The organism is Geothrix paludis, from assembly GCF_022808815.1.
In the GTDB taxonomy this organism is placed as follows: Bacteria; Acidobacteriota; Holophagae; order Holophagales; family Holophagaceae; genus Geothrix; species Geothrix paludis.
Genome location: NZ_JAKZLC010000006.1, coordinates 1 through 113,619 on the forward strand (window position 1 = coordinate 1; position 113,619 = coordinate 113,619).

Below are 113,619 nucleotides of genomic sequence, written 5' to 3' on the forward strand. Positions count from 1 at the left end.
TGCCTTCAGTTCTTCTGCACTTGGGCTGATTGAATTGAATTTTGCTGTTTGAGAGAAGACAGGCATTCCAATTACAACAATGGACAATGCAACCCGGTGAGCGGAAAACATCGAGGGCTCCTAACGATTGAAGCTAACCGGCCCCGCCTGCACCGAGGCGCTGAGCGGAGCCGAGGAAGCGGGGAGCTGAGAGAGAGCGGATGGCAATGCAGGCGGGGTCCGAGTTGAGCGGATGGTTAGGCGACTCATTGATGGAACTCCAACCTCATGCTCTGGGCCTGAACAGATGAACCAGGCCGTAGAGGCCTCGGCATTTCGATCGGTTCGAAGCCTGCTGATGTATATAAATGAACCGCAGAGGTGTCCCCGCAGGTTACGCCCAAGGATATCGACTTGGCACCCCGGGTCTTTGCCCATTGGATGGACGTACTCAATAATAAACGCCCCAAACCTTGACCACGATGCTCTGGCACAACCCACATCTGGAATAGCTGGATGGCCGAGGAATCAGCGCTATCGACTTTGGCCCAGGCCAGACCTGCCGGTTCATTCCCCGCGAAGGCAATCAAAGGCAAATCAAAGCCAGATTGACTAGCTGCCATCAGGCTCTCGGCCCATTGGGCGTCAGGGCGCTCAATTTCGTTTGCAAGGGTGCTTCCGAAGGCATCGGGAGAATCGGCGAGGGCTCGGAGTCGAAGGCCTTTATAGGTCTTCCACTCGGATGGTTGGAATTGACGAACTGAAGAGGATTGAGGCATGGGTACGACGCTGGCGCCTAACGAATGAAGCTAAGCGGCCACGCCTGCACCGAGGCAATGAGCGGAGCCGGGATAGCGAAATGTTGAGAGAGAGCGTAAGGCAATGCAGGCGGGGTCCGACTTGAGCGGAAGGTTAGGCGTTCAGTTAGCCCTTTGGAGTAAGGTATTCTGCCCATAAGAGATGATAAAAAGCTCGCACTGGATCACCCGGATTCTTTAGAAGTTCTCGATGCTTTTCTTCCCCCAGCAATTCATCACTATCTTCTTGGGGTGGTCCGGCGCTGCCAGTCCATGCTCTACCAGTGGTTTTGGACTTTCCAGGAGCTGGATTGGGTGTGTTGGCGATTGTTTTCGCTCGCAGCGCTGCAGCCCTTTGAAGGCATTCTTCGGCCTTCTTGAGATCAGTTTCAGTGACCACCCAACCAAAACCTTTGTATGACCATGCAAGTTTGTCGTAAGCGAAAGGGTCACCCTCATCTGCTGCTCGTTGGAGGGCCTTAAGGGCCGCCGCTTTATCTCCATACAAATAGTACTGATCGGAGGCCATGAGCAGATTCCTAGGAAGGAAGTCACCTCGCTCCAACATGGTTGCCAGAAGAAGGTTGTCTTCCTTTGACCAGTGGGTGTTCCCTGCCTTGAATCGGAATTCTCCGAGAAGGTGATCTGCGAACGCTTGATCCTTCGGAACTCCATCACCATTGCGATACATATTGATTAGTTCAATCCAAGCCTGAGCGCACCATTGATTCCCCCCAATACCTAGCGCAGCTACATAGCAGCGACCGGCTCTAGTGGGATCAGGAGTGCCACACTTGGGATCTCTAAGCAATCTTGCGAGTTTGAGAAGAGCACTTGCATCGCCGAAGGGTTGGAGATTGTATTCACCCCAATCTGCATCTAGACGGCAAACCGCTTCATATTCCTTCCTCGCATCCTCGAAGCGCCCTTCCTTTTCTGCCTGTATGCCCAGGCGCTCACCTTCTGAGATCCTATGTGCCTGGGATTGGGTATTCCCAGATTTTTTTTCGATCCCATGAACTGCCAACTGACTAGTCAGTAACAAGCAGAAGCCGATGGTGCGAGCCATGTTCATGGTTGAACGCCTAACGAATGAAGCTAACCGGCCCCGCCTGCCCCGAGGCGACGAGCGGAGCCGAGTTAGCGAAATGCTGAGAGAGAGCGAAAGGCAATGCAGGCGGGGTCCGAGTTGAGCTGAGGGTTAGGGCGACAGGATGGGCTTTCATTGTTGCGCCGAGAGTTTGAAATATGGAGCGGCATTGGCCCACTGAGTTGTGAACTCCTTTTCAGCCCGTGATTGGAATTCTGCTCGAGTGATGGTTACCCAAGAGTGGTGGCATTGATCCGCACCGCTGGCCTTCAGGTAAAGAATTGGGCCCTTGCCGTAAATACCGCCATGGAGGCTACGGCATGTTGAGCAAGCGTGGTACTCCTGAACGATTGGCGGGAACATGCCATCGTGAGGCGTTCGGCCTGGACGAACGCAGCCGAACACTGAAAGCGCGAGGGAAGCCACAGTCAGAGTTCGACGGATCATGGGAGCCCTAACTAGACTTGGACGGCGAGGACGAAGTGGTTCGTAGTTCGCCTAATCCGGTTTGAGAAGGATGTAATTGCTGATTTTACCGTGGTGCTATTGAATGGGGCAATTTGGATGGGCAGACCAAAAAACCACGGATGAAGAGGGTTTTCCAGCAAGTGAAGCCTATTGATGCGATGCAGCATAAATTTTAGAGCGTACTCCGCTGGTTGGGCGGCCTAACGAATGAAGCTAACCGGCCACGCCCGCACCGAGGCGCTGAGCGGAGCCGAGGAAGCAGAATGTTGAGAGAGAGCGGAAGGCAATGCAGGCGGGGTCCGAGTTGAGCTAAGGGTTAGGCCATCGTCGGGAAAAGTGCCACAAATATTATTCATTATTTGGCTTTGGAAGTGACTTTGACCAGCACGCAAAATCCTTCTCTGTTGCTGAAATAAAATCGCTTAAAATAGATAAAAACTTATTGAGCTCATCCTCAGTCGTATCCCACTTAGACCCTTTGAAGGAATAGCTTTTGGGACCAAAACTAATACCCATTCTAGCTTTTTCATTACCAACATCTTTAGCTGTTGGAAGCCATTTGACGAAATGCGCAAATGTATGCCTCGCATCTTCTAAAGATTGAAGATATGATAAATTATGCTGGTAGATCGCCTTCGCGTTTGAAAGTGCCGTATAACCAGATATATAGTTCATAATATAAATTGATTTATAAACGCATTCCCAATAAGTCTCCCATTCCATAAGGGGCGACTGCATATAAAGAATCCATTCTTTTCCAACCAGGACAGGAATGTCTACTAATGGGCCAGTTCTTGGTTTAAATATAAATGGAGTGACTGGTTTATTATTACCAACCTTATCTTGGTAATCGATCGCCCTGCTGTGATGAACTGGTAGAAAACGGAAATATAATTCTAGTCGGTCCATTGCAAAGGACAGAGAAGTCCAGTTCTGTACGACTAATTCGCGATCGGTGATCTGTTTTTTCGCCACGGATGCTCCTCATGGCCTAACGAATGGAGCTAACCGGCCCCGCCTGCGCCGAGGCGCTGGGCGGAGCCGGGATAGCGAGATGTTGAGAGAGAACGGAAGGCAATGCAGGCGGGGTCCGAGTTGAGCTGAAGGTTAGGCCGAGACGCCAGTTCTGACGCGACATGAACCGAGGCGACGGGGAAACCGAGCGGAGATTGGAAAGACAAGGTGTGGCTTGTCACCATGAACGCACGCCAGCCACAAAACCCCAAGCAGAACGGCCGAACAGGCGAATTGACGAGCCGAACGGATAGCAGGCGAACCCGCTTTTCGAGGCCTAACTTTAAATTGGACGATAAGAGGGAAGGGGTTTGGGGTTCGTCTAGTCCGGGGGTGGGGGATGGTAAGTGTTGAAAATCCTGTGGAGCTAGGAAAGCGGGTGGCTGATTAGGCAGACTAAAAAAGGGCGGATGGGGGGGGCTAGCGGGCGGCTTTGAAGGTGGGTTTGGTGGGGGCGTTGGCGACGGCTTGGCCGAGGTCGAAGGTGAACTGGGCTTGCTGGAGCATGCCGCGCAGGTCCCAGGTGGGGTCGTATTCGTCGGTGACCTGGTGGTAGCGCTGACCATAGGCGGCGGCCTTGGCCTTCAGGGCGGCGGGGTCGGCGCCCAGGTAGTCCCGGCCGCCGCCCACGGAGAGGGCGGGCACGCCGGCCTGGACGAAGCTGAAGTGGTCCGAGCGGAAGTAGCCGCCCGCGGTATCGGGACGGGTGGAGGCGACGGCGAGTCCCGAGGCCTTGGCCACGGCGGCTCCCAGGTCGCCGAGGGTGCTGCGGTTGCCGAAGGGCAGGCCGATGTCCCGGGCGGGGGCCACGAAGTTGAGGCTGTCCAGGTTCAGGTCCGCCGCGGTCTTCGCCAGGGGCCAGAGGGGGCTGGCGGCGTAGGCTTTGGAACCCAGCAGTCCCTGCTCCTCCCCGCAGACGAAGAGGAACATCTGGCTGCGCCGGGCGGGGGTGTGGACGGCGGTCTGGGCCATGGCGAGCAGGGCCGCGCAGCCCGAGGCATTGTCCACGGCGCCGTTGTAGATGCCGTCCCCCTCGTGGCCCGGGTGGCTGTCCGGGGCCGGGGCGGCGCCCTTGCCCAGGTGGTCCCAGTGGGCGGAATAGATGACGACCTCTTCCTTCCGGGCCGGGTCGGCGCCGGGGATCACGCCGGCCACGTTGAACTGGTCCAGGGTGCGCACGGCGCTTTGCACGGTGCCTTTGAGGCGCAGGTCCAGGGGCACGGGGCGGAAGTCGCGGCGCTGGGCGGCGGCCCGGAGGGCGTCGAGGTCCCCGCCCCCCTGCTTCACCAGGGCCCGGGCCACCTCCTCGGTGACCCAGCCTTCGAGCGGCGCACCCTCGGGGCCCTTGGCCAGCCGGAAGCGCTCCGCGTCCCAGCCGTTGCGCACCACGGGCCAGCCATAGCTGGCGGAGGGGGTGGTGTGGATGAGCAGGATGCCGGCGGCGCCCTGGCGGGCAGCCTCCTCGAACTTGTAGGTCCAGCGGCCGAAATAGCTGAGGTCGGGGCCCTCGAACCGCCCTGGTTCCTCAGCGGTGGGGGCGGGCTCGTTCACGAGCACCAGCAGGACCTTGCCCTTCAGGTCCGCCCCCTTGAAGTCATCCCAGCGGTCCGCGGAGGAATGGATGCCGAAGCCCGCGAAGACCACGGGCGCATCGAAGGCCTGCTCGGGCCGGGCGACGCCGGAACCGTAGACGATGCCCGGGCCGAAGGCGGGCGTGGCGCAGGCCCCGCCGCCCATGAAGCTCAGGACACTGCGGTCGGTGAGGGTGCGGAGGCCCAGCAGGGAGACGGCCTGCCGGTACGACGTTCCCTGGGCGGGCTTCAGGCCCAGGGCCTGCAGCTGGGTCTCCAGGTAGCGCACGGTCAGCTCGGCCCCCCGCTGCCCGGTGCCGCGGCCCTCTAGCAGGTCGTCCGCCAGGAAGGCCAGGTGGGCGCGAAGGGGCCCCTCCGGCACGGGGGGCGCCGCCTGGGCGAAAAAAGAGACCGTGGCCAGGAGGAACGGCAGCACGCGCATGGGGACTCCGGAGGGAGCCTCCAGCTTACCTCGCAAGACGGGGTTTGTCGGGGGGCCTTCCCAGCTCGAATTGCACGGCCCCCAGCAGGGCCACGGGGGCGGTGACGGCCCGGAGGATGCTGCGGCCCAGGCTCACGGGGCACCAGCCGGCGGCGGACAGGGCCGCATACTCGGCGTCCGTGATGCCCCCTTCGGGCCCGCAGGTGAAGGCCAGGGCCTCCCGGCGCAGGTCCGGGTTGGCCTGCCCCGTGGCCAGCTCGTAGGCCACCCACTTCTGGGGCGCGTCCCAGGCCGGCAGGGCGGGAAAGGGGATGGGCGGGCGGAGCTCGGGCAGGCGGCTGCGGTGGCTCTGCTCGCAGGCGGACTGGAGGATCCGCGCCCAGCGCTCGGCGCGGGCGGCGGCCTTGGCGGCATCGAACTCGCTGCGGGCGTAGGCCACGGGCTGGATGAGCGTGGCGCCCAGCTCCACCAGGGGCGCCAGCCAGTCGTCGAAGAGGCTGAGCTGCGCGGGGATCGGCAGGCAGGCCTGGAGGGGGATGGGCGGCTCACGGTCCTCGTGCAGGGGGGCCACCAGGCGGGCCACCGCTCGGCCCCGGTCCAGCTCGGCCAGGTCCGCCTTCCAGGGCTGATCCCCCAGGACCAGCTCCAGGGCGTCGCCGGGCTGGAGGCGCAGGGCCCGCAGGTGGCGCGCGGCCTCGGCGCCCAGGGGCAGGATGACGTTCTCGGCGGCGTCAGCCGGGGGGGCGAGGAAGAGTCGGGGGAGGCTCACGGGCATCATCATCCCATGGGCATCCCATGGGAGAACCCTCCCCCTGGCCAGGGGGCTTCCGGCGTTCGATAAGCTGGATGTCCTGGAGGACTCCTTGGTCGACGCCCTGTTGCAAGCCGCTCCCTGGTGGGCCTGGGGGGGCTTCCACGCCTTCGTGTTCCTGATGCTCACGTTGGATCTGGGCGTGTTCAACCGGAAGATCCACGCGCCCAGCATGCGGGAGGCCGGAATCTGGAGCGCGGTGTGGATCACGCTGGCCCTCATCTTCAACGCGGTGATCTTCCAGGCGGAGGGCACCCAGAAGGGGCTGGAGTGGTTCACGGGTTACGTGCTGGAGAAGTCCCTCAGCGTCGACAACCTCTTCGTGTTCGTCCTGGTGTTCCAGAGCTTCCAGGTGGACCTGCGGCACCAGCACCGGGTGCTGTTCTGGGGCGTGCTGGGGGCCCTCGTCATGCGGGCCGCGATGATCCTCGCGGGCACGGCCCTGCTGAATCGCTTCGAATGGATGATGTATGTGTTCGGCGGCTTCCTCCTCTACACCGGCGTGAAGATGCTGCTGGTGAAGGGCGAGGATCCCGACCCCACCCAGAACCCGCTGGTGCGGGCCTTCCGCCGCTTCGTGCCCTACGACGAGCGGGGCGGTCACGAGCACTTCTGGTCATACCGGAACGGCCGCCGCTTCGCCACGCCCATGCTGCTGGTGCTCATCACCATCGAGGTGACAGACCTGGTCTTCGCCGTGGATTCCATCCCGGCGGTGCTGGCCGTGAGCCGCGACCCCTTCGTGGTCTACACCTCGAACATCTTCGCCATCCTGGGCCTGCGGAGCCTCTACTTCCTCCTGGCCAAGATGATGGACCGGTTCCACCGCCTGAAGACGGGCCTGGCCATGGTGCTGGCCTTCGTGGGCGTGAAGATGTGCGTCGCGGAGTGGGTGCACATCCCCGTGCAGTACAGCCTGGTGATCATCGCCGCGATCCTGGCCGGCAGCGTGGTGGCCAGCCTGGCCTGGCCCGCGGAGCAGGACGGCGCCGAATGATGCAGGTCTGGCGCCACACCCTGGAGGCGGCCCCCGCCGCGGGGCCCTCCATCGTCACCCTGGGGACCTTCGATGGCGTCCACGCGGGCCACCGGGAGCTGCTGCGCATCGCCGCCAGCCGGGCCCGGTCCGCGGGCCTGCGGGCGGCCGTGGTCACCTTCGACCCGCACCCCACGGTGGTGGTGGCGCCCCAGCGCAAGCCGAAGCTGCTCATGACCCTGGAGCAGCGCCTGGAGGCCTTCGAATCCGAGGGCATGGACCTGGCCTGGGTGATCCCCTTCAGCCGCGCCTTCTCGGAGCTGAGTCCCGCGGCCTTCCTGGGCGGCGTGCGCCGGGCCCTCTCGCCGGTGGAGCTGCACGTGGGGCGGGCCTTCTGCTTCGGGCGGGACCGCAGCGGCAACGTCGACACCCTGGAGGCCTGGGGCGCCGAGCATGGCTGCGCCGTGCACACCCTGGCCCTGCGGGCCCCGGATGGCGGACGCCTCTCCAGCACCCGCATCCGGGAGGCCCTGGACCGGGGCGAAGTGGAGGCCGCCGCGGAGCTGCTGGGCCATCCCTACACCCTCACGGGCGTGGTGGTGGAGGGCGACCGGCGGGGCCGGCACCTGGGCTTCCCCACGGCGAACCTGGCCTGGGACCAGGAGCAGTTGCCGGCCTACGGCGTCTACGTGACCGAAGCCTTCCTGCCGCACCACCACCCTTCGCTGGGAGGCCCCCGCCTGGGGCTCACCAACGTGGGCGAAAAACCCACCTTTGAAGGCCGCCGTCTCACCGTGGAAACCCACCTGCCGGGCTTCGAGGGTGACCTCTACGGCGCCCGCCTGCACCTGCGCTTCCTCCATCGTCTCCGGGGCGAGGCCCGGTTCGCCTCCGTGGACGAGCTCCGGGCCCAGATCACGCAGGACGTGGCCGAAGGCACCGCCTGGTGGAAGGCCCGCCGGGCCTGAATCAGCTAGCGGCGGCCACCCGCCAGCGGGTGAGGGGGCGCTCCGAGAGGTCCCAGACCTGGAAGCCCAGGGGGAGGCGGCTCACGCCCAGGCGCTGGCGGATCTGGGCCTTGGCCGACTCGAGGCTCTCGGCCTCGATGGGGCCGTACTCCATGAAGTAGCCGCTGAACTTGTAGCCGAAACTGCGAAAAGAGGTCCGCATGGGGGCTCCGTCAATCCCGTTTCCAAAATATTCGTCTTTTATTCGTGTTCGTCAAGGCGGAATCACGAAAAAAGTTTGGAAGAGGGGGGAGGAACCCTTCCAGCTTGGGCCCACCCATGGGACAGGGGCTGTCGAATCCATGGCCGCCCGATCCTCTGGTTCAGCGGAACCAGAGCTCCACGCGGGCCTGGAAGGGCGGGGCCAGGGGCCGAGGCAGCGGCCTGGGCAGGGGCCGGAGAACGACGCGGCCCTCATCGCAGTCCTCGTCGCGGTAGGGCCGGACGTAGGCTTCGGGATAGTCGCCCCGGCGCTCCCAGCGGTCGTCCTCCCAGCGGCGGTAGGAATCCCGGCAGGCATCCCGTTCCACGATCACCACGCGGCGGGGGTGGCGCCAGGGGTTGTGGGCGGAGAGGGGGAAGGCGGCGAGGGTGGCGAGGGCGAGCAGGGCCAGACGGCGCATGGGACCTCCTGCGGGAGCGGGGTGGGTCACCCCGTGCGGAAGACATCTCACGAGTCGTGCCAGATCTGGAAGTGAAGCCATCAAGACGGTTGGCTTCGTGAAGGCGCCGGGGCGCCGCGCGAAATGCAACATCGGAACCCATGGGCGTGGCAGGGGGCGACGCGATCAGCGCTGCCGGCGATCCCCCACCACCACGGCGGGAACGCCCGCGACGATGGCCCATTCGGGCACGTCCTTCGTGACCACGGCCCCCATGGCCACCACGGCGTGGTCGCCGACGGTGACGCCATCCGTGACGCCCGCGTTGGCGCCGATCCACACGTCCCGCCCGATGCGGATGCCGCGGGAGCGCACGGGCTGGTCCTTGAGGTCGCGGTCCGGTTTCATCCCGTGATCGAAGGCGTAGATCGCCGCCCCGCTGGCGATGCGCGTGCCGTCGCCGATGGTGATGCCCCTGCGGCCGCCGTCGAGGCGGGCGCCGGCGTTCACGCTGACATCGCTTCCCAGAGTGAGGGGCCCGTGCAGGAAGGCCTGGGCGGCGATGGCGCAGCGGTCGCCCATCACCACGCCCCGCCCGGGCTCGCCGAAGATGGCGGCGTCCGGCGCGATGAAGCAGCCCGCGCCGAGGGTCACGGTCTCCTGGGCCACGAGGCGCGCCTGCACTTCGGCCTGCCAGGCCTCGGCCCAGGCCAGGTGCCGGGGCTTCAGGGCGAAGTACAGCCAGGGCATCCAGGCCAGGCGGCGCTGGTGGTGCTCCCGCAAGGCCTCGAGGTCGCGCATGGGGTCATGGTAGCGGGTACAGTGGGCCATGCCCCACCTCGGCCCCCTGCCCACCCTGTCCTTCGCCCTCGGCGTGGCGACGTCGCTGTTCTCGGTGCTGAACCCCATCAGCGCCGCGGCCATCTTCGCCAGCGCCACCACGGGCATGGAGCAGCCGGCCCTGCGCCGCAGCGCGAAGAAGGCCGCGCTCACGGCGGGCGCGGCCATGCTGGCCTTCGCCCTGGTCGGCCAGTTCATCTTCAGCCTCTTCGGCTTCACGGCCCTGGCCATGCGCTTCGTGGGCGGGGTGCTGGTGCTCTACCGCGCCATCGCCATGCTCTACGGCGAGGATCCCCGCGAGCGCACCACCGAGGACGAGAAGGCCGAGGCCAGCCGCAAGCTGCCGGAGGACTTCGCCATCATCCCCTTCGGCATCCCGCTGGTGGCGGGCCCGGGCACCCTGTCGACGGTGATGGGCATGATCGCGGGCATCAGCTGGCTGGAGTACGGCGTGGTGCTGCTGGCCATCTTCCTGAACACCTGGATCGTCTACCTGTTCCTGCGCAAGGCGCCGGCCGTCTTCGCCCGCCTGGGCGCAATCGGCACCAAGGTGGTGAACAAGCTCATGGGCCTCATCCTGGCCGCCGTGGCCATGCAGTTCCTCATCAACGGCGTGAAGGCCCTCTACGTCGAGATGCGTGAGACGCCGCCGGCAGCGATCATCGCGACGAAGTAATCCCGGCGTCAAAGAGCGGGAACACAGAGGCCGCGGACGTTCACAGAGGACACAGAGAAAACGCTTTCTTCTGTGTCCTCTGTGCGTTTCTGTGTCTTCTGTGTTCCGCTTTTAGCTTTTCCTACTTCAGCGCGGCCTCAATGGCGGCGCGAAGGTCGGCGCTCTCCGGGGCGACCTTGCTGGGGAAGGCCTGGAGCACCTGGCCGTCCTTGCCCACAAGGTACTTGTGGAAGTTCCAGGCGGGCTCGCCGTGCTTGGCGGTGAGAAACTGGTACACGGGGGCCTGGTGCGCGCCCTTCACGTCCAGCTTCTCGAAGAGGGGGAAGGTCACACCGTAGTTCTTCTGGCAGAAGCTTTCGATCTGGGCCGCGGTGCCGGGCTCCTGGGCGCCGAACTGGTTGCAGGGGAAGCCGAGCACCACCAGGCCGCGGTCCTTGTAGTCCGCGTAGAGCTTCTGCAGCCCCGCGTACTGGGGCGTGAACCCGCACTCGCTGGCCACGTTGACGGCCAGGACGACCTTGCCCTTGTAGGCGGCCAGGGACTGGGACTTCCCGTCCAGGGTGCGGAGGGTGATCTCGTGCAGGGACATGGGGACCTTCCTTTCGGCGGCGGGCAGGGACAGGGCGAGGCAAAGGGCGAGGGCAGCGCGCAAGGAACCTCCGGGGACACCGGTTGGATGCCTCCCCCCGGGGAGCCATGCCCGGCGGATGGAAAAACACTTGGGACCAGCGATCTCCGGGCGCATCTGCGTTAGCCTTTGAATCGACTGGACCTTCCCATGCCCGAATCCAGCCCGTTCCGCCCGACGCCCCCGGAGGCCGCCGTCACCGGCGCAGCCCGGATCGCGCTGACCTACGCGATCCTCTCGGCCGCCTGGATCCTGTTCTCGGACCGCCTGGTGCAGGCCCTCACGACGGACCCGGCCTGGATGACGGCCCTGAGCATCCTCAAGGGCTGGGCCTTCGTGGCCGTCACCGCCACGATGCTGTTCCTGATGGTGCGGCGCCTCGTGGCCCGCGTGGCCCACCGGGAGGCCCAGTTCCGCACGCTGATCCACGCCATCCCCGACATGGTGTGGCTGAAGGATCCCGAGGGCGTCTACCTCGCCTGCAACCCCGCCTTCGAGCGGTTCTTCGGGGCCCCGGAGGCCGCCATCCAGGGGAGGACCGACCATGACTTCCTCCCGAAGGAGGAGGCGGACTTCTTCCGCCAGAAGGACCGGGAGGCCATGGCCGCCGGGGGTCCCCGGGCCAACGAGGAGTGGGTCACCCTGGCGGACGGCGGCGGCCGCGTCCTGCTGGAGACCTTGAAGACGCCCATGCGGGACCGCTCCGGCGCCCTCATCGGCGTGCTCGGCATCGCCCGGGACATCACGGAGCAGGACAGCCACACCCGGGAGCGGGCGAAGCTCCAGGCCCAGCTCTTCGAGGCGCAGAAGCTGGAATCCATCGGACGCTTCGCGGGGGGCGTGGCCCACGACTACAACAACATGCTGGGGGTGATCCTCGCGAACGCGGACCTGGCCCTGGACCGGATGGGGGAAGGCCGCCCCGAGCGGAGGTACCTCGAGGAGATCATCAAGGCGGCGCGCCACTCGGCGGACCTCACCTCCCGGATGCTGGGCTTCGCCCGGCGGCGGGCGCTGGAGGCGAAGGAGGTGGATCTCAACCGGGCCGTGGCGGAGCTCCTGCCCGTCCTGGGCCGGCTGGCGGGCGAGCGCATCCGGATCGACTGGGAGCCAGCCGCGAACCTGTGGCCCGCGCTGGCCGACCCGACCCAGCTCGAGCAGGTGCTGACGAACCTGGTGGCCAACGCCCGAGATGCCATCGAGGGGCCGGGCCGGATCCGGCTCGAGACCGCCAACTGGACCCTGGTGGACGGGGATTGCGCGGCCTGGATCGAGGCGGAGCCGGGCCAGTACGTGGGCATCCACGTGGCCGACACCGGCGCCGGCATGGCGCCCGGGCTGGTACCCGACATCTTCGAGCCCTTCTTCACCACCAAGGCTTCGGGCCACGGCACCGGCCTGGGGCTGGCCATGGTCCACAACATCGTCCGGCAGCACCGGGGGACCCTGCAGGTGGACACGGCCCCCGGGCGGGGCACCACCTTCCGCGTGCTGCTGCCGCGGGCCGGGGGCGGCGCGCGGGGCGAGGCTTCCGCTACTTCCGCAGCTTCATCAGGTCCAGGAAGATCACCAGCGCCATGAGGGAGGCCAGGAGGATGAAGCCGCCCGTGAGGATCTTCTCCTTCAGCTCGATGGTGAGATCCTTGCGCCGCGCCCGCTCGAAGGCCAGCAGGGCCATGTGGCCGCCGTCCAGGGCCGGAATGGGCAGGGCGTTGAGGATGGCGAGCTGGAGGCTGATGGCCCCGCACATGAAGAGGAAGGTCTCCCAGCCGTGCTGGGCCGCCTTGCTGCCTTGCTTGATGATGCCGATGGGACCGGCCACCTCGGCGCTGCGGGCCTGGAAGGTCACCAAGCGCTTGAGGAAGCCGAAGACCTGGCCCGTGAGACGCCAGGAGGTCTCCACCGCGTAGCGGCCGCCGGTCAGGAGGTCGCCCGCCTGGAAGGGGCGGAACTCCAGGGGCGTGGCCACGGGCAGGGGCATGAAGCCCAGGCGTCCCTTGCCGCCCTCGGCCCGGGGTGTGAGCGGGAGCTCCAGGGGCTTGCCGTCCCGGGTGAGGCGGAAGGGCACGGGCTGGTCCGGGTGGGCCTGGATGTAGGCCACGGCCGCCTCCCACTGGGCGCCAGGGAAGCTCAGGTCGCCGATGCCGCGCAGCTCGTCGCCCACCTTGAGGCCGCCCTGCTCCGCGGCGCTGCCGGACACAACCTCCACCACGGTCCAGGTCTCCTGCACCTTGGTGACGCGGGCCTGGTGGACGCCCACGAGGCCGAAGAGCACCAGCGTGGTGGCCAGGTTGGCCAGGATGCCGCCGCTGTAGAAGAGCATGCGCTTGCCGAAGGGCTGCTGGAGGAAGCCGTAGGGATCCTCGGCGCCGGGCTCCTCGGGGTTGAAGCCCGCCAGCTTCACGTAGCCGCCCAGGGGCAGCAGGGAGAGGCGCACGTCCGTCTCGCGCCACTTGAAGCCCAGCAGGCGCGGACCGAAACCGAGAGAGAAGACCTCGACCGGCATGCCCATCCACTTGGCCGCCAGGAAGTGGCCGCCCTCGTGAAGGAAGATGAGGCCGCCCAGCATGAGCACGGGGCCCCAGAACCCGGCTCCGGGAAGCTTGAAGGCGAAGAGGAGGGCGGCGAAGGCGAAGCTGAAGGACAGGGACAGGCGGAAGCGGTTCATGGATACCCGAAAGATCAGGCCCGGGCTTGGACCCATCCTTCAGCATGACGCCTCGCGGCCCGATCCGCATCCAGCACCTGGCCCAGGGAGGCCAGGGGCTGGGCGGGAATCCGGGCCAAGGTGTCCCGGTTGCAGGCCTGGATGTCCCAGAACCCCAGCTGGCCTTGGAGGAAAGCGGCCACGGCCACCTCGTTGGCGGCGTTCAGCAGGGCTGGGGCGGTGCCGCCCTCCCGCAGGGCCTCGAAGGCCAGGCCCAGGCAGGGGAAGCGCTCCAGGTCCGGGGCCTCGAAGGTCCAGGTGCGAGCTTCTTCCCAGGGGTACGGGGCCACGGGGCCGGGCTGCTTGTCCGGATAGAGCAGGCAGTACTGGATGGGCAGCTTCATGTCGTTGGCGCAGACCTGGAGCTGGTAGCTGCCGTCGTAGAAGCCCACCATGGCGTGGACCTGGCTCTGGGGATGCACGGTGACCGCGACCTGGTCCGCCGTGAGCCCGAAGAGCACCGAGGCCTCGATGACCTCCAGCCCCTTGTTCATGAGCGTGGCGCTGTCGATGGTGATCTTGGGGCCCATCTTCCAGGTGGGATGGTTGAGGGCCTCCTGGATGGTGGCGGCCTGGATCCGCGCCAGGGGCCAATCACGAAAGGGCCCGCCGCTGGCGGTGATGCGAACCTCGCGGATGGAGGCCCGGTCCCGGCCGTCCAGCAGCTGATGCAGGGCCGCGTGCTCGCTGTCCACCGGCAGCAGCTCGCCGCCGCCGGCGCGGGCCGCCTCGTGCATGAGGGCGCCACCCACCACCAGGGATTCCTTGTTGGCCACGCAGACCCGGCGGCCGGCGCGCAGGGCGGCCTCGGTGCTCGCCAGCCCGGCGCTGCCCACGATGGCGGCCACCACCGTGTCGGCGTCCGCATGGAGGGCGCAGGCCAGGAGGCCGTCATCCCCCCAGTGGACCTCGGGCCGGTAGGCCAGGTTCGCCCGCAGCCACTCCGCATCCTCCCGCGAGCCCACGGACACGCAGCGGGGCCGGAAGGCGTCGCACTGATCCCGCAGCAGCTCCCGGTTCCGCCCGCCCGCCAGGGCCACCACGGATAGCCGCTCCGGATGGGCCCGCACCACGTCCAGGGTGGAGGTGCCGATGCTCCCCGTGGAGCCGAGGAGGGCGAGGTGTCTCACGTCAATTGAACCCGTGGACGAAGTGCACATAGGCGAACAGCACCGGCGCCGCGAACACCAGGCTGTCCACGCGGTCCAGCACGCCGCCGTGGCCGGGGATGCTCACGCCCACGCAGGAATCCTTCACGCCGGCACTGCGCTTCCAGGTGCTCTCCACCAGGTCCCCCAGCTGGCCCACGATGCCCAGCAGGAGGCCCAGGGCCACGGCGTCCACCACGGACCACTCGGAGCAGACCGTGGCCTTCATGAGGAAGGCGCCGAGCAGATTGCCGCCCAGGTTGCCGAGGGCGCCCTCCCAGCTCTTCTTGGGGCTCACCCGGGGCGCGAGCTTGTGCTTGCCGAGGAAGGTGCCCACGAAGTAGGCGGCGCTGTCGCCGAACCAGGTGATGATGAAGAGAGCCAGGATGAGGCGGCTGCCGGTCCTGGGCAGGGTTCCCTGGAGCATGAAGAGCTTCTGCTGGAAGCCCAGGCCGAAGCCCATGTAGAGCGCCCCAAGCCAGGTGATGGCCTGGCTGGGCAGGGCCTCCTCCAGCTTCCGGTCGAAGAAGAGAGCGCCGAAGTGGATCACCAGGCCCCCGGCCGTGAGGACCAGCCAGAGCGGCAGGGGATCCTGGCCGCCCGTGGCCAGGAAGAAATGGGCGAGGACGCCCCAGCCCAGCAGGGTTCCCGCGGCCAGGGAGGGGTTGAAGCCCCGCACCCGGGCCATGAGGGTCATCTCGCGGACGCCCCCGAGGATGGCGAGGGCCATGACGGCCAGGTAGGTCCAGGGGGCCCAGGGCTGGTCGCCGAACCAGAGGAGGCTGAAGAAGAAGAGCCCGAAGACCAGGGCCGTGGTGATGCGCACGGTCATGTTCTTCGTGTCGACCTTGGGCGTGGTCCGTTCCATCAGATCCCCCCGAAGCGCCGTTCGCGCTGGGCGTAGTCCTCGAGCGCTTCCTTCAGCTCCGCGGGGCCGAAGTCCGGCCACAGGAGGTCGGTCATGTAGAGTTCGGCGTAGGCGGACTGCCAGAGCAGGAAATTCGAGATGCGGTGCTCGCCGCTGGTGCGGATGAGCAGGTCCACGTCCGGCACGCCGGCGGTCCAGAGGCGGGCGCCCAGGGCGGCCTCGTCCACCTGCTCGGGCCGGAGGCCATCCTCCACGCAACGCCGGGCGGCTTGGGCCAATTCCAGGCGGGACCCGTAGTTCACGGCCAGGTGGAAGGTCATGCCCGGATTCCCCGCCGTGGCCTTCTCCAGGGCCCGCATGTCCGCCTGGATGCCGCCGGGCATCCCCTCGAGGGCGCCCAGGTGGTGGAAGCGGATGCCCTTGCGGGCCAGCTGGTGGACGAACATGCGCAGGTACATGCGCAGGAGGGCCATGAGGGCGGCCACCTCCTGGGGAGGGCGCTTCCAGTTCTCCGTGGAGAAGGCGTAGAGGCTCAGGTGCCGGATGCCCGCGTCCGAGGCGGCCTCCAGGATGCGCTCCACCGCCTGCACCCCGGCCTTGTGCCCCTTGATGCGGGGCCACCCCCGTTGCGCCGCCCAACGGCCGTTGCCGTCCATGATGATCGCGACGTGGGTCGGGATGCTCATCGCGTGCCTAGAGGCCAGTCCGGCCGGCTGGTGCCGCGTGGGTGGCCTCGCGCATCCCCAGCGGGGATGCCGAGATGATCACGGCGACATGGGTCGGGACGGTCATCGCGCCGGAAACCTCGGAAAGGTGAAAAAGGTCATGCTATCACGGGGCCTGCCGTAAAGCTGGGGAGCGGCTTGTCTTCCGAAGGCCCGTGTTAGGCTTGACTCCACTTTTTCCCTGGCGAACCCATGGTTCAGTTCAATACCCGTGCCAATGAGATCCTGCTCAAGCTGGTCTACTACGGGCCGGGCCTCTCGGGCAAGACGACCAACCTGCAGTCCCTGCACGCCATGTGTTCGGACCGGCAGCGCGGCGAGCTCTTTTCCGTCAACACCCAGGAAGACCGGACCCTCTTCTTCGACCTGCTGCCCATCAACCTGGGCTATGTCTACGGCAACTCCATCCACCTGCAGATCTACACCGTGCCGGGCCAGGTGCAGTACGACGCCAGCCGGCGGGTGGTGCTGGGCGGGGCGGACGGCGTGGTCTTCGTGGCCGATTCCAGCGAAGCCAAGATGCAGGACAACGTGGACTCGCTGTCGAACCTGTACCACAACCTCAATGCCAACCGCTTGAACATCAAGCAGATCCCCTTCGTCCTTCAGTACAACAAGCGGGATCTGCCGGACGCCCTGGCCGTGGGCGTCATGAACCGCCGCCTGAACTTCCGGAACGTCCCCTACTTCGAATCCGTGGCCAACCGGGGCCCCGGGGTGCTGGACACCTTCCTGGCCATCACCCGGGAGACGGTGGACTACACCTTCCGCAAGTACCACCTGGACAAGAAGATCAAGGATTTCGACGGGATGCTCGCCCTCATCGAGTCCAACGTGCGCTCGACCCTGCGGGAGCTCCCGCCCCCACCGGAACCGACCGGGGCGGAAGCCGGAACGGAACCCGCGCCGGTGGCGGATGTGACGGTCCTGAAGCATGGCAACGTGACCGTGGCCGACCTCCAGCCCGGCCGGGCGGCGGATCCCCAGGAGCTGCTGGAGAGCGCCCTCCAGTCGAACATGGAGACGGCCCGGCTCTATTCCGAGCTGAAGCAGGCCAAGGAATCCCTGGAAAAGAAGAACGAGGAGATGGCCCAGCTCAACGCCCAGCTGGAGCGCGTGAACCAGGACAACCAGAAGACCCGGAAGTACCTGGAAGGCCTCATCCAAAACATGGGCGAGGCCCTGGTGTCCTTCTCCGCCGACGGGAAGATCCTCACCTGGAACGCCGCCGCCGAGCGCATCTTCGGCTATTCCCGGCCGGAGATCGTGGGCCACAGCATCTGCAAGCTGGCCCCCGGAGGGGAGCGGGGCGACCTGGACCAGGTCATCCAGCAGGTGAGCCGGGGCCAGGTGGTCCGCGACGTCGACACGGTCCGGGTCCGGAAGGCGGGGCAGACCTTCCCCGCCAGCATCACCTACGCTCCGGTGCGGGGCGCCGATGACCGCGTCCTTGCGGTATCGGCCCTGGTGCGGGACACGAGCGAGACCCAGGCCCTGGAGACGCAGCTGGTCCGTTCCCAGAAGCACGAGGCCCTGGGGCGGCTGGTCCCGGCCCTCTTCCACGAGGCCTCGAACCGCCTCACCCCCGTGCTGCTGGAGGCCCGCCTCATCTCCGAGTCCGCCCTGGATCCCCACCAGGCGGATCAGGCCGCGCGGCTGGTGAAAGCCGTGGACTCGGTGCAGAGCCTGCTGGATCCCCTCCAGACGGTGCTGAACCCGCCCTCCCCCGCCCGGGTCCGGACCCAGCTCAACCAGGTCATCCAGGAGGCGGTGGACCTCGTGGAATTGAAGGCCCGGCGCATGGAGGTCGACCTGGACCTGAGCCTGGATCCCGCCCTTCCCGAAGCGCCCCTGGATCCGGTCCTCATGCGCCAGGCCCTGACGAACCTGATGCTGAACGGCCTCCAGGCCCTGGCCGCCAGTCCGGTCAAGCGCCTGCGCGTGGCCACCCGCGCGGTGGACGGCCACATCCAGGTGGTGGTCCAGGATTCGGGCACGCCGCTGCCCGAGGCCGAGCTTCCGGACCTGTTCGATCCCGCCTCGGCCTCGACCCCGGAGGCCCTGGGCCTGCCGGTGGCCCACCTCATCGCCCGCCAGCACGGCGGGCAGCTCACGGTGCGGAGCCAAGCCGGCCTAGGGAACGCCTTCCTGATGGAGCTGCCCCTCGCGGGGCCCGCGGACCCGGCGACGACGCCCGCGGCCGGAGCCACGGGACTCCAGGGACGCCGCGCCCTGGTGGTGGACGACGAGGCCTTCCTGCTGGAGTGCCTGGTGGACGCCCTCCAGGTCTGGGGCTTGGAGGTCACTCCGGCCGGGCGGGGCGATGAGGCGGTCGAGCGCCTCAAGGCCGCGACCTTCGATCTGATCGTCTCCGACATCCGCATGCCGGGCCTGTCGGGCGTGGACCTCTTCGAGTGGCTGCGGACCCAGCAGCCGGCCCTGACCCGCCGCATCCTCTACACCACCGGCGATTCCTTCGACGCGAGGACCCGAGACTTCCTGGAGACGAACCAGGTGCCCCACCTGGGTAAGCCTTTCGATCTAAAACAATTGAAACGAAGCCTGGAGCAATTGCTAGAGACTCCGATCGAGGCGTGAGCCCCCCCGCTGCGGCATAATGGGGACTCTCATCGCACCCTCAACGAGGAGCCTCCTATGCAGCGCCGCTGGGTCTTGGCAGTCATCGTGGGTTCGGGCCTCCTGGCCCAGACGCCCCAACCCGTCCCCCCTCCTGCGCCCGCCCCTGCCCCGGCCCCCGCGCCGGCTCCGGCGCCAGCCCCTGCGCCAGCTCCCGCGCCGACCCAGGTACTCGAGCCCAAGCCCGAGCCCAAGCCTGCTGAGGTGAAGGCCGAGGCCCCGGCCGCACCCCAAGCCGAAGCGAAGGCCGAAGCAAAACCCGAAGCGAAGCCCTTCGACCAGCTCCGCCCCAGCCAGCGGAAGCTGGCCTACACCCTGCAGCGCGCCGCCCTCTCCGCCCACGAGCTGGGCTACTACCGGAGCCACCCCAAGGCCGTCGAGGTCCGCGACGCCCTCGGCGCCCTCGTGGCCGTGAAGTCCATCCTCCCGGAGAAGGCCTCGGCCGCCATTCCGGCCGTCGAGACGTACCTGGCCAAGGTGCGCGCCCAGCACGGGCTCTATGACGCCGACGGGAAGAAGCTCCTCCTCGAGACCACCTGGAAAGACCTGCAGGTCGCCGCCCGGGCCGCCGCGAAGGCCGACGCCAAGGGGCTGGAGCCGCGCCTCGCCAAGCTGCGGGGCCTCATGCTCGATCCGAAGGTGGACGCCGCCGCCCCGGCCTGGACGGCGCCCGAGCCGCCGGCCAAGGGCAAGAAGGCCAAGGCCGCCAAGGGGCCCAAGGCGCCCGAGGGCTTCGCCAACCAGAAGGCCATCACGGCCCTGTGGGTGAAGCGGGCCCAGGCCTGGATCGACAACACCCGCCAGGAGGTGGACGTCAAGGGCGAGAAGAAGATGCGCAGCGTGCCCGATCCCGCGCAGACCAAGGCCCTGAACGCCCTGCTGATTTGGCTGGAGAACGAGGATCTCGACCTGCTGCGCGATCCCGGCTTCGGCTGGCTGGACCTGCGCCGCCTCGGCGCCACGCCCGGCGCCGCCCTGCTGGCCCACGCCGATGCGATCTCCACCTCCAAGGCCCCCGAGGGCCCGGCGGGCGAGCTGACCCTGCTGCCGACCCTCGAGCCCGTGATGGCCGAGAGCAAGTTCAGCAAGGGCGACGAGAAGCGCCAGGTGCTCTCCGACGTGAAGCAGGGCGCTCCCGCCGCGGACCTTGCGGCGCAGATGGCCGCCTTCGAAAAGTTGGGTCGCAGCCGGGAAATCGAGGTCAAGTAGGCCGGAAGCCGGCCGCAGAAAAAGGGGGGGGCGCCGAGGCGCCCCCTCCTTTCTGCATGAACCAGGATCGCGAAAGCCGAACCGCTCAGAATCGGAATGTCATCCCGATCTGGATGGCGTTGGCCTTCGGGTCCCAGGCCGTCTGGTTCGCGTAGCTGCTCCCGACGTACCGCAGTTCGGCTCCCAGGGTGGCATTGAAGGTGTACCCAAGCCCGGCCGAGTACCCGAAGCGGGTCGAGGTCTGGGACGCCGACGTTGCAGGGAAGGAGCCGATGGCGGGGATCGTGGTGTCCACGCGCCAGCGGTGGAGGCCGAGCCCGGCGGTCAGGTAAAGGCCATCCGGCTTCCCGGCCGGGAAGTACAGGTAGTCCGCGCCCAGGCTGAGATCGTTCGCCTTGGTCTTGAATCCGTTGACCGTGCCTTCGGGGTAGAACACGGCATCGAGCCTCGGCCTGATCACGTGGCCCGCGCCCAGGTCGAAGGTGACGTGCGCGCCGAGGCCGGCACCGGGCTTGTTGTCGACCGCCGTCTTCAGGTCGCCGGTCGGAACGTTCGCGTGGAGCTGAAGGCCGAAGCGCGGCTCCTCGGCCCGGGCCTGGACCGCCCCGAAGGCGAGGGCCACGGCCAGCGCGATGGACAAACGAGGACAAACGGGCATGAAGCCTCCGGATGGCATCCATTGAGGATGTGTGGGTAAAAGACACCCATTGAATGAAGCCATCGCGCTCGAAGTTTCAAGCGATCGAATCAGCCGGGCCGATTCACTCCTCGCCCTTCCGTTGCTTCCCTTCCGGATCGAACTGGTAGCCCACGCTGCGGATGGTGTGCACCCACCGGGGATGGTGAGGATCCAGCTCCATCACGCGCCGGATGCGGACGATGAAGTTGTCCACGGTGCGGCTGGTGGGGTAGGCGTCCTCCCCCCAGACCTTGTCCAGGATGTCCGTGCGGCTCACCACCTGGCCGGGCCGCTCCATGAGCAGGCGGAGGATCATGCACTCCTTCATGCCGAGCTGGAAGGGGCCGTTGGGCCCCTCGCCGCAGTAGTTGTCGAAGTCCACCCAGTGGGTGCCGAAGGCCTGGCGGCTGCTCATCTCGCGGTTCCGGTACCAGGCCTCCCGGCGGAGGATGGCCCGGACCCGCAGCAGCAGCTCCTTCACCTGGAAAGGCTTGCCCAGGTAGTCGTCGGCGCCGGTCTCGAAGCCGTGCACGCGATCGTCGTCGGTATTCTTGGCCGTGAGGAAGAGGATGGGCGTGAAGTTCTTCGCCTCGCGCACCTTCTGGCAGATGGTGAAGCCGTCCATGCCCGGCAGCATCACGTCCAGGATCACGAGGTCGTAGGCCTCGGCCAGGATCTGCTTCAGGGCCTGGTCGCCGCGGGGGATCCAGGTGCAGGCGAGGCCCTCCAACTCGAGGTTCAGCTTGATGCCCTCGGCGAGGCTGAGCTCATCTTCCACCAGCAGGATCTTGGGCTCGGGCATGGCAAACTCCAGCAACTCGTTGATCCTACTAGAATAGGGGCCTGGAGCGCCCATGGACCCGTATCTCAGCATCGTCATCCCCATCTACAACGAGGAGGAGAACATCCCCACGCTGTGGGCGCGCCTGTCCAAGGTGATGGCGGAGTCCTTCACGGACTCCTCGAAACCCTGGGAGGTCATCTTCACGGATGACGGCAGCCGGGACCGCAGCCTGGTCCTGCTGGTGGCCATCGCCAAGGAGGAACCCCGCGTGAAGGTCGTGGAGTTCAACCGGAACTACGGCCAGCACAGCGCCATCTTCGGCGCCTTCGCCGAGGTCATGGGCCGCATCGTCGTCACCCTGGACGCGGATCTCCAGAACCCGCCCGAGGAGATCCCCAAGCTGGTGGCCAAGGTGGAGGAGGGCTACGACGTGGTGGGTGGCTGGCGCCAGGGCCGTCAGGAGAACGACAGCTTCTTCCGCACCATGCCCAGCAAGATCGTCAACGCCGTCACCCGCAAGACCACGGGCGTGAAGCTCCACGACTACGGCTGCATGCTGCGGGCCTACAGCCGCGAAGTGGTGGACGCCATGCTGCTCTGCAAGGAGCGCTCGAGCTTCATCCCCGCGCTGGCCAACAGCTTCGCCAAGCGCATCACCGAGGTGCCCGTGGCCCACGCCGAGCGCGCCGCCGGCGAGAGCAAGTACGGCCTCTGGAAGCTCATCAACCTCCAGTTCGACCTGCTCACCAGCTTCAGCCTGATCCCCCTCCAGGCCCTCAGCGTGTTCGGCGTCGTCACGGCGGGCTTCGGCTTCATCCTCTTCCTGGGCCTGGTGGTCTACCGCTTCCTGCACCCCGAAGGCACGGCCCAGGGCGTGTTCACGCTGTTCGCCATCCTCTTCTTCTTCGTGGGCTGCCAGTTCATCGCCTTCGGCCTGCTGGGCGAGTACATCGGCCGCATCTACCAGGAAGTGCGCGACCGGCCCCGCTACATGGTGAAGAAGGTCCACCAGGCGCAGTAGGCCGCGGGCCCGATCTATCCCGGAGGCCTACCCGGCCGGGAACACCACCGTGACGACCAGGCCGGAACCCGTGGCGGGATCCGACAGCCGCACCTCGGCGCCCAGGGCGCGGGCCACTTCCTGGACGATGGACAGGCCCAAGCCGCACCCGGGCGTGTCGTCGCTGCCGATCCGGCAGAACCGCTCGAACACCCGGGTGCGGTCGGCGGAGGGGATGCCGGGCCCGTTGTCCTCGATGGCCAGGACCGGACGCCCCTCGACCCGCCGGAGCGAAAGCGTGACCCGCCCGCCCGGGGGCGTGTAGCGGAGGGCGTTGTCCACGAGGTTGGCCACGAGCTCGTGGAGCATGGTGGACGAGGCGGGTAGGTCCACGCGTCCCTCGGGGCGGTCGAAGCCCAGATCGATGCGGCGGGACTGGGCCAGGGTCGCCTGCTCCTCGAGCACCCGCTGGGCCAGCTCCGCCAGGTCCACCACCTCGCCGGGCCGGCGGGCCAGGGCCCCGGCCTCGGCCCGGGACAGGGCGAGCAGCTGGTTCACGAGGCGCGTCCCCTGGCGGACGCCTTCGGACATGGCCCCGAGGGTTTCGTCCTTGACGGCCGGATCCGGGCTGCGGAGGCCGTAGTTGGCCTGGGTCTGGAGCACGGCGAAGGGGGTGCGGAGCTGGTGCGAGGCGTTGGCGATGAAGCGGCTGCGGACCGCCATCTGGGCGTCCAGGCGCTGGATGTAGCCGTTGAGGGATTCCACCAGGGGCCGGAGCTCATGGGGCATGGGTCCGGCCTGGATGGGTTCCAGCGAGCCCGGCGTGCGCCGTCCCACCTCGTCCCGGAGGCGGAGGATGTCCTTCAGGCCCCAGCGCAGGGCGAACCAGACCAGGAGGCCGGCGAGGGCCAGCGTCCACAGGTCCTGCCGCAGGGTGGTGGTCCAGAGCTTCCGCGCCAGCTGGTCGTGGTCCTGGAGGGTCTGGGCCACTTCGATGATCACCGGGCCCTCGGCGGGAGCCGCGAAGACGGGCTGGGCGTATGCCACTACGCGCACCGGCTCGCCCCGGACTTCCGTCTGGAAGTACACCGACTCCTCGGGGCGGGGTGCCTCCACCGGGGGCGGCAGCTCCGCGTAACCCGAGAGGAGCACGCCCTTGGGCGAGGCGATGCGGTAGTACACCCGGTCCTGGGCCCTGGACTGGAACAGCTCCAGGGCCGCCGGGGGGATGGCCACGTCCAGGAGGCCATCCTCGAACTGGATCTGCTGTGCGATGATGCGGGCCGATCCGAGCAGCAGGCGGTCCTGCACCATGTCGGCCGTATGCCGAGCCTCCCGCCGGGCCAGGGCGAGGTTCGTGAGCGCGAGGGCGCCCAGGGGCACCAGCAGCCACAGCAGCAGGCGGGCCCGGAGGCTGAGGGTGGACTCAGAGGTCATATCAACACCCCACGAGGCCGCGCGATGCCCGCCGGCCCTCGCCCGGAGGGATGAAGCCAGGCTGGCGCCCCGCGGTGTCAGGGCCCTTGAACGATGTCCCGCATCGCCCTGCGGGCCCTTCCTTGCGGTGCATCCAGCCTGGCTTCATCTCGGCCTCGTCGGGTGTTGATATGACCTCTTAGGCTTCATGGCGGGGCTTCAGGAGGTAGCCGAGGCCCCGGAGCGTCACGATCACCGCATCGCCCGGCTCGAGCTTCCGGCGGAGCCGGTGGACGTAGATCTCGATGGCGTCCGGGTTCACGTCCTGGTCCAGGGAGTACAGGCTCTCGGCGAGGGCCTTCTTGCTCACGGTCCGGCCGGCCTTCATCATCAGCCCCTCCAGCACGGCGTGCTCCCGGGGCGTCAGGGCCAGGGGCGCGCCCGACAGGGTGAACTCGCGGCGGTTGCTGTCGTAGACCAGGGAGCCGCAGGCGAACACTGGGTTCTTCTGCTGGTGGACGCGCCGGAGCAGGGCCCGGATGCGAGCTTCCAGCTCATGCACCTCGAAGGGCTTGACCATGTAGTCGTCGGCGCCGAAATCGAGGCCCTCCACCCGGTCCCGGGTGGCGTCGAAGGCCGTGAGGATCAGCACCGGCACGGCATTGCGCCGGCTCCGCAGGCGCTTGAGGATCTCCCGGCCGTCCAATCCCGGAAGGGCCAGGTCCAGGATCACCAGGTCGTAGGCCTCCGTGCGGAGGAGGCCGTCCGCCTCCAGGCCATCGTGGGCGCACTCCACCGTGTACTTGTCCGCCCTCAGGGTCCGGGCCAGCCACTCGGAGAGGGCGCGGTTGTCCTCGACCAGCAGGAGTTTCATGGGCGGCGGATTCCGGGAGGGGTCACTTGACGGCGTTCACGAATTCCAGCGTATAGGTGCTGGCGAGGTCCACGGCCTTCCCCTGGAGGGAGCGCTCCGTGTGGGTCAGGATGCGCAGGACGTTGGCGGGGCCGTTGGCGGGCATCCGTCCGTCCGGGATGAAGATGGGCTTGGTGCGCGCCAGGGCCCGGATGTAGATGGCCTTGTCCTGTCCGTAGTAGTCCGCGGGGACATGGGCGGCGATCTCGGCCGCCGTGTGGCCCTGGATGTAGCGGAGGGCCTTCACCAGCGCGTTGACGAGCTTCTGCACCTCGGCCTTGTGGCGGTTCACCCAGGCCGTCTGCATGTAGAGGCAGGAGGCCGGGTAGGGGCCGCCCAGGGCCCGGGCCGTATCCTCCGGGGTGCGGAGGTCCACCAGCACCCGCGCCTTGCCGGTGGCGAGCAGCCGCGAGGCCGTGGGCTCCGTAGTCATTCCGGCCCCGATGGTTCCGCTGCTCATGGCTTCGATGAAGGAATCGCCGGTGCCCACGGGCTTGAAGGTCACCTGGTTCAGCCGCAGCCCCGCCGACAGGGCGAGGTAGCGGGAGAGGAACTGGGTGGACGATCCGAGTCCGGTGACGCCGAGGGTCTGCCCGCCGAGGTCGGCCATGGTGCGCACCTTGGGCAACCGGGAGGACACCAGCTCCACTTCACCGGGGGCCTGCGAGAACTGGACCACCGAGACCACGGCCTTGCCCTGGGTCTGCATGTAGACGGTGTGATCGTAGAAGCCGACCACGCCCTGAGCCCCGCCCACAAGGAGCATGTCCACCCCGCGGACGCCCGCCCATTCGCTGCGGACCTCCACCTCCAGCCCCTCCTGCTCGAAGTAGCCCAGCTGCTGGGCCAGCTTCACGGGAAGGTAGATGATCTTCTCGATGCCGCCCACCATCAGGACGATGCGCTCGGCGGCGCGGCCGGGCCAGGCGGCTCCCGCCAGCAGGACAGCGGCAAGCGCGAGGGACCTGGGCGTGCACGTCATGGCGGCTCCGGATCGGATTCGGGGGTCTTCCAGGATGATCGCACCGGCGCGCGCCGAACGCGCCGCGTGACCGTACGCACATCCGGGGGCACTGAAAGCTGGCTGAAAGGTTGGCCTCCTAGATTCCCAGTGATCCACCCCGTTTCGCCCCGATCCCTCTCCCGGGAGGCGGCCTCCGGCTGTCCATCCCTTCTGATCCCGCGGTACCCATCCCCCACACCAAGGAGTTCCCATGCATCTCCGCACCCTGGCCTGCCTCGCCGCGGCCGCCCTCCTCCCGGCCCAGGAGGTCGACGTCAAGGCCGAGCTGGCCAAGCAGAACGCGCGCATCGCCGAGCTGGAGCAGAAGCTGGCGTCCAAGCCGGAAGCCAAACCAGAAGCCAAGGCCGAGGCCTTCAAGTTCCCCGCGGAACTGACGCCCTACATCCTCATCGACGCCACCCTGGGTTCCAAGACCAACGCCACCGCCGACGGGCGAACCAAGGTGGACTTCATGGAGTCCTGGTTCAGCGGCAGCCGCTGGGGCCTGAAGGGCGCCATCAAGACCAACGTCGACGGCCTCAGCGTGATCTACAAGCTGGAGAGCGAGTACTTTCTCTATGACGGCGAGCAGGGCAAGGCCAACACCCTGTTCAACCGCGACGCCTGGCTGGGCCTCAAGAGCAAGGAGCTGGGCCAGATCACCTTCGGCCGCCAGAACACCCTGGCCCGGGACTTCGCCGTGATCTACGGCGACCCCTTCGCCCATGCCGAGGTGAACTACGACGAGGGCGGCTGGACCAACAACAACAACTTCAAGTCCCTGGTCTACTACGCCGGGGCCGTGAGCGTGGGCTCCCCCACGGGCGGGCCGGCCCAGACCCGCATCGACAAGGGCGTGGTGTGGAAGAAGGTCACCGACGGCGGGTTCGCCATGGGCGCGGCCTACAACCTGAACTACGAGCCGAACACCACCACCAAGAATTCCACCGCCTCCATGGCCCTGGGCTACAACGCCAAGGCCTTCCACCTGGCCGGCTTCTACACCCAGGCCAACAACAACGGCTTCACGCAGAAGTCCGCCTCCCTGGGCGGGAACGTGAAGCCCCTCCCGTGGCTGCGCCTGAACGCCGGCTACTTCCATTACACCGCCGAGCAGGGCCTGAACCACCCGGACCGCAAGGACGCCGCCTTCACCGTGTCCGCCTCCATCCAGACCGATCCAAAGTGGAGCTACTACCTGGGCTTCCAGTCCATGAAGGCCGACGACGCCGGCTTGGGCGCGGCCACGGGCGCCTGGCAGAACCCCTTCGCCGACACGGCCAACAAGGCCTTCTTCGTGTCGGGCCGACGGGACACCACCTACGGCGCCGTGCGGCGCCACCTCAGCAAGAAGATGGAAGCCTACGTGGTCTTCGACTACCTGAAGCTGCACGACGCATTCCGGCTCTCGGCCACCAATCCCCACGACTCCCAGACCGAGTTCGCCATCGGCATGCGCATCCGCGCCCTGTAAGCCGAATTCCCGCCGGGTCCGGAATTCCCGGACCCGGCGGCCTTTCCGCGAATCCCCACGCGCCGGGTCTCCCGGCCCCTCCCCGCAGGTGCTGACATGTCCAATCCGGAATCCCAAGGCGGAGGATGGCAGGGGGCCAAGCCCCTCCGCCTCCTGGCCACTCTCGCGGTGGGCTGCCTCCTCTACGTCATCCTTCCACGCGTCGCGCCGGTGCCCGACGCCAAGTTCTTCGCCGGCAGCGCCGCCGCCAAGGCCAAGAACGGCGAGAAGGGCGCGAAGCCCGGCGAGAAGGCGGCCAAGCCCGCCGACAAGCCCAAACCCGTGGAGGCCAAGGCGGCCGAGCCCAAAGTCGAGGCGAAGGCTGAGCCCAAGCCGGCGGCTGCAGCCAAGAAGCTGAGCGCCAAGGAGTTCGAAGTCCAGCGCATCGAGGCCGAAGCCAAGGCCAGGTTCGAGGCCGCCGCCAAGGCCAAGGCGGACGCCGAGGCCAAGGTGAAGGCGGAGGCGGACGCCAAGGCCAAGGCCGAGGCCGAGAAGGTCCGCCAGGCGGACTGGGTCCGCGGCCTCCACCTCTTCGCCATCTTCGTGGCCACCATCCTCGGCATCATCCTCCGGCCCCTGCCCATGGGCGCCGTGGCCATGATCGGCGTGGGCCTCACGGCCATCACGGGGACGCTCCCCATCGCCGACAGTCTCAGCGGCTTCGCGGAGAAGACCCTCTGGCTCATCATCGTGGCCTTCATGTTCGCCCGGGGCTTCATCAAGACGGGCCTGGGCACGCGCATCGCCTACTTCTTCATGCGCCTGCTGGGTAAGCGCACCCTGGGCCTGGCCTACGGCTTCGCCGCCACCGAATTCGTGCTGGCGCCCGTGGTCCCCAGCAACACGGCCCGCACGGCCGGCATCATCATGCCGATCATGCGCTCCCTGGCCCGGGCCTACGGCAGCAACCCCGAGGACGGCACCGCCCGCAAGATCGGCGCCTACCTCACCATGACCTGCTTCAACCTGGACCTCATCGTCAGCGCCATGTTCCTCACGGCCATGGCGGCCAACCCCATGACCCAGAAGTTCGCCGCGGACTTCGGCATCAACATCACCTGGAACAGCTGGTTCGTGGCCGCCATCGTGCCCGGCCTCGTGGGACTGCTGGTGATCCCCTTCTTCTTCTACAAGCTCTACAAGCCCGAGATCACCCAGACGCCCGAGGCGGTGGAGATGGCCACAGCCAAGCTGAGGGAGATGGGCCGTCCCTCCATGTCTGAATGGCTGATGGTCGCCGTGTTCAGCGTCGTGCTGGTGCTCTGGGTCATCGGCGAGAAGACCTTCGGCATCGACGGCACCACCGCCGCGCTCCTGGGCCTGGCTCTGCTGCTGCTGACGGGCGTGCTGACCTGGAAGGACGTCCTGGAGGAGCACAACGCCTGGGACGTGCTCATCTGGACCGGGGGCCTGATCATGATGGCGGGCTTCCTGAACAAGCTGGGCATGATCCCCTGGTTCAGCAAAGTGGTGGGCGCCTCCATGGCGGGTCACAGCTGGCAGTTCGGCTTCCTGGTCCTAGCCGTGACCTACTTCTACGCCCACTACTTCTTCGCCAGCATGACGGCCCACGCCGGCGCCATGTATGCGGCCTTCCTGGGCGTGGCCATCACGCTCGGCGCGCCGCCCATGCTCGCCGCGCTGGTGCTGTGCTTCTTCTCCAACCTGCACGCCAGCATGACCCACTACGGGACGGGCCCCGCCCCGGCCATGTTCGGCCTGGGCTATGTGCCCATCGGTACTTGGTGGCGCCTGGGCTTCATGGTCAGCGTCGTGAACATCCTCATCTGGGTGGTCGTGGGTGGCGCCTGGTGGAAGGTGCTGCACCTCTGGTAGGTTCGCAGTCACCGAAGGGGGCCCGTCTGGTGCGGGTCCCCCTCGCCCTTCCTGTTTCCCCCGGATGACCATGACCGACCACGAGACCCTTCCCGAGGATCAACCGGGGCCCCGCTCCCTGACGGACCTCTTCCTCACCTTCACCTGGCTGGCCGTGCAGGGCTTCGGTGGCGTGATGGCCGTGGCGCACCGGGAGCTGGTGGAGCGGAAGCGGTGGCTCACCCAGGCCGCCTTCGTCGAGGAATGGGCCGTGGCCCAGATCATGCCCGGCCCCAACGTCATGAACCTCTCGCTGGTCATCGGCGGCCGGCGCTTCGGCTGGCGGGGCGCCCTGGCCGCCATGGCCGGCATGCTCGCGCTGCCGCTGCTGCTGGTCCTCCTGCTGGCCGTGGCTTACGGCCAAGTGGGCCAGCATCCGGCCGTGGCCCGGGCCCTGCGCGGCATGGGCGCCGTGGCGGCGGGCCTGATCATGGCCGCGGGCCTCCGCCTCTCCGGGGGGCTGAAGGGCCATCCCCTGGGCGGACCCGCCTGCGGGGCCCTCGCCGTGGCCGCCTTCGGAGGCGTGGCCCTACTGCACTGGCCCATGCCCTTCGTGCTGTTGGGGCTCGGCGGCGTGGCCTGCCTGGCCACCTACGCGAGGCTGAACCCGTGACGGCCGGCCCGGGAGTTGTCGCCTTGCACGGCTGGGACTGGCTGCAGCTCCTCGGCCACTTCCTCCTGCTGTCGCTGCTGTCCGTGGGCGGCGCCCTCACCACGGCCCCGGAGATGCACCGCTACCTGGTGCTCCAGCAGCGCTGGCTCGGCGAGGCCCAGTTCAGCAGCTCCATCACGCTCGCGCAGGCAGCGCCGGGGCCGAACATCCTCTTCGTGGCCCTGCTGGGCTGGAACCTGGGCATGAACTCCGGCGGGCCACTGCTGGCGCTGGCCGGGGTGGTCCTCTCCCTGACCGGCATCCTGCTTCCCAGTACCATCGTCACGCATCTGGCCTCGCAGTGGGGGCACCGGAACCGGCACCTGCGCGGGGTGCGGGCCTTCAAGCAGGGCATGGCCCCCGTGGTCATCGGCCTCATGCTGGCCACCGGCTGGATCCTGGCCCGCGCGTCCCACGACACCGGATCGGGCGCCGCCCTCTGGCTGCTGACCGCCACCACGGCCCTGCTGGTGTGGCGCACGCGGCTCCACGTGCTCTGGCTCCTGGCTGCCGGGGCGCTCCTCGGCATCCTCGGCGTGGTCTAGGCCCCGCCCCTCTCGCGAGTCCCCCATGCAGGCCTCCGTCCTCAGCGGCATCCGCGTCCTCGAGCTGGGCCAGCTCATCGCCGGTCCCTTCGCGGCCAAGATCCTCGGCGAGTTCGGGGCCGAGGTCATCAAGGTCGAGCCGCCGGGCGCGGGCGATCCCCTGCGCAAGTGGCGCCTGCTGAAGGACGGCACCTCCGTCTGGTGGCAGGTGCAGTCGCGCAACAAGCAGTCCGTGGCCCTGGACCTGCGGAAACCCGAGGCCCAGGCCATCGTCCGCGATCTCGTGAAGGAGGCGGACGTCCTCATCGAGAACTTCCGGCCGGGCACCCTCGAAGGCTGGGGCCTGGGCTGGGAGGAGCTGCACGCCCTCAACCCCGGTCTTGTGATGCTGCGGATCTCCGGCTACGGCCAGACGGGGCCCTACCGCGACCGGCCCGGCTTCGGCGTCATCGGCGAGGCCATGGGCGGCCTCCGGCACCTCACGGCCGAGCCAGGCCGCACGCCCGTGCGGGTGGGCGTCTCCATCGGCGATTCCCTGGCGGGCCTGCACGGCGCCCTCGGCGTGCTGCTAGCCCTCTACCACCGGAAGGTGAACGGCGGCGAGGGGCAGGTCATCGACGTGGCCCTCTACGAGGCCGTCTTCCACATGATGGAGAGCCTGTTGCCCGAATACAGCGCCTTCGGCGTGGTGCGGGAGCCCTCGGGCAGCGCCCTGCCGGGCATCGCGCCCACCAACGCCTACCGCTGCGCGGACGGCGGCTACGCCCTCATCGCGGGCAACGGCGACCGCATCTTCCAGCGCCTCATGGCGAAGATCGGCCGCACGGATCTGGCGGAGGATCCCGGCCTGGCTTGCAACGATGGACGGGCCGGACGGGTCGCGGAGCTGGATGCCGCCATCGGCGCCTGGTCGGCGGAGCGGTCCCTCGAGGACGTGCTGGCGGCCCTGGACGAGGCGCAGGTGCCCGCGGGCCGCATCTACAACGCGCGGGACATCACGGAGGATCCGCACTTCCGGGCCCGGGACATGATCCTCCGGGCCCAGCTGCCGGACGGCCAGGCCATCGAGGTGCCCGGCATCGTGCCCAAGCTGAGCCTCACGCCGGGCCGGGTGGAGCGCCCCGCGCCGGCCCTGGGGGCGGACACGGAGGCCGTGCTGCGCCGGGCGGGCGTCTCGGAGGCGGCCATGACGGAACTGCGCGCCAAGGGCGTGATCTGAGGAATCCCATGTTCGAGCACCGCGTGTCCCATCCCATCCTCATCCAGGAGGTCGGCCCCCGCGACGGCCTCCAGATCGAAGACCGCTTCGTCCCCACCGCCGACAAGATCGAGCTGATCGACGCCCTGGGCCTCTGCGGCCTGGCGAAGATCGAGGTCACGTCGTTCATGTCGCCCAAGGCCATCCCCGCCCTGGCGGACGCGGACGAAGTGATGCGGGGGATCCGCCGCGTCCCCGGCGTGGTCTACACGGCCCTGGTGCCCAACCTCCGGGGCGCCGAGCGGGCCCTCGCCGCGGGGACGGATGAGCTGAACCTGGTGATGTCCGCCAGCGAGACCCACAACCTGCTCAACCTCCGTATGACCCGCGAGCAGTCCGTGGCGCGGCTCTTGGAGGTGGTGGACCTGGCCGCGGAAACCGGCGCGGCCCTGAACGTGTCGATCTCCACCAGCTTCGGATGCCCCATGGAAGGCGCGGTCCCCGAGGCCACGGTGCTGGGTCTGGCCGAGCGCTTCCTGGACCGGGGCGTGGGGGGCATCACCCTCTGCGACACCACGGGCATGGCCCATCCGGGCCAGGTGGCCTCCCTCTGCGGGGCCTTCCGGGTGCGGTTCCCGGAGGCCGAACTCACGGCCCACCTCCACAACACCCGGGGCATGGGCCTGGCGAACGCCTTGGCGGCTCTGGAGGCCGGGTTGGTCCGCTTCGATGCCTCCCTGGGCGGCTTGGGCGGCTGCCCCTACGCGCCGGGCGCCACGGGGAACGTCTGCACCGAGGACCTGGTCCACATGTTCCAGGCCATGGGCTTCCCCGTGGCCGTGGACCTGCCGCGCCTCCTGGCGGCGGCCCGCAGCCTGCCCGAGCTGGTGGGCCACGACGTGCCCAGCCAGGTCATGCACGCGGGGCGCAGCCAGGATCTGCATCCGGCGCCCGCCAGCCTGGAGGCCATCCGGGCCCGTGCCTTGGCCTAGGTTCAGGCCTGGTCAGCCCTCTTCGCCCTCGCCGCTCCAGCCTTCGCCGTCCTCCTCCTGGGGCTTCTCCGGGACGCGGTAGCTTTCGCTGGCCCAGGCGCCCAGGTCGCGGAGCCGGCAGCGCTCGGAGCAGAAGGGCTTGAAGGGGTTGCCCTCCCAGGTGGTGGGGGTGCGGCAGATGGGGCAGGGACGAAGCGTCATGATGTCAGCATATCCCTCGATGGATTTTGTTCAATTACGAAGAAAATATGAGTTAAAAATAGAAGATCATGTTGACGGGGGGTCCCTTTCCTCTATCCTATAGGGACAGGGTGGGCGCAGCCCGGCCTGTCCCCCCTCAGCAACCCTCAGAAGGAGCGACACCATGGGCAAGATCATCGGCATTGACCTCGGCACCACCAACAGCTGCGTGGCCGTCATGGAAGGCGGGCAGCCCAAGGTGATCCCGAACCCCGAGGGCGCGGACACCACGCCGTCCGTGGTGGGCTTCAACCCCAAGACCAGCGAGCGGCTGGTGGGCGCGCCGGCCAAGCGCCAAGCCGTGGCCCAGCCCAAGAGCACCATCTATTCCATCAAGCGCTTCATGGGCCTGCCCTACGCCGACTCCGACAAGGAGCAGAAGCTCGTCCCCTACACGGTGGAGCGGGCCGACAAGGGCGGCTGCGCCGTAGTGGTGAACGACAAGCACCTCAGCCCCGAGGAGATCAGCGCCGCGGTGCTGACCAAGATGAAGGAGGCCGCCGAGGCCTACCTGGGCGAGAAGATCACGGAGGCCGTCATCACCGTGCCCGCCTACTTCAACGACGCCCAGCGCCAGGCCACCAAGGATGCCGGCGCCATCGCGGGCCTGGACGTGAAGCGCATCGTCAACGAGCCCACGGCCGCGGCCCTCGCCTACGGCCTCGATAAGAAGAAGGACGGCACCATCGCCGTCTTCGACTTCGGCGGTGGCACCTTCGACATCAGCATCCTCGAGGTCTCCGAAGGCGTGGTGGAGGTGAAGTCCACCAACGGCGACACCCACCTGGGCGGCGACAACATCGACCAGGCCATCATCGACTGGCTGGCCGACGAGTTCCAGAAGGCCGAGGGCATCGACCTCCGCAAGCAGGCCGACGCCATGCAGCGCCTCAAGGAGGCCGCCGAGAAGGCCAAGATCGAGCTGTCCAGCACGACCCAGACCGACATCAGCCTGCCCTACATCACGGCCGACGCCAGCGGTCCCAAGCACGTGAACCAGACGCTCTCCCGCGCCAAGTTCGAGCTGATGATCGAGCCCATCCTCCAGAAGCTGAAGGGACCCTGCGAGAACGCGGTGCGGGACGCCAAGCTGGCCCACCACGAGATCGATGAGGTGGTGATGGTGGGCGGCTCCACCCGCATCCCCAAGGTGCTGGAGATGGTGAAGTCCATCTTCGGCAAGGAGCCCAACCACAGCGTGAACCCCGACGAGGTCGTGGCCCTGGGCGCGGCGGTGCAGGCGGGCGTGCTGGCGGGCGACGTGAAGGGCGTGCTGCTCCTCGACGTGACGCCGCTCAGCCTCGGCATCAACGCCAACGGCGGCCAGATGAGCGTCATCATCCCGCGCAACACCACCATCCCCACCAAGCGCTCGGAGATCTACACCACCGCCGTGGACAACCAGCCCGGCGTGGACATCGAGGTCTTCCAGGGTGAGCGACCCGTGGTCGACGGCAACAAGCTCCTGGGCCAGTTCCACCTGGGCAACATCGCGCCCGCCCCGCGCGGGATGCCGCAGATCGAGGTCACCTTCGACATCGACGCCAACGGCATCGTGCATGTGACCGCCAAGGACAAGGGCACGGGCAAGGACGCCAGCATCACGCTGACGGGCAGCACCGGCCTCTCCAAGGAGGAGATCGACGCCAAGGTGAAGGATGCCGAGGCCCACAAGGCCGATGACGAGGCCCGCAAGGCCCTGCTGGAGGAGAAGAACCACCTCGACCAGATGGTCTACCAGGTGGAGAAGCTCCTGAAGGACAGCGGTGACAAGCTGCCCGAGGCCGACAAGAAGGAGGCCGAGGAGGCCATCGTCGAGGCCAAGGCCGCCCTGGCCAGCCTGGACAAGGACCGCATCAAGAAAGCCCTGGAGACCCTCACGGCCAAGAGCCACAAGCTGGCCGAGACGCTCTACAAGAGCGAGCCCCCTGCCGGTGACGGCCCGGCTCCGGGTGCGCCTGGCGCACCCGGAGGTGAAAAGAAGGGTGGGGATGACAACGTCATCGATGCCGAAGTCGTCAGTTAGGTCGTACGCAAAAAAGGGGAGCCCGCGGGCTCCCCTTTTTTGCGCCTAGAACAAATCTGAGTGCTTTAGACTAAACCCATGCCCCACCCCGACTACTACAAGATCCTGGGCGTGCCCCGGACCGCCTCGGAAGAGGACATCAAGAAGGCGTACCGCAAGCTGGCGCGGAAGCACCACCCGGACCTGAACCCGGGCGATGCCCAGGCCGAGGCCGAGTTCAAGAAGCTCTCGGAAGCCAACGAGGTGCTGTCGGACCCGGAGAAGCGGAAGAACTACGACACCTACGGCGATCCCAACGGCCCCGGGGCCCAGGTCCCGCCGGGCTTCGAGCAGGGCGGGGGCTTCTCCTTCGAGGACATCTTCGGAGGCTTCGCGGGGGGCGGCTTCGGCGGGCGCCCCATGCGCCACGGGCCCGAGCGGGGCGAGGACCTGGTCCACACCGTGCGCCTGGGTTTTCGCGAGGCCTTCGAGGGCACGCGCCTGAGCCTGCGCGTGAACCGCTCCGAACCCTGCCTGGCCTGCCGCGGCACTGGCGAGAGCTCCCGGAAGCAGGAGGTCTGCCGCACGTGCAACGGCAAGGGCAAGCTGGGCGGCGGCGGCGGGTTCCTCTCCTTCGGCCGCACCTGCCCCGACTGCCAGGGCCGCGGCATGCGGGCCCCGGCCTGTCCCGAGTGCGGGGGCGCGGGCCGGCACCCCCGCCAGGAGACCGTCACCATCGCCATCCCGGCCGGCGTGGAGGACGGCGCGAAGCTGCGCGTGGCCGGCAAGGGCGAGGCGGGCCGCCGCGGCGGCGGACCCGGCGACCTCTACCTGCAGATCAGCATGGAGGCGGACGCCCGCTTCGAGCGCAAGGGCCCCAACCTCTACGTGAAGCTGCCCGTCAGCTTCTCCGAGGCGGCCCTGGGGGCCAAGGTGGAGGTCCCCACGCCGGAGGGCCACCAGACCATCAAGGTGCCCCCGGGCACCCAGACCGGCGCCAAGCTGCGCCTCAAGGGCCAGGGCATGCCCATCCCGAGGGGCAGCCAGCGGGGCGACCTGATCGCGGAAGTCGCCGTGGTGACGCCCCAGATCCAGGATGAGCGCAGCAAGGAGCTCCTCCGCGAGCTGGCGGAGCTGAACGACGCGGACGTGCGCAAGCAGCGGAGTGCGAGCCATGGCTAAAGATCCCCGCCTCGGCGCCTACATGATCGGCGTGGTGTCCATGCGCTACGGCGTGCATCCCCAGACCCTGCGCCTCTACGAGCGGGAGGGCCTGCTCACGCCCAGCCGCACCGAAGGCAAGACCCGCCTCTACAGCGACGAGGACCTGGAGCGCCTGGAGTTCATCCTCAACCTCACCCGGGACCTGGGCGTCAACCTGGCCGGCGTGGAGGTGGTGCTCACCCTGCGGGACCGCCTCAATCGCATGCAGGAGGACCTGGAGCGCCTGGCCCAGGCCCTGGAAGCGGCCGGCGTGAAGGATGTGCCCCGACCCGCCAGCGGCACGGGCCTGGTGAAGCTCACGCCCCACGGATTGCGCAAGCGCTGAGGCCGATCGCAGTTGCCCTGGTAGCGCGGATCGCTTGCTATGCTGGTTCCTCCCCCAAGGTGTTCCGTGCCCCTCCGGCATCTCGAAGAGCGTTCGCTCGACAAGTACTTCGACTCCATCCGCCACCTGCCCCTGCTGACGGCGGAGGAGGAGCGCATCAACGGGCGCCTGTGGCAGAACGACCGCAATCCGGAAGGTCTCCGCAAGCTCGTGGAGGGCAACCTCCGCTTCGTGGTGAAGGAGGCGCGGAAGTTCGAGGGCATGGGCCTGGACCTGCTGGACCTCATCAGCGAGGGCAACCTGGGCCTCATCGAGGCCGCCAAGCGCTTCGATCCCGAGCGGCAGAACAAGTTCCTCACCTACGCCTCCTGGTGGGTGCGGCAGGCCATCTTCCACGCGCTCGCCGAGCACGGGAACAAGATCCGCCTGCCCCAGAAGGTGGCGGGCCACCTGGTGCACCTGAACCGGGTCACCCAGCGGCTGAGCCAGTCCCTGGGCCGGGTGCCCATGCTCCAGGAGATCGCGGACGCGGCCAACCTCACGGTGGAGGAGGTGGAGCGTCTCCAGCTCCTCCAACAGACCACCTCCACGGTCTCCACCGAGCAGGGCCTGGGCGATTCGGACCTCACCGTGGGCGACAGCCTGGAGCAGGAGGTGGAGCCCTCCGCCATGCACACGCTGGACCAGGAGGCGTTCCTGGAGCAGATCGAGGCCAGCCTCCAGACCCTCAGCGAGAAGGAGCGCAAGATCATCTCTCTGCACTTCGGGCTGGGCGGCCAGGAGCCCCTGACCCTCGAGCAGATCGGCAAGCAGTTCAACCCGCCCATCTCCCGGGAGCGGGTGCGGCAGCTGGAGGAGCGCGCCTTCTCCCGCATCCGCGAGCGGCGCCGCGAGGTGCTGGGAGGCTTCCTGCGCGGCGGGGACGGGCCATGAGCGCAGCGGCGGATTCTTGCCCGGCCGGAGCGGCCTCATGGTGAAGGGCCGCCCCGACTGCCCCCACTGCCAGGGACAGGGCCTCATCTTCGATCCGGATCCCCAGAAGCCGGTGCGGGTCTGCGGCTGCACGGCCGACGTGGCGCCGGACGCGGAGACCCTGGGCCTGCCCGCCCGCTACCGCGAGGCGGATTTCACCCGCTTCTGGAAGTGGTGGAACAACGCCCAGGCCAGCGGAGCCCGGTCCATGCTGGAGCGCGTGCCGGACCTGGAGGAGTGGCTGGCCCGGCCCGAGGAAGAGGTGGGGCCCATCCCCTTCCGGGACGACCTGGCCCGGCTCCTCACGGCCCTCCGCAAGCGGCCCGAGCACGGCATCCGTCCGGCGGGCGCCGAGGCCCTGTCCCAGTGGGCCACCACCGGCAAGCACAAGTTCCGCCACGGCTGGGAGCTGTGGTGGATCCACGGGCCCGCCCAGAGCGGCCGCAGCACCCTGGCCGCCGCCGCCCTGCGGGCTTGGACGGAGCGCACGGGCCGCGGCGGGCGCTTCGTCTCCGTGCGGACCCTCAGCCAGAGCATCAAGGACGCCTACTACGACATCCGCAGCTTCCAGAACCAGGCCTTCCAGAGCGTGCGCGATCTCATCGAGCCCCTCCAGGATCCGCCCCTCCTGGTGCTGGACGACTGGGACCGCATGGACTCGGACCTCCGCGTGGCCGCGGCCCTGGCGCAGCTGCTCGACCACCGCTACAGCGAGGAGCTGCCCACCATCCTCACGGCGGCCGGCCCGCCCGAGACGCTGGACCGCCGGGAGAACCACCCCCTGGCCCGGCTGGAGGACGGCAGCCTCATGGAGCGGCTGCGGGGGGCGGAGCGCGTGGAGATGGTGCCGGCCCTGAAGCCCTGGATCGATCGCGCCGGCGCGGACCGGTGATGAAAGCCCTGCTGCGCGGCCTGCTCCGCCTGCACCTGTCCCGGTCCCGGGGACTCTGGATCCTCACGGCGGGCCTGACGCTGGCCCTGGGCTGGGGCACCCTGCGCGTGGAGCGGGCCCTCGACCTGATGAGCCTGCTGCCCTCGGAGCATCCCGCCGTGCGAGCCAACCTGGAGGCCGGCGTCGGCCAGCAGGAGCTGATCTGGCTGGTGGCCGAGGGAAACGCGGCCGACCTGGAGGCCCGCCGCGCCTGGGCCGAGGGCCTGGTGGACCGCCTGCTCACCAAGGGCGACCTGCCCCTCAATGGGCTGGCCGCCGAGGGCCGCCTGTCCGATCCCATCCCCGTGCCCGGGCCGGGCGGCGTGAGTCCCTGGCCCGCGCTCCTGGCCGTGGGGGCCATCACCGAAGGCGATGCGGCGGTGAGCCGGCTCACCACGGAAACCCTCTACTCCCTGGCTCCGGCCTGGCTGGGCGACCGCCTGGAGCCCCTCAGGGACCCGGCGGAAGTGAAGCGCCGCCTGGAGGCCACCGCCCGGGCCCTGGGCTCGCCGGAGCCGCTCGCGGCGGCCCTGGCACGGCTGGATCCGCTGGGCCTGCGGACCCTCGCCCCCCAGAACGGCGAGGGCATGGCCAAGGCCGTGCAGCTGGGTCGCGCTTTCACCCTGCGCATGCGGACCGGCTACCTGGAGACCAAGGATGGCCGCTTCGTCCTGGTGCCCCTGGTGGCGGGCTTTCCCGCCTCGGACGTGAAGGCCACCACCCGCGTCCTGGCCTGGCTGGGGCGGGGCGCCGAGGGGCCCCTGCCTCCGGCCGCGGCCCTGAAGGCCGTGGAGGCGGCCCTGACCCCCCGGGCCGACCGGCCCTTCTTCCTCCAGGTGACTGGCGCCCATGCCATCACCGCCTGGGAGTCCCACCGGCTCACGGGCGAGGTGCTCCTCAGCCTGGCCCTCAGCTTCGTCCTCATCGGCCTCGTGTACTGGCTGGGCTTCCGCACCCTCGCCGGCTATGGCTTCGTCATGGGGCCCCTGCTCGTGGGCATGGTGTGGGCCCTGGGTCTCACGGGCTGGATCCTGGGGCGCGTCAACCTCATGGCCGCGGGCTTCGGCGCCGTGCTGCTGGGCGTGGGCGACGACGTGGGCATCATGCTCTTCAGCCGCTACCGCGAGGAGCGCCGGGCGGGCCGGGCCAAGGCGCGGGCCCTCCGGGCCGCGATGCTGAGCACGGGTCCCGGCGTGGTGGCCGGCGCCCTGGCCACGGCCCTGGCCTTCCTGGCCCTCGCCTTCGCACCTTTCCCTGGCATCCGGGACCTGGGGCTCACCACGGGCCTGGGCCTGCTGGCCTGCCTGGCCGCCACCTTCCTGGTGATGCCGCCCATGCTGATGGCATTGGACCGGGGCCGGGGCACCTTCGCCCCGGGGCCGCCCCCGCCCCGACCCCGCCGCCGCGTCTGGGCCCCCTGGGCCGCCCTGGCCCTGCTGGTCCTGGCGCTGGCGGGCGCCCCCCGCACCCGCTGGGAGGAGGACCTCCGGCGCTTCCGGGCCCAGGGCAACCCGGCCCTCACCCTGCAGGCGCGGCTGACGAAGACCCTGGGCGCCAGCCTCCAGCCCCTGGCCCTCCAGATTCCGCTGGAGGACCCGGACCGTCTTCCGGCCCGGTGGAACCGGCTGAGCCCCATCCTCCGCGAGGCGGGCCTGCCGGTGCCCGACTGGCAGAGCCTCGACCCGGACCTGCAGCACGCCCTGGGTTCGGAGACCTGGCGGCACCAGGTGCTGGAGGCCGCCGCCAAGGCGGGGCTGGACCCGGCGGGGCTGGAGGGGCCCCTGTCGGCCCTGGCCGCCGCCGCGGTGGATCCCTCCCAGCCCGTGCGCGCGCTGCAGGTCCTGCTGCCCCGGTCGGCGCCCGCCCCGGAGGGCCACCATCCCTGGACCCTCTGGGGCCACCTGCGCCACGGATCGGCGCCCACCCCCCTGGCCCCGGCCCTGACGGTCCCCATCCGGCTGGACGAGGCCTCCCTGCTCCGGCTCACGCCGGAGGTCGAGGCGGCCGGCGGACGCTTCGTGGGCACCCAGCCCCTCTTCCGCGTGGTGAAGGGCATCGCCCGCGATACCGTGCGGGAGGCCGTGTTCCTGGCCCTGGCGGGCATCTTCGCCGTCATTGCCCTCTTCGGCCGCAGCCTGCGCTTCGCCCTGCTGGCCATGGTGCCCCTGGCGGCCAGCCAGGCCGGGGCCCTGGGCGCCCTGGGCTGGAGCGGGGAGCCCCTGACCTTCCTGTCCCTCATGGCCATTCCCATCGCCCTGGGCGTGAGCGTGGACACGGCCTTCAACCTGCTGCACCGAGCCCGGGGCGAGGCCAACGCCCCGGAACGCGTGGCCCGCGTGAACGCCGTCTGCGCCGGCACCACCCTCGCCGGCTTCGGCGGCATGGTCTTCAGCGGCTACCGCGGCCTGCGGGGCCTGGGCCTGGCCTGCCTGGGCGGCGTGGCCCTGGCCCTGGTCCTCACCCAGTGGCTGCTGCCCGTGCTGCTGGAGAAGTGGCCGTTGGAGCGCAAATGACCCCAAGGACCACCTCACCGCAGAGAACGCAGAGGAACACCGGGTTCTTCTCCGCGTTCTCATGCGTTCTCTGTGGTTGGCGGTTATTCCACGGTTTTGCCTCAATTACCGGAACAGAGCGCACATGAATCCCCTGCAGGATCTCCTCCAAAGCCGCCTGGCCCAGGGCCCCGTGCCCGCCTCGGAGGTCATGGCCCTGGGCCTCTACCATCCGGAGCACGGCTACTACCGCCGCCCGACGGGCCCCTGGGGCTTCGAGGGCAAGGACTACTACACGGCCCTGGACCTGGGCCCCCTGCTGGGCCAGACCCTGGCCCTGCGCCTGGAGGCGGCCTGGGAGCGCCTGGGCCGCCCGGCGCGCTTCACGGCCCTGGAGCCCGGCGCCGGCCGCGGCTGGCTGGGCCGCGACGTGCTGAACGCCGTCACCGGCCCCTTCGCCGAAGCCCTGGTCTACGTCCACCGCGACGACAACCCCGCCGCCCGAAGGGCCGCGGAGGAAGCCCTCGCGCCTTTCCTATCGGCGAATCGCGCGCGATTCGCCGCCGAGAACGAACTCCTGGAGCCGTTCACCGGAGCGGTGTTCAGCAACGAGCTCTTCGACGCCCTGCCCGCCCAGCCCTGGCGCTGGGACGGCGAGCGCTGGACGCGCGAAGTGCTGACGCCCGCGGGTCCCCAGTGGCAGGCGGCGGATCCCGGCGAGGCCGGCGCCTGGTTCGCCGAGCAGACCGACGGTCTGGAGCCCCGCGACGGCAGCATCTGGTGCGAGGCCCTGCCGGGCCTGGTGCGCGAGCTGGCGGCGCCCCTGGAGGCGGGCCTCTTCCTGGCCGTGGACTACGGCGAATCCGCGGACCGGCTGCTGGCCAAGGGCGCGGACCTGCGCCGCTTCAAGGCCCACACCGTGGACGGCAACTGGCACGAGGACCTGGGCGAGGCGGATCTGACAGCGGATGTCGACTTCACGCGCCTGGCGCGCCTGCTGGAGGGCGAGGGCTTCACGGGCCTCGGGCACATGGAGCTCAGCAAGTGGATCCGCACCCACGCCCCCCTGGAGCAGTGGGCCCCCGGCTGGATGGCCCTGCCCCCCGCCGAGCGCGTCAAGCGCACCGAGAACCTCCTCCAGCTCACCCTGCCGGACCGGATGGGCAGCCGGTTCCGGGTGCTGGAGGGGTGGAAGGGACGAGGGTTTGATGACCGATGAATACCGGGAGAGGTGAGGGCCTGAGCCACGGCCTTCGAAGTCCCAGGCCGATCCAATCAGAAGTGGGATTGATACTTCAAGGGGCCAGACGAGCTAGTCGACGATGGTCATGATGGAAAGCTTGGCTTCGTAACTATGGAGCGACAGGACACACTTCCGCTTTGAGGCTCCCAGGCGAACGCTCAGGATGTTCTGACTGGAAGGCGAGTGGAAACCGTCCACTCCGCCTCCCGAAGCGATGTCCTTCTGGAGGTTGTCGCTCCCGTTCTGCCCCTTCATGCCGGTCCAGAAATTCCGATAGAACTGAGCATAACCATCATCGTCGAGCACCAGGGCAGAGGGTGTTCCTGTCCCCAACAGGTCATCCACCAGAATTGACTGGGTGTTTCGAGAGCTCAGCCAAGGTGTCCATGTGAGCCACTGACACTGCGGTTGAGTCAGGTCTTGGTTGAGGATGAGCACCCCTCCCAAAGCCCCCCCCCAGGACATCAGAAGATCCGGGAAACCATCTCCATTGAGGTCCATGGGCGTTCGGACGCCCGAGCTGGATGACCCGTAAAATTGAGAAGAAAGGACGAAGGAGGGCTCTCCGGCCCCAGCCGGAGTCTGGTTGACAAAGAATTGGCCGGTCAGCATCAGTGCGCCGGCAGGATGCCCGGCCCATGTCACTGGGTCTGCATTCCAGAGGGTGGTACCGGCGGGCATCTCGAATCGCTTGGCCACAAATCCGGTGGGAAGATTGAGGAACACAGTCACCGAGGCGTCTGCCTCGCAGGCCGCCACGAGGTCCATCCGGCCGTCTCCATTGACGTCCATCGCGCGAAGAATGGGGCTGTGGTAGGGGCTGATGTCCGTCCAGCCATTGCCAAACGGCCAGGCGATTGGCCAGGAGACCTTGATCGGGGCCCCGAACTGGGGACTGGTGGCGCCGGAAGGCGTGATGTTTCTGCAAATAACCAGGCTCTGGTCGAGCACGCTCAATGTGGCGAGATCTGGCGCGCCATCTCCATCCAAGTCGACTAGGGCCAGCCCCTGTGGTTGTTGGACGCCCAAGGGTAAGGTCGTAGATTCAACCAGCGGTAATCCTGCCGCATCCGAGCCCACAAAGTGGATCAGATTGATCGAGTCCCCTCCCTGATCTGTAACAAAGACCATTGGATGCCCATCTTGCTTCATGTCGAAGGACTGCATGGCGACCGGGAATGCGCCTGCTGGAATTCCGAGGGTTGCATCCCATAGAATCCGGCCACCCTTCGTACCAAGGTTTTTTATGATCGCGACGGTTGATTGTTCATGGACCGCGACCATCACATCAGGCCAGCCATCTCCGTCGATATCGGCAACCCTGAATCCCGCAGGGGCGCGAAGGGTATTCCAGTGGATGGGATTGTCGAAGTGTAATCCACCCGGCACCGACCGATTCTCTAGGACGGTAATGGAATCGCTCCCCTGATCGGAGGTGAGGACATCCAGAACGCCATCTCGATTGATGTCGGCCAGTGCTAGGTAAGTGGGGAGGAATCCCATGTTGATCGCGTAAGGAACATCGAATGTCGGCGTTCCCACTGACGAGGTCAGATTCCTGAGGATCACCAACTGGGAAGTGGCTCGAGAACACAGCACCAGATCAGACCGCCCGTCCCCATCCAAATCCCCGGCCTTCAGGTCCGTCCCGAAGGCGGGGACTACGATACCGACCGGTTCATTGAAGGTGGGGAGGCTATCGCCAGCCTTGGTTTGGTTGATCAGCACTGCTATCAAAGTGGGGAGCTTGGGATCGTTGCTTCCGAGGGGTAGGGCGAGATCGAGCCGCCCGTCCCCATCGAGATCCGCGAGCACCGGAACACCACCCCACAAGGTGCTGGATACCGGGACTTCCACCACCTTGAACTGGGCCAAGGTCTGGCCTGAGACCGTCTGATTCATGAGCACCCAGGTCGTCAGTCCATACAAATGGCCTACGACCAGGTCTGGGAGTCCGTCCTTGTTCAAATCACCCACAGCCAACCCATTGGCTGGGAAAGCGGGCAACTGGATATCCACGCGGGGGGCGAGCTTCAGGGCGCTGGATCCCTTGGGCGTGAGATTCAACCATATCGAAACGGAGCCGCTCTCATTCACGGTGATGATGTCGGGGATCCCATCCCCATTGATATCGGCTGTCCCGACGGTGGAGGGCGTTTGTGGGGTGTCCTGCCATTGTGTGGAGAGGCTCTGGAGGGTCCCGCTTGACTGCCTTAGCAGGCGGCAGGTGATTCCCTTCCCTTCACCCAGGTTGACTTCGCCGGTTACCAGATCCGGGGTGCCGTCCTGGTTCAGGTCTGCGACGGCTACGTCCGCGGGGCCCGAGCCTGTGGGAAAAATCTGGGGGGTCCGGAAATGAGGGTAAGCGGGCGAGGAAGGTGGAACCGTCACGGAACCTCCTCCAGCCCCTGGGGTGGACCCACCTCCTCCGCATGTCAGGTTCAGAGCCAACAACATGCATAGAAGACTCCAGGACCTGGACCGGATGGGCATGGGGATCTCCTAAGAAACATAGAGTGCGCACGGGTTCAAAGCGATATTGGGCATGCATTCGCCAGCGCTTAAATCATCTAATTCAGCCCATGATAATTCATCGGGTGTAGCACAAGCGGTACAGTCGGTGCTTGGGCGGTTTGGACACTATCTAGAGCGATTCGTCAGGGCAGGCAGGAATCCGCCACAGCAAGCGAGGCGGCTCACAGACGTTTCAGTTGGATTGTTCCATCCACACACCCACCCCGATCCCACTCGGCCGCGCAGCGTCGTGGAAGACCGTGTGGGTGGCCTTGCGGTAGTCCTCCGGCTTCGCCTCGTTGATGTTCATGAACACCTGGGGATTGCGGTCCATGAGGGGGAACCAGGTGCTCTGGATCTGGATCATCACCCGGTGGCCCTGCCTGAACGTGTGGAAGACATCGTTCATGGACCAGGCCACGCGGGTGGGCTGGCCGGGGACGAAGGGCGCCGGCGTGGAGAGGCTGTCCCGGTACTTGCCGCGCATGACCTCGCCCCGCACCAGCTGCTGGTAGCCGCCCATGGGATTGGGCGTGCGGTCCCAGGGGGAGCCGCCCTCCTTGAAATCCGGGTTCCTGAAGTCGTCGGGGTAGACGTCGATGAGCTTCACCACCCAGTCAGCGTCCGTGCCCGTGGTGGCCACGAAGAGCTCGGGACGCAGGGGGCCCGCCAGGGTCAGGTCCTCGGCGAGGGGCCCGGTCTGGAACACCAGCACGTCCGGGCGCCGGCCGGCGAAGCGCTGGTCCGCGGTCATGTAGTCCTTGGGCATGCCGATGGCGACCTTCTCGATGAAGGGAACAGGCTTCGACGGGTCGGAGAGGAAGGTGTCGGAGCCGCCGTCTGGCGAGGGCGGCGTCAAGGAGAGATTGCCGTTGGGCTGAAGGTAGAGCTTCGCGTCTCGGGCCTGCGCCGGCGGCCAGGCGTCCAGCCGGTGCCAGCGGTTGGCGCCGGTCTCGAAGACCGTGGCCTTGGGCAGGGCGGGCTCCTTCGCGCCCTTCAGGTGCTGCATGAAGAAGGGGAAGAGGACTTCCGTCTGGAACCAGGACGCGGTGTCGGCCCCGAACTGCACGGGTCCCAGGTGGTCGCCCTTGCTGCGCTCCCAGCCGCCGTGGAACCAGGGGCCCATGACTAGGCGGCTGTCCGTGGCGGGGCTCTGGCGGCCCAGGGTCTTGAACACCTGCAGGGTGCCGAAGAGGTTCTCCGCGTCGAACCACCCGCCCACGGTGAGCACTGCGGGCTTCACGTCCTTGATCTGGGGCCGCAGGTTGCGGGCCTGCCAGAAGGTGTCGTAGTCGGGGTGGTCCAGCATCTCGTTCCAGAAGGCCACGTCCTTCGTGTACTGCCGGGTGGCGCCCGTGGATCCTAGCCGCAGGAACCACTCGTACCCGTCCGAGGTGGTGCGACGGAACGGCGTGCCCCACTCCGAGGTCGGCTTGGGCCGGGGCTTGCCGAAGTTCACCATGAAGTTGAAGGCATGCGGCAGCCACAGGGCGCCGTTGCGATGGAAATCGTCGCCCTGGAACCAGTCCACGATGGGCGCCTGGGGGGAGACGGCCTTGAGGGCCGGGTGGCCCGACAGCATGCCCACCGCCGTGTAGAAGGCGGGATAGCTGATGCCCCACTGGCCCACCTTGCCGTTGTTGGACTCGACGTGCTTCACCAGCCAGTCGATGGTGTCGTAGGTGTCCGTGCTCTCGTCCACGGCCGCGCCGCTGGCCGCGCGCTGGGGCCGCATGTTCACGAAGTCGCCCTCGGACATCTTCTGCCCGCGTACGTCCTGGTAGACGAAGATGAAGCCCTCCTTCTGGAAGGGGGCCGAGGGTCCCAGGTGGGACGGATAGGCGTCGGGGCCGTAGGGATAGACGCTGTAGGGGGTGCGCTGCAGGAGGATGGGATAGGTCCGGCCGGTGGCCCTGGGCGTGTAGATGGCCGTGAACAGCTTCACCCCGTCGCGCATGGGGATGAGCACCTCGCGCTTGGCGTACTGGTCGCGGACCGAGGCGACGGCCGCCGCCGATTCCACCGCCGGCCCCTCCGCCCACGCGGCTGGCGCGCCCAGGGCGCCGAGAAGAAGGATCGGGAGGAGCGCGGCGCGAAGGGCGCGGGTCAGGGACATGGAGGCTCCGGGGGCGAGGCATCATGATATGCGGCATGACGCACACCCGGGGGGATCCCTGTCATTGCATCAATTAGGACCTGCCCTCCCGCAATAAGCCTCGACGGGAGAAGGCCCTTTTGATGAACTGGAGGGTGCTCCCATCCGGGGCCGCATCCAATCCAGGGGTTCCGCACCATGTCCCATCCGACCTGCCGACAACCCGCCGAGTGGGATTCCCACAGCGCCTGCTGGCTGGCCTGGCCTGGCCACGGCCACCTCTGGCGGGAGAACCTAGCCCCGGCCCAGGCGGAGTGGACGGCCCTCTGCCTCGCCATCGCCGGGGAGGGCGGCGAGGCCCTGGACATCCTGGTGGGGGACGAGGCCGCCGAGGCGGCGGCCCGGCGAGCCCTGACGCCGGTGGCGGACCGGGCGCGCTTCCACCGGGTGCCCGTGGGCGACATCTGGCTGCGGGATACGGCGCCCATCTTCGTGAAGGACGGCGCGGGCGCCCTGCAGGCCGCCTGCTTCGGGTTCAACGGCTGGGGCGGGAAGTACCTCCTGCCGGGCGATGACCGTGTGGCGGGCCGCGTGGCGGCCCTCAGCGGCGCGCCCCGGCGCGACCACGCCTTCATCCTCGAGGGGGGCTCCGTGGAGGTGGACGGCGAGGGCACGGTGCTCACCACCCGCCAGTGCCTGCTGAACCCCAACCGCAACCCGGGCCTGGACCAGGGGGAGCTGGAAGCCGCCCTGGCCGACGGCCTCGGCGCCGAGAAGGTGCTGTGGCTGGACGAAGGCCTCCTGAACGACCACACGGACGGCCACATCGACACCCTCGCCCGCTTCGTGGCGCCGGGCGTGGTGGTCTGCATGGAGGCCCGGGAACCCGGCGATCCCAACGCCGCCACCCTGGACCGCCTCGCCGCCGACCTCGCCGCCATGACCGACGCCCGGGGGCGGAAGCTCCGGGTCGAGCGCATCCCCTCGCCCGGCGTGGTGCGGGACGAGGAGGGCGAGCTCATGCCCGCCAGCTTCGTGAACTTCTACATCGGGAACCGCAGCGTGGTGGTGCCCACCTACGGCACGCCCTACGATGAAGAGGCCGTGGCCGCCCTGGCGCGGCTCTTCCCGAACCATCGCGTGGTGGGCCGCTCCGCCCGCGCCATCCTCAGCGGCGGCGGCGCCTTCCACTGCATCACCCAGCAGCAGCCGGAGGTCCGATGAGCGCCGAGTCCCGCCCCGAGTCTCGCCCCGAGTCTCGCATCATCCGCGTCGCCGCCACCCAGTGCGCCTTCACGGGAAGCCTCGACGAGAACGTGGCCCGGGTGGAAGGTCTCGTCCGCGAGGCCGCCGCCACGGGCGCCCAGGTGATCCTGCCCTCCGAGCTCTTCGAGGGCCCCTACTTCTGCCGCGAGGAGAAGGACGCCTTCTTCGACTGGGCCCGGCCCGCGGAGGGGCATCCCACCATCGCGCGGTTCCAGGCCCTGGCGAAGGAACTGGGCGTGGTGATTCCGGTCTCCTTCTTCGAGAAGGACGGGCCCCACCACTACAACAGCCTGGCCATGGTGGACGCGGATGGTTCCGTGCTCGGCGTCTACCGAAAGAGCCACATCCCCGACGGCCCCGGTTATGAGGAGAAGTTCTATTTCCGCCCGGGCAACACCGGCTTCAAGGTGTGGGAGACCCGCTTCGGGAAGCTGGGCGTGGGCATCTGCTGGGACCAGTGGTACCCCGAGTGCGCCCGGGCCATGATGCTCATGGGCGCCGAGGTCCTGCTCTATCCCACGGCCATCGGCACCGAGCCGGAGAGCCCCGAGCTGGACACCAAGGACCTGTGGCAGCGGGCCATGATCGGCCACGCCGTGTCCAATGTCGTGCCCGTGGTGGCCGCGAACCGCGTGGGAACCGAGGGCGGCCAGACCTTCTACGGCCACTCCTTCATCGCGAACCACCGGGGCGACAAGGTGGCCGAGCTGGGCCGCACGGGGGCCGGCGTGATCACCGCCGACTTCGACCTCGAGGAGATCCGCCGGAACCGCGCCTCCTTCGGCTTCTTCCGGGACCGCCGGCCGGAGCTCTACGGGATCCTCTCCAGGGCCTAGGAATCTCCTAGCCTTCGCCCAGGATGTCCGCCACGGCGGTGTAGGGATCCTGGGCGTGGTCGGCGATGGCCTGGATGGCGGCCTCCAGGCGCTGGGCGCCGGCCTGGGCCCGGGCCCGGCGCAAGGCGGCCTCGGCCAGGAGCGACTCGAAGCGCAGGCGGGCCCGCTCCCGGGCCTTGCGGGCCAGCCCGCCGTGGGCCCGCAGCCAGGCGCCATGCTGCCGGACCTGCGCCAGCAGCTCCGGCACGCCTTCGCCCCGCTGGGCCACGGTGCGCAGCACCGGCGGGTCCCAGGGCCGCGTGGCCGCCATGGACTTCATGGCCGTCAGCTCCTGCTCCACCTGATCGGCGCCGTCGCGGTCGGCCTTGTTGATCACGAAGAGGTCCGCCACCTCCATGATGCCGGCCTTGATGGCCTGGATCTCGTCGCCCATGCCTGGCACCAGCACCACGCAGCAGGTCTGGACGCAGCTCACGACGTCCACCTCGTCCTGCCCCACGCCGACCGTCTCCACGATCACCGTGTCGAAGCCCGCGGCGTCCAGCAGGTCGATGGCGTCCTGGGTGGCCCGGGCCAGCCCGCCCAGCGCTCCCCGCGTGGCCATGCTCCGGATGAAGATGCCGGGATCGGCGGCGATGCGCTGCATGCGGATGCGGTCGCCCAGGATGGCCCCGCCGCTAAAGGGCGAGGTGGGGTCCACGGCCAGGATGCCGACCCGCTGGCCTTCGGCGCGCAGGGCCCGGGCGAGCTGGTCCGTGAGGGTGCTCTTGCCGGCGCCGGGGGATCCCGTGATGCCGATCACGACTGCCCCGCCCAGGTGGGGCCAGAGGCGGGCCATGAGGGCCCGGGCCTCGGGGTGGCCATTTTCCATCCAGGAGATGGCCCGGCCCAGCGCCCGCGCCTCCCCGCGGCGCAGGGGCTCCAGGAGATCGGCGGCAGAAGGCATGGGCCCAGGATGCCATCACCCCGCCGGGACCGGAACTCGCCGGGGGGGATCCGATGAGGTACCCTAAACCTTCCGGCCCGCGCCGCAGTAGGACCATACAACGATGATTAAAGGGCTGAAACCCTCGAAAGACCCCGCTTCCGGGGACGCGGCGCCGGAGGCGACGCGCGGGCCGGGCCAGGCCCCGGTCCGGCTGACCAAGCGGGCGCCCGTGGCTCCTCCGGACCCCAAGTCGCCTCGGGAGAAGATCTGCGCCGAGTGTGGCATGCGCTTCAAGGTGGAGACCGGCCAGAAGTTCTACCTCTGCCCCGACTGCTACCGCCGCTCCTTCACCTACAAGCGGAAGGGGGGGAAGGAGGCCACCCGGGTGCTCACGCACATCACCTGCGCCAGCTGCGGGGCCCAGGAGTACCTGCCCTTCGTGCCCGAGGATCCCGCCAAGGCCCTGTGCCGGGCCTGCTACGCCAAGGATCGGCCGGAACCCAAGGCCGCTCCCCGGCACTCCCGTTCATGAGTCAGGAGATCTGATGCGCCACACCGTTCTGCCTCTGCTGTTCACCGCGTCGCTACTGCCCGCCCAGGGCCCGGCCCCGGCCAAGCCCGCTCCCAAGCCCACCCCGAAGACCGCCGCGAAGGCGGAACCCACCTCCGAGGCCGCCCGCCGGACCTTCCTCCAGGTGCTCGACGCCGTGGATGCCGGGTGGTTCGGCCAGCCCTACCAGGGCATCACCTCCGTGGAGATGCAGGGCACCCTCGGCGTGGCCCTCAGCGGCGCCGCCGTGAACCAGAAGGTGGACAGCCTCAGCCAGGGCCAGGTGAAGGGCAACAGCCAGGGCGGCCAGGCCAACCTCCGCCTCCGGGGCACCTACTTCGCCAACGGCGACTTCCGCACGGACCTGGCCGGGGACTTCGGCAACCTGCTCTACACCCGCCGCGGCACCCGGGGCTTCCTGTATAGCAAGGAGCAGAACGCCTACACCACCCGGGTGGAGCCGCCCCCGTCCGACGCGCCCCGGACCTACATGTCCTGGTTCCGGCAGACCCTGAACGACATCAAGGCCGTCTACATCGACGCCCCCACCTTCAAGGCCAGCTTGGCCGGCGAGGAGACCAGCGGCGGCCGGACCCTGCAGCACCTCGTCTTCAACGCCCCCACCAAGCCCTGGGACGCCAAGCGCCGCGAGCAGAGCATGGCCCAGAGCCTGGGCTTCTGGAAGCGGGGCCGTCTGGAGGTGACCGTGGACAAGGCCACCCAGATGCCCCAGCGGCTGGAGTTCCGGAATGATGAGCAGGGCGTCCACACCCGCATAGACTTCGCCTACGGCGCCGGGAACAAGCTCCAGGCCGTGAACCTCACCAACAGCAGCCGCGGCTTCGAGGGCCCGGGCTGGCTCCGCCTCGGCTACGGCGGGGACGGCCTCATGTCCCACATCGCCGGCGAGCTGGCCAGCCAGGACAAGAAGATCTCCTTCGCCATGGACCTGGCCTGGTCCAAGACCCGCACCCCCAACGACCTCATCGCCATCCCCCCCGCCGGCGCCACCAAGCGCGGCCGCGAGGACATGGAGATCCAGCTCATGGTGGGCCTCGCCTCCAAGATCTTCGACCTCCAGCGCGCCGGTCTCAACCTCCGCAGCGTCGCCATCGGCGGAAAGTAAGTAGACTGGATCCATCGGAGCGTGGCGCAGCCTGGTAGCGCATCTGCTTTGGGAGCAGAGGGTCGCGAGTTCGAATCTCGCCGCTCCGACCAATGGGTTCCAACAATCGCCTGTCGGCGAGATTCGAACTCGCCCTGGCCACGTGGGCGTGGTCAGGATCCAGCGTCGAGTGGACTTTCGGAGGCAGGACTAGATGTCCTGCCGGAGAAAGGCCGGCGACTGGCGAAGCCAGACGCAGTTCGAATCAGTCCGGGTGGGTCGCCGAGACCGTCGGAGCCTGTCGGCGAGATTCGAACTCGCGCTGGCCACGCGGGCGTGGCCAGGATCCAGCGTCGAGTGGGATCGTGGAGACACGACTCTCCGCCTGACCCAGCCCTTCAGCCCGGATCGGATTCCCCGGAAGGTGGCTCCGATCCGGCCATGGGCACCCGGGACGACCCCCGCATGTGGAACTTCAGCAGGAAGGCCTTCTTGTCCCGCTGGTACTCCGCGGGGTCGTAGTCCGGCATCGCGGCCAGGCACCACTCCGCGTATTGATGGATGGGCATGACGGGCTTGGCGGGGTTGCCGCTGGCCAGGACATCCGGGGGGATGTTCCGCGTCACGACGGATCCCGCGGCGATCACGGAGTTGGGGCCGATGGTCACGCCGGGGAGGATGATGGCCCGCTGGCCGATCACGCAGTTGTCCAGCACGTTGATCCGGCCGTACTTGATGACCTTCTTGTAGCGCTCCTGGTCGCGGAAGACGTGGGTGCCACCGTCATGCGTGAGAAAGCAGACTTCCGCGGCCATGGCCACATGGTGCCCGATGGTGATCAGGTAGGGCTCTGATCCGAAGTCCGGAAGCCCTCCCAGCTTGCAATCGTCCGGGAGGGTCAGACCGGCCCTCCGGAGCTGCCAGAGCCGGAGGCGATTGTAGATTTTCCGCGCGGAACTGACGATGAACATTGACCCCCCTGCGGGCGCCCCGGATCGCGGAGAAGGCACGATCGGCGCGAGGCTTGCGGTTTGACGCCCCCTCCAAGATTTGGAGGGGGAAGGGACTGGCACATTCACGGGTACGATATATACAGGAACCGTTTTTTCAATAGTCATATCCATTGAATGGCTGTAAAACAAGCATACATTCTGTGGATGCTGGTGCCAGGAATGAATTGCCTCAAGCATCCCAATCCATGACACCGAAGGAAGGAGAAAGACCATGGTTGCGGACTCCAATACCGTTGCCCCCGAGCTCCGCGAGTTCATCTCGCGGAACTTCCTGTTCAGCGACCAGGGCTTCAAGTACGGGGATGACGCCTCCTTCCTCCGGGAGGGCATCATCGATTCGCTGGGGGTCATGGAGCTGGTGACCTTCGTGGAGAAGCAGTACGGCATCGCGGTGGCCGACCACGAGCTCCTGCCCAGCAACTTCGATTCCGTGAGTCGGCTGAGCTCGTTCATCACCAGCAAGCTGGCGGGCCATTCATGAGGGGTTCCGGGTGCTTGTCCATGAATTCCTGACCCGCTCGGCCGCCCGCTTCCCGCAGAAGGTCGCCCTGGTGTGCGATGGCCGGCGGCTGACCTACGCGGAGCTGGACGACATGACGGACCGGCTCGGGAATGCCCTTGTCCAGGGGGGCGTGGGTCGTGGCGACCGGGTCGCCCTCCACCTGCCCAACTCCGTGGAGGCCGTGGTCGGGATCTTCGCCGCGCTGAAGGCGGGCGGGACCTTCGTGTGCATCAACGCCTCCACCAAGGCGGAGAAGCTGGCCTACATCCTGAACGATTGCCGTGCCAAGGCGCTGCTGATGCAGGAGCGGACCGGAGGCTGGGACGTCCCCTCCCTCTCCCTCGGCATTCTCTGCGGCGCGCAGGAGACGCCTGCGGATCCGCGCCTGCGGCGCTTCGAGGAGATCCTGGCGGAAGCCCCGGCGACCCCTCTGCCGCTCCGCAACATCGACCTGGACCTGGCCTGCCTGGTCTACACCTCGGGCAGCACGGGCGAGCCCAAGGGCGTGATGTGCGATCACAGCAACGTGGATTTCGCCAGCACCGCCATCATGACCTACCTTGAGAACCGGGCGGAGGACGTCATCCTCAGCGCCCTGCCCCTGTCCTTCGACTACGGCCTGTACCAGCTCCTGATGGCGTTCAAGATGGGCGGGACGCTGGTGCTGGAGCGGTCCTTCATGTACCCGACCGTGATCCTCCAGCAGATCCAGGAGGAGCGCCCCACGGGATTCCCCGGGGTTCCCACCATCTTCGCGATGCTGGTCCAGAAGGACCTCCGCGCCTACGACACCTCCAGCCTCCGCTACCTCACCAACACGGCGGCCTCGCTGCCGCCCAGCCGGATCCTCGAGCTGCAGGCCGCCTTTCCGGGCGTGGCGCTCTATTCGATGTACGGCCTCACCGAGACCAAGCGCACCCTCTACCTGCCCCCCGACCAGCTCGCCATCCGGCCCGGCTCCGTCGGCATCCCCATTCCCGGCACCGAGGCCTGGATCGAGGACGAATCCGGGCGGCGCCTGGGACCGGGCAAGACGGGCGAGCTGGTGGTGCGCGGCCGGCACGTGATGCGCGGCTACTGGGAGGCCCCGGAGGCGACGGCCCACCGGTTCCGCCCGGGCCCCATCCCGGGCGAGCGGCTCTGCTACTCCGGGGACCTGTTCCGCCAGGATGCCGAAGGGTACTTCTACTTCCTCAGCCGGAAGGACGACATCATCAAGAGCCGCGGGGAGAAGGTCGCGCCCAAGGAAGTGGAGAACGTCCTCCACATGCTCCCCGGCGTCACGGCCGTGGTGGTGGGCGTTCCCGACCCCACGGCCGGAGAGGTCGTGAAGGCCTTCGTCGTGGCCAACGGGACGCCGCTGACGGAAGCCCAGGTGATCGCCCATTGCCGGGCGCACCTGGAAGATTTCATGGTTCCGAAATACGTCGAATTCAGGACCGATCTGCCCATGACCTCCTCCGGGAAGATCAGCCGGCTCGGACTGCGATAGGGGCGCCAATGTGCGGCATCGTGGGCATCTGCGCGCTCAACGGGGGACCCCCGGCCGAGACTTCGACCCTGCGCCGCATGCTGGGCATGATCCGCCACCGGGGCCCGGATCAGTTCGGGATCTACGTGGATGACCACGCGGCCATGGGCAACGCGCGGCTCAGCATCATCGACCTGAGCACCGGCCAGCAGCCCATCTCCAACGAGGACGGCACCCTCTGGATCGTATTCAACGGGGAGATCTTCAACCACCCGGAGCTACGCCAGGAGCTGGAGCGGCGGGGACACCGGTTCGCCACGGCCTGCGACACGGAAACGGTCCTTCACGCCTACGAGGAGTACGGCCCGGGCTGCCTGGCGAAGTTCAACGGCCAGTTCGCCATCGCCATCTGGGACACGCGGAACCGCGCCCTGTTCCTGGCCCGGGACCGGCTGGGCGTGCGTCCCCTGTTCTACACCTTCGCCGACGGCCGCCTGGTGTTCGGCTCCGAGATCAAGGCGATCCTGGCCGCCCCCGGCGTGGCGGCCGCCGTGGATCCCCTGGCGCTGGACCAGATCTTCACGTTCTGGAGCCCTCTCTCGCCGCGCTCCTTCTTCCAGGGGATCGAGGAGGTCCCGCCGGGCCACTTCCTGCGGCTGCGGGAAGGCCGCGTCGCCCTGGAGCCCTACTGGCAGCTGACCTTCCCGGAAGGACGCCCGGAACCCATGCATTCCCGGGACGAGTACGCCGCCGAACTGCGGGAGCTCCTCATCGATGCCACGCGCATCCGGCTGCGGGCGGACGTGCCCGTGGGCGCCTACCTGAGCGGAGGACTGGATTCCTCCACCATCACCGCGATCATCCGCCACCACACGGCGAGTCCGCTGGAGACCTTCTCGATCTCGTTCTCGGACGCGGGCTATGACGAAAGCGGGTTCCAGACCCGGATGGCCCGGCACCTGGGCACCGATCACCACGTGGTCCACGCCTCCGACGCCGACATCGGGAAGGTGTTCCCGGAGGTGGTCTGGCACGCCGAGACCCCGCTTCTCAGGACCTCTCCAGCGCCGATGTTCCTCCTGTCCGGGCTGGTCCGGGAGAAGGGGTTCAAGGTGGTCCTCACGGGCGAGGGGGCCGATGAATTCCTGGCGGGCTACGACCTGTTCAAGGAAGCCAAGATCCGCCGGTTCTGGGCAGCCCAGCCCGACTCCAAGCTCCGTCCGGCCCTGTTCAGCCGGATCTACCCCTGGATCTCGGGGCTGACCCAGGGCGGGTCGGCCTATGCCACGGCCTTCTTCGGGTTGGGCTTGGAGGAGACCGCCTCCTCCAGCTATTCCCACAGCCTCCGCTGGCGCACCACCAGCCGGGTCAAGCGCTTCTTCAGCGACGACATGGCGGATCGGATCCGCGCCGCCGGCTCCGGAAATCACCTCGATCCCGCCTTCCCCGAGGGCTTCGACGGCTGGGACCCCCTGCACCGGGCCCAGTACCTGGAGATCTCGATCTTCCTGTCCCAGTACCTGCTGTCGTCCCAGAGCGACCGGGTGGCCATGGGCCACTCGGTGGAGGGGCGGTTCCCCTTCCTGGACCATCGCGTGGTCGATTTCTGCAGCCGGCTTCCCCCGGATCTGAAGCTCCATGGCCTCAAGGAGAAGTACCTGCTGAAGGAGATCAGCCGCGAGTGGCTTCCCGCGGAGATCACCGATCGGCCCAAGCAGCCCTACCGTGCGCCGATCCATCGCGCCTTCTTCAACGACTCGCCTCCGGACTACCTCGAGGAGCTGCTCTCGCCCTCCGCCATCCGCGCCTCGGGCTTCTTCAATCCCGTGGCCGTGGACCATCTGATCGCCAAGGCCCGGCGGGGCCAGGGCCTGGGCGAGACCGACGACATGGCCCTGGCCGGCATCATCTCCACCCAGCTTGTGGACGCGCAGTTCCTGTCCGGATTCGTACCTTCCCCTCCCCTGGACGATGGCGACGACGTGAAGGTCGTGATCGGCCGAGGCGTCTGCCCCTGAGGAATGCCCATGCCCATGAACCCGCGAGTCCTGGATATCGATGCCGCTGCCGAGACGGATCGGATCGTGCAATGGCTGAGGGAGAACATGCGGGGCCTCCACCGCATGGGCGCCGTGCTCGGCATCAGCGGGGGGATCGATTCCTCCGTCTGCCTGGCGCTCTGCGTCAAGGCGTTCGGGCCCGAGCGGGTGGTGCCTCTCCTGCTGCCCGAGAAGGACTCAGATCCCGCCTCCGAGGATCTGGCGCGGATGCTGGCGGCGCACTATGGCGTCACGCCCGTGCTGGAGGTCATTACGCCGGCCCTGGACGGCTATGCCTGCTACCAGCGGCGGGATGAGGCCATCGCGCGGGTCTTCCCCGAGTACGACGCCAGCGCCGGCTACAAGGCGAAGATCGTCCTGCCCCCCGGGCTTCTGGACCAGGGCACGCTGAACGTCTTCTCCCTGACGATCATCACCCCCGGGGGCGAGGAGAAGAGCGCACGGCTGCGCCCCGCGGAGCTGGCCCAGATCGTGGCCGCGTCCAATTTCAAGCAGCGCACCCGCACCGCGATGCTCTACTACCATGCCGAGCTCAGGAACTACGCGGTCATCGGGACGCCCAACAAGAACGAGCACGATCAGGGATTCTTCGTGAAATACGGCGATGGCGGCGTGGACCTGATGCCCATCGTCCACCTCTACAAGACGCAGGTGTACCAGCTCGCCCGCCACCTGGATGTCCCCGAGGTCATCCAAAAACGCACGCCGACCTCGGATACATACAGCGCCCCCTCGACCCAGGAGGAGTTCTTCTTCCGCATCCCGTTCAGGATCATGGACCTGCTCTGGTACGCCCTGGAGAACCAGGTCTCCGTGGAGGAGACGGCCGCGGCCCTGGACATGACGTCCGACCAGGTGCGGCGCGCCTTCGACGACTTCACCCAGAAGAAGCGGTCGACGTACTACCTGCGGACCCCTCCCCTGGACATGACCTCCCTCGGGACGCCGGCCTTCGCGGGTGGCTGATTCCGCTCCCGCCTCCTTGGAGGGCTCCCATGACCTCGATGCCCGGACTCCCGCCCCCGAAGCCTGCCCTGGCGTGGACCAGGAGGGGCTTCCTTACCGTCGCGGCGCTCCTCCTCCTGGCCTGTTCTCCCGGGGCGGGAACCTCCGGAGCCGCCCAATCCAAGGAGCGCGCCGTGCCGCACGAACCCGCCTCAAGAATCCTCTTCCTGCACCACAGCACCGGCGAGGCCATCTGGGAGGCTGGCCTGCCCCAGTTCTTCCAGACCTGGAACGCGAACCACGGCACCCGCTACGCCATCACCGAGATGACGTATCCGATGGCCAACGGCGGGCATACCTGGCTGGACCGGATGCTCCCCACGCGGGTGTTCCGGCGCCTGGTGCACGACCGCTACCCCTGGGAGAACAACCCCTATGACTACTGGAACCTGTGGGTGGCCCATGCCGGGACCGCGAGAGACCGGCAGGAGCCCAACCTGGATGACCTCGCCGCCTCCCACGACGTCATCGTCTTCAAGCACTGCTTCCCCATCAGCCGGGTCCTGCCCGAGGACGGGGTTCCCAGCGTGGCCTCCCCGAAGAAGACTCTCGCCAATTACCGCCTGCAGTACGAGGCTCTCAAGACCCGCATGCACCAGTTCCCTCGCACCACCTTCATCGTGTGGACCGGTCCGGCGCTGACGGAGGCCTCCACCACCCCCGAAGAAGCGGAGCGGGCCCGACAGTTCGCCACCTGGGTGAAGGAGACCTGGGACGAGAAGGGCGACAACATCTTCGTGTGGGACTTCCGCGAGCTGGAGACGGGGGGAGGGCTGTACCTGAAGCCGGCCCACGCCGACGGGCCCACCAATGCCCATCCCTCCCGGGCCTTCGCGACGAAGGCCGCTCCGCTCCTGGGGCGGCGCATCGTGGATGTCCTCGAGGGGCGGGGAGACCAGTCCAGCCTGACCGGAGGCTGAGGTCCGCCACCCGCGACGACAGAAAGCATCTGGCATGGCCAGGGAGGAACCGATGAAAGACGACAAGACAAGCGAAAGCGCCAGCTCCGCGAACCCCGCAGGGGACCAGACCCCCGCCGCCCTGCTTGCGGCCGGCCATCACCGCTTTCTGGGGGTCGACCTGCTGGTGGGGGAGGATGTCCTGGTCCCCCGGGAGGAGACGGAGATCCTGGGACGGGAAGTCCTGGCCCTCCTCCGCGCTCAGTCGGTCGAGGCACCGGAGCGGGAGCTGCGGATGATCGACATGGGCTGCGGGGCGGGGAATCTGGCGTGCGTTGCGGCGCTGGGGGTGCCCTCCGTGAGGGCGTGGGCCGCGGACATCTCGGATGCCTGTGTCCGCCTGACTCGGGCGAACGTGGCCCGCCTTGGCCTGGAAGACCGGGTCGTGGTCACCCAGGGGGATCTCTTCGCGGCCCTCGCGGGCGAAGGCCTGGAAGGCACCATGGACCTGGTGGTGATGAACCCGCCCTACATTCCTTCCCATGTGCTGGAGGCCACCCTGGCCGGCCTGCTTGAGCATGAACCGAGGGCGGCCTTCGACGGCGGCCCGTACGGGATCACGATCTTCACGCGGCTCCTGCAGGAGGCGCCGGCCTTCCTGAAACCAGGGGGGCACCTCCTGTTCGAGTTCGGGTTGGGACAGGCCAAGATGGTGCAGGCGCTGGCGGAGCGGAACCGGCGCCACTCCACCATCCGGTTCGTCTCGGATGCCCAGGGCCATCCGCGGGTGGCCGTCCTCGGGCTGTAGCCCTCACCAGATGGGCGCCGCCTCCAAGGTTCGCACCACCAGCTGCCGGGCCGCCGCGGCGATGGCGTCGGCTTGGGGCGCGAAGGCCTGCTCCAGGGGGTAGCTGGAGGGGGCCGGGGCGTCGGGGCCCGTGAGGCGGACAATGGGAGCCTTGAGGGCCTCGAAGGCCTGCTCGGCGATCAGGGCCGCCACCTCGGCGCCCACGCCGCAGAGGCGGCTGGCCTCGTGGACGAGGACGGCACGGCCCGTCTTCCGCACCGAGGCGAGGATGGTGGCCTCGTCCAGGGGCTTGAGGGTGCGCAGGTCCACCACCTCGGCGGAGACACCCTCGGCCGCCAGTGCCTCGGCGGCGGCCAGGCAGGTGTGGACGGTCTTGGCGTAGGAGATGAGGGTGACGTCCGAGCCTTCGCGGCGGATGGCGGCCTTCCCGAGGGGGACGACCTCGTCGGCCTCCGGCACCTCGCCGGGCGCGAAGGCCAGGCCGATGTCCATGAAGAAGAGCACGGGGTTCTCGTCGCGGATGGCGGCCTTTATCAGGCCCTTGGCGTCCGCAGGCGTGGCGGGCATCACCACCTTGAGGCCCGGGGCGTGGACGAACCAGGCCTCCAGGTTGTGGTTGTGCTGAGCGCCCACGCCCCAGCCGCCGCCGGTCATGGCCAGCGCGACCATGGGGAAGGAGAACTGGCCGCCGGACATGTAGCGCAGCTTACCGGCGCTGTTCACCAGCTCGTCCATGGCGAAGCAGAGGAAGGGCGCGAAGAGCAGGTCCACCACCGGGCGCAGGCCCGTGGCGGCGGCCCCGGCGGCGGTGCCGGCGATGATGCCCTCGGCCAGGGGTGTGTTGCGCACACGCTGGGGCCCGAAAGCCTTGAGCAGGCCCTTGCGCTTGGTGGCGGTGCCCTCGCCGAACATGAGCACGCGGGAGTCGCGGGCCATCTCCTCATGGAGGGCGGCTTCGACGGCATCGTGGAAGGTCATTTGATTCATCTGGGTCATGGTTCGGCTCCTCAGGCGTAGACGCCGGTGGCGAGGTCGGCGGGATCGGGATAGGGCGAGGCGGCGGCGAAGGCGGCGGCGTCCTCGATGGCGAGGCGGGCCTGGGCGTGGAGGGTCTCGAGGCCGTCCGTCGTGAGCTCGCCGGTCTCCAGGAGGCGGGCCTCCAGGCGGGCGATAGGATCCTTGGCCATCCAGGCCTCGATCTCCCCAGGATCCACATAGGACTGGTCGTGGGGCTCCATGTGGCCGCGCTGGCGGTAGGTCCAGGCCTCCAGCAGGAAGGGCCGGCGCGTCTCGCGCACCTGGGCGGCGGCGTGCAGGGCGGCCTTGCGCACGGCCTCCACGTCGTTGCCGTCCACGGTGAGGCTGTCGATGCCGTAGGGGGCGGCCCAGGGGGCCACGTGGTCGCCCACCATGGTCTCCTTGCGATGCACGAAGGCCTGCCACTGGTTGTTCTCGCAGACATAGAGCACGGGCAGATTCCACACGGAGGCCAGGTTCAGGGACTCGTGGAAGATGCCTTCGCAGGCCGCGCCGTCACCGAAGAAGCAGACGACGATGCCCTCGCCGCCCAGCATGGCCCGCGACAGGGCCACGCCCGGGGTCAGGGACAGCTCGCCGCCCACGATGGTGGAGGTGAGCACCACGCCCAGTTCCTTCACGGAGATGTGCAGGGTGCCGCTGCGGCCCTGGCAGTAGCCCGTGCTGCGGCCCATGACCTCGGCCAGCATGCGGCCGGGATCGGCGCCCCGGGCCAGCAGGTGGCCGGCGCTGCGGTGGTTGGTGAGGATCTGGTCCTCGGGGCGCAGGGCCGAGACCACGCCCACGGCGGCGGCCTCCTGGCCCACGGAGGTGCAGACATTGGGGAAGGGGCCCGCGGCGTGGAAGGCCACGATCTTCTCCTCGTAGGCCCGGATGCGCAGCATGGCCGCGAGCAGGTCCAGGTGGGTGGGCGCAGGAACAGGTACAGGTGTGGAAGGGGTCATGGGACCTCGCGTCGGAAAGGGGTTCTGGGGGTCAGTGGGACGGGGCGAAGGGGACGTCGGCGATCCAGCGGCGAAGGTGGTCCACCGCGGCCTGGTCCACGCGCACGGTGCCCAGGGGGGGCATCTGGGCGATGGGATCTCGGCTGCCCATGCGGTGCAGCAGGACGCTGCGCTCCGGGTGGCCGGGGCTGAGGATGCGGCTCTCCGGCTGGCCCGGCACGGGGAAGCTGCCGGGGGCCAGGGCCGTGCGGAGGGCGTGGGCGGGGCGCAGGTCCAGGTCCAGGCCCGGGATGGGCCGGTCCGCCCGGTGGCAGCTGGCGCAGTTGGCCTGGAGGTAACCCAGGGCCGCGCGGGTGGCGGGATCGCCCGCGATGCGGGGCGGCCGCGTGAGGAGGTCCGGCCGGGCGCCCCGGAGGAGGCCCCGGGCCACCAGGTCCTTCAGGGTGATCAGGCCGGGCCGGAGGGGCTCGCCGTGGAGGGCGCCGGGATCGCGGTCCGGCGAGAGCTGGAGGGCCGTGAAGCCCAGGACCTCCACCTGCTCCTGGCCGTGGCAGTCGCGGCAGTCCGTCCTCGAGGGGATGGCGTGGCGCAGGCCCGGGGCCACCTCGGCGGCGTCCGGCAGACCGCCCTCGGGCACCAGGACCGCGTCGGTCTGGGCCTCGTTCCAGGCGTAGCTGGCGAAGACCCAGGTGGCGGACCCGGTCTTCCAGAGCAGGCGCGTCTCCACCTTGCGGCCCCCGAAGGCGAACTCCTTCCAGGCCTTGGTGCCCACGGGAAACACCCAGCCGCCTTCGTCGCGGCCGTCGATGGCCGCGGGCAAATGGATCCACCGGGCCTTGGCCGCGCCGTCGGTCCACAGCGGGTACTGGGGGGCGTAGGCCAGGTTCCGGGCTGCCACCACGCCCGGAGCGGCGTAGAGGCCGGTCTGGGAGAGCAGGCGGGGCGGGGCTGGGGCCTTCGCGGCCCCCGACAGGGCGCCGAGGGCCAGGAGGGCCGGAAGGAGGGGGCGCACGGCAGGGCTCAGGTTCAGTGCATGGGGATGGGCGTGGGCGCGGGCGCCTCGGGGGCGGGCACCTTGTTCTTCACGGCCGGGATGGACTGCAGGTAGGCGAAGATGGCCTTCAGGTCGGCCTCGTTGACTTTCTGGAGGTTCTGGATGGGCATGGGCGGCAGGATGGCGCGGCCCTGGCCCAGGTGGCGGGCGGAGCGGACCATCCGGAGGAACTGGGCCTCGGTCCAGCTGCCCAGGCCCGTCTCCTTGTCCGGCGTCAGGTTGGCGGCATAGCTCACGCCCCAGGGACCGCTGAAGGCCGTCATGGTCAGGGAGCCTGCCCAGCCCCAGGGGGCCTCGGTCAGCTTCGGGGCCGGGGGCATCTTCAGGCCTTCGGGGTGGCCGGAGAGCATGCGCGTCATGTCCGGCTCGGGGCCCTTGGGGCCCATCTTCAGGGGCGTGTGGCAGTCGTGGCAACCCGCGATGGTGACCAGGTAGCCCCCATGCTGGATCTGCTTGGTCTGGGCGGGAGTGGCAGCCTGGGCCAAGGTAAGGCCCAGGAGGGCGTAGGGGAGGGCGCGAAGCAGGGTCATGGATCACCTCATCAGGGAAGGGGTCGGGTCGAATCCCGATGAGGTGTTTATCGCACTCTCGAGCGATTGTTTATAGGTTTTTTCCACCCTTAAGAAAGAATTAGCAAGGCTTTAAGAAGGTTTTAAGAAAAGCAGGTCCGGGTCAGGCGCCGGCGTCCATGTCCTCCAGCTCCAGGGGCCGGTCCACCCGCAGCCGGAAGCGGCCGCGGCCCGTCTTCTCCATCTGGACGCAGGCCCCGCGCTCCGCCAGACGGCGGTGCAGGAGAACCAGGCGGGCCTCCAGGTTGTCGCTCTGGTCCGGCAGGCGCACCCGCGGGTCCGCCCGCAGCTCGCGGTTGCTGAACTGGGTGCGGCCCAGGGCCAGGTGGTCCTGGAGGAGCGTCCACAGGATGTTCCCCGCCACGCCCTTGATGAGGTAGTCATCCCCCATGAAGACGCTGTCGTTGGCGGCGTAGTGGCGCACCCGCAGGGGAGGCCCCTCGGGCCGGGTTTCCCGGGCGGCGCCGGGCTGGGCCTCGTCGCCCAGTTCGAGCTCGGCCAGGAAGAGACGGAAGAGGCCGCCCACCTGGGTGGCCAGGGCCACCAGGGCATCCTCATCCGCGTGGGTGAAGCGCATCTCCGTGGGGCTCTCCACAAAGAGCACGCCCAGAGGCTCGTGGGCTCCGGGGATGGGCACGGCCAGCTGGCTGCCAGGGGCCGCCAGGCCGGGGAAGGGGATCTCGGTCTCCAGCCGGTCGCCCATGCCCTGCCGCTCGGCCCCCTCCCGCATGGCGAGGCCGTAGGCGTACTCGGAGGTGACGTGGGAGATGCGGATGGGCGTCCGCTCCCGGGCGGCCACGCCGATGACGCCGTCGCCCACCGGGATCTCCGAGCCCACGCCCGAGGTCGCGTACCCCCGGCTGGCCACGGTGTAGAGCCGGTCGCGCCGGGGATCCAGCATCATCACCAGGGCCTGCTCGATGGCGAAGTGGGCCTGGAGGCCGTCCAGCAGCGCATCCAGGAGGGACTCGGCATCGGGGCTGGTGGGCAGCCGCTCCATGCAGGTGCGCAGGGCCAGGAGGGGATCCACGGCGGGGGACGGGGCGGGCAGCGTGCTCCCCGGCACCACCTCCGCCCCTTCGATGCGGTAGATGTCGGAGCCCAGCAGGCGGAATACGCCGCTCATGCCGGTGTGGGACGCGATGCCCGCCAGCTTGGCCTTCATGGACTCGAAGACGGGGCCCCGGGTCTCCGTGCGTTCATAGACGAGGTGGAGCCGGTACTGCTGGGCGGTCTGCGGGTGGATGAGGCCCAGGGTGACCCGAGGGTTCGCGAGGAGGTTCTGATGGGTGCGGTTGAAGAACTGGTAGGAGAGGGCCACGTGTCCCTCGTCGAGGTACTGGCCCTGGGACATGTAGGCCACATTGGGGGTGCCGTCCGCGGCGCAGGTGGAGACCACGCCGGGGATGACCCCATCCAGACAGTCGCGGAGGGCACGGACGGGGATCATACGGCCCCCGGCGTCAGGGGTGGGGTCGGGATCAAGGACGGGATCAGGGCCGGGGCCAGCGGTGTGCCGGCCTGGGCCCCCGGCGTCGCGTTGAAGAGGACCGAGGGCGTGAAGGCCACGGCCACCAGGGCCTCGTCAGGACAATCGAGCAGGGTCCGGACCATGGCTTCCGTGAAGCCCAGGAAGACCAGCGACTGGGCGAAGGCCGCGCGGTAGGCCGTGACGCAGGCGAGATCGCCGTCGGCCAGGGGCTCGATTCGCGCGTCCTGCCCCTTGACCTGGATGGTGCGGTGCGTGGAGGGTTCGCTGAAAACCACGGCCAGGGCCCCGCTCCGCCCGGCGTCCCGGACGAGATCCACGGCCTGGGGCCCGGCGAAGAACAGCCGGAGGCGGCCCGCGGCCGAATCCACGCGGCAGCCGAAGGCGCGGCAGAGGCTGGGGACGCCCGCCGCGCTCGCCGAACCCGCGTTGATGGAGACGCCCCCCGTGACGAAGCGGGTCAGTTCGGGACCGAGGATGAGGGAGGGATGGGTCGGCATGGGTGGATGATTTTATCCAATCTCCATCGGGCGGTGGTGGGGATGAACAGGATCCTGGTCTCCGCTCTGGCCTGGGGCTTCCCGATGCTCTGGTATTCTTTGCGCGTGAACCCCGCCCCTGCCCCACGAAGCGCGAAATCCCCTGCGTGCTGGCGCCCCCAGCTCGAAACCGGGCTGGGAACCATCGACCAGCAGCACCGGGAGCTCTTCGAGGCGCTGGCCCGGCTGGCCGGCGACCTCGAGGCCGGAGCGTCGGGAGCCCTCCTGGACGAGCCGCTGGCCGCCCTGGCTCGGCACCTCATCAAGCACTGCCAGACCGAAGAGAGCCTCATGAAGGAGGCGGGATTCCCCGGCCGCGTCGCCCACGCGAACCAGCACCAGGAGGTGGTCCTCCAGGTGCGCGACCTCCAGTACCGGCGGATGAAGGGCCAGGCCGTCGGCCGGGAGGCCTTGGCGGACCTGGGGGCCTGGCTCGAGCAGCACATCGGTGAGGCGGACCAGGCCATGGCGGGGTACCTGAAGGCGCTACATCCGGTCTAAGCCGTTGTAGGCTACCGGGCCGCCGATGTTTTCCGCTGGCCCGAGTCCAGCTAGGCGCACTTGGTGGGCGCCGACCCACTTCTCGCCGGCCTCGAACCGCCATCGGCTGGCCCCGGCCATGACGGCGCCGGGCCGACATCAAGTCGGCCCTTCGCCGATGGCCTACCGGGCCGCCGATGTTTCTCGCTGGTCCAAGTCCAGCTGGGCGCACTTGGTGCGCCTAGCTGGACTCGAACCAGCGACCTGCGGCTTAGAAGGCCGCTGCTCTATCCACCTGAGCTATAGGCGCGCGAGGGATAGTCTAGCGGGACTCTGACGGGGATCCGCGGCTGTGCCATGGGGCGGATCCCGCGCGGTGGGCTCAAGCGGCCGACGGGCTAGTGCGCTTGGCGGATCGTCGGTGCGCCACTGGGGGCCAGGAGGGCCAGCTGTTGGGAGAACTGGGGACCTTTGTAGCCGAGGGCCTGGGCTTTCAGGAAACAATCCCGCCCCTTGGCCTGGTTTCTGGGGACACCCGGGAAGTCCCCGTTGAGGTAGCGATCGCCCATCATGGCCCAGGCTTCGGGGATCTCGTATTTCAAGCAGAGATCCAGGAAGGCCTGTTCCTTTGGATCGGGAACCTTGCCGGGTTGGAGGCGCTGGAGGCTCTGCATGCCTACAGCGCTCCCCCGGCCCTGCCAGCTCGAGATCAGCAGGGCGGCAAGGTAGTACTTCGTCGCCTCGTGAGGGTCCGGAGCCTTTGTGGACCCTTCTGGATCGAAGCTCCCCGCGAGCTTCAGGTAGTAGGGCACATTGGCGGAGCGATGGTCGCTGTTCAGCACGCGGGTGGCTGAAAGCCAGAGCTGGCGGGCCTTGGCAAGGTCACCGCGGCTCGCGCACCGGTCCGCGGCGATGTCCATGGCCACGGGATCCTCTTCCAGGATTTTCTGATCGAGCTCTGCCTGCCCGTAGACGGAGGAGGCTTCGCCATAGACTGCGGAGCCTGCGGGGGTGCTGCTGGAGTACTCGGAGACTAGGGCCCGGTAGAACCAGAGGGTCTGGTCATGCTCATTCACATAGAGACGCTTCAGCAGGTCCTCCTGCTTGGTCTGGGTCTCGTATCCATAGCGGGAGAAGCTGGAATTGGAGTTGTAGACGGCCACCTGGGTCGTGGTGTTCCCGAACTGGTACAGGCTCAAGACCTCGGTGTTGAGCGCGGAATCGACACTGCCCAGCCCCTCTTTCTGGATGAAGGCGGTCACCTTGCCGAGGGTGGTGATCTGCCGCTTGGCGATTCCCACGAGGTAGCGCTTCCCCTCCAGCTGGCGGTTGTTGCTGAGAAGCAAACGAGCGCGATCCAGACCGCCTTCCAGATGGTCTGGACGGGCATCCGTGAACCGCTGGATCCAGTCCAGGGCGGCCGAGGGATCGGCCTGGATCCCCTGGCCCGTCGCGTAGTACCTGGACAGGAACAGAAAGGCGTCGACCTGCCCGCATTCGGCCAGGCGGCTTGCCAGGCGGAACCGGAAGGAGGGAGTGTCACCGCCGGCTTTCAGCATGGCCAGGGCCTTCTGGGTGGCCGGTTCCCGGACCTGCGGGCTGAAATCCGACAGATCGGCGTAGAGCCGCTCGTTGGGGTTGATGTAGACCTTGGCCTGGAAGGAGGGCCACTCGAGCATCTTCTTCTGCTTGATGAAGGCTTGCAGGTTGGTCCTCAGCTCCTCTCCCGCGGGGAAGTAGGATTCGACCTTCCGTTCGAAGGCGCCATAGAGGAAGACCGAGGCCAGGAGGATCAACCCTCCCCGGCCCACCATCGGCCAGAAGCCGATGTCGAAGGTGTCCTCCAGGCGCCGGACGATGAACCAGAGGATCACAGCCAGGGCGAGCAGGCGCAGGAAGGGGAAGAGCGTGAAGGGGGCCAGCATGGCGCCGAGCATGGCGAGGATGCTCAGGGCCTTCTTGAAGTCGATGAGGGTCCCCTCCTCGAGGCGGGAGATGGACCAGGCCGTGGCGGCGGCCCAGAGCCATCCGATCGCGAAGAGGCCGAAAGGCAGGGCCAGGTAGGCGAGCCAGTACCCGCGAGCCACCACGAAGACGAGGGGGTAGAGCATGAGCTGGTAGATAGGATTCGGGCTGGTGGCGGAGTACAGCGAAGCCCCGGTGAGGTAGACCACGCCCAGGAGGAAGCCGAGCAGCAGCAGAGTGAGGAAAGGCGCCAGCAGTGAAAGCAGGAAGAGGGAGATCTGCGCCTTGCGGAACCGTTTCCAATCGACCGTGGATTCAAAGGCCCTGGTGGGATCGAAGTAGCCCTGCTTCACCAGGTTCTTGACGGGTTCGAGGCGGGCGGGCCGCCGAGGAGGCGCGTTCGGCTCCGGGTGGGGTAGCTCCGACACCTCCTCTGCCGGGGGAATCTCCGCGACCGCGGAACCGGGTTTGGGAGGGGCGGTGTCCTCCGCGAGCAGGATCTTCACCGATGCTTCAAGGGGCGGATGGCCACTGCCTGGACCTTCAGGTGGGCCGGGCGGATCAAGCTTCAGAGGATTCAAGGTCCACGTCCGTAAGGGGAATAAATAGGGATTTGGGATGAGGAGATGATCATTATATAAGACAACTCGATCGGGTCACCACCTGCATGGAATCAGAAACCTCTCCATCCACCTCTCCTCCGGGGGATGTTCCGCAGCCCTTTGCCGGGGCGATCTGGACGCTGATGGCGGCCATGACCAAGTGGGAAGCCCTCGACACCGCGGCGGCCGACAAGCGGGTGCGTGACTCGGCGCGGGCGCTGAACCTGGCCGTCCGGATGGGGGATCCGCCCGCATTCCAGGCGATGTACCCGGGGACCGGGGCCTTCGTGCAGGCCCTGGCGACCCTTCGTTCCGGCCCCCGGCCGATCAGGATGCTGGCCTTGAGGTGCGCCCTGGAGCTGGCGCTCGGCAGCTGCAGCCTCCCGTTGTCGCAGAACCTGGTACTCCGGACGGTGGCGGAGGCCCTGGGCCTGGAGATCACCGAGCTCGAAGCGGCATGCCGGGAGCGGACGGGCGCCGGGCTCCCCCCGCTCTGGGATCCCAGCCGCCCGGAGGCGTGGCCGGCAGCGGGCGCGGGCAGGCCCGGACCCAAGGCGGGGACCGGTGCGCCCGGAGAGGGGGGACGCATCGCTTGGATCAAGGCCCTGGCCCTCCTCGGCCTGGAGGAAGGCGCGACGAAGGAGGAGATCCGGCGCGCCTTCCACCGCATCAGCAAGGTCCACCATCCCGACCACTACGCAGCCCATGGCATCGAGGCGACCCACGAGGCGGAGTTGGCCTTCCGGCGGATCAGGGAAGCCTATGACTTCCTGATGCAGGCGAAGCCATGAGGGACTTGTATCGGGCCCTGGGATTCCAGGGCATCGTGACCGACCTCGCGGCGCTGGAACGGGCCCTCGATCAAGGCCTCCCCTCGGCGACGCGCGAGGCCCAGGCCCGGTTCGTGCTGCTCGATCCGGTTCGGAAAGCCCAGTACGATCAGGTGCTGACGTGCGTCCAGGACTTGTCGGAGGCCCGCTCGCGCCTGGGCCTGCCCCGGGACCCCTTCCTGTCCGGGCAGGTGCGGCCTCCTTCTGCGCGCAAACCCTCCGCGCCCGGGTGGGCGCATGGGGCGCGCTGGGCTGGATGGGTTGCCGCCATTGGCCTCATGCTAGTGGGCGTGCGAGTCTGGCCGCTCCCCCGTCCAGGTGGCAGACTCCCCGTCCCTCCTCCGGAGACGACCGCAGGGCAGCCTTCCGGCCCGAAGGACCCCGCTTCTCCCCCGGCATCACCCGGTGAGTCTCCCGCCCTTCCTCCGCCGGAGCACGGATGGCTTCAGATGGGGCCCGAGGTCCGTCCCGCGGTGCCATGGCAGATCGAGACGGACCCAGGCCAGGATTACGTCCTGAGCCTCCTTGACGCGGGCACCCAGGCTGCGGTGCTCACGGTCTACCTTCACGGCGGGGAGCCCTATCGAGGCCTCGCGCCGGAAGGTGCGTTCGACCTGACCTACACCGTGGGTCCCCACTGGCTCGGGCCTGGACGGGGGTTCAAGGGGGGTAGCTCAGTGGTCCGGGCCTCGCAGACCTACCTGGTCCAGATAGGGCCGGATGACGCCTGGGTCTGGAGGCTCCGGCTCCATCCCAACGGCTGTGACGGATCCGCGGTCGCTCCCGTGGCGCCGCTGACCACCCTTCCCCTGCTCCCGAGCTCCAGGGAGGTCCCTGCGGCCCCCCTCGATCCGCTATGATCTGGAAAGGTCCCCCCTCTATGCTCCTCGAGTATCTTGCAACGCAGCGAATGATCCGCGCTGGGATCCTGGTCTCCTGCCTCCTCGGAGGCCTCGGGGTCCGAGCCCAGGGGGCGGGGAGTGCGGCCTCGACGCCGGCACACCAGCCGACCCTGCAGGAATGGACCCGGCTCAGAGCCCTGGTCGCAGCGCTGACCACAGAGGAGGGCACCCGCAAAGTGTTCGGCAGTCAACGGAACTTGGCGGACGCCTTCAGCTCCGAGGAGCACTTCGCGACCTTCGTGGCGCCCTGGCGGGCCCGTCTGGCTCCCCTGCCCGCGACGCGACAGGAGGCGCCGGAGGTGGACGTGGACATCCGTTCGACGGCCGAGGGGACCACGGCCTGCCTGGTGACCTTCCACCACCAGGAGCCTGCCAATGCCATCACCATCCTGAGGACTCTCTGGCAGGACGACCATCTCCTCCGGGTGGTCTTCATGAAGGGGTTCACGAACGTCCGGCTCAGCAGCCCCTACCGCAACCGCATGGACGATGAGGATTACCAGGGCTCCCGCGGCGGTGGATATCGCCTTCCGGGTCGCTCCGGTATCCGCAGGTAAGCCGGGCGGGAAGGCACGGAAGCGAGAGGCGCCGCGCCTTCCCGGATCAGCTCAGAAGTGGATCTGCAGCTGGGCCATGGGCGCGGTGACGCGCTTGTTGGTGGCGGGGGCGGGGCCGTCGTTGTTCGGGCCGCCGAACTTGTTGTTCCAGTACTCGAAGCCGGGGCCGACGTAGACCTTCTTCTTGGTGCCGAAGAGGGGGCTGATGTCGAAGAGCAGGGAGAGGTTGGCCAGAGTCTCGGGCTTGGTCTCCACGCCGAAGCCGTCCTTGCCCTTGGCGCCCTCGTAGTTGGCGTAGCCCTTGAACTCGGCGCCCACCTGGCCCATCTGGAAGGGGATGCCCCAGGCGGCGGTGAGGTAGTACGTGGTCTTGAAGTCCACGGACCGGCCCACGATGCCGTTGTAGTTCTGCTCGTGGCAGGCCAGGAGGCCCAGGTCGAAGAAGCCGTCCGTCACCTTGAAGTTGAAGGTGGGGCCGGCGACCAGGAAGCGCTTCTTGGAAGCGAAGGCATTGTCCTTGGAATTGAAATCGAAGCCGGCAGTGAGGGAGATGTCGCGCACGGGGCCGAAGCCGAGGTCGGTCTTCGTGAGCTTGCCGAGGCTCAAGGAGCCGCGGTAGAGCGCGTAGACCTCGTTGGCGCCGCTGTTTCCGCTGGCGGTGGGGTCGTTCCGGTCGGACATGAGCATGTCCACGTTGAAGAAGTTCGTGCCGTAGGCCCAGCCGCTGACGTGGCCGAGCTGGAGGATGTTCTTCTTCACGGTGCCGTCGATGCCGGGCTCGCGGAACTGGGTGCCGGTGCGGTAGCCGATGAAGGTGTCGCTCCAGTCGGCGGCGGCCAGGGGCAGGGCGGCCGCTACGAGGAGGGCGAGGGCGAGCTTGGTCATGGGTTCTCCAGGTTGGGGCGAGGTCCTAGGCGGACAGGAAGAGCAGCTTGAGGAGGAAGATGACCGAGAGCACGAGGATGATCGGGTTGATCTCCTTGAAGCGCCCGGTGGCGGCCTTCAGCACGGTGTAGGCGATCATGCCGAGGGCGATGCCGTTGACGATGGAGAAGGTGAAGGGCATGACCACCACCGCCAGGTAGGCGGGGATGGCGTCGGTAACGTCGTCGAAGCGGATCTCCTTGATCTCCGACAGCATGAAGAAGCCGATCATCATGAGGGCCGGGGCCGTGGCCTGGAGCGGCACCATGAGGAAGAGGGGCGAGAGGAAGAGGGCGAGCGCCAGCCAGCCCGCCACCACCAGGGCCGTGAGGCCCGTCTTGCCGCCCTCGGCCACGCCCGAGGCGCTCTCGATGTAGGCGGTGATGGCCGTGGTGCCGAACATGGAGGCGAAGGTGGTGCCCACGGCGTCGGCCATGAAGGCCTTCGACGCGCCGGGGAACTTGCCCTCCTTGTCCAGCAGCTTGCCCTGGGCGCCGATGCCCATGAGCGTGCCGATGGTGTCGAACATGTCCACGAAGAGCAGGGTGAACAGGATGATGAAGATGTTGATCATGCCGCCCAGGGACCTGGTCCAGCTCCAGTCGTACTGGAACATCTTCGGCCAGCTGGGGATCTGGAAGAGCGTGCCCTTGGGCAGGTGGGTGAAGCCGCCGCCGAAGCTCACGGGCAGCAGGCCCACCAGGGTGATGGCCAGGATGCCCAGGAGGATGGCGCCCTTCACGCGCTTGGCCACCAGCACGGCGATGAGGAAGAGGCCCACCACGGACCAGAAGGCCGGGGTGAGGTGGCCGTGGTCCCAGAACTTCGCGATGAAGAGGTTGTTCACGTCATGCAGGCCGAAGAGGGCCGAGGGGTCGTTCTTCAGCACCGGGAAGATCGCGTCGGGCTCGAACTTCAGGCCCACCTGGGTGACGCCGGAATCCACGAAGCCGATGATGGCGATGAAGAGGCCGATGCCCACGGAGATGCCCTTCTTCAGCGAGAAGGGGATGGCGTCCATGAACGCCTCGCGCACCTTCATGGCGCTGAGGGCGATGAAGACGAGGCCCTCCAGCAGCAGGGCCGTGAGGGCCACCTGGATGGTGTAGCCCATGCCGCCCTGGTTGGCCGGCGCGCAGACCGTGAACGCGAAGAAGGCCGAGAGGCCGATGCCCGAGGCGAAGGCGATGGGCAGGTTCGCGTAGAAGGCGCCGATGAGGGTGGCGAGGATGGCGCAGATCACGAAGGCGGTGAAGCCCTGCGCCGGGGCGATGCCCGCCACCTTGAGGAAGGCGTTGGGGATCAGCGAGATCACATAGGCCATCGAGATGAAGGTGGTGGTGCCCGCGAGCACCTCCGTGGCCACCGTGGTGCCCTTGGCCTTCAGACCAAAAAACCGTTCCATGCGGTACTCCTCGAAAGGGGTGAAGGGATCAGGATTGTGTTTCGGTGTCGTTGCTAAGGCCTAGGTGGTCGAGGCCCCAGAAGAGCAGGCTGAGGACGATGGCCACCACCGTGCCCAGGGCCATGCCCTTGAGCTCCACGGTGCCCAGCTTCACGGCCGCGCCGCTGATGCCGCTGATGAGCACCACTGAGGTGAGGATCAGGTTGCGGGACTGGGTGTAGTCCACCTGCTTCTCGATGAGCATGCGGATGCCCGCGGCGGCGATGACGCCGAAGAGCAGGATGCAGACGCCGCCCATGACGGGCACCGGGATGCTCCGGATGAGGGCCGCCAGCTTCCCGGAGAAGGAGACCAGGATGGCGATGACGGCCGTGCCGCCGATGACCCACACGCTGTAGACCTTGGTGATGGCCATGACGCCGATGTTCTCGCCATAGGTGGTGTTGGGCGTGGCCCCGACCAGGCCCGAGAGCACGTTGGAGAGGCCGTCGCCCAGCAGGGAGCGGTGCAGGCCGGGGTTCTTCATCAGATCCTTGCCCACGATGTTCCCCGTCACCACCAGGTGCCCCACGTGCTCCGCCAGGACCACCAGTGCGGCGGGCAGGATGATGAGGATGGCCTGCAGGTTGTAGGTGGGCGCGTAGAGCGTGGGCACCTGGAACCAGGGCGCCAGGCGCACGGACTGGAGGTCCACCACGCCGAGCCCCAGCGAGATCAGGTAGCCCGCGATGACGCCCAGCAGCACGGGGATCACCGCCAGGAACCCGCGCAGCAGGATGGAGGCCAGGATGGTCACGGCCAGGGTGGACAGCGAGACCACCAGGGCCAGCCGCAGCGGCATGCCCAGCACGGCGGGACCGGCCGTGAGCCCGGCCATGTTGGTGGCCACGGGGGCCAGCTCCAGGCCGATGATGGCCACGATGGCGCCCATGGCGGCCGGGGGAAAGATGATGTCGATCCACCGGGTGCCCGCCACGCGCACCACCTGGGAGAGCAGGATGAAGATGAGGCCGAAGACGATGAAGCCGCCCTGGGCGGCAGAGTAGCTCAGTCCTGCCGCCAGCACTGCGAAGACCGGCGAGAGGAAGGCGAAGCTCGAGCCCAGGTAGGCGGGAATGCGGCCCTTGGCCACCACCAGGTAGATCAGCGTGCCCACGCCGTTCATCAGCAGGCAGGTGGCCGGGTTCACCTTGAAGAGGAAGGGCACCAGCACCGTGGCGCCGAACATGGCGAACAGGTGCTGGAGGCTCAGGGGCGCGGTCTGCAGCAGAGGCAGGCGTTCGTCGACGTCGATGGTGCGGCGCTGCATGGGGGCCTCGGCGGGTGAGGACCTTGTGAAGGCACCGCGGGGTGGCGCCTGGCTCCGGGGCCCGGGGAGGGTCCCTTCGGTCCGGAGGCACAAGGACATTTCAATTGTCCTCTGCTTGGACGTTTGCAGTCGTCACATTATGTTTTTTCCAGGCACCATGCGCGATGCGCCCCATGCGATGGCCTGCGGGGCGGGAACAAGGGCTCTAGCGGGATCCCCGTCCGCGGCCCGTCGCGACGCCCTGGGGGACCTTCGCCTCCTCCCGGGGCCGCCCGGCGGCCTTCCTCAGGAACTGCTTCGTGGACATGAACTCCAGCATGGCCTCGAAGGCGTCCGCTGGCTGGGGTCGCCCCAGCAGGAAACCCTGGAGGCAGTCGCAGCCGAGCAGCTCCAGGGCGTCGCGCTGGACCTCGGTCTCCACGCCCTCGGCCACCACCGTGAGGTTGAGGCTGTGGGCGAGCTGGATCACCGCGCGCACGATGGCGTCGGAGGAGAGGGCCGGATCCTCGGACTGCAGCGCGGCGATGAAGGACTGGTCCAGCTTCAGGGTGGTGATGGGCAGGCGCTGGAGGTAGCCCAGAGAGCTGTAGCCCGTGCCGAAATCGTCGATGGCGATCCGCGTGCCGATCTCCCGCAGCCGGTGGAGCGGCGCCAGGTCCTCGTGGCCCTGCCGCATGACCAGGCTCTCCGTGAGCTCCAGCTCCAGGCACCCCGGCTCCAGGCCCGTGTCCGCCAGGGCCCGGGCCACACAGGCATCCCAGTCCCCGTTGGCGAACTGGAGGACGGAGACGTTCACGGCGAGGATCAGCGGGGAGGGGCTGATGGTCTGCCACTTGGCCATCTGGCCGCAGGCCTCGCGGAGCGCCCACTCGCCGATGGGCAGGATGAGGCGGCTCTCCTCGGCCAGGGGGATGAACTTCACGGGGGGCACGGCGCCCAGCAGCGGGTGGTTCCAGCGCATCAGCGCCTCGGCTCCTGCGAGGCGGCCGTCCATGAAGAACTGGGGCTGGTAGTACATCTGCAGCTCGCCGTTCTGCAGGGCGCTCCGCAGGCAGCTCTCCAGCTCCTGCCGCTCCAGGGAGACTTCGTTGAGGGTGCTGGTGAAGCACTCGATGCGGTTGCCGCCGCGCTCCTTGGCGCGGACCAGGGCGGATTCCGCATGGGCCTCCAGGATGTGGGCGTCCATGCCGTCGTTGGGGAAGACGCAGACGCCGATGCTGGCGGTGAGGTCGATCTCCCGGGACCCGGCGCGGAAGGGCACCTGGAGGGCCTCCAGGAGCTTCTGGCCCACCCGGGCGGCGGCCACCACATCCTTGATCTCCTGGAGCAGGACCAGGAACCGGTCGCCGCCCATGCAGGCGAGCGTGTCGCCCTGGCGCAGGGCCTCCTGGAGGCGCTGGCCGAGGAGGCGCAGCACCTCATCGCCCCCCGGGTGCCCCAGCAGGTCGTTGACGCGCTTGAAGCGGTCCACGTCCAGGAGGAGGACGGCGACGATGTGCCCGTGCCGCTGGGCCACCAGCAGGGCCTGGGACAGCCGGTCCGCGAAATGCCGATGGTTGGGAAGGCTGGTGACTCCGTCCAGCAGGCTCAGCTCGGACACCCGCTGCTCCAGAGCCTGGATACGCCGCTCGGCGTTCCGGAGGCGGCCGATCGCATCGAGACGGTCGATCTTGAGCATAAAGCCCTTGAGATCCAGACCGTGGGGACGCTCGTTCGGCAAATGGGCTCCGGAAGACAAATCCATCCTAAGGCGCTCGTGAGAACAGCGCCACGGGGAATGGATTGCCCCAAGAAAAAAGCGTTGAACGGAACCTGATTCGGAATCTAACGCCCGGTGAGGCCGGCGCGGCTGGCCAGGGCCCCTTCGAGGACCGTCGTGTACGTCCGCGAAGCTCTCAGAACCGGACGAGGCCCCACCCTCGCTGGCCGGATGGGCGGTCGCGGGGAGCGGGGCCGGGCATCCATTCGAATGGCGCGATGGAGGCCGCTTCCTGGATCAAAGATCCCTCTTCAAGGGCGAGCCGGGGGCACCGCCCTCCCGGGGCTTGGCCGGGGGTCGGGGCGGATCATGGCGGCACCCCGTTGCTGGAGAGGGTGTTGTCCGTGATGCTGTTGCCCGAGGACAGGTACTCGAGAATGCCGTTCCGCCCGTTGCTGGTCACGGTGTTGCGGGTGACGGTGGTGCCCGCGACGCCGTTCCTCAGGTAGATGCCGTACCCCACGTTGCTTTGGACGGTGTTGTTCTTCACGACATGGCCACCGGTGTTGGAGGCCTCGAGGCCGCTGCGGGGGCCCGAGCTGAGACTGCTCACGCCATTGCCGCTCATGGTGTTGCCGTCGATCACCACGCTGTAGATGAAGGCCAGGCCGGAATAGGCGATGGGCACCCCCACCTCGATGCCGTCGCCCGCGTTGTTCGTGAAGACGCAACCCGTGATCAGCACGTTGTTGACCGTCTGGCCGCTGTTCGGCTCGATGTCGAGGCCGTCCTCGGGAAGGGTGCCGCCGGTGTTGACGAAGCGGGAATCCCGGACGATGACGCCGTTCCCCCCGGTGATGGAGAGCCCCTGGCGGCGGTTGTGGTCCGCGGTGACGTGGCAGAGGGTCACGTCGCTGGCATCGGTCACCGTGAACCCGTCGCCCCAGCATTCCCTCGCGGTGACCCCCACCACGGCGATGTGCTGGGCGCCGCCCGTGATCCGGAGTCCCATGCCCTGCTCGCCGGTGGTGCCCGTGTGGGCGCTGCGCTCGCCCAGGAGGGTGCCTCCCAGGATGTTCACGTTCGAGACCCCGGACACCCGCAGGATGGTGTAGTTGTCCGCGCCGTTCGGGATGGCTGCCAGCACCGCGCCGCTGTCGAGGGAGAGGGTCATGCCGCTTCTCAGGAGCAGGGAGGCGAGGGCGTTCACCCGGTAGGTTCCCGCCGGGACCGAGACCGTGCCCCCGGTGCCGCCGACGACATCGATGGCCTTCTGCAGGGCGGCCGTGTCATCGGTGGTCCCGTCGCCCTTGGCGCCGTAGGGCGCATCCTTGACGTTCACGACCAGGGAGGATGTGGGCGTGGGGGTGCAGCTCGCCGTCGGCGGCGCGACCCCCCCCGTCGCTCCGGAGGATCCACTTCCGTGGCACGTGCACAGGAGGAGTCCCCCGCCGACCGCCAGGCCCCCGACCACGCCTTTCCACTTGGGTGGCAGGTAGACCCCTCGGGAAGCGGATCCGGCCTGGCGGCGCCCTCGGATCCCGGGGCCTGGGGGTGGAAGGGGATGGGGCTGCATGGAGGGCCTCTGGATGGGAACCATATCATCCACTAACTCGCTCAAGCGTGCTGATTTTCCTTGCGAGCTTCTGGTAAATAGCGATATATCTATCAGCTCCTCTCGGAGACTGCCGTGTGTCCACAAGACCCGTCTAGTGCCCGGATTCAAACCGTCGGTTCTGCACCCTCCGCCTCGCGGCATCCCGCGGTTCCAGGCCGGGGGACGGAGATGCGCCCCCGGGTCAAAGCCGCCCCGAAGGCCGCCCCGGCCCTCGCTCTGGGGGCCGCCCTTGGCGCGATCCTGCTGCTCAGCGCATGCAGGGCGCCGGGCATGAAGCTGCGGGAGCAGCCCTCCCGGCCGGAAACCACCCGGGTCGACGGGATGACGGTCTCCCTGCAGCCGCTGAACCTCACGGCCGTCCAGGCCCAGGAGCGGCCGGCCGGCGAGGCGCTCGCGCTGGAGGGCCTGCTCATGCAGAATCCCCCGGTCTACCTGGTCGGTCCCCAGGACATCCTGCTGGTCACCGTCTGGGATCACCCCGAGATCACCCTTCCCCTGGGTCAGTACCGGCAGGACACCGCCGCCGGCACCGTGGTGGATGAACATGGGGACCTGTTCTTCCCCTACGTCGGGAAGTTCCATGTCGCGGGCCTTTCCGTGGGCCAGGTCCGGGACAAGCTCGCCGCGCTCCTGAACAAGGTGCTGCAGAACCCGCAGGTGGACGTGAAGGTGATCGCCTTCCGATCACAGAAGGTCTATCTGGGCGGAGAGGTCCGGAACCCGGGCGTCTATCCCGTCAACGATGTGCCGCTCACCCTGACCGAGGCCCTGAACCGCGCCGGCGGGCTCCTCCCCACGGCCGACGACAGCCGCATCCTCCTCTCCCGGGGCCAGAAGACCTGGACCCTGAATTTCCAGGCCCTGCTTTCCCAGGGCAACCGGGTGAGCCAGGTCCTGCTGCAGAACGGGGATTCACTCCAGGTTCCGCACCTGAACGACGCCCCCATCTACATGATGGGCGAGCTCCTGCGGCCGGGGACGACCCCCCTGGTCCACGGCCAGCTCTCGCTGGCGAAGGCCATCCAGGACTCTGGCGGCATCCAGGGGCAGACTGCGGACCCCAGGTGCATCTACGTGATCCGCCAGGGTTCGTCGCTCAATGCGGTGGATGTCTTCCACCTGGACGCGCGCAATCCGACGGCCATGATCCTCGCGGATCGGTTCCCGCTGCGGCCCCGGGACATCGTCTATGTGGACAAGGGCACGGTGGTGCGCTGGGGCCAGGTCGTGAACCTCGTCCTGCCGGCCTACAGCGGCCTGCTGCAGACCGCCGTCAGCGCCAAGTACCTGGGCTCCTCGTCGAACACAAGACCATGAAGACTGGTTGTACCCCCGCCATTCACCACATCCTCGTCATTTGTGAAGGCAACCACTGCCGGGGCCCCATGGCCGAGGCGATGCTGCGCGCCGCCCTGCCTCCCGACATCCAGGTGGCGTCCGCCGGACTGAACGCCCTGGAGGGCCTCTCGGTGGATCCCGAGGTGTCCCGGCTGATGGCGGAGGCGGGCCTGGATGTCTCCGGCCATATGGGCCGGCAGCTGACCGAGGAGATGCTGCTGGCGGCGGACCTCGTCCTGGTGATGGACCTTCCCCAGAAAGCCTGGTGCGAAAAGATGACCCCCAGCCTCCTAGGCCGGACCTTCCTCCTGGGGCACTGGCGCCCTGAAGGGACCCGGGAGATCCAGGATCCCTTCCGCCAGGGATCCGAGGCTTTTCGCACTGCCTGTGAGAACATCCGCCTATCCGTGTCAGACTGGCTGCCCCGCTTGGCACATGAGCAGAGGTCTGCATGAACAGCCCCCTCGCCACCGGCATTCGACCCTCCCGGCTGGATCCGGAGGAGCCCCGCGCTCGCCCCCTGAAGCGGCTGCACGAGCCCGAGGAGATGGGGATCGTCGAATGGCTCGCCAACCTCTGGGAGGGGAAGCACCTCATCCTCGCGGCGCTCGTCGTGTTCGTCGGGCTGGGTGGTCTGTACGTCTGGCAGGCGGCCCCGGTCTACCAGGTCCAGGCATTACTGCAGGTCCAGGCCAAGCGGACAGGCCCCTCGGACCCGGCCTTCGCGAAGATGGAGGGCCTGCTCTCCGCGCCTTCGGATACGCCGAGCGAGGTCGAGATCCTCCAGAGCAATCTGGTGCTGGGCCGGACGGTGGAGGCCCTCAGCCTCGACCTTCGCGCCCGCCCGAAGCTGTTCCCCGTCATTGGCGCCGCCCTGAACCGCGGGAACCCCGAGGCCCCCAAGGTCGAGCTGGAGTCGTTCGACATGCCGGACGACCTGCGCGGAACGGTGTTCGGCCTCCGCGCCCTGGGAGACGGCGCGTTCCAGCTGGATTCCCCGAAGGGCGCCCCTCTGGGCAAGGGCGAGGTGGGCCAGCCCCTGTCGGTGTCGTACGTGGGGGAACCCCTGAAGCTGGTTGTCCGCTCGCTCCGGGCCAAGCCCGGGCAGGTCTTCACGGTCGAGCGGAGGCCGGTGACCGACGGGATCGCCTCGCTGCGCGCCAACCTCGACGTGGCGGAGAAGGGCAAGCTCACGAACGTGCTGGGGCTGACCTTCACCAGCACCAATCCGGCCCTCGGCGCGAAGATCCTGAACGAGATCATCGACCAGTACATCCACCACAAGGTCGAGGGGAAGAATTCCACGACCATGAAGACCCTGGAGATCCTCAAGGAGCAGCTGCCCCAGGTGAAGGCCAAGCTGGACGATTCCGAAAACCGGCTCAACCAGTTCCGGACCCGGACCGGATCCGTGGATCTCGCCCGCGAAGCAGACGCCTACCTCCAGCAGAGCACCAACCTCAAAACGCAGGTGTCCTCCCTCCAGCAGAGGCGCCAGGAACTTCTCCGGACCTACCGGGAGGACGCCGACGTGGTGGCCACCCTCGACAAGCAGATCACCCAGCTCAAAGCCGAGAACGGGCGGATCGAATCGAAGGTCCGCACCCTGCCGGGAGCCCAGCAGGAGGTGGTGCGCCTGTCCCGCGAAGTGGCGGTCAACACGGAGCTCTACACCGCGATCCTGAACAACATCCAGCAGCTGCGGATCGCCAGCGCCGGCGAGGTGGGGGGCATCACGGTGGTGGATTCCGCCACGGCGGATCCCAAGCCCGTGGCGCCCCGGAAGACCCTGCTCATGGGGCTGTACACCTTCCTCGGCCTCCTGGTCGGCCTCGGCCTCGCCATCCTCCGCAAGGCCATCAATCCGCGCATCGAGGATCATCGCCTCGTCGAATCCAAGCTCGGGCTGCCGGTGCTGGTGACCATCCCCCACAGCAAGGCCCAGGAGGCCCATAGCCAGGCCATCCGGAACGGCGAGGACGGCCTGCACCTGCTGGCGGCGCTCAATCCGGACGATCTGGCCACCGAGAGCCTCCGCAGCCTGCGCACCACCCTCCATTTCTCACGGAAGAACGCCTCCTGTCAGACGATCATGATCACGGGCCCGTCGCCGAACATCGGCAAGTCCTTCGTGGCGGCGAATCTGGCCGCGGTGCTGGCCCGGTCCGGAAGCCGGGTGCTGGCGGTGGACGCAGACCTCCGGAAGGGCGCCCTGCATCGCCAGTTCTGGTCGAAGGATCGCGCGGGCGGGCTGTCCGACGTGCTGGCCCGGACCGCGGAATGGGAGACGGTGGTCCACAAGACCGCGGTGCCCCGGCTCTCCCTGATGATGTCCGGATCCATCCCCATGAACCCCTCCGAGCTTCTGATGGCGGAGACCTTCGACTCCTTCCTGGCCCAGGCCTCGAAGGCCTACGACTACGTGATCCTGGACGCCCCGCCGGTGCTGGCGGTCACGGATGCCATCATCATCGGTGCACGGGTCGACGGGGTGCTTCTGGTGACGAAGTACGGCTCGCATTCCCTGGACGAGATGCGGACCTGCCTGACCCAGCTCGAACGCCAGGACCTGCCGGTGATGGGATGCGTGTTCAATGACGTCCAGCCGCTCGGGGTCGCGGGGAACCACACGCACTACCGCTACGCCTACCACTACCGGTACGAGTGACGAACCCCGACGGGGCCGTCACTCGCCGCCAGAGGCCGCCGCGGGCCGCCGCGCGGCGGAGGTCCTCCGTGAACCAAGTTGCATGAATCAGGGCGCAATGGGTCATTCGAAGATTCCCCGTTCAGATGACCCATCTCATGAGTCTGATGGGGTCTTCGCCAGCGCTAGGCTATCGATGGCCTTTGCGAGAGTGGATAGCCGAAGGTGATCGAACAGGCCCGCGAGCTCGAGGTCCACGCCGAACGTGCTCTTGATCTGGATGAGCAGTCCAATGCCACTCATCGAGTCGCCCCCCAGGTCGAAGAAGTCATCCTCGACGCCGACCGTATCCCGCTTCAGCAGATCGCACCATATCGTCGCGAGGGCCTGCTCGGTCTGGGTGCGGGGCTTCCCACCTTTTTCGGCGCCAGCAGTCTCGCCGGTCCAGGGCGGCAGGGCCTTCCGGTCGACCTTTCCGTTTGGCGTGAGCGGGAGGGCATCCAGGAAGACGAAGTGGGCCGGAATCATGTATCCCGGAATCCGTTCCTTGAGGAACGACCGCAGCTCCGCGACATCCGGCCTACCGTCGTCACGGGCGACCACATACGCGAGGAGTTGCTTGACCCCGGACTCGTCCTCGCGCGCGAGGACCGCGCAGGACCATACCTTCGGTTGTGCCGCGAGGGCCGCTTCGATCTCGCCAAGCTCGACCCGGTAGCCGCGGATTTTGACCTGGTCGTCGATCCGGCCCAGGTATTCCAGGATTCCATCCGCCCGGTACCTTGAGAGGTCTCCAGTCTTATACATGGTGGCGCCTGGAATGCCGCTGAAGGGGTCGGGCAGGAAACGCTCGGCCGTGAGTTCCGGCCGGTTCAGGTAACCGCTCGCCACGCCAGCACCACCAATGTAAAGCTCGCCCATCTCGCCGGGCGGAACCGGCCGCAGACTGGGATCGAGCACATACAGCGACGTGTTCGCGATCGGTCGCCCGATGGGCACAGGTCCGCTGGTGGGATCTTCCGGCCGCACTTCGTGAACACAGCAACCGACGACTGTCTCGGTAGGGCCATATTCGTTGATGATCCGCGTGTCAGGCGCCAGATCGCGCCAGAGTTGGAGGCTTTCGGCCAACAGATTCTCGCCACCAACCACGAAGACCCTCACCATGCCCGGCACATGGGTCGGGCTGACCTGCTTGTTCAGCAGTTCCAGGTGCGACGGCGTGATCTTGACGAGACCGTGGCCCCCGGCTCGCTGCAACGCTGTCACCAGATTCTGCGCGCCGGCATCCTCCGGCAGGAGCTCGACCGTACCGCCCGCCAGCAGCGGCGTGTACAGGCTGGTCACCGTGAGGTCGAACGACACGGAGGAATGAACCGGAACCCTGTGGCCGGGCCCGACGGCATAGGCCTGAATCGCCCACCACAAATAATTGACCAAGCCGCTATGAACGATCATCGCGCCTTTGGGTCGGCCGGTCGATCCAGAGGTGTACATGACATAGGCTAGATGGGACGGATGGGCGACGGGCGCAGGATTGTCGGGGGCTTGGTGTTCGATCAGCGGCCAGCCGCTGTCCAGGTAGATCACCTCGACGCTCAGTGACCCGAGCACCGGACGGCACTTCTCCTCGGTCAGCAGCAACCGCGTTCCGGCATCGCCGATCATGAAGGACAGCCGTTCCGGTGGGTAGGTCGGATCCAGAGGGACATAGGCACCGCCTGCTTTCCACACCCCAAACAACGCCACGACCATCTCCGGGGAGCGCTCGAGACAGACCCCTACGAGCACGTTCGGACCCACGCCGCGCTCGCGGAGGTGGTGCGCCACCTTATTCGCGCGTTCATTCAATTCCCGGTAGCTGACCTGTCGCGCTCCGAAAGCGAGGGCGACGGCATCGGGGGTCCGGGCCGCCTGCTGCTCGAACAGCTCGTGTGTGCAAACGGGTGGGAATTCGGCGCGCGTATGGTTGCTTGTCATAAGGACCGCCCCACGATTTCTTTCATGACCTCATTGGTGCCGCCATAAATTCGCTGTGCCCGGCTATCGCGCCACATGCGGGCGATCGGGTATTCCTCCATGTACCCGTATCCCCCATGAAGCTGGACGCACTCGTCGATGATTCGGCATTGGCAGTCGGTCAGCCAGTACTTGGCCATCGCCGCGCTCACCGGGTCCAGCCGCCCGGCGATGTGCTGTTGGATGCAGTTGTCCACGAACACACGCCCGATGCTAGCCTCGGTCTTGCATTCCGCCAGCTTGAACCGCGTGTTCTGCAGGTCGATGAGCGGGTTGCCGTAGATCCGCCGCTCCTTCGCGTAGCGTGTCGTCATTTCCACCGCGCTTTCCGCGGAGGCGACGGCGGCGAGCCCGATCGACAGCCGCTCGTAGGTGAGCTGCTCCATGAGTTGCAGTAGCCCGCGGCCTTCGCCGGCGCCAAGCAGGTTCCTGGCGGGGACCCGCACTCCGTCGAAGAACAGCTCGCACGTGTCCAGAGGGTGCCGACCGACCTTTTGCAGGATCTGGCCAATCCGGTAGCCGGGGAGGTTTTCGGTCTCGACGACCAGCAAGGACAGCGCCTTCATGCCGGTGGCCTTGGGGTCCGTCCGCACGGCGAGACACACGAGACCCGCATGCCATCCATTGGTGATGAAGGTCTTGGAACCGTCGATGACGTAGTCATCGCCCTCCCTGCGGGCGAGGGTCCTGAGGGACGCCAGGTCGGACCCAGAGTCGGGTTCCGTCATCCCGATCGCACCGACGAGGGTTCCGTTGGCCATGCGGGGGAGCCATGCCCGTTTCTGCGCTTCGCTGCCATAGGCCAGAATGTAGTGGGCCACGATGCTCTGGACCCCGGCGCCGAACGGAATCCCCGCGCGCGCCAACTCCTCCACGACGACGGCTTCATGCGCGAAAGTCCCGCCGCCCCCGCCGTAGGCTTCAGGCACGTCCGGCAGCAGCAATCCCGCTTGGCCGGCTTTGATCCACGCGCCGGAATCCGGGCGGCCCTGCGCCGCCCAGAGGGCCTGGTGCGGGACGAGGTCGTGCTCGACGAAGTGCCGGACCGTCCGCCGGAAGATCCGTGTATCGTCGGTCATCCACGGGGACTCGTAACCGAGTGCTGTCATCGAATGGGATCACCTCAGAAGAATAAAGGTCATATCATGTTCGACAACGGATTGCTACAAGCTTGTCGACCGACGCTGGGCATCACCGGAAGCCCATGACGTGCGGGCTCCGTTCCTGACCTTTCGAGATGCCGCCTTCGCCCCGGAACAGCCACCCGGTGGAATCACCCCCGGAATCAACTCATTCATTCAAACCATCAGGTGTGGCATGCACATTGAAATCACCCCCTATACGGCTGCACACGAAGAGGCCGTGCGGGCGTTCAACACACGACTCGCCGCGGCAAACCTCGACCCCAACCTGTATACCTTTCATTTCACGGAATCTCATGTTCCCAAGTGGCTGCCCCGGCGGGAAGGATTCGATCTGTACCAGGAATATTTCGTGGCTGTCGATGAACAAGGAGGCATGCACGGCGGTTACGGGTTGAAACATCAGCCCTTCCTGCTGAAGGGGGAATATCTGGTCATGCAGGATTACCAGAACCCGATTTCCGAAGGCATCGCCGACCGAACCTACGCCATGGTCGGGGCGAAATTGTACTGGGATGCCCTTCGCAGCCATCCTCACATGTGGGGGCTGGGCATTGGAGGCCTCCATATTCCCATGGCGAAATTTCTGCTTTCAGCCGGATGGCAGACGACCCCGGTCCCGTTCTGGTTCAGGGTCGTTCATCCCAATGCATTCCTGCGTAACATCACCATCTTGCGGAACACCCGCCTTCGGCGGACCGTCTTCGATGTCCTCAGGTTCAGTGGCCTGGGCTGGCTGGGCATCAAGACGCTCTTCGGCCTGAGACGCAGCCATCGTCCCTCGGCTGATGTGTCCTACGAGATTGTTCCCGAGTTCTCTGAATGGACCGACGCCATCTGGGATAGCTGTAAAAACGACTATTCACTGATCGCGGTGCGCGATCACCAGATCTTGAATGCCCTGTACCCAGCCACCAACCCACGATTCATACGCCTGAAGGTCATGCGGGACCGACAGACCGTGGGCTGGGCGGTATTGCTCAATACTCAGATGTCCGGGCACAAGCAATTTGGTGATATGCGAGTGGGCACCCTGGTCGATTGCCTCGCCAAGCCCGCCGATGCCCGGGATGTCGTCGCCTGCTCCAGGAAGGTTCTCGAAGATGGCGGGTCAGACCTGGTCATCTCGAATCAGGCCAGCCAGGCTTGGTGCCTGGCGTTGCGAACCGCGGGCTTCATGGAAGGCCCCTCGAATTTCCCGTTTTTCATGTCCCCCAAGCTGGCTGCCCTGCTTCAACCCCTTGAGGAGAGCGCCGCAGGCTTCCACCTCAATCGCGGCGACGGCGATGGACCTGTACATCTCTAGCATTGACGCTCGAGTCTTGGATCCCTCACCGAGCCACCCCGCACGGGGCCGAACCAGCAACCGCTGGTTGGGGGGAAGGACCAGAGGCTCCGCGCGTTATGGGTGGATGGGGGCCAGCTCCATGAACGCCAGGATGTCTGCTGTCACACGGCGGACGTCGTAGGTCTCCTCGGCGATCCGCCGGCCTTCCGCCCCGAAGCGGGCGATCAAGCCCCGGTCCTTGGCCAGCTTCGCCATGGCCTCGGCGAGCGCGTCGCTGTTCCGCACCGGGACGAGGAAGCCGTTGCCTCCATCCCGGACGGTGGCCCGGCAGCCGGGGGCGTCCGTGGTGACGACGGCCCGCCCCATGGACATGGCCTCGAGCACGGATCGGGGCGTCCCCTCCCCGTAGGACGGCAGCACCAGGACGTGGGCGGCGGCCAGGGCCGGGCGGACATCCCCGGTCTCGCCGAGGTATTCCACGATGCCTTCGCGGGTCCAGGCCTCCACCTGCCCCGCCTTGATCGCGTTCGGATTGCTGTCCAGGGGACCCAGGATCTGGAAGCGTGCCCCCAGGTGCCGGCCCGAGAGGATCCGGCAGGCCTGGACGTACTCGTTCAGGCCCTTGTCTCGCAGCAGCCGTCCCACGAATAGGAAAGTCACGGATCCGAGGGGGAGCGGCGACTGGACATAGTGGTCCAGATCCACGCCGGAGCCGTTGACGATCCGCCAGGGGTGGCCCTCCGGCAGCATCCCTTCGTTCCGGAAGAAGGCGAGGTCGTCCTCGTTCTGGAAGAGGACTCCCCGGCACTGGCGGAGGGCCCGCCGGTAGAAGGCCTTCACCAGGCGCCGGACCGCCCGCTCGCGGAGTCCCGAGGGGGTGCCCTGGAGCGTAGTCCCCCGGCCGGTGATCATGGCAAAACGCTGGCGGACTCCCGCCTGGCGCGCGGCCAGGGTCCCGAAGGCCACGGCCTTCACCTCGTAGGCCAGGAGGGCTTCGAGGCGCAGGTGGCGGAACAGGTTTCGCAGGCGGACGAGGCTGGCCAGGTCCCGGAGGGGATTCAGGCCCGTGCGGTCGAGGGTGATGGGAACGTAGGTGGCGCCGAGCGCCGCCAGGCTCGCCTGGATCTCGGCGGTGCCGCCCGGGGCGATGCCGTAGACCTCGTGCCCCGCCCGGGCCATCTCCGAGATGAGGTGGCCGCGGAAGTTCACCAGGTCTCTCGCCTCGCCTCCCAGCACTCCGATCCGCATCAGAGCCGGGCCGCCTGGGTCGCGAACCAGGGGACCAGCTCATCCAGGCCCTGGGCCACGGAATGGGTGGGCTCGTAGCCCAGGTGGGCCCGGATCTTGGAGAGGTCCGCCTGGGAATGCCGGATGTCACCTTCGCGGGGCGGACCGTACAGGGGGTCGCGGCGCTCGAACCCGGGATGCACGGCGGCGAGGCGCTCCACGATCATCCAGTAGAGGTTCGTGAGGGACGTGGTGCCGCCGTAGGAGACGTTGAAGACCTCGCCCAGGGCGCTCTCGGGGGCCACGCTGGCCAGGAGGTTGGCCTGGACGGCGTTGGCCACGAAGCAGAAGTCCCGGCTGGTGTCGCCGTCGCCGTGGATGGTGCAGGTCTCTCCGTCGGCCAGGGCCTGGAGCCACTTGGGCATGACCGCCGCGTAGGGTCCGTTGGGATTCTGGCGGGGACCGAAGACGTTGAAATAGCGGAAGCCGAGGGTCTTGAATCCGTAGGTCCGGGCGAAGATGGCGGCGTACTGCTCGCCGATGACCTTGGTGAGGGCGTAGGGGGAAAGGGGATGCCCGGTGCGCTCCTCGACCTTCGGCAGGCCGGCGTCGTCCCCGTAGACGGAGCTGGAGGAGGCGTACGCCATCCGCCGGACGCCGGCGTCCCGGGCGGCCACGAGCATGTTGAGGAGGCCGTCCACGTTGGACTGGTGGCTGGCGATGGGATCCTTGATGGAGCGGGGCACGGAACCGAGCGCGGCCTGGTGGAGCACGACCTCGCTGGCTTCGCAGGCCTGCCGGCAGGTGTCCAGGTCCCGGGTGTCCCCTTCGATGAAGGTGAACCGCGCCCACGCCGCCGGGGAAACCCCCTGGCGCACGTTCTCCAGGTTCCAGGGCTTCCCCGTGGAGAAGTTGTCGAGCCCGACCACGGTCTGGTCCAGCTCCAGGAGCTTCTGGAGGACGGATGAGCCGATGAACCCGGCCACGCCGGTCACGAGCCACCGCTTCGGGTGGGCCCTGAGGTCCTCGCAGAGCGCCTGGTACAGGCTCATCACAGGCTCCAGTAGGAGATGGGGTCGGGGAAGTCCGACGGCTGGAAGCAGGACTTCACGTCCACGACCACGGAGGTCGGCTTGAGGCAGGCGCGGAGGGAGGCGGGCCCGCCGTCGAGGAAGGCCTGGTGGCTGACCGCGAAGACCAGGGCATCGAGGTCATGGAAGGTCTCGAAGGGGGAGAGGTGGATCCCGTACTCCTCGTGGGTCGCCTCGTGGTCGGCAAGCGGATCATGGACCAGGGGATCGACCCCGAACTGGCGGAGCTCCTCGACGATGTCGGGCACCTTGCTGTTCCGGATGTCGTGCACGTTCTCCTTGAAGGTGAGGCCGAGGATGCCGACCTTCGCGGTCTTCACGGGGATCTGCTGCTGGATGAGCAGCTTCACGAGCTTCTGGGCCACGTAGGCGCCCATGGTGTCGTTGATGCGCCGGCCCGCGAGGATGACCTGCGGCTGGTAGCCCAGCTCCTCGGCCTTGGTGGTGAGGTAGTAGGGGTCCACGCCGATGCAGTGGCCGCCCACGAGGCCGGGGCTGAAGGGCAGGAAGTTCCACTTGGTGCGGGCCGCGGCCAGCACCTCCGCGGTGCGGATGCCCACCTTCTCGCAGATGATGGCCAGCTCGTTCATGAGCGCGATGTTGATGTCGCGCTGGGTGTTCTCGATGACCTTGGCGGTCTCCGCCACCTTGATGGAGCTGGCCTCGTGGATGCCTGCGCGGATGACGGCGCCGTAGACGCCGGCGATGGTCCGGAGGGTCGCCTCGTCCTGGCCGGACACCACCTTCACGATCTGGTCCACGGTGTGGACCTTGTCACCGGGGTTGATGCGCTCCGGCGAGTAGCCCAGCTTGAAGTCCACACCGCTCTTGAGCCCCGAGTGCTTCTCCAGCACGGGGCCGCAGATCTCCTCCGTCACGCCGGGGAAGACCGTGGATTCGTACACCACGATGGCGCCCTTGCCGAGCACCTTGCCCACGGTCTCGCTGGCCTTGAGCATGGGAGTGAGATCGGGGCGGTTCCAGCCATCGATGGGCGTGGGCACGGCCACGATGATGAAGTCGCAGCCCCGCATGTCCTCGGGGTCCGCCGTCATCTTCAGCGTCGTGCCGCAGAGGGCCGCAGGATCCGCCTCCTTGGTGCGGTCCACACCGCCCTTGAGTTCCGCGACCTTCTCGGCATGGATGTCGAACCCCACCGTGCCGGGGAACTTCTTCGCCAGCTCCAATGCGAGGGGAAGTCCGACATATCCGAGACCCACGACTGCGATGCGCATGATGCTCCACTCCCGGTGACCTAGATGGTTGACCTTTCGAGTCGTCCAATGGCTGGTGCGACGAGGCGATTATTTCTCAATCAGATGCTGGTGGCTAATGGATTTTTGATAAACCCTTGGACAGCCAGGTCCCCTGTTCGTGGATCTCATGGATCCGGCCGGAGCGGTAGGCGTACGTCATGTCTGAGACGTCCAGGCGTTCCGGGGGGCGACGGACCGGTGTCATCCACGTCCTCCCGCGGCGACTTCGTGGATGGGTGGGTGCGGCAGGCCGGCGCGAGTCCGGGCCGCCAGCTCGCCCATGGTCATGGGCGCGACGCCATAGCGGTCCCGGAGAGCCACATGGCACCGCAGCAGCTCCTCGAGGTTGGCCAGGTTTTCCTGCAGCCGGGTTCCGAAATTGTGGGGGTGCCACCAGAGGTGGAAGCTCTCTCCGGCCCGGGCCGCCGCGGTCATGGCCTTCTTGATGCGCCGCAGACGCAGGCCCTCCAGGCGTTCCAGGGAGGGGTGGATCGGGCGGAGGAATCGGCTGGAGGGGCAGTTGACCAGGCCCGCCTCTTCGCCGGGTATGAACCCGTTGGAGCCCGAGAGATTGACATAGTGGTCCACCAGGCGCGCCACGCGCCGGGAGGCGGAGTTCCCTTCGTCCACGGACTCTCGGTACATCCAGGCCTTCTCGTTGCCGCGGAAGCAGGTGAACCCGGCCTCGGCGCAAACGGGCAGGTAGTCCGAGTTGTACTGGTTCCGCGGGAACACGAAGCTGACGGGGTGGACCGTGAGGCGCTGGATGGCGGCGATGGAAGCCTCCAGGTCTGCCCGGAACTGGGCCTTGGTCTGCCCCTTCTCGAGGCAGTAGAAATGGGAGAAGGTGTGGCTCCCGAGCTCCATGCCCTCGCAGTCGAGAATCTGGCGGATCATGGACAGCCCGAAATGGTAGGGGTCGGAGCGCTCGTCGGCTCCGATCTCATCCAGGGCCAGGTAGGGATTCAATCCCTCGCGGTCGTAGGTGGGTCGCAGGTCAGGTAAGTACTCGAGGAGCTCCTCGCGCCGCTCGAAGAGCGTCATGCCCACCGCGGCCCAGGTGGCTTTGATGCCATACCGCCTGAACAATGCAAGCATGGCCGGGATGGCTTCGCGTTCCCCCAGGATGTGGTCCCCGTAGGTCTGGATGGATTGCTTGTCGCGGAGGCCCCAGAGGAGCTCGAAGTCCAAGGAGATGACAAAGGCAGGTGCCTGCTTCGGCAGGAGCTTCCGGGTCGTCGCCGACGTACGGCGGACCAGGTCCTCCCACCGCTCGATGATGCGTTCCTGGTCGTAGCGGGTGACCATGTGCTCCCGGCCGATCGCACCCATGCGGTCGCGCGCGGGGGCATCCAGGGCCATCGCGGCCAGCATCTGGTTCGCCAGGGCAGCCGGATCGCGCGGGGGAACGATCCACCCAGAGCGGCCCGGGGCGACCAGCTCCCGAACCCCCCCGACATCCGTCGCCACGACAGGAAGGCCTGATGCCAGTGCCTCCATCACGGCGTTGGGAAGGCCTTCCCAGGCCGAAGAGAGCACGAAGGCATCCGCTGCCTTCATGAGCCGCGCCACGTCGGTGCGCTTCCCGAGGAAGCGTACGGCCTGTCCCACCCCGCGCCTCTCCGCGTCCGCCCGGAGGGCGTCGATCTGCTCACCCCCTCCCGCAATGGCCAGGCGGAACCGGGGGTTGGCCGCTGCGCACCGCGCCGCCGCCTCAAGCATGGTGGGGTAGTCCTTCGCCGGATTTAGGGTTCCGACGGCGAGCCACAGGAATGCCTCCGGGGCGACGCCGAGGTCGGTCCTCACCTCTTCCCGGGGAACGGGTGAGGGGTAATCCGAGGTGAACATCCCATTCGGAATCACCAGGGTCTTCCTCGGCGTGAGGACCTTCCGCGAGACCATGTAATTGATTCCCGCCTGGGAATTCGAGACGGTCAGATCGACCAGCGGTTCCGTGATCCGGTAGACCTTTGCACGAAGCGAGGTCTTGGTGAAGGCGGTCCGGAGGGAGCCGATGATGACCGGGACGCCCGCCAATCGACCGCACACGCGGCCGATGACGTCGGAATGGTAGCTGAAGCAGATCAGCACCGAAGGCTTCCAGGCGCGCAGCTGGCGGAGGAGCCGCAGCGTCATGCGAACCGGAATGAGAGGGTGGTCCTTGAGCGTCCGGTGAGGCTCGCACGTCAGCTGGCGGATGCCAGAGGCCTGAAGTTCCTCCTCGAAGTCATTGCCAGGAAAAAGAGAGAGGATGCCCACCTTCCAGCCCCTTCGGCGCAAGGATGTGGAGATTCGGACCAGTTGGGTTTCGGCCCCCCCGCGGCCCAATTGATCGGTGAGAAACACGATGTCGTACATTCAGGCACCGGCGGGGAAGGGACGGGTCGATGGGGCGCGACGCAGGGATGCCAGCGCGGCTTCCGTGCTGCGGACGAGCGTCTCGGTGCTGAATTCCGAGCACATCCGCACGCGCTGGGCCAGGCCCTTCGCGGTGCGGGACGCTGGAGGTTCCCCCAGGAGGCGCGAGATGGCCCCCGCCAGGGCCCGATCATCGCCAGGCTCCACGACGGCCTCGGGGTCACCCACCAGCCGCTCGGAATCGCCCGCCCGGGTCGCGACACAGGGGATGCCGCAAGCCATGGCCTCGCCCAGGACATTGGGAAAGCCCTCGTCGGTCGAGGACAGGGCGAGTACGGTCAGGGCGTTATAGACGGCGGGCATGTCTGTGCACGCACCGGGCCACAGGACGCGGTCGCTGAGGCCGAGGGACTCGGCCTGCCGCTTCAGGGACTCCGAATAGCCCGCCGGCCCGCTGCCCACGCAGACGAAGCGGGCTCCAGGCCAATCACGGACAATCCGTGCCGCCGCGCGCAGGAAGGTGGGGTGGTCCTTCACCGGTTCCAGGCGGCCCACGATGCCGATGAGCGGTGCCTCCGCGGGCACGTTCCAGGCCCGGCGCTGCTCCAGGCCGCTGGGCAAAGCCGGTGTGAACCGGGTGACATCGAATCCGTTGGGGATGACCAGCATCCGGGGCGCCCGCATGCCCATGGCCTGGTGACTGGTCCGTCCCGCCTCAGAGTTGAAGATGATCAGATCCGTGAACCGGGACAGGCGGGCCGAGATCCTGAGCAGCCACCGGGACCGGCCATCCAACAGCGAAAGGTCGCTGCTGGCGCGGCGGATGCCCCAGACCACTGGCCTGCCAAGAAGGCGCCCCAGCAGCAGGGCCGGCAGGTTGGCGTCCATGTACCCATGGAGAACGTCCGGCTGGATCCGCCTCAGCAGGGCCAGCAGGCGGGGAAGCGCGGTCAGGTACCCCGCACCACCCCTGCGCTTGTGGAGGCAATGCCAGGTGCTGTCCGGAATCTCCTCCACCTCGCCCCACAGGTGGTTCTCGCCGTGCGCCTCGGGGCCATAGAACACCACGACGTGGACCTCGAACCGGCTCTTGTCCATCCCCCGCACCAGCTCGCACAGCTGCCGCTCGGCCCCGTGCGCGATCAGGGAAGGGATGAGGAACGCGACGCGGGTCCGGATCACGAGGCCCCCCTCGTTCGTTGCCTCCGAGTCATGGTCAGGATCTTCCGCGAGAGGCCCACCATCCGGTCCAGTGGGGAGAGGCGCCGGCCGCCAAGGGCCCTCGCCTCGCCGAGGGAGATCATTCTCGGTCGCAGCTGCTCCAGTCGCTTCCGGAAGAGGGGCATCCCCCCCTTGGAGAGAAGGCCGAGGTGGTAGCAGAAGGTCCACACCCCCCAGGGCATGGGCCGCATCATCGCGTACTGCTGGGGGATCCACACGGTTCCCTGGTTGTCCTGATAGGGGCCGAAGGCCAAGCCATCGCTGATGGTCCGGATCCCGAGCTCCCTCAGCGCGGCCACGGTGACCAGATCGAAGGAATGGGAAGGCGCGATCCATGCGTCTGGCCGGACCCCTTCGCGGGCGAAGATCTCCATGCCGAGCTTCAGTTTGTGAAGCTGTTCCTCGTAGGGGAGGCCGGCGAATTCGCTCTTCGATGGGAAGCCCAGGATGCCTGACTCCGAATTCACGCTGAGGTGCTGGTACCCGTGGAGGCCGATGGCCCATCCCCGCGCCTGCCAGCCACGCACCCGGTCCCAGAAGTCGGGTGCCGGCGGATCGACCATCAGCTTCGGGTCCTGATTGTCGGGAACCACCGCCAGGATCGGCTTCACACCCTGTGCGACCAGGATCTCTTCGACGGCATTCCAGGTCGACCAATCCATGGTCGGGCAGATGTCGTCGAAGCGGAGCAGATAGCGTGAACCGTCGAAGTGGGTGCTCATCGAGGGTGCTCCGGCCGGCTGGACGGGGAGGAGGTTTCTTGAGAAGAGGTCGAGCAAGGCCTTCTCGATATCCCGGGCCAGGGCTTGGTCGCTGAACCGTGTCGAGATCCGGGCCCGGCGATGTGGAGGTCGAACCGGTCCCGGTCCATCGCCCGCACCCACTGCGTCAGCCGCCGCTCGGCGACACCTGCCGCCAGGGCATTGATGAGGAACAGCACACGAGGTTTCCGAGTCATTGGGCCATCGCCCTTCGTTCGCGCAGACGCCGCCGGGCGGTCCAGAGGGGCCCCATGATGCGGTGCGTCCAGACGTATTCCGAGAACCCTTGCCAACGGTCGGACAGAGAGAGCCTCCGCCCCGCGTAGTCCTGGAGCACGGAGGGGACATCCGTCAGACGGGACGCATAGGTGCGGAGGGATTCGACAAACATCTCCAGCCGTTGCGGAGTCCAGTGGTTGTGGTGGTTGCACACGGTCCAGATACCCGCGGACCTGGGCTGGAAATCCCAAAGCTGCTGGGGTATCCAGGTGATGCCGTTGGCCTCGGTGAAAGGCCGGGGCCAGAGGCCGTCACTGATGCGGGTCAAGCCGAGGTCCGCGAGGATCGCCACAGTGGTGCGGTCGAAGGAATGGGAAGGCGCCACCCAGGCCTCGGCCCGGACGCCCTGCTGGGCGAAGATCGCCAGCCCGGATTTCAGCTTGGCCTCCTGCTCCGCCCGCGGAAGACCCGCGAACTCGCTCTGCGGAGTCAGCTTCAACATCCCGGGGTTCCTGTTCACGTAGACGTGCTGGTACCCGTGGATCGCGATGGTGTAGCCCATGGCCTGCCAGCGGCGGACACGGGCCCAGAAGTCCGCCTGGGGGGGGTCGACCATCAGTTTGCGGTCACGGTTATCGGGCACCACCGCCAGGATGGGCTTCACTCCGAACTGGACCAGACGAGCCTCGATGGCCTCCCACATGGCCCAGTTCATGGTCGGGCAGATGTCGTCGAAACGCACCAGGTAGCGGCTATCGGTCATGCGGATCGTCTCCTTCACCACGGATTCGATGGCCAAAACGGAAGCGGCAATCGGTTGGGAAGGCTGCCGGTGTCCATAGAACAGGATTCTCCAACAAGACTTCATCTACAATACATTCGGATGTCAAAAATCGATAGAATGACGTTTTGTAGTCGTGTCTATCCCTGGCCTCAGCCAGCCCCTCACCCCCTGCACGAGGAAGGAACGCATGAAGATCTGCTTTTTCATCTGGGGCCTTCGAGCCGCCGGTGCGGAGCGGGTGCTCTCCTTTCTCGCGAATGATTGGTCGGCGGGGGGGAGGCGGGTCGTGGTCCTGACCATGGAGGATGATGGGAAGGCGCCTTTCTACCACCTGGGCCCTGCCATCGAGGTGAGACCCCTGAATCTGCTGGGAGAAAGCCACAGCCTGCTCTCGGGGCTCTTCAACAACCTCCGCCGGCTCCGCAGCATTCGCAAGGCGATCCGGGAGGCCCAGCCCGACGTGCTGATCGCCTTCATCGACAAGGCCAACATCCTGGCGGTCCTGGCGTCGCGGGGGCTGGGCATCCCCGTCATCATCTCGGAGCGCACGGATCCCTCCAGGCGATCGCTCGGATGGCGCTGGGGCCTCCTGCGCGATCTGGCCTACCCCCGAGCCGACACAGTCGTCTTCCAGTCGCAGGCTGTGCTGGAGTGGTTTCCCGCCGGGGTCCGCCGGAAAGGAGTGGTCATTCCCAACCCGGTGCCCCCGCCACCACCCATTCAGGAGGGGGATCCCGGGAAGGCGTCGTCCCACCGTCTCGTGGCCATTGGAAGGTTGTTTCCCGTCAAGGGGTTCGATCTCCTCCTGAGGGCCTTTGCCCTGGTCCGGGAGAGGGCGCCCGGATGGACATTGGAGATCTGGGGCGAGGGGCCTGAGCGGAAGGCGTTGGAGGCCCAGGCCCTGGGCCTGGGTCTGTCCGGGTGCACCCGCCTTCCGGGCCTGACCGAGGATCCCTACGCGGTCCTGCGCGGGGCGGACCTGTTTGTCATGCCCTCCCGCGCCGAAGGATTCCCGAATGCCCTGGTGGAGGCGATGGCCTGCGGGCTTCCTGTGGTGTGCACGGATTTCGGGGGCGCCGCGAGGGAGATCATTCTGGACGGGGTGAATGGGCGCCTGGTGCCGCCCGAGGATCCCTCGGCCCTGGCCGAGGCCCTGGTCGCCCTGATGTCGGACCCCGCGGGCCGGGCACGCCTCTCGGCACGAGCCGGCGAGGTGGTGCAGCGGTTTTCGGGCGAGCGGGTCTTGGCCCTGTGGGAGGGCGCCATCCAGCAGGCCAGGGGCCGGAAGGTCCCCGCGGGAGGTGTCGCATGTCCAATGTGATCTTCGCCTGCTGGCGTGGTCCCCAGGGCGCGCTCAACGAGGGCGACCTGAGGCGTGTGGCGGACCGGATCACGCCCTCCAACGTGACCGGCCACCCCCATCGGGTGGTGATGGGGACCCAGGAGGGACTGTGCCTCACGGGGCCCGTGGGGGCGGCCACGGCGAGGGGAACCTCGGCTCATCTGGGAGCTTTCGCGGGTTCCTGGCCGGCTTGGCACGAGCCTGGGTCTCCTATGCCGGATGGGACCTTCGCCCTGGTCCGATCCGATGGCGGGCGGGTGGAGCTGTGCAGCGATTTCGCGGGGTCCAGGACGCTCTGGTACGTCCTCACGGAGACCCGCTTTCTCGCCTCGACATCCCAGCGGGCGCTGGTCGCTCTCATGGAGGGCCTGGAGTTCAACCGGGCGGCCTTCGCGTGGTTCCTGTCCTCGAGCACGCTCGGCCCCTCGGACGGCTGGGACCGGCGCATTCACCGCCTGCCCCAGGACGCTCGCCTGGTGCTGGATCGCCAACGGTGGACCCTGGACCTTCGCACCACCCCGATCGAGTTCAACCCCAGGCCGATGAACGCCGCGGCCTGCCGGGAGGAGCTGCTGGGGATCATGCGGGCGGCCATCCAGCGATTCGATTTCACCTCCGCGCGCTGGGCCCTGCCCCTGTCGGGAGGCTATGACAGCCGGTTCATCCTCGGGGTCCTGGTGGAAGCCGGGACGCGGCCCCCCACCATGACCTGGGGACTCGCATCCTCCCTCCACCAGCCCGGCAATGATGCCTTCATCGCCCGGAGGATCGCCTCGCACTATGGCCTCACCCATGACTACTTGCTATCGGAGCGGTCGGAGGATCCGCCAGCGGCGGTCGTGGATCAGTTCCTGGCCGCCAGCGGGGGCGCCACGGACCAGCTCTTTCCCTACCTGGATGGCCTGCGCATGTGGGCCTCCTTCGCGGCGAGCGGAATCTCGGGGGTGATCCGGGGTGACGAGGGTTTCGGCTGGATCCCCGTGAGGACCGTGCAGCACGCGAGGACCTCCGTGGGCCTGACCATGCTGGGGGATTTCCTGACGGAGGCCGAGGCCGAGGAGCTCGCGGATGGCGCACAGCGACTCCCGGAAGCGCTGGAACACCGAGTTGGCGAATCCATCCCCGCCTACCGGGACCGCCTCTACCATGGCCACCGGATCCCCGTCGGCCTCGCCGCATTGAATGATGTGAAGGCGCCCTTCGTGGAGATCGCGAGCCCGCTCCTGTCTCGCGAGGTGCTCTCCTTCGTCCGCCAGATGCCAGACGATTTGCGCACCAGCAAGGCGGCATTCAGTCAGATCGCGAGGGCCGCGGGCCCGCCGGTGCCCTATGCGACGATGGGCGCCGATGACGACCGTAGCGACTTCATACATTCGGAACCCTACCTGCGCTGGCTCCGTGAGGAACTCGAAAGTGGGACCGTCGAAGCCCTGCTTCCGGCTTCCTGGAGGGCCCGCCTCCTGGACCACCTCTCGGAGACTTCCTTTGCGCCGACCTCCAGCCGAACGGTGAGGGCCGCCCTCAAGCGGGTCATCCCCACGGCCTGGATCCGGGCCGTCAAAGCCCGGATGGGACCTGAGCTTCCGTCGTGGGGGTTCCTCGCGCTGCGCACGGCGCTGGCCAGCCGCCTGGTGCGCCTACTCGAATCGGATGCCAAGGCGATGAGGGACGCTGCTCGGTGAACCCCGGATCAGGTTGCAAAGGCTTTTAGTAAAAACACGTAAATAATAGAATTGTAAAATGTTATTAACACGTTGACGCCTTGACAGGAAACGAGAACATGGAACTATGACGAAAACCAGTGGAACTGGTCGGCTGGCTGAGCATTCGACGGGGTTCGTCACCCTGTCGAATCAGAATCTGAGATCCCTGAGACGCCCAATCTAGAGGTGGATTCCTACATGGTGGTGGTCGCATTGCGACGAGTCTGGGCCCGCCTTCCCCTGGCCGCGGCCAACCGGGGCGTGCTGAAGGCTGTGCTGACCGTCGGGTTCTTCGCGGTGGGCGTCAAGGTGGTGTCCGTCGTGAAGGAATCGGTGGTCGCGGCCGCCTTCGGGACTTCCAACGCCTTCGACGCCTTCGTGATCGCCACCCTGGCGCCCTCGGTGGCCGTCGGCCTCATCTCCAATTCCTTGAATGCCGCCCTGATCCCCACCTACATCGATGTCCGCACCAAGGAGGGGCCCGCCTCGGCGGGACGGCTCTATGCCACGGTGCTGCTGCTCAATCTCGCGCTGCTGACAGTCCTCTCCCTGGCGGTGGCCCTGACCTCGCCCCGGTGGCTGCCCATCATCGCCTCGGGGTACTCACCCGAGAAGCTGGCCTTGGCTCAGCGGCTGGTCTACTGGTCCATGCCCATGGTGGTGGCGACGGGGTTGTCCACGACCTGGGGGGCGATCCTCAACGCGCACGAGAAGTTCGGCATCGTGGCCATGGCCCCGGCACTGAATCCACTCGCGATCCTGGTTGCCCTGGCGGTGGCCTACAAGGTCTGGGGCATTGGCGCCCTGCTGGCCGGAACCCTCCTCGGAGCCGCCTTGGAAGCGGGGGTGGTCGGCGTCACCCTTTTCCGAAGGGGACACTCCCTCCTGCCCCACTGGCATGGGATGACCGGGCATGTCCAGGCTGTCCTCGCGCAGTATGGGGCCACCATCAGCGGGGCCTTCCTGATCACCTCTATGTCGCTGGTGGACCAGGGCATGGCTTCGATGCTCGGCCCCGGGAGCAACAGCGCCTTGAGCTACGGGATGAAGATCCCCACGGCCTTCGCGGGCCTGGGCATGGCGGCCTTGGGCACCGCCGTGCTGCCGCGATTCTCGCAGTTCGCCAGCGAGGAGAACTGGCTGGAATTCCGCCGGACCCTCTGGAAGTACCTTCTCATCGTGGGGGCCTTGAGCATCCTCTTGGCCTGCCTGCTTGCGGGAGGGTCCACCCTGATCACGACCATCCTCTACGAGCGGGGTCGGTTCTCGGCCCAAGATACCGGGCTCGTGTCCCGAATCCAGATGTTCTATCTGCTGCGCCTGCCGATCCCGATCACCGCCACCTTGCTGGTGCGGGCCCTCAATGCCATGCGCGCCAACCAGATCCTCGCCGCGATCGCGGTCCTGCAGGCGATCCTGAACGCGGTCCTTGACTGGGTCTTCATGCAGCGGATGGGAGCTCCGGGAATCGCGGCTTCATCCCTGGGGGTCTCCCTGGTGGCCTTCACCTGTGTCTCGGTGTCCGTCTGGTGGCTGCTAGGCAAGCGGTGCAAAGGAGCCTCGAGCCATGGCTGAAGGGGGCGCACGGATCTTCGTCGGTGGGGACATCTGCCCGATCGGGCGCATGTCCGATCCCTTTGGCAGGGGTGAATCCGACCTCGTCTTCGGCGATGTGCTCGACCTCATCCGAGGGTGCGACTTCGCCGTGGCGAACCTGGAGTGCCCGCTCGCCGAGGAGAGCCGTCGGCCGGTGCCGAAATCCGGGCCCAACCTCCGCGCGCTTCTCGGGTCAGCGGAGACCCTGCGTCGAAGCGGGTTCGGCGCCGTGGGCCTCGCCAACAACCACATCATGGATTTCGGAGAGGCCGGCTTGAAGGACACCCTGGCCGCCTGTGCCTCGGCGGATCTCGCCACCTTCGGAGCCGGCGCGTCCTTGTCGGAAGCCCGCAAGCCGCTCATCGTCACGCGGAAAGGCGTGCGCATCGCCTTCCTGGCCATCGCGGAAGATGAGCGCTGCCTGGCGACGAGCTCGCGCCCGGGGGCGAACCCCGCGGACCCGATCTGGGTCGTCCGAACCTTGGCCGAGCATCGGGGCCAGTTCGATCGACTGGTGGTCCTCCTGCACGGAGGAAACGAAGGCTTCCAGTACCCGGCGCCCTGGTTGAGGGAGACCTGCCGGTTCCTGGTGGAGCAGGGGGCCGATGTCGTGGTCTGCCAGCATTCCCACTGCGTCGGCTCCATGGAGGTCCATCAAGGCGGAACGATTCTCTATGGGCAGGGGAACTTCATCTTCGATTACGCCGATCACGGTCCGCTGGGCGGTCAGGGCCTGGGGTTGGTCCTCACCTTCCAGGATGGACAACCCGCGAAGGTGGCGTTGCATCCGATCGAGCAGGTCCCCGGTGGGAGTGGCATCCGGCGATCCTCCGAACGGGAGGCCCAGGCCCTCCTGGAGACCTTGCGGGCTCAGTCGGACGTGCTGGGAGATCCGGAACGGTACGGCCAGGTGTGGAACGCCTTCTGTGATCAGCGTCGCGCTGGGTTCCTGACGCGACTTTTCGGGTTTGGAAGATGGCTCCAGCGATTGAACCGTCGCGAATGGCTGTTCCGCCACTTGACCCCGGCTGATCTGCTCAGGATCTACAACCTGGTCAGTTGCGAAAGCCATCGGAGCGCCCTTCGGACCTCCCTCGATAACCTGATTGATCGGACGACTCCGCCGGAGGAGGGCCGAGGATGACGGTACGCCGTGCGGCCGGGCTTCCGGACCCAGGCCCGGCCCGATCCTGGGTCGCGGAGCTGTTCCAGGATGGAGAGGCGCAGAACTATGAATTGCGTGGGACCTGGGCCTTCGTGACCTGGGGGGCGATGATCACCATCGCCCTCGTTCCCTTCACGAACGTATTCGTTCCGATGACGGGCCGTCAGTATTCGATGATGAGCGTGACCCAGCTGTTCTTCTGGGCTTGCCTCCTGCTCTCGCCGAGGGTTCTCAAGCGGGGCTTTTCACCCGTCCTTGTCTGGCTGGGGGTTCTGTTCGCCACCCGGTACGTCTACGGTTCGCTGCTGTCGACCCTCCCGAACCAGATGGCTGATTCAACCCGCAACATGATCCGGCCCATGCTCTGGGCCTGGATCCTGGCTGCCGTCATGAGGGAGGACCGACTGAGGAAGCGGGCCTGCGACATCTTCGTTCTGGGTTGCACCTTGGCGGGAATCCTTCATCTGATGGGCATCGGGATCGGCGCCCCGATCGTTGAAGCGCTCGGGGAGCAGCGCGTTTCCGCCTTTGAGCTGAACCCGAATGTGCTTGGCGTCATCTACGCGACGGGCTTCGTCATTGCCATCGCCCGGGTGATCCAGCCCCGCACGGGCTATGGGTGGGTGGCGCGGCTGTTGTTCCTCGGGGCGGGCATCATCGTGATCCTGGGCCTTCTCCTGACGGGCTCACGCACGGCTGCCATCTTCGCTGCCATCGGAGTCGTGACGGTGGTGGCCATCGAAGCGCGGCGTGCGCGATGGTCCCTGCCCGCGGTTCTGGTGTCGATGATCTTCATGGGCTTGCTCGTGGGCGGAGGTCTGGCCAAGTCCATCATCGAGAAGCGATCCGAACACGCGGTGAACGCCGACATCAGCGGCGAGGACCGAGCCCGGATGGCGCCGGTGCTCATCGAGCAGTTCCTCCGCTCCCCGCTGTATGGCTTGGGCCCCGAGAATTACCGCGTGGAGCTCGGGCATCGGTCCAAGACGGGGGACTCCGACGTGGGCATCGTGGCCCACAACCAGATGGCCATGTTCGCGGTGGAAATGGGACTCTTCGGCCTCATCCCCTTTCTGATCATTTGCGGTCTGCTCCTCAGCCAAGCCTGGCGTGTCCGCGCGATGGAGGGGGGCCTGCCTTTCGCCCTGGCCCTTCCCTGCATCATCACGGCCTGCACCACCGCGAACATCGCCTTTCACTGGCATTTCTACTTCATCGCGGGGCTGGTGGCGGGTGCCTACGGCGCTCACCAGAGGCTCCAGACCTCACTCCAGACATCCACTGCCATGGAGGACGAGCCATGATCGTCGGATTGAGTGATCGGATGTGCCGGACCCCGGCGGATTGGCGGGGGGAGTTCGAAAAGGCCTGCGCCGCACTTGGTTTGGAGACGCGTGGCGTGCCGGTGGATGGCCACGCCTGGATGGAGGCAGTGAGAGGCGTCGATCTCTTCGTGTGGCGCCCGACGATGGGCGACCCGAGCGAAATGGCGGAGATCCGGACCAAGATTCCGCTCATCGAGGCCATGGGAATCCCCTGTTTCCCCAATTCCCTCATGCTCTGGCTCTACGACGACAAGATCCGGGAGACGCTGTTCCTGAAGGCCCACGGCCACCCGGTACCGGAGACCTTCATCAGCTTCAGCGAAGAGGAAGCGCGGACGTACTTGGACGGTGCGGCCTACCCCCTGATCGCCAAGACGCACATGGGGGCCTCGGCGAGCGGTGTGGTCCGCCTAGGGGATCGTGCCGCGGCCCTGAAGCTGCTGAAGGGCATCTTCCGGCCACAGAGCCTCATGGAAAAGGTGATGGCGAAATACCATTACCTGCCGCGCCTGGAGAAAGGGGACCTCCTGCTGGCGAGGAAACTCCGGTACCTGAACGCCTGTCCCAGTTACATCTATGCCCAGGAATTCATCAAAGCCGATTCGGACTGGCGCCTCACAACCCTGGGCACCGACCTCCTGTCGGTGTTCGTCCGAAGGAACCGGCCTGCTGATTTCCGGGCCAGCGGAAGCGGTCTGTGGGAGATGGTCGAGCCTGAGGATCTGCCCACGGAGGCCTGCGACCTCGCCCTGGAAATCAGCAACCGGCATGGTTTCACCTCCATGGCCTACGATTTCATGCGGGGGCCGAAGGGCTGGGTCATCGGAGAGATCTCGATGACCTTCGTGTTGAATGACGTCTACACCACCACGCTCTTCCGCCGAACCCCCGCGGGGTATGCCAAGCAGGCGCCGATCCCCATCGGAGTCATGCACCTGTCCGCCCTGATGGAAGCCCGAGAGCAGGGGACGGCGATCCCTCACTGGCCCATGAGCTGAGCGGATGTTCCGGAACGGTTGGAGGCGAACCGGTTTCAGACCCGCTCTGGAGCGAGGAGGCCGAGGGTGGCCAGGATCACCTTGAGGTTGCGCCAGACGCCTGCCTTCGCGGCATAGTCGAGGTTGATCCGGATCTTGTCGGGAAGGATCGTCTCGATGTAGTGGGCCTCCGGATCCTCGAGACCGTCCAGAAGATCGCTTTCGTTCCGGTACGCGATCGAGGCCAGGTCGGTGATGCCCGGCCGGAGGTCCAGCACCCGCCGCTGGGTTTCGGTGTAGAGCGCCACGAACCGTGGGACTTCGGGCCGGGGGCCCACGAACCCCATGTCGCCCATGACCACGTTGATCAATTGCGGGAGTTCGTCGATTTTCCAGCGCCGCAACCAGGCTCCCGTCCGTGTCACCCGGGGGTCTCCGCTCACGGTGAGGGGGCGTCCGATGCGATCCGCGTCCACGACCATCGTCCGAAATTTCCAGATCCGGAACGGGCGCCCCCCGCGACCCACCCGCACCTGCCGGTAGAAGACCGGGCGGCCATCCACGAGCCAGATGAGGGCCGCGATGAGGAGCAGCCCGGGAGATAGCAGGACCAGCCCGAGGATCGCGCCCAGGAAGTCGAAAAGCCGCGTCATGGTCAGGGCCTGTCTTCAAAGTGGATGCGAGCCGCGACGGGTCCAGCCGCGTGATCCAGGAAGGCGGCGGCCGCAGGGCGATGCGGGACATCGTTCAAGGCCACCAACGCACCTGGGCGCGCGGCTGGGCCCGTCCCCCTCTCCCTATCGCAGGCCCCAGGCGGGGCCTGCTCCTGCCCGGCGTTCCGCCGGGCAGAGGGCGGAACCGGCGAGGGGCGGCGCCCGGCGCGATACTGCGTCAAGCTCCTCGTCAATAGTGCCGCTATTGCCATCGTCGCTTTCCTTGTCTCGCTTGGGCGGCGCCCCTCGCGCGGCCACACCCCACTTTGAAGACAGGCCCTAGGCCTGGTTCGAACCAAGGAGGCCTTCCAGGGCCTCGCAGACGTCCGAGACATCCCGATCGGTCATCCCTGGATGCAGGGGGAGGCTCAGCATCCGGCTGAAGGCGTCCGCGGCCACGGGGCAATCCTCTGGCCGGTAGCCGTACTTCTCCCGGTAATACGGGTGCATGTGCACGGGGAGGTAGTGCACGGAGGTCCCGATGTTGCGTGTCTTGAGGCCTTCGATGAGGGCGTTCCGGTCGATCCTGAGTTGATCCGGCCGAAGGCGGAGCACATAGAGGTGCCAGCTCGACTCCACGTCCGGACGCTCAACGGGGAGTTCCAGGCAGGTGAGCCGCCCAAGCCGATTCCCGTAGGCGGCCACCACCTCCCGGCGGCGCCGCTGGAACCCCTGCAGCCGGTCCAGCTGGTGGAGACCGAGCGCCGCCTGGATATCCGTCATGTTGTACTTGAACCCCGGCAGGACGACCTCGTAGTACCAGGAGCCGCTCCGGTCGAAGCGTTTCCAGGCGTCGCGGTTCATCCCGTGATGGCCGTAGATGTGTGCCTTCTCGACCAGCGCCGCATCTCCCGTCAGGCAGCCGCCCTCGGAGGTGGTGATGTTCTTGGTGGCGTAGAAGCTGAATGCCGCGAGGTTGGACCGGGAGCCCACCAGGCGGCCCCGGTAGCGGGCAGAGATGGCGTGGGCGGCGTCCTCCAGGACCTGGAGGCCATGGCGGTCGGCCAGCGCGAAGATGGCGTCCAGATCCACGGGATGCCCGGCGTAGTGGACCGGGAGGATGGCCTTCGTCCTGGGCGTGATGGCCCGGGCCGCGGCTACCGGATCCAGATTGAGGGTGTCCGGAGACACATCCACGAGGATCGGCTTCGCCCCGACGTGTTCGACGACATTCGCCGTGGCGCAGAAGGTCATGGAGGGGACGAGCACCTCGTCACCGGGCCCGACACCCAGGGCCAGCAGGCCCACATGGAGGCCCGCGGTGCAGGAATTGAAGCCCGCCACGGCCGGCGCGCCGAAGTAGCCCTTCAGCTTGGTTTCGAACGCCTTGGTTTTCGGACCCGTGGTGATCCAGTCGGACCTCAGGGTATCCATCACCTCGTCGCGTTCCTCGTTCCCGATGGAAGGCGGGCTGAAAGGCAGGAATACATCCCTCATAAAATCCCCATAGAATGCGATTTCAGTATCGGATTATTCTGGTTCCGTGCATAGATAAATAAGGCAATTGAGTGGCACGACACGTCTTGATGGACCCCCGCGACGGGGCTACCATCCGCACAGACATCCGACAGGCCGCCGCCATGCATGCGATGAACACACCTTCTCCCCTGCTCCGAGTGCTGCTGGCTGGCCTTCTAGGTGCCACCATCGGTACGGCGGGGGGGCCCGGTCGACGACCCACGGGCCTGCCCGGCCATGGGTGCGTGCCCGCGCCGAGATCCACCCTGGTCGTAAATATCCGGGACGGCAGAATGGGGGCCCGGGGCGACGGTATCACCGACGATACCCAGGCCATCCAGCGGGCCGTGGACGTGGTGGCCGGCACGGGTGGGACCGTGCGCATCCCCAAGGGGACCTACCTTGTCAATGCGCTCGTGTCGGTGCGCCTGAGAAGCGACACGACGCTGGCCCTGGCTCCTGGGGCCGTCCTGAAGGCCATCCCGAACGGTTCGGCGCATTCCGCCATCCTCCTGGTTTCCAGGGCGGAGCGGGTGACCATCACCGGCGGCACGCTCCTGGGTGAGCGGGCGGGCCACACTGGCCAGGGAGGTGAGTGGGGTCACGGGCTGTCCCTCGCGCAGGCCCGGCAGGTGGTGGTGGCGGGGGTCACCGCCAAGGAATGCTGGGGAGACGGATTTTATGTGTCCTCCAGCCAGGAGGTGACTTTCTGCGGTGTGATCGCGGACCACAACCGGCGCCAGGGGATGTCGATCACCAGCGGAAAGGGAATCGTGGTCCGGGACTCCACCTTCAAGAACACCGCGGGCACCCTTCCGGAGGACGGTCTGGATATCGAGCCCAACGCCGGCGATACGGTGGACAACGTCCTCATCACGGGTTGCACGTTCGTGGACAACGCCGGATACGGCCTCGAGATCGGAGTGCCCCAATCCCACACGGGCCGTGCCTGGATCTCTCATGTCGTGGTGGATGGCAGTATCAGCACGGGCAACGGGGCGCACACGCTCAGTCCCTCACCAAGGGCCGGCATCGAGGTCTCCAATTGTGCCGGAGTGCGGATCACCAACAATCGGGTGGCGAAGAACGGTCTCGGCATCCTCCTGAGGAACGGGGCGGACCGCTGCACCCTGACGGGGAACGCCATCACAGGCAATGCCGGAGATGGGATCCTCCAGTACCTCTGCAAGGGGAACACCATCAGCGGAAACACCGTGACGGGCAACCTGGGCCGCGGGATCAACTCCTCCGATTCGTCCGTGGAGGGCGTCTCTCGCAACACCTTGTCGGGGAACGGACAGGAGCGCTGACGGGACCCAGGGCGAGCCTGGGGGGTACCGTTCCACCCGGTGCGATCGGTGGAAGGCCGCGGCACCGGCCTCCGCCGCGATCCGCAACAATGGAACGTCTTTCCGTACGCAGCAACTCCTTGGTCATCTGGCGGGACTGCTGCACCGCGATGACCAAGGAGGCTGGTTCCCGCCTTGCCTAGAAACTCAAGTCGTTGATGAGGGCCTGATCATAAGCATCGAGTCCACCCACGCGACATCCGGCATTGGCCTTCACGTAGTTGGCTCCATCCAGGGCGCTGGTCGCCGTGATCCGGGCCGCGGAGGGCACGGTGAATGGAGAGGACATGTTGTTGCCAATGCTGGATCCATCCTTTGAGAAGTTTCCACTGGAATAACACTGGGCCGGGGCGCCACTGCTCGTGTCAACGTGAACGGCGGCTGTGTTGCCGGGATTGACGGCGTTATACATATAGTTCCCAAGCACATTGGCCTTCGCGCCCCAGTAGATTTCAATGCCGTAGTTGGATGAGTATTTCCATCCGACGTTGTTGATGACTTCCGCGCAGATCCCAGGAGCGGCGGTTCCGTTGGCATCATCCCAACCAATGGCTGGAATGCGATAGTAACCGTTCGAAATCAGGTTGTGGTAGAAGGTGATATTGTAATTCCCACCACCGATCAGACAGGGATAGTTGGGGCTCCCTGGCATCCCCGCTCCGATGATGCAGTTCTGGATCGTGAAGTCATGGTTCCCGTGCCAGATGTCGATCCCTTCATCCCCGTAGTTCGAGAAGGAGCAATGATCGATAACCACATTGTAATTGTCAGGCTGGAATTGGATGCCTTCACCATTACTTCCGGCAATACCGCATCGGTTCCGGATTCCCTTTACAATAATATTATTGCAGCTGGAGAATACCATTTGGTAACCAGTGAAGGTGATGCCCGGAGCGGGTGCCGTGGTTCCGTCGATGGTGACATTGGCGCAGGAGCTGAAGTTGATAGGGCTCGATACGGGAAGGGTCCCCGCCACGTCGAACACGATGGTCCGGTTTGAACCAGCAGCGGCGCGCAAGCTTCCGGCCCCCGAATCGTTGAGGTTGGTGACGTGGACCACCTGCTGCCCAGCGCCTCCGGTGGTGGCGTAGCCGAACCCCGGCCATCCCGTCTGGACACCATTCACAGCGTTCACCGTGAGGGTCGCTGCGCTGGAGGTCACGCTGCCCGAGGCATTGGTCACCACCACCGTGAACGCAGCGCCGCTGTCCGCGGTGCTGGTGGCCGGCGTGGTGTAGCTGGCGGAGGTGGCGCCGCTGATCACGGTCCCGTTCTTGCTCCACTGATAGTTCAAGGTGGCGGTGCCGGTGGCAACGACGGTAAAGGTGGCCGTTTGGCCCGCGTTCACCGCAATGCTCAGGGGCTGAGTCGTGATGGCGGGGGCCACGGACGGCGCGAGGGTTCCCTGCACCGTGACGGTGGTGGACCCGTTGACGCTGACGCTGGCCGCATTGGTGGCCACAGCCTTGATTGTGTGGGTGCCGCCTGTGGCCGGGGCCGTGTAGAGCATGTGGGCCCCGTCACCGTTGGGAGTGAGGGCGCCAACCGTGGCATTGCCGTTGGAGACGTTATCCACGAACCAGGTGATGGTCTGGCTGTCGGTGCCGGACACCGCGGCGTAGTAGGCCTGCGTGGCGCCGGTGCTGATGGTCGCGCCGGAGGGACTCAGCGTCACGGTGGCCGTGTTGGTGGGTTTGCGGACATGCACCTGGGTCTTGGCAGACTTGGTGGTATCCAGAACGCTGGTGGCGGCCAGCGTGTAGTTGCCTTCAACCGTGGGGGCCGTGTACGTGACGGCGTTTCCGGTGCCGGCGATCGTACCCACATCGCTATTGCCGTTCGGGATGTCATTCACCGTCCAGGTCACGGCCATGTTGGTGGCGCCCTTGACCTGGGCCGTGACGGGCACGGTGTCACTGGTATTGACATCGGCCGGGACACCGACCAAAGCGACGGTCACGGGATCCGCCGGGGTAGCCGTGCTCGCATTTCCTGCGCTGTTGCCGCCACTCCCAGAGCATGCGGCCGTCAGAATCAGCGTTCCGACAATGGCCACTCCCTGAAGCGTGGTGAAAAAGTTTCTGACCTGCATTAGAACCTCCGCAGCTAACCAACAGCAACGGAGGTGCCACCGCGAACCAAGGGGATCACAACTTGTTAAATCGCGTGTTGCGAGGACTAATCACAATGAAACAAAGCAGGGACCACCCCCCTGGAAAGGCTCACGTCTGAACTTCAGATCTGAATTCTAGAATCTGGACGGTTCGGGCCCGTAAGTCTTGAGTTTTTGGTAGAGGGTGCTCCGGGGGATATTGAGTCGCTTGGCAGCCCGGTCCACATGGCCGCCTTCTTCATTGAGGACCTGGATGATGTAGTGCTGCTCCAGCTCCTTCAGGGTCAGGTTGGTGGGCCCCACGGATCCCTTGCCGTCGGGGCTGGAGGCGAAGTCCAGGTCCTGCGCTTCGATCATGGGGGACTTGGCGCCCATCAAGGCCCTCTCCAGGACGTTGCGCAGCTCGCGGATGTTCCCGGGCCAGGAATGATGCTTGAGTTTCATGAGGGCGCCCTGGGAGAGATGCATCTGCTCCCGCCCGCAATCGTGGGTCAGCCGGTTCAGGAGGACCTGGCCGAAGGCGGGGATGTCCTCGGCCCGCTCGCGCAATGGAGGTACAAGGATCTGGATGGCACTGATGCGGTAGAAGAGGTCCGACCGGAAGAGCTGCTCCTGGACAAGCCGCTCCAGCGGCTGGTGGGTGGCCGCGATCAGGCGGAAATCCACCTTCCGGTCCTGGAGTCCACCCAATCGTCGGAAGCGCTTTTCTTCCAGCGCTTTAAGGACTTTGGGTTGAATCTGTGCATCCATGTCCCCGATTTCATCCAGGAAGACGGTGCCGCGGTGGGCGGCTTCGAGCAGGCCGACCTTGACCCCGATCGCTCCCGTGAAAGCCCCCTTCTCGTACCCAAACAGCTCTGATTCCAGGAAATCCTTGCTGAGCCCTCCACAATTGAGCTCGAGCATCGGCTCTGAAGCCCTGGAACTGTTCCGGTGGATCCATCGGGCCAGCTCGCTCTTCCCCGTGCCTGTCTCGCCCAGGATGAGAATGGGGCTCTCGGTCGCAGCCGCGAGATGGGACTGCTCCTCCAGCTTATGGATGGCAAGGCTCTCCCCGATGAAGGGATCCACCGCGCGCTGGGGTTGATCCGCCGAGTCGCGAGCCAGCTGCTTCCTGCGGTTCTTCTGGTTTTCAAGCGCCCGCTCGATCACCACGAGAAGGGCGGGAAGATCCAGGGGCTTCACCAGGAATTGCTCGGCCCCAAGCTGGATGGCTCGAACGGCGAGTTCGATGCTTGCGTACCCGGTGAGGAGGATGATGGGAACTCCGGCATCGATGGCCTTGAGCTTCGGAAGCAGCTCGATGGCGTTCCCATCCGGCAGGGAGTAATCCAGCGTGACGGCATCATAGACATCCGCGCGGTACCTGATCTCCGCTTCAGCGCAGGTCTCCGCATCATCCACGGTGAAACCGCGGAGCTCCAGGTAATCCCGGATCGCAAAGACAATGACTTCGTCATCGTCCACGACCAGAATCTTCGCCTTCGCCATGGAACCCTCAAGGTTGACTGGCTGCTCGCAAAGGATAGGACAATTCCGAGGGCAGCATGAAGCTGATCCTCATCCTTCCCTCGGCTCCAGGACCTGCCGTCAGGGTTCCTCCATGGGCCTCGAAAACCCGCCGGGCTCCTGGCAGTGTGAGCCGGCCTATGCCGGAAACGCGGAAATAGAAAGGTTCGAACAGACGGGCCGTATCGATGTTTTTCATCTTCGTATCAGAAAAATCCAGATGCCCGGAGATCACGGTCCTGCGTCCAGGATGGCTGCTTGTGACGTCGAGTACCACGTGGCCGCCTGGTTCCTCCTGCTGCAGGACCAGGCCAATCATGCGGGTGAAGGCCGACTGCAGACCCTGCTTGTCGGCATTGACCGCTGGCAAGGAGCCTTCGATGTGGAGCTGAAGATCAAGGCCGTTTTTCGCCGCCAGGGGAAGATTGTGCTCGATGGCTTCCCGCAGCAAGGGCTCGAGCGCGAGCATGGTCCAGGAAAGCCCCTGCGGGTAGCCGTACTCTCTCAACTCCACGATGAAGGCGCTCATCCGGTCCAGGCTTCTCCGGATGTTGGCTCCGTACTTATTCATCCCGCCCACGTCCGCGAACCTTGCCTCGAAGGCGTCTAGGCTCGCCGAGATCCCGAATATGAAGCTTCCGAGTTCATGGACGAGCCCCGGCACAAAAGACGCCGCCGAAGGTGAGCGAGGCGTGGCGCGCGACTCGGATTTCTGGCGATCCATGCTCACGATGATCTGGACATGTTCAGCCAGCAATCTCAGCCCCACCTGTTGGGCCTCGGAAAGAACAAGCGGTTCCGCCGACAGCACGCACAGGCTGCCGACGACCAGGCGCCGATCATCGACCAGAGGCAGGGCCTCGACAACCAGAAGCCCGTGCTTCTCCAGCAGGCGGGCCCTCGATTCGGGGTCGGGTCCTTGGGATGAGGCCGGCTCAAGATCCGCGAGCTGTTCGCTCGTGAGGCCGCTGCCATCACGGTACCAGGCGCCGCCTTCGTCCTGCATGACCAAGGCCACCTGCGCGCCCGTGAGTGCCGCCGCAATGAGCACCGAATCCCGCAGCAGGTTCTCAGAATGGGACTCCGTGAAACCATGCCGAGGCGGGATATTGGGCCGGAATTGGATCGGAAATGGACCGTCGGAATTCACACGGCCTCCCTTCGGGATCGCTTCGAGGGACAGATTGGCACCCCTTGATAACGTATGGAATGGCCTGATTGATTCAATGGGTGGATCAAGGGCCGTCGGCAAAGGAGACCCTCAGCGCCATCCGGGTGCCCGTGATGAACTTCCGTTCCGGCATCACGCCCAAGTACCGCGGGCAGGGAGGAGGATACTGGGCCCTCGTCAACGGCGATCCCGACCACGCGGGCGTGACGGTCCACCTCGTGGACGCGGGCGTCGACACGGGCGATGTGATCTATCAGGCACGGTTCACCCCCAGCCGCCGGGACAACTTCGCCACCTATTTCTACCTGCAGGCGGCCACCTTCCCCCCCATCGCCGTGAAGGCCGTGGAGGATGCACTGCGCGGGGACCTCAAGCCCTTCCGACCCAGCCTGCCCTCCGAGCTGCGAGATCACCCCACCCTCTGGGCCTACCTGGCGCGGGGCCTCCAGGATGGAGTCTGGTAGGGATCCCAGAGGGTCAGTTGAACAGGGGGACTTCCTCGAGCACGGGCGGGGAGGGGCCCGAGGCGGCCTCGGCATAGCGCCCGAGGCCCTGCGAGGAAGGCTGGTAGCTAGGCACGAGCTGCTTGAAGCAGCGGAGCATCTCCCGCTGGCGCTGGCCCTCGGGCAGGTGGATGGCATCCCGGAGCTTCTGCAGGGAGACATCCAGGAGCCAGGGATCGGGAGGGGGCTGCATGGCCTCGAAGACCTTGGCCTGGGGGTCCCCATCCCCCTGCTCGCCATCCGTGAAGAGCTCCTCGAAGAGCTTCTCCCCGGGCCGCATGCCGGTGAACTGGATGTCGATGTCGATGCCCGGGTTCAGGCCGGAGAGGCGGGCCATGTCCATGGCCATGTCCACGATCCGCACGGGCTCGCCCATGTTGAGGACGAAGACCTTCCCCGTCTCCCCGAGGACGCCCGCCTGGAGGACCAGCTGGCTGGCTTCGGGGATGGTCATGAAGTACCGCGTCATGTCCGGATGGGTGACCGTGAGGGGGCCGCCGGTCCGGATCTGGTCGCGGAAGAGGGGGATCACGCTGCCCCGGCTGCCGAGGACGTTCCCGAAGCGGACGCTCACGAATCGGCGGTCCGCCGGGGCCTCGTCCGCGGCCTGCATGACCAGGGATTCCGCGATCCGCTTGGACACCCCCAGCACGTTCGTGGGGTTCACCGCCTTGTCCGTGGAGATGTTGACGAAGATCCGGACGTCCCCCGCGAGGGCCGCCCTCAGGACGTTGAGCGTGCCGAAGATGTTGTTCTCGATGGCCTCTTCCGGGTTCCGCTCGAGGAAGGGGACATGCTTGTGGGCCGCCGCGTGGAAGACGATGGCCGGGTTGCAGGACTCGAAGGCCCGCTGGAGCCGGAGGGGGTTCCGGATGTCGCACAGCTCCACCGCGAGGTTCATGCCGGGGAACTGCTTGCGCAGCTCGCGCTCGACCTCCCACAGGCTGTTCTCCCCCCGTCCCAGCAGCACCAGCCGTCCGGGCCGGAAGGGGGCCACCTGCCGGGCCAGCTCGCTGCCGATGGAGCCGCCCGCGCCCGTGATGAGGACCACGGAACCCTCCACCTCCTGGCTGATGGCGCTGAGGTCCAGGGTCACGGGCTCCCGCCGGAGCAGGTCCTCGATGGCGATGTCCCGCAGCTCGGGCTTCCAGGGGCGGTCCCCGATGAGGTTCGAGATGCCGGGGACGGTCTTCACCCGCACGCCCTGGATCTGGAGTACCTCGCTCAGCTGCTTCAGCTTGGCGCCGGGCACGCGCGGCATGGCCAGGATCACCTGGGTGGCCTGGCGCTCCTTGATGAAGACCGGCAGGAGGTGGCTGTGCCCGAGGACAGGAATGCCGTGGATCCGGACCCCCTGCTTTTCGAGGGCGTCGTCCACGAACCCGACCACCTCGCATTGGAGCTGGGGGTTCGCGCGAAGCTCCTGGCAGAGCAGGGCGCCCGCCCGGCCCGCCCCGACGATGAGGGTCCGGTGGACGGCCTGGTCGCGATTCCCGGCGGGATCCAACCGGCCCCGCGTGGCGAACTTGCGCTGTGACAGGCGGTGGTAGCCGGCCACGAAGACGAGCCGGAGGGCGAGCCACATGGGACAGGTGATGAGCCCCGCCACCAGGAGCAGGTTGTGCGAATCGAGGTCGAGGCCCAGGCGATCCTTGAAGGCGGAGGCCAGGACGAGGATGGACACCATGACGATGGTGCCGAAGATGAAGGATTCGGCCTCCTCGATCCCCAGCAGACGGAAGTGCTGGCTGGTGTACCGGAAGGCGAGGTTCACGGCCATGGCGAAGACCACCCATGAGGCGGCGCCGTACAGGGTCGGCAGATCCTGGTGGACCAGGCTGGTGGCCACGACCCAGGCGAGCGCCGCCACCCCGGTGTCCAGGACCAGCTTGCAGGCCTGGCGGATGGCTGGTCGCTTCAGGAGGCCAAGAGGCCCAGGCGCCTCGTTGGCCTCATTGTCAGGGGACTGCGGAGTGTTTTCATGCATGATGCACTCATAATGAAGGAATTTAACAATAATGCCTCTTGAGCTGTAAGCAATAGGTTAAAAAAAATGTTTATGGCCTCTCCTCCAAGCCGGGGCTCCGAGCGGGGGCGGCCAGCGGGGTGGATCCGGGTCAGGCGGGCCTGAGGCCTGGGTTCAGATGGTCCAGTCGGGGCCGGGTTCCATC

At 67.1% G+C, this 113,619-nt stretch carries 96 protein-coding genes and 2 tRNA genes; 47 read left to right on the forward strand and 51 right to left on the reverse strand.

Annotated elements, in window-relative coordinates; genetic code table 11:
* Positions 1-245 precede the first annotated feature (245 nt).
* The 5 genes from MLE64_RS16045 to MLE64_RS14075 form a co-directional block, all read right to left on the reverse strand.
* Positions 246-758, reverse strand: a complete 513-nt coding sequence (locus MLE64_RS16045; RefSeq protein ID WP_423748261.1) for a GNAT family N-acetyltransferase — start codon at positions 756-758, stop codon at positions 246-248.
* A 145-nt stretch (positions 759-903) separates the two neighbouring features.
* Positions 904-1,845 (reverse strand): SEL1-like repeat protein, encoded by a 942-nt coding sequence (locus tag MLE64_RS14060; RefSeq protein WP_243318610.1) that lies wholly within the window; start codon positions 1,843-1,845, stop codon positions 904-906.
* A gap of 837 nt (positions 1,846-2,682) precedes the next feature.
* On the reverse strand, positions 2,683-3,309 hold the full coding sequence (locus MLE64_RS14065) for a hypothetical protein (RefSeq protein WP_243318612.1): 627 nt from the start codon (positions 3,307-3,309) through the stop codon (positions 2,683-2,685).
* A gap of 459 nt (positions 3,310-3,768) precedes the next feature.
* A complete protein-coding gene (locus MLE64_RS14070) occupies positions 3,769-5,361 on the reverse strand; it encodes a M28 family peptidase (protein ID WP_243318614.1) in 1,593 nt (530 codons plus the stop codon).
* A 25-nt stretch (positions 5,362-5,386) separates the two neighbouring features.
* Positions 5,387-6,130: an RsmE family RNA methyltransferase gene (locus MLE64_RS14075; protein ID WP_243318616.1), complete on the reverse strand. Its 744-nt coding sequence runs from the start codon at positions 6,128-6,130 to the stop codon at positions 5,387-5,389.
* Positions 6,131-6,224: 94 nt separating this feature from the next.
* Between MLE64_RS14075 and MLE64_RS14080 the strand changes: the two genes are divergently transcribed.
* Both MLE64_RS14080 and MLE64_RS14085 read left to right on the forward strand, forming a co-directional pair.
* Positions 6,225-7,169, forward strand: a complete 945-nt coding sequence (locus MLE64_RS14080) for a TerC family protein (protein WP_243318618.1) — start codon at positions 6,225-6,227, stop codon at positions 7,167-7,169.
* Positions 7,166-8,116 carry a bifunctional riboflavin kinase/FAD synthetase gene (locus tag MLE64_RS14085; RefSeq protein ID WP_243318620.1) on the forward strand — a complete coding sequence of 317 codons (951 nt, stop codon included), beginning with the start codon at positions 7,166-7,168 and terminating at the stop codon, positions 8,114-8,116. The genes MLE64_RS14080 and MLE64_RS14085 overlap by 4 nt, the downstream gene beginning before the upstream one ends.
* 1 nt (position 8,117) lies before the next feature.
* Here MLE64_RS14085 and MLE64_RS14090 read toward each other — a convergent pair whose 3' ends face one another.
* The 3 genes from MLE64_RS14090 to MLE64_RS14100 all read right to left on the reverse strand — a co-directional run bounded on the left by MLE64_RS14090 (position 8,118) and on the right by MLE64_RS14100 (position 9,588).
* Positions 8,118-8,318 (reverse strand): hypothetical protein, encoded by a 201-nt coding sequence (locus tag MLE64_RS14090; RefSeq protein WP_243318622.1) that lies wholly within the window; start codon positions 8,316-8,318, stop codon positions 8,118-8,120.
* A 160-nt stretch (positions 8,319-8,478) separates the two neighbouring features.
* The gene (locus tag MLE64_RS14095; RefSeq protein ID WP_243318624.1) at positions 8,479-8,778 is read right to left on the reverse strand and encodes a hypothetical protein; all 300 of its coding nucleotides are present in this window, start codon (positions 8,776-8,778) and stop codon (positions 8,479-8,481) included.
* A gap of 165 nt (positions 8,779-8,943) precedes the next feature.
* Entirely contained in the window at positions 8,944-9,588 is a 645-nt protein-coding gene (locus MLE64_RS14100) for an acyltransferase (protein WP_243318625.1), read from the reverse strand.
* Here MLE64_RS14100 and MLE64_RS14105 point away from each other — a divergent pair.
* The gene (locus MLE64_RS14105) at positions 9,587-10,273 is read left to right on the forward strand and encodes a MarC family protein (RefSeq protein ID WP_243318627.1); all 687 of its coding nucleotides are present in this window, start codon (positions 9,587-9,589) and stop codon (positions 10,271-10,273) included. The genes MLE64_RS14100 and MLE64_RS14105 overlap by 2 nt on opposite strands.
* Before the next feature lie 121 nt (positions 10,274-10,394).
* Here MLE64_RS14105 and MLE64_RS14110 read toward each other — a convergent pair whose 3' ends face one another.
* Positions 10,395-10,925, reverse strand: coding sequence for a glutathione peroxidase (locus tag MLE64_RS14110; RefSeq protein ID WP_243318629.1), 531 nt, complete (start codon positions 10,923-10,925; stop codon positions 10,395-10,397).
* Between the two features lie 126 nt (positions 10,926-11,051).
* Here MLE64_RS14110 and MLE64_RS14115 point away from each other — a divergent pair, with 126 nt between their 5' ends.
* Positions 11,052-12,482, forward strand: coding sequence for a two-component system sensor histidine kinase NtrB (locus MLE64_RS14115; RefSeq protein ID WP_243318631.1), 1,431 nt, complete (start codon positions 11,052-11,054; stop codon positions 12,480-12,482).
* On the opposite strand, the gene MLE64_RS14120 is transcribed toward MLE64_RS14115, so the two are convergent.
* The 4 genes from MLE64_RS14120 to uppS are packed head-to-tail and all read right to left on the reverse strand — an operon-like array spanning position 12,436 to position 16,310.
* On the reverse strand, positions 12,436-13,569 hold the full coding sequence (locus MLE64_RS14120) for a M50 family metallopeptidase (RefSeq protein WP_243318633.1): 1,134 nt from the start codon (positions 13,567-13,569) through the stop codon (positions 12,436-12,438). The two genes, MLE64_RS14115 and MLE64_RS14120, sit on opposite strands and share 47 nt — an antisense overlap.
* A gap of 14 nt (positions 13,570-13,583) precedes the next feature.
* Positions 13,584-14,738, reverse strand: a complete 1,155-nt coding sequence (gene dxr, locus MLE64_RS14125; RefSeq protein WP_243318636.1) for a 1-deoxy-D-xylulose-5-phosphate reductoisomerase — start codon at positions 14,736-14,738, stop codon at positions 13,584-13,586.
* A gap of 1 nt (position 14,739) precedes the next feature.
* A complete protein-coding gene (locus tag MLE64_RS14130) occupies positions 14,740-15,624 on the reverse strand; it encodes a phosphatidate cytidylyltransferase (RefSeq protein ID WP_243318639.1) in 885 nt (294 codons plus the stop codon).
* Positions 15,624-16,310 carry a polyprenyl diphosphate synthase gene (gene uppS, locus MLE64_RS14135; RefSeq protein WP_243318641.1) on the reverse strand — a complete coding sequence of 229 codons (687 nt, stop codon included), beginning with the start codon at positions 16,308-16,310 and terminating at the stop codon, positions 15,624-15,626. Before uppS ends, MLE64_RS14130 begins: the two co-directional genes overlap by 1 nt.
* 231 nt (positions 16,311-16,541) lie before the next feature.
* On the opposite strand from uppS, the gene MLE64_RS14140 reads away from it, so the two are divergent.
* Positions 16,542-18,947, forward strand: a complete 2,406-nt coding sequence (locus tag MLE64_RS14140) for a PAS domain S-box protein (RefSeq protein ID WP_243318643.1) — start codon at positions 16,542-16,544, stop codon at positions 18,945-18,947.
* Between the two features lie 57 nt (positions 18,948-19,004).
* On the forward strand, positions 19,005-20,195 hold the full coding sequence (locus tag MLE64_RS14145) for a hypothetical protein (protein ID WP_243318645.1): 1,191 nt from the start codon (positions 19,005-19,007) through the stop codon (positions 20,193-20,195).
* A gap of 85 nt (positions 20,196-20,280) precedes the next feature.
* Here MLE64_RS14145 and MLE64_RS14150 read toward each other — a convergent pair whose 3' ends face one another.
* Together MLE64_RS14150 and MLE64_RS14155 are read right to left on the reverse strand one after the other, a co-directional pair.
* On the reverse strand, positions 20,281-20,853 hold the full coding sequence (locus tag MLE64_RS14150; protein WP_243318646.1) for an outer membrane beta-barrel protein: 573 nt from the start codon (positions 20,851-20,853) through the stop codon (positions 20,281-20,283).
* A gap of 103 nt (positions 20,854-20,956) precedes the next feature.
* Complete coding sequence (locus MLE64_RS14155; RefSeq protein WP_243318648.1) at positions 20,957-21,676, reverse strand: response regulator transcription factor; 720 nt, start codon at positions 21,674-21,676, stop codon at positions 20,957-20,959.
* Positions 21,677-21,728: 52 nt separating this feature from the next.
* On the opposite strand from MLE64_RS14155, the gene MLE64_RS14160 reads away from it, so the two are divergent.
* Positions 21,729-22,679 carry a glycosyltransferase gene (locus tag MLE64_RS14160; RefSeq protein ID WP_243318651.1) on the forward strand — a complete coding sequence of 317 codons (951 nt, stop codon included), beginning with the start codon at positions 21,729-21,731 and terminating at the stop codon, positions 22,677-22,679.
* A 27-nt stretch (positions 22,680-22,706) separates the two neighbouring features.
* Here MLE64_RS14160 and MLE64_RS14165 read toward each other — a convergent pair whose 3' ends face one another.
* The 3 genes from MLE64_RS14165 to MLE64_RS14175 all read right to left on the reverse strand — a co-directional run bounded on the left by MLE64_RS14165 (position 22,707) and on the right by MLE64_RS14175 (position 25,969).
* A complete protein-coding gene (locus tag MLE64_RS14165; protein WP_243318653.1) occupies positions 22,707-24,095 on the reverse strand; it encodes a sensor histidine kinase in 1,389 nt (462 codons plus the stop codon).
* A gap of 178 nt (positions 24,096-24,273) precedes the next feature.
* Positions 24,274-24,948 carry a response regulator gene (locus tag MLE64_RS14170; RefSeq protein ID WP_243318655.1) on the reverse strand — a complete coding sequence of 225 codons (675 nt, stop codon included), beginning with the start codon at positions 24,946-24,948 and terminating at the stop codon, positions 24,274-24,276.
* A 22-nt stretch (positions 24,949-24,970) separates the two neighbouring features.
* Positions 24,971-25,969 carry an ABC transporter substrate-binding protein gene (locus MLE64_RS14175; protein WP_243318657.1) on the reverse strand — a complete coding sequence of 333 codons (999 nt, stop codon included), beginning with the start codon at positions 25,967-25,969 and terminating at the stop codon, positions 24,971-24,973.
* Between the two features lie 232 nt (positions 25,970-26,201).
* Between MLE64_RS14175 and MLE64_RS14180 the strand changes: the two genes are divergently transcribed.
* From MLE64_RS14180 to MLE64_RS14205, 6 genes are all read left to right on the forward strand, one after another.
* Positions 26,202-27,464 (forward strand): porin, encoded by a 1,263-nt coding sequence (locus tag MLE64_RS14180; RefSeq protein WP_243318659.1) that lies wholly within the window; start codon positions 26,202-26,204, stop codon positions 27,462-27,464.
* A 96-nt stretch (positions 27,465-27,560) separates the two neighbouring features.
* On the forward strand, positions 27,561-29,339 hold the full coding sequence (locus tag MLE64_RS14185) for an anion permease (RefSeq protein WP_243318661.1): 1,779 nt from the start codon (positions 27,561-27,563) through the stop codon (positions 29,337-29,339).
* A 70-nt stretch (positions 29,340-29,409) separates the two neighbouring features.
* Positions 29,410-29,991, forward strand: a complete 582-nt coding sequence (locus MLE64_RS14190) for a chromate transporter (RefSeq protein WP_243318663.1) — start codon at positions 29,410-29,412, stop codon at positions 29,989-29,991.
* Positions 29,988-30,575 carry a chromate transporter gene (locus MLE64_RS14195; protein WP_243318665.1) on the forward strand — a complete coding sequence of 196 codons (588 nt, stop codon included), beginning with the start codon at positions 29,988-29,990 and terminating at the stop codon, positions 30,573-30,575. Before MLE64_RS14190 ends, MLE64_RS14195 begins: the two co-directional genes overlap by 4 nt.
* A gap of 25 nt (positions 30,576-30,600) precedes the next feature.
* The gene (locus MLE64_RS14200; RefSeq protein WP_243318667.1) at positions 30,601-31,794 is read left to right on the forward strand and encodes a CaiB/BaiF CoA transferase family protein; all 1,194 of its coding nucleotides are present in this window, start codon (positions 30,601-30,603) and stop codon (positions 31,792-31,794) included.
* Positions 31,795-31,802: 8 nt separating this feature from the next.
* On the forward strand, positions 31,803-32,765 hold the full coding sequence (locus MLE64_RS14205; protein ID WP_243318669.1) for a hydroxymethylglutaryl-CoA lyase: 963 nt from the start codon (positions 31,803-31,805) through the stop codon (positions 32,763-32,765).
* Between the two features lie 12 nt (positions 32,766-32,777).
* Here MLE64_RS14205 and MLE64_RS14210 read toward each other — a convergent pair whose 3' ends face one another.
* Positions 32,778-32,966: a DNA gyrase inhibitor YacG gene (locus MLE64_RS14210; protein WP_243318671.1), complete on the reverse strand. Its 189-nt coding sequence runs from the start codon at positions 32,964-32,966 to the stop codon at positions 32,778-32,780.
* 163 nt (positions 32,967-33,129) lie between these two features.
* Between MLE64_RS14210 and dnaK the strand changes: the two genes are divergently transcribed.
* From dnaK to MLE64_RS14245, 7 genes are all read left to right on the forward strand, one after another.
* A complete protein-coding gene (dnaK, locus tag MLE64_RS14215; protein ID WP_243318673.1) occupies positions 33,130-35,031 on the forward strand; it encodes a molecular chaperone DnaK in 1,902 nt (633 codons plus the stop codon).
* A gap of 78 nt (positions 35,032-35,109) precedes the next feature.
* Complete coding sequence (gene dnaJ / locus MLE64_RS14220) at positions 35,110-36,192, forward strand: molecular chaperone DnaJ (RefSeq protein ID WP_243318674.1); 1,083 nt, start codon at positions 35,110-35,112, stop codon at positions 36,190-36,192.
* Positions 36,185-36,559: a MerR family transcriptional regulator gene (locus tag MLE64_RS14225; protein WP_243295331.1), complete on the forward strand. Its 375-nt coding sequence runs from the start codon at positions 36,185-36,187 to the stop codon at positions 36,557-36,559. Before dnaJ ends, MLE64_RS14225 begins: the two co-directional genes overlap by 8 nt.
* 66 nt (positions 36,560-36,625) lie before the next feature.
* Positions 36,626-37,492 carry a sigma-70 family RNA polymerase sigma factor gene (locus MLE64_RS14230; protein ID WP_243318676.1) on the forward strand — a complete coding sequence of 289 codons (867 nt, stop codon included), beginning with the start codon at positions 36,626-36,628 and terminating at the stop codon, positions 37,490-37,492.
* A gap of 37 nt (positions 37,493-37,529) precedes the next feature.
* Positions 37,530-38,423, forward strand: a complete 894-nt coding sequence (locus tag MLE64_RS14235) for a P-loop NTPase family protein (RefSeq protein WP_243318677.1) — start codon at positions 37,530-37,532, stop codon at positions 38,421-38,423.
* Entirely contained in the window at positions 38,423-40,975 is a 2,553-nt protein-coding gene (locus tag MLE64_RS14240; RefSeq protein WP_279343138.1) for an MMPL family transporter, read from the forward strand. Before MLE64_RS14235 ends, MLE64_RS14240 begins: the two co-directional genes overlap by 1 nt.
* Positions 40,976-41,099: 124 nt before the next feature.
* Complete coding sequence (locus MLE64_RS14245; RefSeq protein ID WP_243318680.1) at positions 41,100-42,173, forward strand: SAM-dependent methyltransferase; 1,074 nt, start codon at positions 41,100-41,102, stop codon at positions 42,171-42,173.
* Positions 42,174-42,266: 93 nt separating this feature from the next.
* On the opposite strand, the gene MLE64_RS14250 is transcribed toward MLE64_RS14245, so the two are convergent.
* Positions 42,267-44,588 (reverse strand): FG-GAP repeat domain-containing protein, encoded by a 2,322-nt coding sequence (locus MLE64_RS14250; protein WP_243318682.1) that lies wholly within the window; start codon positions 44,586-44,588, stop codon positions 42,267-42,269.
* Positions 44,589-44,904: 316 nt separating this feature from the next.
* Positions 44,905-46,827 carry a CocE/NonD family hydrolase gene (locus MLE64_RS14255; RefSeq protein ID WP_243318684.1) on the reverse strand — a complete coding sequence of 641 codons (1,923 nt, stop codon included), beginning with the start codon at positions 46,825-46,827 and terminating at the stop codon, positions 44,905-44,907.
* 177 nt (positions 46,828-47,004) lie between these two features.
* Here MLE64_RS14255 and MLE64_RS14260 point away from each other — a divergent pair, with 177 nt between their 5' ends.
* Positions 47,005-48,030, forward strand: coding sequence for an agmatine deiminase family protein (locus MLE64_RS14260; protein WP_243318686.1), 1,026 nt, complete (start codon positions 47,005-47,007; stop codon positions 48,028-48,030).
* Complete coding sequence (gene aguB / locus MLE64_RS14265; protein ID WP_243318688.1) at positions 48,027-48,908, forward strand: N-carbamoylputrescine amidase; 882 nt, start codon at positions 48,027-48,029, stop codon at positions 48,906-48,908. Before MLE64_RS14260 ends, aguB begins: the two co-directional genes overlap by 4 nt.
* Before the next feature lie 7 nt (positions 48,909-48,915).
* Here the strand turns inward: aguB and meaB are convergent, their stop codons facing one another.
* Positions 48,916-49,854, reverse strand: coding sequence for a methylmalonyl Co-A mutase-associated GTPase MeaB (meaB, locus tag MLE64_RS14270; protein WP_243318690.1), 939 nt, complete (start codon positions 49,852-49,854; stop codon positions 48,916-48,918).
* Between the two features lie 103 nt (positions 49,855-49,957).
* Between meaB and MLE64_RS14275 the strand changes: the two genes are divergently transcribed.
* From MLE64_RS14275 to MLE64_RS14285, 3 genes are all read left to right on the forward strand, one after another.
* Positions 49,958-50,368 (forward strand): hypothetical protein, encoded by a 411-nt coding sequence (locus tag MLE64_RS14275; RefSeq protein ID WP_243318692.1) that lies wholly within the window; start codon positions 49,958-49,960, stop codon positions 50,366-50,368.
* A 13-nt stretch (positions 50,369-50,381) separates the two neighbouring features.
* Positions 50,382-51,512, forward strand: coding sequence for a hypothetical protein (locus tag MLE64_RS14280; RefSeq protein ID WP_243318694.1), 1,131 nt, complete (start codon positions 50,382-50,384; stop codon positions 51,510-51,512).
* A 15-nt stretch (positions 51,513-51,527) separates the two neighbouring features.
* A tRNA-Pro gene (locus MLE64_RS14285) sits at positions 51,528-51,604 on the forward strand.
* A gap of 285 nt (positions 51,605-51,889) precedes the next feature.
* On the opposite strand, the gene MLE64_RS14290 is transcribed toward MLE64_RS14285, so the two are convergent.
* Positions 51,890-52,462, reverse strand: coding sequence for an acyltransferase (locus MLE64_RS14290; protein WP_243318696.1), 573 nt, complete (start codon positions 52,460-52,462; stop codon positions 51,890-51,892).
* A 253-nt stretch (positions 52,463-52,715) separates the two neighbouring features.
* Between MLE64_RS14290 and MLE64_RS14295 the strand changes: the two genes are divergently transcribed.
* The 6 genes from MLE64_RS14295 (at position 52,716) to MLE64_RS14320 (ending at position 59,249) form a co-directional block, all read left to right on the forward strand.
* Positions 52,716-52,985 carry an acyl carrier protein gene (locus MLE64_RS14295; RefSeq protein WP_243318697.1) on the forward strand — a complete coding sequence of 90 codons (270 nt, stop codon included), beginning with the start codon at positions 52,716-52,718 and terminating at the stop codon, positions 52,983-52,985.
* A gap of 10 nt (positions 52,986-52,995) precedes the next feature.
* A complete protein-coding gene (locus MLE64_RS14300; RefSeq protein ID WP_243318699.1) occupies positions 52,996-54,498 on the forward strand; it encodes a class I adenylate-forming enzyme family protein in 1,503 nt (500 codons plus the stop codon).
* A gap of 8 nt (positions 54,499-54,506) precedes the next feature.
* Positions 54,507-56,495, forward strand: coding sequence for an asparagine synthase (glutamine-hydrolyzing) (gene asnB / locus MLE64_RS14305; RefSeq protein WP_243318701.1), 1,989 nt, complete (start codon positions 54,507-54,509; stop codon positions 56,493-56,495).
* Between the two features lie 9 nt (positions 56,496-56,504).
* Positions 56,505-57,503 (forward strand): NAD(+) synthase, encoded by a 999-nt coding sequence (nadE, locus tag MLE64_RS14310; protein WP_243318703.1) that lies wholly within the window; start codon positions 56,505-56,507, stop codon positions 57,501-57,503.
* A 173-nt stretch (positions 57,504-57,676) separates the two neighbouring features.
* On the forward strand, positions 57,677-58,462 hold the full coding sequence (locus tag MLE64_RS14315; protein WP_243318704.1) for a hypothetical protein: 786 nt from the start codon (positions 57,677-57,679) through the stop codon (positions 58,460-58,462).
* Positions 58,463-58,514: 52 nt separating this feature from the next.
* Positions 58,515-59,249, forward strand: a complete 735-nt coding sequence (locus MLE64_RS14320; RefSeq protein ID WP_243318706.1) for a N5-glutamine methyltransferase family protein — start codon at positions 58,515-58,517, stop codon at positions 59,247-59,249.
* A 3-nt stretch (positions 59,250-59,252) separates the two neighbouring features.
* On the opposite strand, the gene MLE64_RS14325 is transcribed toward MLE64_RS14320, so the two are convergent.
* The 6 genes from MLE64_RS14325 to MLE64_RS14350 all read right to left on the reverse strand — a co-directional run bounded on the left by MLE64_RS14325 (position 59,253) and on the right by MLE64_RS14350 (position 64,843).
* Entirely contained in the window at positions 59,253-60,236 is a 984-nt protein-coding gene (locus MLE64_RS14325; RefSeq protein ID WP_423748263.1) for an alpha-ketoacid dehydrogenase subunit beta, read from the reverse strand.
* Between the two features lie 20 nt (positions 60,237-60,256).
* Positions 60,257-61,231 (reverse strand): thiamine pyrophosphate-dependent dehydrogenase E1 component subunit alpha, encoded by a 975-nt coding sequence (locus MLE64_RS14330; RefSeq protein ID WP_243318710.1) that lies wholly within the window; start codon positions 61,229-61,231, stop codon positions 60,257-60,259.
* A 31-nt stretch (positions 61,232-61,262) separates the two neighbouring features.
* Positions 61,263-62,243, reverse strand: coding sequence for a c-type cytochrome domain-containing protein (locus tag MLE64_RS14335; RefSeq protein ID WP_243318712.1), 981 nt, complete (start codon positions 62,241-62,243; stop codon positions 61,263-61,265).
* Positions 62,244-62,257: 14 nt separating this feature from the next.
* Positions 62,258-62,815: a hypothetical protein gene (locus MLE64_RS14340; RefSeq protein WP_243318714.1), complete on the reverse strand. Its 558-nt coding sequence runs from the start codon at positions 62,813-62,815 to the stop codon at positions 62,258-62,260.
* 142 nt (positions 62,816-62,957) lie between these two features.
* Positions 62,958-64,304, reverse strand: coding sequence for a GAF domain-containing protein (locus MLE64_RS14345; RefSeq protein ID WP_243318715.1), 1,347 nt, complete (start codon positions 64,302-64,304; stop codon positions 62,958-62,960).
* Positions 64,301-64,843: a hypothetical protein gene (locus MLE64_RS14350; RefSeq protein WP_243318717.1), complete on the reverse strand. Its 543-nt coding sequence runs from the start codon at positions 64,841-64,843 to the stop codon at positions 64,301-64,303. The genes MLE64_RS14345 and MLE64_RS14350 overlap by 4 nt, the downstream gene beginning before the upstream one ends.
* A 42-nt stretch (positions 64,844-64,885) precedes the next feature.
* Here MLE64_RS14350 and MLE64_RS14355 point away from each other — a divergent pair, with 42 nt between their 5' ends.
* Positions 64,886-65,383, forward strand: coding sequence for a bacteriohemerythrin (locus tag MLE64_RS14355; protein WP_243318719.1), 498 nt, complete (start codon positions 64,886-64,888; stop codon positions 65,381-65,383).
* Positions 65,384-65,595: 212 nt separating this feature from the next.
* On the opposite strand, the gene MLE64_RS14360 is transcribed toward MLE64_RS14355, so the two are convergent.
* Together MLE64_RS14360 and MLE64_RS14365 are read right to left on the reverse strand one after the other, a co-directional pair.
* Positions 65,596-65,672: transfer RNA gene (locus tag MLE64_RS14360), tRNA-Arg, on the reverse strand.
* An 88-nt stretch (positions 65,673-65,760) separates the two neighbouring features.
* Entirely contained in the window at positions 65,761-67,833 is a 2,073-nt protein-coding gene (locus MLE64_RS14365; protein ID WP_243318720.1) for a hypothetical protein, read from the reverse strand.
* A gap of 248 nt (positions 67,834-68,081) precedes the next feature.
* Here MLE64_RS14365 and MLE64_RS14370 point away from each other — a divergent pair, with 248 nt between their 5' ends.
* From MLE64_RS14370 to MLE64_RS14380, 3 genes are all read left to right on the forward strand, one after another.
* Positions 68,082-68,720: a J domain-containing protein gene (locus MLE64_RS14370; RefSeq protein ID WP_243318723.1), complete on the forward strand. Its 639-nt coding sequence runs from the start codon at positions 68,082-68,084 to the stop codon at positions 68,718-68,720.
* Positions 68,721-69,208: 488 nt separating this feature from the next.
* The gene (locus tag MLE64_RS14375) at positions 69,209-69,619 is read left to right on the forward strand and encodes a hypothetical protein (protein ID WP_243318726.1); all 411 of its coding nucleotides are present in this window, start codon (positions 69,209-69,211) and stop codon (positions 69,617-69,619) included.
* A gap of 239 nt (positions 69,620-69,858) precedes the next feature.
* A complete protein-coding gene (locus tag MLE64_RS14380; RefSeq protein WP_243318728.1) occupies positions 69,859-70,218 on the forward strand; it encodes a hypothetical protein in 360 nt (119 codons plus the stop codon).
* A gap of 51 nt (positions 70,219-70,269) precedes the next feature.
* On the opposite strand, the gene MLE64_RS14385 is transcribed toward MLE64_RS14380, so the two are convergent.
* The 5 genes from MLE64_RS14385 to MLE64_RS14405 form a co-directional block, all read right to left on the reverse strand.
* On the reverse strand, positions 70,270-71,103 hold the full coding sequence (locus MLE64_RS14385) for a hypothetical protein (RefSeq protein ID WP_243318730.1): 834 nt from the start codon (positions 71,101-71,103) through the stop codon (positions 70,270-70,272).
* Between the two features lie 25 nt (positions 71,104-71,128).
* Positions 71,129-72,547 carry an NCS2 family permease gene (locus MLE64_RS14390; RefSeq protein ID WP_243318732.1) on the reverse strand — a complete coding sequence of 473 codons (1,419 nt, stop codon included), beginning with the start codon at positions 72,545-72,547 and terminating at the stop codon, positions 71,129-71,131.
* Positions 72,548-72,575: 28 nt separating this feature from the next.
* Positions 72,576-73,856, reverse strand: coding sequence for a uracil permease (gene uraA, locus MLE64_RS14395; RefSeq protein WP_243318735.1), 1,281 nt, complete (start codon positions 73,854-73,856; stop codon positions 72,576-72,578).
* Positions 73,857-74,061: 205 nt separating this feature from the next.
* On the reverse strand, positions 74,062-75,576 hold the full coding sequence (locus MLE64_RS14400; RefSeq protein ID WP_243318737.1) for a putative bifunctional diguanylate cyclase/phosphodiesterase: 1,515 nt from the start codon (positions 75,574-75,576) through the stop codon (positions 74,062-74,064).
* A gap of 346 nt (positions 75,577-75,922) precedes the next feature.
* Positions 75,923-76,897, reverse strand: a complete 975-nt coding sequence (locus tag MLE64_RS14405) for a right-handed parallel beta-helix repeat-containing protein (protein WP_243318740.1) — start codon at positions 76,895-76,897, stop codon at positions 75,923-75,925.
* Between the two features lie 444 nt (positions 76,898-77,341).
* Between MLE64_RS14405 and MLE64_RS14410 the strand changes: the two genes are divergently transcribed.
* From MLE64_RS14410 to MLE64_RS14420, 3 genes are read left to right on the forward strand one after another with little or no spacing between them, the layout of a single operon-like run.
* Entirely contained in the window at positions 77,342-78,490 is a 1,149-nt protein-coding gene (locus MLE64_RS14410) for a polysaccharide biosynthesis/export family protein (protein ID WP_243318743.1), read from the forward strand.
* Positions 78,487-78,966 carry a low molecular weight protein-tyrosine-phosphatase gene (locus MLE64_RS14415; RefSeq protein ID WP_243318745.1) on the forward strand — a complete coding sequence of 160 codons (480 nt, stop codon included), beginning with the start codon at positions 78,487-78,489 and terminating at the stop codon, positions 78,964-78,966. The genes MLE64_RS14410 and MLE64_RS14415 overlap by 4 nt, the downstream gene beginning before the upstream one ends.
* Positions 78,963-81,179: a polysaccharide biosynthesis tyrosine autokinase gene (locus MLE64_RS14420; RefSeq protein ID WP_243318748.1), complete on the forward strand. Its 2,217-nt coding sequence runs from the start codon at positions 78,963-78,965 to the stop codon at positions 81,177-81,179. Before MLE64_RS14415 ends, MLE64_RS14420 begins: the two co-directional genes overlap by 4 nt.
* Before the next feature lie 135 nt (positions 81,180-81,314).
* Here the strand turns inward: MLE64_RS14420 and MLE64_RS14425 are convergent, their stop codons facing one another.
* Both MLE64_RS14425 and MLE64_RS14430 read right to left on the reverse strand, forming a co-directional pair.
* Entirely contained in the window at positions 81,315-83,138 is a 1,824-nt protein-coding gene (locus MLE64_RS14425; protein WP_243318750.1) for a non-ribosomal peptide synthetase, read from the reverse strand.
* On the reverse strand, positions 83,135-84,256 hold the full coding sequence (locus MLE64_RS14430; RefSeq protein WP_243318752.1) for an acyl-CoA dehydrogenase family protein: 1,122 nt from the start codon (positions 84,254-84,256) through the stop codon (positions 83,135-83,137). The genes MLE64_RS14425 and MLE64_RS14430 overlap by 4 nt, the downstream gene beginning before the upstream one ends.
* 238 nt (positions 84,257-84,494) lie before the next feature.
* Between MLE64_RS14430 and MLE64_RS14435 the strand changes: the two genes are divergently transcribed.
* Entirely contained in the window at positions 84,495-85,625 is a 1,131-nt protein-coding gene (locus MLE64_RS14435; RefSeq protein ID WP_243318754.1) for a hypothetical protein, read from the forward strand.
* A gap of 96 nt (positions 85,626-85,721) precedes the next feature.
* On the opposite strand, the gene MLE64_RS14440 is transcribed toward MLE64_RS14435, so the two are convergent.
* The 7 genes from MLE64_RS14440 to MLE64_RS14470 form a co-directional block, all read right to left on the reverse strand.
* Entirely contained in the window at positions 85,722-86,855 is a 1,134-nt protein-coding gene (locus tag MLE64_RS14440) for a glycosyltransferase family 4 protein (protein WP_243318756.1), read from the reverse strand.
* Positions 86,855-87,889, reverse strand: coding sequence for an SDR family oxidoreductase (locus tag MLE64_RS14445; RefSeq protein ID WP_423748262.1), 1,035 nt, complete (start codon positions 87,887-87,889; stop codon positions 86,855-86,857). Before MLE64_RS14445 ends, MLE64_RS14440 begins: the two co-directional genes overlap by 1 nt.
* The gene (locus MLE64_RS14450) at positions 87,886-89,160 is read right to left on the reverse strand and encodes a nucleotide sugar dehydrogenase (protein WP_243318760.1); all 1,275 of its coding nucleotides are present in this window, start codon (positions 89,158-89,160) and stop codon (positions 87,886-87,888) included. The genes MLE64_RS14445 and MLE64_RS14450 overlap by 4 nt, the downstream gene beginning before the upstream one ends.
* A gap of 222 nt (positions 89,161-89,382) precedes the next feature.
* A complete protein-coding gene (locus MLE64_RS14455) occupies positions 89,383-91,539 on the reverse strand; it encodes a glycosyltransferase (protein WP_243318762.1) in 2,157 nt (718 codons plus the stop codon).
* Positions 91,540-92,721 (reverse strand): glycosyltransferase, encoded by a 1,182-nt coding sequence (locus MLE64_RS14460; protein ID WP_243318764.1) that lies wholly within the window; start codon positions 92,719-92,721, stop codon positions 91,540-91,542. It abuts the gene before it with no gap.
* Positions 92,718-93,482, reverse strand: a complete 765-nt coding sequence (locus MLE64_RS14465) for a DUF2334 domain-containing protein (RefSeq protein WP_243318766.1) — start codon at positions 93,480-93,482, stop codon at positions 92,718-92,720. Before MLE64_RS14465 ends, MLE64_RS14460 begins: the two co-directional genes overlap by 4 nt.
* A gap of 232 nt (positions 93,483-93,714) precedes the next feature.
* Positions 93,715-94,503: a DUF2334 domain-containing protein gene (locus tag MLE64_RS14470; protein WP_243318768.1), complete on the reverse strand. Its 789-nt coding sequence runs from the start codon at positions 94,501-94,503 to the stop codon at positions 93,715-93,717.
* A gap of 208 nt (positions 94,504-94,711) precedes the next feature.
* On the opposite strand from MLE64_RS14470, the gene MLE64_RS14475 reads away from it, so the two are divergent.
* From MLE64_RS14475 to MLE64_RS14500, 6 genes are all read left to right on the forward strand, one after another.
* A complete protein-coding gene (locus MLE64_RS14475) occupies positions 94,712-95,845 on the forward strand; it encodes a glycosyltransferase family 4 protein (RefSeq protein ID WP_243318770.1) in 1,134 nt (377 codons plus the stop codon).
* A complete protein-coding gene (locus MLE64_RS14480; RefSeq protein WP_243318772.1) occupies positions 95,833-97,548 on the forward strand; it encodes an asparagine synthetase B family protein in 1,716 nt (571 codons plus the stop codon). Before MLE64_RS14475 ends, MLE64_RS14480 begins: the two co-directional genes overlap by 13 nt.
* 219 nt (positions 97,549-97,767) lie before the next feature.
* Positions 97,768-99,144, forward strand: coding sequence for a murein biosynthesis integral membrane protein MurJ (murJ, locus tag MLE64_RS14485; protein ID WP_243318774.1), 1,377 nt, complete (start codon positions 97,768-97,770; stop codon positions 99,142-99,144).
* The gene (locus tag MLE64_RS14490; RefSeq protein ID WP_279343141.1) at positions 99,137-100,309 is read left to right on the forward strand and encodes a CapA family protein; all 1,173 of its coding nucleotides are present in this window, start codon (positions 99,137-99,139) and stop codon (positions 100,307-100,309) included. The genes murJ and MLE64_RS14490 overlap by 8 nt, the downstream gene beginning before the upstream one ends.
* 128 nt (positions 100,310-100,437) lie before the next feature.
* The gene (locus tag MLE64_RS14495) at positions 100,438-101,634 is read left to right on the forward strand and encodes an O-antigen ligase family protein (protein ID WP_243318779.1); all 1,197 of its coding nucleotides are present in this window, start codon (positions 100,438-100,440) and stop codon (positions 101,632-101,634) included.
* A gap of 119 nt (positions 101,635-101,753) precedes the next feature.
* Positions 101,754-102,653: an ATP-grasp domain-containing protein gene (locus MLE64_RS14500; RefSeq protein WP_243318781.1), complete on the forward strand. Its 900-nt coding sequence runs from the start codon at positions 101,754-101,756 to the stop codon at positions 102,651-102,653.
* Between the two features lie 35 nt (positions 102,654-102,688).
* Here MLE64_RS14500 and MLE64_RS14505 read toward each other — a convergent pair whose 3' ends face one another.
* Both MLE64_RS14505 and MLE64_RS14510 read right to left on the reverse strand, forming a co-directional pair.
* Positions 102,689-103,285 (reverse strand): sugar transferase, encoded by a 597-nt coding sequence (locus MLE64_RS14505; RefSeq protein WP_243318783.1) that lies wholly within the window; start codon positions 103,283-103,285, stop codon positions 102,689-102,691.
* Positions 103,286-103,624: 339 nt separating this feature from the next.
* Positions 103,625-104,782, reverse strand: coding sequence for a DegT/DnrJ/EryC1/StrS family aminotransferase (locus tag MLE64_RS14510; RefSeq protein WP_279343142.1), 1,158 nt, complete (start codon positions 104,780-104,782; stop codon positions 103,625-103,627).
* 266 nt (positions 104,783-105,048) lie between these two features.
* Between MLE64_RS14510 and MLE64_RS14515 the strand changes: the two genes are divergently transcribed.
* The gene (locus tag MLE64_RS14515) at positions 105,049-106,113 is read left to right on the forward strand and encodes a right-handed parallel beta-helix repeat-containing protein (RefSeq protein WP_243318786.1); all 1,065 of its coding nucleotides are present in this window, start codon (positions 105,049-105,051) and stop codon (positions 106,111-106,113) included.
* A 178-nt stretch (positions 106,114-106,291) separates the two neighbouring features.
* On the opposite strand, the gene MLE64_RS14520 is transcribed toward MLE64_RS14515, so the two are convergent.
* The 3 genes from MLE64_RS14520 to MLE64_RS14530 all read right to left on the reverse strand — a co-directional run bounded on the left by MLE64_RS14520 (position 106,292) and on the right by MLE64_RS14530 (position 110,924).
* Positions 106,292-108,244: a hypothetical protein gene (locus MLE64_RS14520; protein WP_243318788.1), complete on the reverse strand. Its 1,953-nt coding sequence runs from the start codon at positions 108,242-108,244 to the stop codon at positions 106,292-106,294.
* A gap of 156 nt (positions 108,245-108,400) precedes the next feature.
* Positions 108,401-109,756: a sigma-54-dependent transcriptional regulator gene (locus tag MLE64_RS14525; protein ID WP_243318790.1), complete on the reverse strand. Its 1,356-nt coding sequence runs from the start codon at positions 109,754-109,756 to the stop codon at positions 108,401-108,403.
* 7 nt (positions 109,757-109,763) lie between these two features.
* Positions 109,764-110,924, reverse strand: a complete 1,161-nt coding sequence (locus tag MLE64_RS14530; RefSeq protein WP_243318792.1) for a histidine kinase — start codon at positions 110,922-110,924, stop codon at positions 109,764-109,766.
* 80 nt (positions 110,925-111,004) lie between these two features.
* On the opposite strand from MLE64_RS14530, the gene MLE64_RS14535 reads away from it, so the two are divergent.
* Positions 111,005-111,409, forward strand: coding sequence for a formyltransferase family protein (locus MLE64_RS14535; protein WP_341482292.1), 405 nt, complete (start codon positions 111,005-111,007; stop codon positions 111,407-111,409).
* Between the two features lie 13 nt (positions 111,410-111,422).
* Here MLE64_RS14535 and MLE64_RS14540 read toward each other — a convergent pair whose 3' ends face one another.
* Complete coding sequence (locus tag MLE64_RS14540) at positions 111,423-113,435, reverse strand: nucleoside-diphosphate sugar epimerase/dehydratase (RefSeq protein WP_243318797.1); 2,013 nt, start codon at positions 113,433-113,435, stop codon at positions 111,423-111,425.
* Between the last annotated feature and the right edge of the window lie 184 nt (positions 113,436-113,619).

Excerpts from the sequence above, each read along its gene's own strand:
- MLE64_RS14470 (WP_243318768.1), bottom strand. The coding sequence starts at position 94,503 with ATGACCGATAGCCGCTACCTGGTGCGTTTCGACGACATCTGCCCGACC.
- MLE64_RS14115 (WP_243318631.1), top strand. The coding sequence starts at position 11,052 with ATGCCCGAATCCAGCCCGTTCCGCCCGACGCCCCCGGAGGCCGCCGTC.
- MLE64_RS14060 (WP_243318610.1), bottom strand. The coding sequence starts at position 1,845 with ATGGCTCGCACCATCGGCTTCTGCTTGTTACTGACTAGTCAGTTGGCA.
- MLE64_RS14505 (WP_243318783.1), bottom strand. The coding sequence starts at position 103,285 with ATGACGCGGCTTTTCGACTTCCTGGGCGCGATCCTCGGGCTGGTCCTG.
- MLE64_RS14410 (WP_243318743.1), top strand. The coding sequence starts at position 77,342 with ATGCGCCCCCGGGTCAAAGCCGCCCCGAAGGCCGCCCCGGCCCTCGCT.
- MLE64_RS14190 (WP_243318663.1), top strand. The coding sequence starts at position 29,410 with ATGACCGACCACGAGACCCTTCCCGAGGATCAACCGGGGCCCCGCTCC.
- MLE64_RS14235 (WP_243318677.1), top strand. The coding sequence starts at position 37,530 with ATGGTGAAGGGCCGCCCCGACTGCCCCCACTGCCAGGGACAGGGCCTC.
- MLE64_RS14245 (WP_243318680.1), top strand. The coding sequence starts at position 41,100 with ATGAATCCCCTGCAGGATCTCCTCCAAAGCCGCCTGGCCCAGGGCCCC.
- MLE64_RS14525 (WP_243318790.1), bottom strand. The coding sequence starts at position 109,756 with ATGGCGAAGGCGAAGATTCTGGTCGTGGACGATGACGAAGTCATTGTC.
- MLE64_RS14170 (WP_243318655.1), bottom strand. The coding sequence starts at position 24,948 with ATGAAACTCCTGCTGGTCGAGGACAACCGCGCCCTCTCCGAGTGGCTG.
- MLE64_RS14130 (WP_243318639.1), bottom strand. The coding sequence starts at position 15,624 with ATGGAACGGACCACGCCCAAGGTCGACACGAAGAACATGACCGTGCGC.
- MLE64_RS14370 (WP_243318723.1), top strand. The coding sequence starts at position 68,082 with ATGACCAAGTGGGAAGCCCTCGACACCGCGGCGGCCGACAAGCGGGTG.
- MLE64_RS14140 (WP_243318643.1), top strand. The coding sequence starts at position 16,542 with ATGGTTCAGTTCAATACCCGTGCCAATGAGATCCTGCTCAAGCTGGTC.
- MLE64_RS14500 (WP_243318781.1), top strand. The coding sequence starts at position 101,754 with ATGGAGGCAGTGAGAGGCGTCGATCTCTTCGTGTGGCGCCCGACGATG.
- MLE64_RS14415 (WP_243318745.1), top strand. The coding sequence starts at position 78,487 with ATGAAGACTGGTTGTACCCCCGCCATTCACCACATCCTCGTCATTTGT.
- MLE64_RS14185 (WP_243318661.1), top strand. The coding sequence starts at position 27,561 with ATGTCCAATCCGGAATCCCAAGGCGGAGGATGGCAGGGGGCCAAGCCC.
- MLE64_RS14355 (WP_243318719.1), top strand. The coding sequence starts at position 64,886 with ATGAACAGGATCCTGGTCTCCGCTCTGGCCTGGGGCTTCCCGATGCTC.
- MLE64_RS14510 (WP_279343142.1), bottom strand. The coding sequence starts at position 104,782 with ATGAGGGATGTATTCCTGCCTTTCAGCCCGCCTTCCATCGGGAACGAG.
- MLE64_RS14090 (WP_243318622.1), bottom strand. The coding sequence starts at position 8,318 with ATGCGGACCTCTTTTCGCAGTTTCGGCTACAAGTTCAGCGGCTACTTC.
- asnB (WP_243318701.1), top strand. The coding sequence starts at position 54,507 with ATGTGCGGCATCGTGGGCATCTGCGCGCTCAACGGGGGACCCCCGGCC.
- MLE64_RS14225 (WP_243295331.1), top strand. The coding sequence starts at position 36,185 with ATGGCTAAAGATCCCCGCCTCGGCGCCTACATGATCGGCGTGGTGTCC.
- MLE64_RS14165 (WP_243318653.1), bottom strand. The coding sequence starts at position 24,095 with ATGACCTCTGAGTCCACCCTCAGCCTCCGGGCCCGCCTGCTGCTGTGG.
- MLE64_RS14455 (WP_243318762.1), bottom strand. The coding sequence starts at position 91,539 with ATGTACGACATCGTGTTTCTCACCGATCAATTGGGCCGCGGGGGGGCC.
- MLE64_RS14280 (WP_243318694.1), top strand. The coding sequence starts at position 50,382 with ATGCGCCACACCGTTCTGCCTCTGCTGTTCACCGCGTCGCTACTGCCC.
- MLE64_RS14475 (WP_243318770.1), top strand. The coding sequence starts at position 94,712 with ATGAAGATCTGCTTTTTCATCTGGGGCCTTCGAGCCGCCGGTGCGGAG.
- MLE64_RS14345 (WP_243318715.1), bottom strand. The coding sequence starts at position 64,304 with ATGATCCCCGTCCGTGCCCTCCGCGACTGTCTGGATGGGGTCATCCCC.
- MLE64_RS14540 (WP_243318797.1), bottom strand. The coding sequence starts at position 113,435 with ATGCATGAAAACACTCCGCAGTCCCCTGACAATGAGGCCAACGAGGCG.
- MLE64_RS14465 (WP_243318766.1), bottom strand. The coding sequence starts at position 93,482 with ATGAGCACCCACTTCGACGGTTCACGCTATCTGCTCCGCTTCGACGAC.
- MLE64_RS14200 (WP_243318667.1), top strand. The coding sequence starts at position 30,601 with ATGCAGGCCTCCGTCCTCAGCGGCATCCGCGTCCTCGAGCTGGGCCAG.
- dnaJ (WP_243318674.1), top strand. The coding sequence starts at position 35,110 with ATGCCCCACCCCGACTACTACAAGATCCTGGGCGTGCCCCGGACCGCC.
- MLE64_RS14320 (WP_243318706.1), top strand. The coding sequence starts at position 58,515 with ATGAAAGACGACAAGACAAGCGAAAGCGCCAGCTCCGCGAACCCCGCA.
- nadE (WP_243318703.1), top strand. The coding sequence starts at position 56,505 with ATGCCCATGAACCCGCGAGTCCTGGATATCGATGCCGCTGCCGAGACG.
- aguB (WP_243318688.1), top strand. The coding sequence starts at position 48,027 with ATGAGCGCCGAGTCCCGCCCCGAGTCTCGCCCCGAGTCTCGCATCATC.
- MLE64_RS14255 (WP_243318684.1), bottom strand. The coding sequence starts at position 46,827 with ATGTCCCTGACCCGCGCCCTTCGCGCCGCGCTCCTCCCGATCCTTCTT.
- MLE64_RS14490 (WP_279343141.1), top strand. The coding sequence starts at position 99,137 with ATGGCTGAAGGGGGCGCACGGATCTTCGTCGGTGGGGACATCTGCCCG.
- MLE64_RS14330 (WP_243318710.1), bottom strand. The coding sequence starts at position 61,231 with ATGACCCCTTCCACACCTGTACCTGTTCCTGCGCCCACCCACCTGGAC.
- MLE64_RS14275 (WP_243318692.1), top strand. The coding sequence starts at position 49,958 with ATGATTAAAGGGCTGAAACCCTCGAAAGACCCCGCTTCCGGGGACGCG.
- MLE64_RS14435 (WP_243318754.1), top strand. The coding sequence starts at position 84,495 with ATGCACATTGAAATCACCCCCTATACGGCTGCACACGAAGAGGCCGTG.
- MLE64_RS14440 (WP_243318756.1), bottom strand. The coding sequence starts at position 86,855 with ATGCGGATCGGAGTGCTGGGAGGCGAGGCGAGAGACCTGGTGAACTTC.
- MLE64_RS14150 (WP_243318646.1), bottom strand. The coding sequence starts at position 20,853 with ATGCCCGTTTGTCCTCGTTTGTCCATCGCGCTGGCCGTGGCCCTCGCC.
- MLE64_RS14350 (WP_243318717.1), bottom strand. The coding sequence starts at position 64,843 with ATGCCGACCCATCCCTCCCTCATCCTCGGTCCCGAACTGACCCGCTTC.
- uraA (WP_243318735.1), bottom strand. The coding sequence starts at position 73,856 with ATGCAGCGCCGCACCATCGACGTCGACGAACGCCTGCCTCTGCTGCAG.
- MLE64_RS14120 (WP_243318633.1), bottom strand. The coding sequence starts at position 13,569 with ATGAACCGCTTCCGCCTGTCCCTGTCCTTCAGCTTCGCCTTCGCCGCC.
- uppS (WP_243318641.1), bottom strand. The coding sequence starts at position 16,310 with ATGAGCATCCCGACCCACGTCGCGATCATCATGGACGGCAACGGCCGT.
- MLE64_RS14175 (WP_243318657.1), bottom strand. The coding sequence starts at position 25,969 with ATGACGTGCACGCCCAGGTCCCTCGCGCTTGCCGCTGTCCTGCTGGCG.
- MLE64_RS14260 (WP_243318686.1), top strand. The coding sequence starts at position 47,005 with ATGTCCCATCCGACCTGCCGACAACCCGCCGAGTGGGATTCCCACAGC.
- meaB (WP_243318690.1), bottom strand. The coding sequence starts at position 49,854 with ATGCCTTCTGCCGCCGATCTCCTGGAGCCCCTGCGCCGCGGGGAGGCG.
- MLE64_RS14155 (WP_243318648.1), bottom strand. The coding sequence starts at position 21,676 with ATGCCCGAGCCCAAGATCCTGCTGGTGGAAGATGAGCTCAGCCTCGCC.
- MLE64_RS14210 (WP_243318671.1), bottom strand. The coding sequence starts at position 32,966 with ATGACGCTTCGTCCCTGCCCCATCTGCCGCACCCCCACCACCTGGGAG.
- MLE64_RS14390 (WP_243318732.1), bottom strand. The coding sequence starts at position 72,547 with ATGGAACGGTTTTTTGGTCTGAAGGCCAAGGGCACCACGGTGGCCACG.
- MLE64_RS14145 (WP_243318645.1), top strand. The coding sequence starts at position 19,005 with ATGCAGCGCCGCTGGGTCTTGGCAGTCATCGTGGGTTCGGGCCTCCTG.
- MLE64_RS14240 (WP_279343138.1), top strand. The coding sequence starts at position 38,423 with ATGAAAGCCCTGCTGCGCGGCCTGCTCCGCCTGCACCTGTCCCGGTCC.
- MLE64_RS14100 (WP_243318625.1), bottom strand. The coding sequence starts at position 9,588 with ATGGCCCACTGTACCCGCTACCATGACCCCATGCGCGACCTCGAGGCC.
- MLE64_RS14205 (WP_243318669.1), top strand. The coding sequence starts at position 31,803 with ATGTTCGAGCACCGCGTGTCCCATCCCATCCTCATCCAGGAGGTCGGC.
- MLE64_RS14070 (WP_243318614.1), bottom strand. The coding sequence starts at position 5,361 with ATGCGCGTGCTGCCGTTCCTCCTGGCCACGGTCTCTTTTTTCGCCCAG.
- MLE64_RS14160 (WP_243318651.1), top strand. The coding sequence starts at position 21,729 with ATGGACCCGTATCTCAGCATCGTCATCCCCATCTACAACGAGGAGGAG.
- MLE64_RS14325 (WP_423748263.1), bottom strand. The coding sequence starts at position 60,236 with ATGAATCAAATGACCTTCCACGATGCCGTCGAAGCCGCCCTCCATGAG.
- MLE64_RS16045 (WP_423748261.1), bottom strand. The coding sequence starts at position 758 with ATGCCTCAATCCTCTTCAGTTCGTCAATTCCAACCATCCGAGTGGAAG.
- MLE64_RS14290 (WP_243318696.1), bottom strand. The coding sequence starts at position 52,462 with ATGTTCATCGTCAGTTCCGCGCGGAAAATCTACAATCGCCTCCGGCTC.
- MLE64_RS14385 (WP_243318730.1), bottom strand. The coding sequence starts at position 71,103 with ATGACCAAGCTCGCCCTCGCCCTCCTCGTAGCGGCCGCCCTGCCCCTG.
- MLE64_RS14420 (WP_243318748.1), top strand. The coding sequence starts at position 78,963 with ATGAACAGCCCCCTCGCCACCGGCATTCGACCCTCCCGGCTGGATCCG.
- murJ (WP_243318774.1), top strand. The coding sequence starts at position 97,768 with ATGGTGGTGGTCGCATTGCGACGAGTCTGGGCCCGCCTTCCCCTGGCC.
- MLE64_RS14520 (WP_243318788.1), bottom strand. The coding sequence starts at position 108,244 with ATGCAGGTCAGAAACTTTTTCACCACGCTTCAGGGAGTGGCCATTGTC.
- MLE64_RS14430 (WP_243318752.1), bottom strand. The coding sequence starts at position 84,256 with ATGACCGACGATACACGGATCTTCCGGCGGACGGTCCGGCACTTCGTC.
- MLE64_RS14450 (WP_243318760.1), bottom strand. The coding sequence starts at position 89,160 with ATGCGCATCGCAGTCGTGGGTCTCGGATATGTCGGACTTCCCCTCGCA.
- MLE64_RS14085 (WP_243318620.1), top strand. The coding sequence starts at position 7,166 with ATGATGCAGGTCTGGCGCCACACCCTGGAGGCGGCCCCCGCCGCGGGG.
- MLE64_RS14425 (WP_243318750.1), bottom strand. The coding sequence starts at position 83,138 with ATGACAAGCAACCATACGCGCGCCGAATTCCCACCCGTTTGCACACAC.
- MLE64_RS14295 (WP_243318697.1), top strand. The coding sequence starts at position 52,716 with ATGGTTGCGGACTCCAATACCGTTGCCCCCGAGCTCCGCGAGTTCATC.
- MLE64_RS14095 (WP_243318624.1), bottom strand. The coding sequence starts at position 8,778 with ATGCGCCGTCTGGCCCTGCTCGCCCTCGCCACCCTCGCCGCCTTCCCC.
- MLE64_RS14495 (WP_243318779.1), top strand. The coding sequence starts at position 100,438 with ATGATCACCATCGCCCTCGTTCCCTTCACGAACGTATTCGTTCCGATG.
- MLE64_RS14480 (WP_243318772.1), top strand. The coding sequence starts at position 95,833 with ATGTCCAATGTGATCTTCGCCTGCTGGCGTGGTCCCCAGGGCGCGCTC.
- MLE64_RS14375 (WP_243318726.1), top strand. The coding sequence starts at position 69,209 with ATGGGGCCCGAGGTCCGTCCCGCGGTGCCATGGCAGATCGAGACGGAC.
- MLE64_RS14340 (WP_243318714.1), bottom strand. The coding sequence starts at position 62,815 with ATGACCCTGCTTCGCGCCCTCCCCTACGCCCTCCTGGGCCTTACCTTG.
- dnaK (WP_243318673.1), top strand. The coding sequence starts at position 33,130 with ATGGGCAAGATCATCGGCATTGACCTCGGCACCACCAACAGCTGCGTG.
- MLE64_RS14105 (WP_243318627.1), top strand. The coding sequence starts at position 9,587 with ATGCCCCACCTCGGCCCCCTGCCCACCCTGTCCTTCGCCCTCGGCGTG.
- MLE64_RS14180 (WP_243318659.1), top strand. The coding sequence starts at position 26,202 with ATGCATCTCCGCACCCTGGCCTGCCTCGCCGCGGCCGCCCTCCTCCCG.